This window comes from Streptomyces sp. SID8374, from assembly GCF_009865135.1.
In the GTDB taxonomy this organism is placed as follows: Bacteria; Actinomycetota; Actinomycetes; order Streptomycetales; family Streptomycetaceae; genus Streptomyces.
Window position 1 is genome coordinate 515,452 of the sequence record NZ_WWGH01000002.1, and the last position, 111,397, is coordinate 626,848.

Sequence of the window (111,397 nt, forward strand, 5' to 3'; positions counted from 1 at the left end):
CACCGCGTGGGCGCTGTTCATCGTCCTGTGGGTCACCATCGTCTACTTCCCGGTCGCCCACTGGGTCTGGGGTTCGGGCGGCTGGCTCTTCGACCTGGGCGTCATCGACTTCGCCGGCGGTACGGCGGTCCACATCAACGCGGGTGCCGCGGCCCTCGGCGTGATCTTCGTCATCGGCAAGCGCATCGGCTTCAAGAAGGACCCGATGCGGCCGCACAGCCTGCCGCTGGTCATGCTCGGCGCGGCCCTCCTGTGGTTCGGCTGGTTCGGCTTCAACGCCGGATCCTGGCTGGGCAACGACGACGGCGTCGGCGCGGTCATGTTCCTCAACACCCAGGTCGCCACCGCCGCCGCCGTCCTCGGCTGGCTCGTCTACGAGAAGCTGCGCCACGGCTCCTTCACCACCCTCGGCGCCGCCTCCGGCGCGGTCTCCGGCCTCGTCGCCATCACCCCCGCGGGTGGTTCCGTCTCCCCGCTCGGTGCCATCGCGGTCGGTGCCATCGCCGGTGTCCTGTGCGCCATGGCCGTCGGCCTGAAGTACAAGTTCGGCTACGACGACTCCCTGGACGTCGTCGGCGTCCACCTCGTCGGCGGCATCATCGGCTCCCTCCTGGTCGGCTTCTTCGCCACCGGCGGGGTCCAGTCCGACGCCAAGGGCCTCTTCTACGGCGGCGGCCTCGACCAGCTCGGCAAGCAGACCGTCGGCGTCGTCGCGGTCCTCGCGTACTCTCTGGTCGTCTCCGGCCTCATCGCCTTGGTGCTCCACAAGACCATCGGGATGCGGGTCTCCGAGGACGACGAGATCTCCGGTATCGACCAGGTCGAGCACGCCGAGACCGCATACGACTTCAGCGGCGCCGGCGGCGGCACGGTCTCCCGCACCACCGCCCCCGCGACGGACACGACGGCAGCACCGAAGGCAAAGAAGGTGGACGCATGAAGCTCATCACCGCGGTCGTGAAGCCCCACCGGCTGGACGAGATCAAGGAGGCCCTCCAGGCCTTCGGCGTCCAGGGGCTGACCGTCACCGAAGCCAGCGGTTACGGGCGTCAGCGCGGCCACACCGAGGTCTACCGGGGCGCCGAGTACACCGTCGACCTGGTCCCCAAGATCCGCATCGAGGTCCTCGTCGAGGACGAGGACGCCGAACAGCTCATCGAGGTCGTCGTCAAGGCCGCCCGTACCGGCAAGATCGGTGACGGAAAGGTCTGGAGCGTCCCGGTCGACACCGCCGTCCGCGTGCGGACCGGCGAACGCGGCCCGGACGCCCTCTGACCGACGGCCCCGAAAGACGGCCGGACGGCACCTGGCCGACGGCCCGCCAAACGGAAGGCACCTGGGTGACGAGCACCGAAGCGATCACCGACAGCGAAGACTCGGGACCCAGCGGCTATGCGGCGGCCCGGCTGCGCCTCCTCCAGCAGGAGGCGCGGTCCGGGCCGCCGCGCCGTGCGGCCCTCGCCCGCCTCACCGACGACTGGCTCACCGGCCTGTTCACCTCGGCGGCCGAACACGCCGGGGTCCGCGGCGCCGCCCTCGTCGCCGTCGGCGGCTACGGCCGCGGCGAACTCTCCCCGCGCAGCGACCTCGACCTGCTGCTCCTGCACGACGGCAGCGCCGACCCGGCGGCCCTCTCCGCCCTCGCGGACGGCATCTGGTACCCGGTCTGGGACCTGGGCCTCGCCCTCGACCACTCCGTACGCACCCCCGGCGAGGCCCGGAAGACGGCGGGCGAGGACCTCAAGGTCCAGCTCGGCCTGCTGGACGCCCGCCCGGTCGCCGGGGACCTCGGGCTCGTCGCCTCCCTGCGCACCGCGATCCTCGCCGACTGGCGCAACCAGGCGCCCAAACGCCTCCCCGCCCTCCACGAGCTCTGCCAGGAGCGCGCGGAGCGGATGGGCGAGCTCCAGTTCCTCCTGGAACCCGACCTCAAGGAGGCCCGCGGCGGCCTCCGCGACGCCACCGCCCTGCGCGCCGTCGCCGCCTCCTGGGTCGCCGACGCCCCCCGCGAAGGGCTCACCGAGGCCCGCCGCACCCTCCTGGACGCCCGCGACGCCCTCCACCTCACCACCGGCCGCGCCACCGACCGCCTCGCCCTCCAGGAACAGGACCAGGTCGCCGAGGCGCTCGGCCTCATGGACGCGGACGCGCTGCTGCGCCAGGTGTACGAGGCCGCGCGCACGGTCTCGTACGCCACCGACGTCACCTGGCGCGAGGTCAACCGGGTCCTGCGCGCCCGCTCGGTGCGCCCCAAGCTCCGCGCCATGCTCAGCGGCGGCCTCGGCTCCAAGGCCGCCCCCGAGCGCGCCCCGCTCGCCGACGGCGTGGTGGAGGCCGACGGCGAAGTGGTCCTCGCCCGCGCCGCCCGCCCCGACCGCGACCCCGTCCTCACGCTGCGCGCCGCCGCGGCCGCCGCCGAGGCCGGACTGCCGCTCTCCCGCCACCTCGTACGCCACCTCGCCACCACCGTCCGGCCGCTGCCTGTCCCGTGGCCGCCCGAGGCCCGCGAGGAGCTGGTCACCCTGCTCGGCGCGGGGGAGCCCACCGTCGGCGTCTGGGAGGCGCTCGAAGCGGAAGGGATCATCACCCGGCTGCTGCCCGACTGGGAACGCGTCCACTGCCGCCCCCAGCGCAACCCCGTGCACACCTGGACCGTCGACCGGCACCTGGTGGAGACCGCCGTCCGCGCCGCCTCCCTCACCCGCCGCGTCCACCGCCCCGACCTCCTGCTGGTCGCCGCCCTCCTCCACGACATCGGCAAGGGCTGGCCCGGCGACCACTCGGTGGCCGGCGAGGTCATCGCCCGGGACATGGCCACCCGGATCGGCTTCGACAAGCACGACGTGGGCGTCATCGCCACCCTCGTACGCCACCATCTGCTGCTGGTGGAGACCGCCACGCGGCGCGACCTGGACGACCCCGCCACCGTGCGGTCGGTCGCCGAAGCCGTCTCCAGCGCCTCCACCCTGGAGCTGCTGCACGCCCTCACCGAGGCCGACGCGCTCGCCACCGGGCCCGCCGCCTGGTCCACCTGGCGGGCCTCCCTCGTCACCGACCTGGTCAAGCGCGTCGCCGCCGTCCTCGCGGGGGAGGCCCCCGAGGAGCCGGAGGAGGCCGCGCCCAGCGCCGAGCACGAACGCCTCGCGATCGAGGCCCTGCGCACCGGCGAACCCGCCCTCACCCTGCACACCCAGCCCGAGGAGCCCGCCGGGGAGGGCGAGGTGGAGCCGGTCGGCGTCGAACTGCTCATCGCCCTGCCCGACCGCCCCGGCGTCCTGCCCGCCGCCGCCGGGGTCCTCGCCCTGCACCGCCTCACCGTGCGCGCCGCCGACCTGCGCGCGGTGGAGCTGCCCAACGAGGTGGGGGACACGGCGGACCTGCTGCTGCTCAGCTGGCGGGTGGCGGCCGAGTACGGGTCCCTCCCGCAGGCCGCCCGGCTCCGCGCCGACCTCGTACGGGCCCTGGACGGCTCCCTGGACATCCGGGCCCGGCTCGCCGAGCGGGAGGCCGCCTACCCGCGCCGCAGGGGCGTGAAGGCCCCGCCGCCCCGGGTCACCGTCGCGGCGGCCGGCTCCCGCCGCGCCACCGTCATCGAGGTCCGCGCCCAGGACGCCCCCGGACTGCTGCACCGGATCGGCAACGCCCTGGAGGGATGCGCGGTACGGGTGCGCAGCGCCCATGTCTCCACCCTCGGCGCCAACGCCGTGGACGCCTTCTACGTCACCGGGACCGACGGCGAACCGCTGCCGGAGGTCCGGGCCGCCGAGGTCGCCCGGGAGGTCGAGAAGGCCCTCGGCTGACCTGTACACCACTTATGTGGAGCCCTCGCCCGCCTCCGTATCCGGGCGAGGGCTTGGTGTTCTCCGGGGGACGGATACCCTGGAGGGCGATTGACCTGCCCCGCCCCCGACCCTGAGGACCGACGAGCGCCGTGTTCGATACTCTCTCCGACCGCCTTAGCGCGACTTTCAAGAACCTCAGGGGCAAGGGCCGCTTGTCCGAGGCGGACATCGACGCCACGGCACGCGAGATCCGTATCGCCCTGCTGGAAGCCGACGTCGCCCTGCCCGTGGTCCGGGCCTTCATCGCCAATGTGAAGGAGCGGGCGCGCGGCGCCGAGGTCTCCCAGGCGCTGAACCCCGCCCAGCAGGTCGTCAAGATCGTCAACGAGGAGCTCGTCGCCATCCTCGGCGGCGAGACCCGGCGGCTGCGGTTCGCCAAGACCGCGCCCACCGTGATCATGCTCGCCGGTCTCCAGGGTGCCGGTAAGACGACGCTGGCCGGAAAGCTCGGCCTCTGGCTCAAGGGCCAGGGCCACTCCCCGCTGCTCGTCGCCTGCGACCTCCAGCGCCCCAACGCCGTCAACCAGCTGAGCGTCGTCGCCGAGCGCGCCGGTGTCGCGGTCTACGCCCCCGAGCCGGGCAACGGCGTCGGCGACCCGGTCCAGGTCGCCAAGGACTCCATCGAGTTCGCCAAGGCCAAGGTCCACGACATCGTCATCGTCGACACCGCGGGCCGCCTCGGTATCGACCAGGAGCTGATGCAGCAGGCCGCGGACATCCGCGACGCCGTCAGCCCCGACGAGATCCTCTTCGTCGTCGACGCGATGATCGGTCAGGACGCGGTCAACACCGCCGAGGCCTTCCGCGACGGCGTCGGCTTCGACGGCGTGGTGCTCTCCAAGCTGGACGGTGACGCCCGCGGTGGTGCGGCCCTGTCGATCGCCCATGTCACGGGCAAGCAGGTCATGTTCGCGTCGAACGGCGAGAAGCTGGAGGACTTCGACGCGTTCCACCCGGACCGGATGGCCTCCCGCATCCTCGACATGGGTGACCTCCTCACCCTGATCGAGCAGGCGGAGAAGACGTTCAGCCAGGAAGAGGCCGCCAAAATGGCCTCGAAGCTCCAGTCGAGCAAGGGTGGGAAGGACTTCACCCTCGACGACTTCCTGGCCCAGATGGAGCAGGTCCGCAAGATGGGCTCCATCTCCAAGCTGCTCGGGATGCTCCCCGGCATGGGGCAGATCAAGGACCAGATCAACAACATCGACGAGCGCGACATCGACCGCACCGCCGCGATCATCAAGTCGATGACGCCCAAGGAGCGCGCCGAGCCGACGATCATCAACGGCTCGCGCCGGGCCCGTATCGCCAAGGGTTCGGGCGTCGAGGTCTCCGCCGTCAAGAGCCTGGTGGAGCGCTTCTTCGAGGCCCGCAAGATGATGTCGAAGATGGCCCAGGGCGGCGGCATGCCCGGGATGCCGGGGATGCCCGGCATGGGCGGCGGTCCCGGCCGTCAGAAGAAGCAGGTCAAGCAGGCCAAGGGCAAACGCAAGAGCGGCAACCCGATGAAGCGCAAGGCCGAGGAGGCCGCCGCCGCGGAGCGCCGCGAGCAGGCCGCCGCCCAGGGTGGCGCGTTCGGGCTCCCGGCCCAGGAGGACAAGAACTTCGAGCTGCCGGACGAGTTCAAGAAGTTCATGGGCTGACCGGCCCGTCGGTAGGCATGCGTAAGGGGCGCCCTTGAGAGAGGGCGCCCCTTACGCGCGTTCGCGACGGCCTCTTTCAGTTCACGTCGTGCACACCAGGTAGCGGAAGACGTTCGGCATCCACACCGTGCCGTCCGGGCGCCGGTAGGGATGCAGCGCCTCCGCGACCTCCTTCTCCACCTGGGAGCGGTCGGTGGCCCGTACGGCGGCGTCGAAGAGGCCGGTCGACAGCAGACCGCGTACCGCACTGTCCGGGTCCGCGTACCCGAAGGGGCAGGAGACCCGCCCCGAACCGTCCGGCTTCAGCCCCGCCCGCGCGGCCACGTCCTCCAGATCGTCCCGGAGGGTCGGCCGCCACCCGCCCGGGCGCGGCGGACGCGCGGACTCCGTCAGCCGGGCCGCCACCCGCAGCACCGGCGCCGTGGCACACCGCTCCGGCGGCCCCCACCCGGTCAGCACCACCGTCGCGCCCCGGGCCGCCAGCGGCAGCGCCGACTCCAGCGCGGGCACCAGCCCCTCGGAGTCACCGGCCGCGCAGCCGATCGGCTCGAACACGGTGATCAGGTTGTACGGTGCCCCGTCGGCGGCGGCGCCCGCCGGGAGCCCGCTCTCGTGCAGCCGGGCCCGGTGCGCGGGCGCACCTTCCGCGCCCTCGTCGGGCAGCAGCCGTACACGCGCCAGCGCCAGCCGCTCATGGTCGGAGTCCACACCCGTCACCTGCGCCCCCCGGGCCGCCCCGACGAGCAGGGCGAGCCCGGAGCCACAGCCGAGCGACAGCATCCGGGTGGCGGGTCCGACTTCGAGCCGGTCGTACACCGCCTCGTAGAGCGGTGCCAGCATGCGTTCCTGGATCTCGGCCCAGTCGCGGGCACGGGTACCGGCGTCCGCCGGCGCGGAGGGATCCGCGTCCCGGAGGTTCCGGACGAGCGTTGGTGTCATGGAAAGCGCCCCAATCCGCCAAGAGGTCGATCTTGCCCGAGTGGACGGCCCCCCGTATGCGTATGTCCGCACCCCCCCGTATGCCAGAGAACTGCGCATCCGCCGTTCCGTCCAGGGGTTGTGGGGCACTGTTTGCGTGCCCCGGTCGTGCGCCTCTCCGAATCAGTCTTACCCGACACCGGGCACCGGGCACGTCGAACGGCCCGCCGGGTAACCTCTGCGGCGGACCCGTAAGTGGCGCCGGGCGCCGGCGCACCGCACATCCCGCGCGCCGGGCGTACCGCGCGCTGTGCACCACCTTGGTGCGAGCTGTGCGTCTTCTCCGCAGTTCGGCGCACCCGCCCGCCTCCGGACGCATCCAGGGCACATCACGAGCAACTGACTGGTACGTGCAAATTATTTGGGATGCCCCGGAATAGGAACACCACGGCACTCGGACTCGTTGTCACGACGTGAGCACGACACCACCTGTACTTGCCGCAGAGCTGGCACAGGCGTGGGCCGACATTCAGCGGTACCACCCCGAGCTGCCCGATCTAGCCGCGCCCGAGTCCCTGATCGGAGAGTCCTCGTCCGCCTGTGGCGCCGAGCTCTCCTTCGAGCGACTGCTCCACGAGGCAGTCCACGGCATCGCCGCCGCGAGAGGAGTCCGAGACACCTCCCGCGCCGGCCGCTACCACAACCGACGCTTCCTCGCGATCGCCGAGGAGCTGGGCCTCGACCATGCCGAGGAGCCCCACCCCAGCAGCGGATTCTCGCTGGTCACGCTGAATCCTGAGGCCAAGCGCCGGTACCGCCCGACCACCGAACGGCTCCAGCGCGCCCTCAAGGCGCACACGGTCGCCACCGCCGCCGACACCAAGCGCTCCTTCAGAGGCCCTGCCGCCCGGCACGGCTCCTCCGGGGGCGGGGTCCGCGTGAAGGCCGTCTGCGACTGCGGACGCAACGTCCGCGTCGTCCCGTCGGTCCTGGCCCAGGCCCCGATCGTCTGCGGTGGCTGCGGCAAGCCGTTCCAGATTCCGGAAGCGGCGGTCGCGGTGGGGTGAGCCGAAGTGGTGTGGCACAATGGCTAGCTGTACTCGACAGTCGCACAGGACCCCTCTCTCCTCCGGCTGACGCGTCCATCGGGCACTCCGAGTACCGCAACCCCACGTGGCATCTAGTTGTGCCCAACCACGTCAGAGACCAGGAGACACCACTTCCGTGGCAGTCAAGATCAAGCTGAAGCGTCTGGGCAAGATCCGTTCGCCTCACTACCGCATCGTCGTCGCCGACTCCCGTACCCGCCGTGACGGCCGGGCCATCGAGGAGATCGGCCTGTACCACCCGGTGCAGAACCCCTCGCGCATCGAGGTCAACTCGGAGCGCGCGCAGTACTGGCTGTCCGTCGGCGCCCAGCCGACCGAGCCGGTCCTCGCGATCCTGAAGCTCACCGGTGACTGGCAGGCCCACAAGGGCCTCCCGGCCCCCGCGCCGCTGCTGCAGCCGGAGCCCAAGGCTGACAAGCGTGCCCTGTTCGAGGCGCTGTCCGCGGACGGCGACGAGGCCAAGGGTGAGGCCATCACCCCCAAGGCCAAGAAGTCCGACAAGAAGGCGGACGAGGCGGCTGACGCTGCCGCGTCCACCGAGTCGACCGAGGCCTGAGCATGCTCGAGGAGGCTCTCGAGCACCTCGTGAAGGGCATCGTCGACAACCCCGACGACGTGCAGGTGGCCTCGCGCACCCTGCGCCGCGGGCGCGTGCTGGAGGTCCGGGTCCACCCCGACGACCTCGGCAAGGTGATCGGCCGTAACGGCCGCACCGCTCGCGCTCTGCGGACCGTCGTGGGCGCCATCGGCGGCCGTGGGATCCGGGTCGACCTCGTCGACGTGGACCAGGTCCGCTGACCGCAGTTGAACACCGGCCAGGGCCGGGGAGGGCTTTCGAGCCGTCCCCGGCCTTTGTCGTCGGCCACCCCGGGCGCTCCCGCGACAGGCCGGGTCCCCACCCCATCAATCGGAGAACAGCGTGCAGTTGGTAGTTGCGCGGATCGGCCGCGCCCACGGCATCAAGGGCGAGGTCACCGTCGAGGTACGAACGGACGAGCCGGAGCTGCGGCTCGGGCCCGGTGCCGTCCTGGCCACCGACCCGGCGGCCACCGGCCCGCTGACCATCGAGTCGGGCCGGGTGCACAGCGGAAGGCTGCTGCTCCGCTTCGAGGGCGTGCGTGACCGCACCGGCGCCGAGGCCCTGCGCAACACCCTGCTGATCGCCGACGTGGACCCGGAGGAGCTGCCCGAGGACGAGGACGAGTTCTACGACCACCAGCTCATCGACCTGGACGTCGTCCTCGCCGACGGTACGGAGATCGGCCGGATCACCGAGATCTCCCACCTGCCCTCGCAGGACCTCTTCATCGTGGAGCGCCCCGACGGCAGCGAGGTGATGATCCCCTTCGTGGAGGAGATCGTCAGCGAGATCGACCTGGAGGAGCAGCGCGCGGTCATCACCCCGCCGCCCGGCCTGATCGACGAGAGCGAGGCCGTGGTGGTCTCCTCCCGCGACGAGGAGGCGGAGCCCGAGGAGGGCGCGGCCGAGGAGTCCGGCGAGGCGCCGAAGGACGACGCCTGATGCGACTCGACGTCGTCACGATCTTCCCCGAGTACCTGGACCCGCTCAACGTCTCCCTGGTCGGCAAGGCCCGCGCCCGCGGGGTCCTGGACGTCCACGTCCACGACCTGCGGGAGTGGACGTACGACCGGCACAACACGGTCGACGACACCCCCTACGGCGGCGGCCCCGGCATGGTCATGAAGACCGAGCCCTGGGGCGAGGCGCTGGACGAGGCGCTGGCCGACGGGTACGAGTCCGGCGCGCACGCCCCGGTCCTCGTCGTGCCCACCCCCAGCGGCCGCCCTTTCACCCAGGAACTGGCCGTGGAGCTCTCCGCCAAGCCCTGGCTGCTCTTCACCCCCGCCCGGTACGAGGGCATCGACCGCCGGGTGATCGACGAGTACGCCACCCGGATCCCGGTCGTCGAGGTCTCCATCGGCGACTACGTGCTGGCCGGCGGGGAGGCCGCCGTCCTGGTGATCACGGAGGCTGTGGCCCGGCTGCTGCCCGGCGTCCTCGGCAACGCCGAGTCCCACCGCGACGACTCCTTCGCCCCGGGCGCGATGGCCAACCTCCTGGAGGGCCCCGTCTACACCAAGCCGCCCGAGTGGCGCGGCCGGGGGATCCCGGACGTCCTGCTCAGCGGCCACCACGGGAAGATCGCCCGCTGGCGGCGGGACCAGGCCTTCGCCCGGACCGCCCTCAACCGGCCCGATCTGATCGAGAGGTGCGAGGCGGGCGCCTTCGACAAGAAGGACCGCGAGATCCTCTCCATCCTCGGCTTCGCCCCGGAGCCCGGCGGCCGATTTTGGCGCAGGCCCCCCGCCGTGGAAGAATAGGCCGCTGCTGTACGTCCGGCGTGCGCCCCTGCCACAGGGGGAAAGACGCCCGCCCGACGCGATCAGCACTCCGAACTCCTCTCGATATCCCGTCGATGACCTGTGGCATCGGCGAAGAAAGCAGAACTCATGTCTTCCCTGCTCGATGGCGTCAACGCCGCCACCCTCCGGTCGGACCTCCCGGCGTTCCGCCCCGGTGACACCGTCAACGTCCACGTGCGAGTGATCGAGGGCAACCGCTCCCGTATCCAGCAGTTCAAGGGCATCGTCATCCGCCGCCAGGGCTCGGGCGTCAGCGAGACCTTCACGGTCCGCAAGGTCTCCTTCAGCGTCGGCGTCGAGCGCACCTTCCCCGTGCACAGCCCGATCTTCGAGAAGATCGAGCTCGTCAGCCGCGGTGACGTCCGTCGCGCCAAGCTGTACTTCCTCCGTGAGCTCCGCGGCAAGGCCGCGAAGATCAAGGAGAAGCGCGACAACTGAACTGCTCCCAGGGGCACCTCGCCGGTGTGACCGGTCAGGCACCCTCTGGTGTCCACAGCGCGGCCGGATAGGATTCGGCCGCGATGGACACGCAAGCAGAGCACTCGGAGCGCGATCGCTCCTCGGAACCCCGTGCCGGGTCCGAGGAGGGGTCGCGCTTCTCGCGTGTCCGGGGCGCTGTCGCGGCCGTACGGCCCTGGCGGCGGCGCATCCTCGTCGCGGGGGTGGCGGGCGCGACCGTACTGCTGCTCGTCAGCGCTTTCGTGGTCCAGCCCTTCCTGATCCCCAGCGGCTCCATGGAGCCCACCCTGCGGGTCGGGGACCGGGTGCTCGTCAACAAGCTGGCGTACCGCTTCGACGCCGAGCCCCGGCGCGGGGACGTCGTGGTCTTCGACGGGACGGGCTCCTTCGTACGGGAGGACCTCGACGCGAACCCGGTGGCCGCGCTGGCACGCGGGGCGGCCGCCTCCCTGGGCCTCGCCGAGCCCCCCGACACCGACTTCGTGAAACGCGTCGTGGGCGTGGGCGGCGACCGGGTCGTCTGCTGCGACGCGCGGGGGAGGCTCCAGGTGAACGGGGCGGTGGTGGACGAGACGTACCTCCACCCCGGCGACACCGCCTCCGAGGCCCCGTTCGACATCGTGGTGCCGCAGGGCACGCTCTGGGTGCTGGGCGACCACCGCAGCCGCTCCAGCGACTCCCGGGACCACCTCGGATCGCCCGGCGGCGGGATGGTCCCCGTCGAGAAGGTGATCGGCCGGGTGGACTGGCTGGGGTGGCCGCCCGCCCGGACCGGCGGCCTGGAGGGGACCGGCGCCTTCGACGGCGTACGGGCACCCGGCAGGGCGCATGGGTAACCGCGGGCGCCCGCGCGGCGCCCCCGCCCACGACGTCCCGCTGCCGACCGGGAGCCGGCCGACCACGCCCCGCTCGCTCCCGACCCGGGCCGAGCGCCGCAGGCTCGCCAAGAAGGTCCGGCGCAAGCGCCGCAGGTCCGCCGTGAAGGAGATACCGGTCCTCATCGTGCTGGCGCTGCTGATCGCGCTCGTCCTGAAGACCTTCCTCGTCCAGGCGTTCGTGATCCCGTCCGGGTCCATGGAGCAGACCATCAAGATCGGCGACCGCGTCCTGGTGGACAAGCTGACCCCGAACTTCGGGTCGAAGCCGCAGCGCGGGGACGTCGTCGTCTTCAAGGACCCCGGCGGCTGGCTCCAGCAGGAGAACGCCACCGACAAGGAGGATCCGCCCATCGGCGTCAAACAGGCCACCGAGGCGCTGAAGTTCATCGGCCTGCTGCCCTCCGACGACGAGCAGGACCTGATCAAGCGGGTGGTGGCCGTCGGCGGCGACACCGTGAAGTGCTGCGGCACCGACGGCCGCGTCACCGTCAACGGCGTACCGCTGACCGAGCCCTATCTGCATCCCGGCGACCGGCCCTCCACCTTGCAGTTCGAGGTGAAGGTCCCGGCGGGACGCCTCTTCATGATGGGCGACCACCGGTCCAACTCCGCCGACTCCCGCTTCCACCTCGACGAGCCCGACAAGGGCACGGTCTCCGAGGACGAGGTGGTGGGGCGGGCCGTCGTGATCGCCTGGCCGTTCTCCAACTGGACCACCCTGGAGGAGCGCGAGGCCTTCGCCGCGGTGGCCCGCGCGAGCGGATCGGAGGCGGCGGTTCCGGGGCCGTCGCATAGGGTTGCCGCACCGGATCGCGACGGAATGGTCCGGCTCCCGACCCCTGCGGAACTCCCGCTCGTTATGGGAGTGGTGGGCCTGCGCCGGATGGGGCGCGGGCAGTGGCACGTATTGAGGAGTGGATGTGGGGGATTTGGCGGTCGGCGCACGATCCGGACACGACGAACCCGAGGACCGGCCGGAGCGCGACGAGTCTCCCGCGGGCGGGGCGGCGGTCCCGCCGGAGGGTGACGGCGGTGGTCCGGGCGACGGTGACGGCGACGGCACCCCGGGCGGTGGCAGGCCTCCCCGGAGGCAGCGCTCCTTCTGGATGGAGCTGCCGCTGCTCGTCGGTATCGCGCTGATTCTGGCGTTGTTGATCAAGACGTTCCTGATCCAGGCGTTCTCGATCCCCTCGGACTCGATGCAGAACACCCTGCAACGGGGCGACCGGGTGCTGGTCGACAAGCTGACCCCCTGGTTCGGCTCCGAGCCGGAGCGCGGCGAGGTGGTGGTCTTCCACGACCCGGGCGGCTGGCTGGAGGACACCGCGACCCCGGAACCCAACGTGGCGCAGAAGTTCCTCAGCTTCATCGGTCTGATGCCCTCGTCCGAGGAGAAGGACCTGATCAAGCGGGTCATCGCGGTCGGCGGCGACACCGTCGAGTGCAAGGAGAACGGGCCGGTCACGGTCAACGGCAAGGCACTCGACGAGAAGTCGTTCATCTTCCCGGGGAACACCCCGTGCAACGACAAGCCCTTCGGCCCGATCAAGGTCGAGGAGGGCCGGATCTTCGTCATGGGCGACCACCGGCAGAACTCCCTGGACTCCCGCTACCACCAGGAGCTCCCCGGCCAGGGCACCGTCTCCAACGACGAGGTCGTCGGCCGGGCGATCGTCGTCGCGTGGCCCGTGGGCCGCTGGGCGACCCTGCCCATCCCCAGCACGTTCGACCAGCCCGGTCTGAACGCGGCCGCCGCGATGGCCCCGGCGGCACTGGGAGTGGCCGGAGCGCTGCCCCTCGTGTTCTGGCGGCGCAGGAGGCTGACCACCGGGCGTACCGCCGGGTAGGGTGCCGACTCGGATCAGCGATTGTCGATCTCCGATGGGGGAGCGCTGGGATGAGCCGTACGAAACGCGAGGACGACGGCCGCGGCCGGACCGGCACCATGGTGTCGGGCCTGGCCGTGGCCGTCGGCTGTGTGCTCTTCCTCGGAGGGTTCCTCTGGGCGGCGGTGGTCTACAAGCCGTACGCCGTCCCCACCGACTCCATGTCGCCCACGGTGAACGCCGGCGACCGGGTGCTCGCGGAGCGGATAGCGGGCGCCGATGTCCGGCGCGGTGACGTGGTGGTCTTCACCGACAGCGTCTGGGGCGACACCCCGATGGTGAAGCGCGTGGTCGGCGTCGGCGGGGACACGGTCGCCTGCTGCGACAAGGACGGCCGGCTCACCGTCGGCGGCACCCCTGTCGAGGAGCCGTACATCCACCGCGGCCCGGCCGCCGCGGGGACGCGGGCGCCCGCCTCGCCGCAGGACTTCTCCGCCAAGGTGCCGAAGGGCCAGATATTCCTCCTCGGCGACGAGCGGTCCACCTCCCTGGACTCCCGGGTCCATCTGGAGGACGCCGGAGGGGGCTCCGTACCCCTGAGCGCCGTCCAGGCCCGGGTCGACGCGGTGGCCTGGCCGATGAACGGCATGATCGGCCGCCCCGACTCGTTCGCCGCGCTGCCCGGCGGGGTCTCCGCCGACGGCCCGCTCCCGCTCCAGGTGGGGGCTGTGCTGGTGGGCGTGGTCCTCATCCTGGGCGGAGCCGCGTACGGGCCCATCGCCGCCCGCTCCGCACGCCGCGGGCGGGCCGCCGGATGACCGGCCCCCTACGCCCGGTCGCCCGCGTGGTGCTCCTGGACCCCGACGACCGCATCCTGCTGGTCCACGGCCACGAGCCGGGCCACCCGGACGACGACTGGTGGTTCACGCCCGGCGGCGGCCTGGAGGGCGACGAGACCCGCGAGGAGGCGGCCCGCCGCGAGCTGGCCGAGGAGACCGGCATCACCGACATCCAGCTCGGCCCGGTGCTGTGGAAGCGGATCTGCTCCTTCCCGTTCGACGGGCGGCGCTGGGACCAGGACGAGTGGTACTTCCTCGCCCGTACGGCCCAGACCGCCACCGACCCCCAGGGGCTCACCGAACTCGAATTGCGCAGCGTCGCCGGTCTGAGGTGGTGGACTTCCGCCGAACTTCTCGCGGCGCGTGAGACGGTGTACCCGACCAGACTCGCCGAGCTGCTGCGCACGCTCCTCGACGAGGGTCCCCCGCGTGTTCCGCTGGTCCTCGCCCCCGAGATCGCCTGATCGTCCGGGGGCGCCGAAGGCTGACGCACAATGGGGGGACGCACGGCTGAAGGGGAAACATGCCATGAGCGCCGAGGACCTCGAGAAGTACGAGACCGAGATGGAGCTGAAGCTCTACCGGGAGTACCGCGATGTCGTCGGTCTGTTCAAATATGTGATCGAGACCGAACGGCGCTTCTACCTCACCAACGACTACGAGATGCAGGTGCACTCCGTCCAGGGTGAGGTTTTCTTCGAGGTGTCCATGGCGGACGCCTGGGTCTGGGACATGTACCGGCCCGCGAGGTTCGTCAAGCAGGTCCGCGTGCTGACCTTCAAGGACGTCAATATCGAAGAGCTCAACAAGAGCGATCTGGAACTTCCGGGAGGCTGACCCCGCGCGGCCCGTACGTCACGGGGCCGCCGACTCGTGCGAGATGTGGTGGTGGACCCGGTCACCCGTGTGGGTGGCCGGGTTTTCCACATCCGGGAAGTTATCCACCAAGATCCACAACTTCCGTCCGGCCGGGCCAGAGTCGGTGCCGGAGGTGGTGGAGAGATGAACGCACGGGGGGCACTCGGGCGGTACGGCGAGGACCTGGCGGCACGGCTGCTGACCGATGCCGGAATGGCCGTGATCGCGCGCAACTGGCGCTGTCGTGCCGGAGAGGTCGACATCGTCGCCAGGGACGGCGACGCTCTGGTCTTCTGCGAGGTGAAGACCCGCAGGTCGGACACTTTCGAACATCCCATGGCCGCGGTCACCCCGGTCAAGGCGGACCGGCTGCGACGGCTCGCCGAGATCTGGCTGGAGAAGCACGGCGGACCACCGGCCGGCGGGGTCCGGATCGACCTGGTCGGGGTGATCGTGCCCCGGCGCGGCGCCCCCGTCACCGAGCACGCGCGGGGTGTGTCCTGATGGGGTACGCACGAGCGTGTTCCGTGGCGCTGGTCGGCGTCGAGGGCGTGGTGGTGGAGGTCCAGGCGGACCTGGAGCCCGGGGTGGCGGCCTTCACGCTGGTCGGGCTGCCGGACAAGAGCCTGATCGAGAGCCGGGACCGGGTGCGGGCCGCGGTGGTCAACTCCGGGGCCGAGTGGCCGCAGAAGAAGCTCACGGTCGGGCTCTCCCCGGCCTCGGTCCCCAAGAGCGGTTCGGGTTTCGACCTAGCGAAACCCTGCGAAGAGCCTTTCTAACGTGCCAGGGTAGGGCCATGAGCCCCAACCTCCGCGGCGCCATCGACGTTGCGGCCAGCATCGACCGGCGCGTTGTCATCTACTGCCGCATCAGCAGCGACCGAGAAGGCGCCGGCCTCGGAGTCGCCCGCCAACGCGAGGACTGTGAACAGCTCGCAGAGCAGCTCGGCCTCGACGTTGTTGAGGTGTACGAGGACAACGACCTGAGCGCCTATAGCGGCAAGCCCCGCCCCGGCTACCGGAGGATGCTTCAGGACCTGCGAGACGGGCACGCAGGCACCGTCCTGGCTTGGCACACCGACCGGCTGCACCGCTCCCCGGCCGAGCTGGAGGAGTACATCGACGTGTGCGAGCCTCTCCGCATTGAGACGCGCACCGTCAAGGCCGGACACCTGGACCTCACTACCGCAACCGGACGGATGATCGCCCGCCAGCTCGGCGTGCAGGCCCGGTACGAGGTAGAGCGCATGGTCGAGAGGCAGCGCCGGAAGCGCGACGAGATGGCCACGAAGGGTCAGCACTTCGGCGGGCGCCGCCCGTTCGGCTGGGAGGTCGATGGCATGACGCCCATCGACTTCGAGTTCGACTGCATCCGGGAGGCCGCCCGATCGGTTCTCGCGGGGGCGTCACTGCGTTCCCTCGCGGCAGGATGGGTGGCCCGCGAGATCCTCACCAGCACCGGGAGCCAGTGGGAGGGGCCCGAGGTTCGAGGAATGCTCCTGCGGTCCCGCAACGCGGGCATCGTCACCCACCGGGGGGAAGAGGTAGGCCCCGGGCGGTGGCCAGCGCCCTTGGATGAGCCGACCTGGCGCAGCGTCTGCGCGATCCTCACAGACCCGGCGCGGCGGCTCTCGCCGGGCAACGAACGTAAGTATCTCGGCAGTGGCCTCTACTTGTGCGGGCGGTGCGCCGACGGGACCACGATGCGGGCGTGCACCTCGAACTCACGCAACCCCGGATCAGAGACCCGCTACTGGGGCGCGTACACCTGCCGGGCTCGCAAGCACATGTCCCGGCAGCGCGAGCAGGTCGACGACATCGTCCAGATTGCTCTGCTCAATCGGCTTGCCCAGCCTGACGCGGCAGAGTGGCTCGCCGCCCGCGAGGAGGACCCGGTTGATGTCCTTGGCGCGCAGCGGGACATGCGGGAGGCGCGCGCCACTCTTGATGAGCTGGCCAGCGCGCTCGGGTCCGGCGACCTGGACCTCCGGTCGTACAAGGTGGCCACCGTCTCGGCGCGGAGCCGCCTTGAGGCCGCTGAAAAGACCCTGTCCCGCGCCGTGACGGTGAACCCGGCTGCCGCTCTGGTAGGGGCTGCCGATATTGATGCGGTCTGGGCAGGGATGGATCTGTCCCGGCGGCGCGCGGTGCTTGCCTACGTGATGACGGTGACGATCCTGCCAGCGAAGAAGGGGCGACAGCCGGGCGGTGGGTACTGGGACCCGGACTCGCTGCGCATCGACTGGAAGTGACGGCGCCCCCGCGTCGAGGCGGGGGCGCCGCTGGCCGTTCTCCGCAGCCTGGCGGGCAATGCGGAGGCGGCCGCTCTGTGGGGATCTCAGGTTCTTACCCCTGAGTAAGCACAGCATGCCTTAGAAGTGTGGCTTCTGCCCTACATACATTCGATCATGAGGGGCAGAGCGTGGTGGAGTGCCACGCTCCGTACCGCCGCCCACCTGGGTAATCGCCCGCCGCCGCGCCATCGGAGACCGCATTCGCGCCGCACGCCAGGAGGCGAAGCTCACCCAGGAGCAGACCGCATTACGCATCGGCATGGACCGGGCGACGTACAACCGAATCGAACAAGGCCACAGCGCCGCTCTCATCGACAGCCTGATCCTCATCGCCGACGCGATCGGTGTCCCGCTGGCTGATCTCGTACGTGAGGAGCGGCCCCCGCCTCGCGACGGGCGGGAGCCGCCCGGCCCGCCCGGACCGTGACCGCCGCCGGCCGCCGGTACGGGCGGGAGATCAGCGGCCCTCGGTCGGATACGACCTCGGGCTCGTACGGGGTCGAGGGCAGCCGCCCCGGTGCAGGACGACGGTCGACCCGGCGGCGGACCCGTTGTGGACGAGCACCCGCTCAGCCTCGCCCTCGGGGATGATCCTGCCGCAGCGATCGCACCTCACGGTGTCGCCGCCTTACGGGCATCCCGCCACGTCTGCCGGAGCTGCGCCGCAGTCTCGCAGTCCGCGCCCGTCGTACGGCACGGAGCACACAATTGAGCGTGCCGGATGAAGGCCGAGTAGGCCGCCTGCGCGGCGGCCTCCCCGGTCGCCTGCTGCGCCTGCACCTGCCCGCTCATCGCGCACCTCCGCTGGGGACCGGAACGAGGGTGCCCGCAAGGAGCACGTCCAGCCGGTCGCGGAGCGCCTCCGCCTCCGAACGGGAAAGCACCAGCTGCACCTCACCCTGGAGACGATCGAGGTCGTACAGCGCGACCGGGACGCGCACCTCTCCAGTGGTCGGGTCGCCGGTCGGTAACGCCGCGCGCTGCGGCGAAGCGTGCCAGGTCATGACGGACATCAGGCCCCCTATGTGGAAGACGAGCCGTCACCGTAAGGGGCCTGGCGAGGGAGAACAGGTACAACTTGTACCTGTGTCCCAACCTGTACCTGTTACCCGGCGGTAGCGATGCCCACGTCCACGGCGAGCTTCGACGCCTCCGGGCGCAGTGCGCGCGGCGCTGACCGCCACAGGTCCGCGGCCACCGACCGGGCCGAAGGGGTGTACGCGACGGTCTCGGCGCCGATGCGGTGCGCCATCTGCATCACGTGCAGCGCGGCCGTACGGTCCCCGCGCTGAAGGTGCCCACGAGCAACCTCCACCCATAGGCGGGCCCGACGCTCGCGTGAGGGCATGACGTCGGGGTCGATGTCGTCGGCCAGGCCGAGGGCCTTCTGAGACTTCCGCAGGTCGGTCGCCACGCTGACGGCGTGGAAGTCGACGTTGGCACGGCCGAAGACGGTCGATGGGTGGAGGTAGTTCTGCGGCAGAGACTTCGCGATCTGGTCGCCCGCCTCCCAGTACCGCCAGGCGTCGCCCTCACGGCCCTCCCGTGCCACGGTCACCGCCGCGTGGAGCTGGAGCGCGCCGTACACGCCCCGCCAGTCGTCCGGCGCCCCATCCAGGTGCGGGCGGATCAAGGTGGCCGCCTCCTCCACCACCCGTAGCGCCTCCTCGGGGTACGACGTCTCCCGCAAGATGTTGCCCAGGTTCCAGGCCGCTGCCGCTATGGCCGCCGGGGCGTCCGCCGACTGCGCCGCCGCGAGCGCCCGGTCAGCCACCACCCACGCCAGCTCGGCCGGCGCAACGTACGCGGTCGCCTGCCCCGTCAACCGGTACACGTCCGACAGGGCGACCTGCGCCCGGCGGCGGTCGCCCCCGTCCAGCGACCGCACGGCGTACTCCCCGTCCCGGATCAGCCCGGGGAGCAGCGCCCCAACCTCGGTACGGTTCCGGCCCGAGGTATGCCACAGGCGCCACGTCTGGTCCACCCGCCCCTGAAGCGCGGCCGGATCAACCGGTTCCGGCGAGGACGGGGTGAGGCTGCGCGTCATCACGGCGGCCCAGATGTCCGGCATCCCCGGGTGGGAGAGCCGGCCGAGCGGGGCCGCCTGCGCGGCGGCAGCTGGGGTGTCCGTGCCGGTGATGACCGAGAGGTCCGCGACCTGGAGCGCGGCGGCAAGCCGCAGTAGCAGCGGGTGCGAGGTGAGTTCGCGCTCGCCGCTCTCGATCTTCTTCAGCCACTCGACGCCGCGCCCGCAGAGTTCGGCGAGGACCGGGCGGGACATCCCGCGGCTCTCGCGCAGCGCGCGGATCCGCTCTCCGGTGGTGAGGTCTGCGTCCATCGTGGTGCCCCTCCGTCTGGCCGGTGCCGTGGGTGCCAGGGTACGGCGGGCCGGTGGCAGCTGGGAGTGCGCACGGTCGTACGATCCGGCCATGGCTGACATCGACCTCCCCCAGCACCTGATCGACCTGGAGTCCGCCGCGTGGGCGGAGCAGCAGGAGGGCCGGCTGACCGTGGAGTCGGCGGACGCCGTGCAGCAGGCCGTACGCGAGCACGCCGCGGCGGCCGGGGTGTCCCGGTACCAGGTGGAGGCGGCCCTGAAGAGGGCGGTGCGGCACCCGGAGAGCTAGGCTCGAACATGTGCACGAAGAACCGTCCCGGCTGGCCATGCTCCAGTTCGCCCGCCGCATCGCCGTCCAGCAAGTCGACCAGATCGACCGCTGGATCGCTGACGAGGAGCAGCGCCAAGCCGAGCAACAGGCGGCCGCAGCACGGCGCGCAGCCGCCGAACCGCAGTGGACCATCGGCCTCACCCAGAACGGGCGCCCCGAGGAGGTCCACGCCCCCGGCTGCACGATGGCCGGGCAGAGGCGGCAGCGTACGGCCACCGTCGACCAGGCGCGCGAGGCACTCGCCCAAGGCGTCACCGCGTGCGCCTTCTGCCGGCCGGACACCGAGCTCGGCCTCTGACCCAAGGCATGACGGAGGGCCCCCTGCCGCCGTGGTAACGGGGCCAGGTCTCGGTCAAGGCAGGTCAAGCGGGAGCCGGGAGCCCCCCACGGCCCGCCCCGATTCGGTGACCGACAGCCGCCGCCCGGTACGGCCCTGCTTCCAGCGGAGCCCTCGCTGGGAGCCCTCGTACTCGGGTACGGGCTCCAGCTTCCCGAGTTCGACCAGGCCTGCGCCTACCAGCTCGGCCACCGTGTTCGCGCGGACGACATGCTGTATCTGCCACGGACGCCACGGATCGGCAGGTACTTCACTGACGAGCCCGACCAGATGGCCGCTGCGACTGGGTACGACCCACGCGGGAAACCGACAGCCAGGGGCGCAGGATTGAGAAATCGCGATGAGAGCATCACTGGGCGAAGACTGAGTCATGAGGCGAGCATGGCGTGGGCGGGCTGGCCGCACGGCTCCCCAGGCACGCACGGCCCGTGACGTGGGTCACGCCACTCGGGCCAGCCGCAGCCACGACCCCGCGCGCAACACCGTCGCCGTGCCCGTCGCCACGTTCTGTGCCCACTGCACGGTGATCGCCCCGTTGGCCCCGGCGGTGATCGAACCGAGTGGGGCGACGATGAGGCCGACGGCGGTGATGCCGACGCCGATGGACTGCCCCGGGGCGTACCGGGTGAGGCGGATGGAGCCGGTGCCGTCGGACACGCCGAGGGTGATGGCGCCGGGGGTCCAGTAGCCGGACGATCCGGGCGGGGCGGCGATGGTGAGGAGGAGGTCGGCGGCGGGGTCACCGTCCACGGCGAGCATGGCGTCGATGGCGTATCGGCCCCCGGCGGTGACGGGGATGGTGAGGTGGTCGTCGTCCTGGAGGACGAGGCTGCTGACGACCTGCTCGTCCACCGGCTTGTCGACGGTGCGGGTGACGCCAACGGTGTCGCCGGTGGGCGGGGTGCCGGGTGGGCCTTGCACCCCTGGATCACCCTTGTCGCCCTTCGCGCCCTTGAGGGAGGCGATCCACTGCGCCTCGCTGCCCGCGTACCCGCCAGCCACGGCGATGTCGTACGCGCTCGCCCCCGGCGCCCCGTCCTCGCCATCCATCCCGTCGTCGCCTGGCGGCCCCGGAACGAGGACGTACGTTCCACCGTCCTCCCCAGCAGGCAGCAGATCCGCGATGTCCACCGTGCCCAGCTCGGCGGGCAGCATGATGTGCTGGGCGTCGCCGCCCGTCTCCAGTCGGTACGTCCACCCCGTCGGCGTGCACCCCTCCGCGTCCGTCGCCAGCAGCTCAACCTGCCACTCACCTGCGTCGTCGGCGGTGACGACGACCCACCCGTCATCGACGACGACGCCGTGCACCGAAGAGACGACGCGCCGTGGCGTCGGCCGTACGCGCACGGGCAGCGGGCTCCCGTCACCATCGGCCAGATGCTGGTGCCCGGTCAGGACGACCGTCTCGATCCCCTCGGGGAAGGCCATGGTCACACTCCAGTTCGGTTGTACTCATCCACCAGCGGGTGCGGAGCCTCCGGCTCAATCCCAGCGCGGTGCATCTGACCCGCCCACCGGTCAGCCGTCCACGCGAACGCCCGGACAACCGACTCCAAGCGCGACTGCCGGCCCCGAAGCGAGCCGTTCTCCTCGTCGACGCGGGCCACGGTCGCTTGCAACACCTTGAACTTCTCGGCTTCCAGCCCCGGGGCCGCCGCCGCTCGCGCCGCCGCCTCATTGGCGCGAGCGGTAGCCTGCGCCGCTCTCACGGTGGCGCGGGCCACGAAGAACCCGCCGCCCCCGAGCAACGTGCCACCGGCCCCCAGCAACGCAACGATCTCCGTGATGGTCACGGGGCCTTGCCTTTCCGGGCCCGCCACGGTGGTGAGGGGACGGAGTGCTCCGGCACCGTGGCAGCCCACATGATGACCCCGACGTGCGAGGTGAGATACCACGCGGCGACGAACCCGCCCCGCGCGTAGTCGCCGGTGAGAACGGCGAAGAGGTAGGCCACCGCCCATACGGACGGCGGGGCCAGGGCGGCAAGGAACCCGAGCCAGTCCCGGCCGATCCGGACGAACGCCGAGGCGATGCACACCACCCCGGCGCCGATCCATAGCCAGGCCCAGGAGGCGAGGCTGCACCGGTCGGTCAGGAGCCGGAGCCCGGCCGGGTCCTGCTGGGGGCTCACGATGAATCCGGTTCCCCAGCACACCTTGCCGATGCCCAGGATCAAGAGGATCTGCCCGCGGCGGCCCAGCTGCATCCTGAGCCACCGGGCCGCCGCGCGCATCAGACGCCCTTGGCCAGCGACGCAGAGTTCCTCGCGCCGAACGCCCGCGCGGCCATGCCCTTCAGCAGCGTCCCGGCCGCGGCTATCCCGGCGGCCGCCATCGTCTCCCAGAACGACGCGGAGAACATGTCCGCCGGGCCAGCCGCGACGGCGACACCACCGGCGGCGACGATGGCCGTCGCCAGGGTCCGCTCGGCCAGGTCGCGGGCGTACGTCTTCGCGGTCTTGACCACCGTCTCAGCGGTGGGCAGCAGAGGATCGGTCATGGTCACTTCTCCTTGGTGAGTGCGGTGAGCTTCTTGTCGATGGCCCGGACCTTGTTGATCAGGTCGCCGAACAGGGTCCGGCCGGACCAGTAGTGCGCTGACGACTTCGGGTCAGGCGAGTAGTTCGCGCTGTCCTTCGGTGCGTCAAACGTGTCCTTCGACAGGAGCCGGTCGACGACCGCGTCCGCGATCCGTTTCACGTCGGCGTCGCTGAGAGCCACGTCGTCCTCCTTCGGGGGGTTCGTCTTGGTGTCGCCCTTCGCCAGGGCGATGACCCGGGCAAAGTCCATGGAGCCGGGATCGCCGTGGTCGTTCTCGGGGACGTGCTGGTGGCCGCACCACCCGGTGAAGGTCCGCCACGTCGACATCGACATGCGTGCCGGGCTCGCCCCGTAGGAAGCGGGGGTCACCCCGGGGCGGCGGGAGTCCTTGCCGTAGGCCAGCCAGTCCTTCACGCAGGTCAGCGGCACACGGTGGTAGTCGTGCAGCCATCGCACCAGCCACGCCACCTCGGCCAGCGCCCACTCCGGGGCGTCCGGCCAGTAGATGTAGTCGACGCCCGACGTCTTCCCGCCCCACGTCTTCGCGTTCTTCGCGTCACAGGTGCCGACCAGTTCGATCTGGAAGACGTTCGCCGTGTTCGTCTCGACGCCGCCGAGCTTGTTCATCAGGGCGCGCGCCGACTCGTCAACGTCGTAGTGCTGGTACCAACGGATCTTCTTAGCCTTGAAGTCCGGCAGCCCGGTGACGGTCGGGGCCTGCGCTCCGCCGCCATAGGTGGGCACAGTGCGGCCCTCGGTGGTGTGGGCAACGCCGCAGTTGACCTCCATGTCCGAGCCGGAGTAACGGCCCGTCCCGTAGAAGTACGCCTGCGACGCGCCCGGGATCTTCTGCGGCCCAGTTCTGGCCATCGTCATGCCTCCACAGGGGTGTTGGGAGTCCTGCACCAGGGGCGGACGACCAGCTGCCCGTACCCCGCATCGACGGCCAGGGTGTCCTTGCCGCCGTTCGCCTTCCACGCCGTGCTGTGCGCGTCCGCACGCAGCACGATCACCATCCGGTGACCCGGCGGCCAGTCGTCCGGCACCCGGTACCAGCGGCCGATGTGCAGCGGCATGTGATGCCGGGTCGGGTCCACGTTGTCGCCCATCAGGTGGGATACCCGCCACCACGGGCCAGCCGACCGGGCCGGGTCGGTGTAGCTGTACGCCCACAGATGCCAGCCCACACCGATCGTGTAGCGGGTGCCACCGGGGTACCCGCAGTCGTTCGTCACCCGGGCATCCCCGCTGATATCCAGCGCATCCCCCGGCGACAGGGGACCCGTCACCACCCGGTACAACATCCGGTACGTATCCGACGGCAGGTCCACGGGAATCGCCGTGGACTCCAGCGTCTCCGACATCAGCGGCTCAGCAGGGCTCAACGTCGTCGTCATAGTGCTCCGTTCACAGCATGCGGGCGAATCGCGGGGACAGGCCGATCGAGCCGCCGTTCCCGTTCCGACCGCCCGTCGTGGCACCCGCCGTACGGCGGGTCTGGATCTGCAAGAGCACCTCCTGGGTGCCCCGGTACGGCAAAAGATCAAGGGTGGTCGCGGCGTACTGGACGGTGTAGTTCGCGACCACCGACCCGGACCACACCACCGCCCCGCCCAGCAGCAACTGCCAGGCCCCGCCCGTGTTCACGCTGGCCACCTGGTCGCCGACCAGCGCCAGCCCGATCGACAACCCCGCAGTCCGCGGGGCAAACGTCGTCTCCCACAGGGTCGTGAACGCGGTCGCATCGGAGAACGCCAGCGCGGTGAACGCCGTCGGATACAGCGGGAGTTCGTCCCGCTCCGCACCCGACCGGCGCAGCTGCGCCACCTCCTCCTCCAGCCGGGCCAGCCGGGCCGGGAAGCTCACGTCCCTCACGCGCTGCGGCATGTCACACCGCCCCGCACGTCAGCCGGACCCGCTCCGGCCCGGACCGGGCGGTCACCTCGATGCTCATGATGCGGAGCACCCCCTCCCGGCCGACCGGTGTGCGCGGCTCGGGGTCGATGACGAACAGGGCTTCGTCGCCCACGCTGTAGCTGCCGAACTGGGGGTCGCTGTCCGCGCTCACCTCGAACACCGGCTGCACCTGCGCACTGCCCCGGGCCGTGAGCTCGGCCGCCGTCAGCCCGTCCAACTGAGCCTGGTCGATGACCCCGTCGTACGAGGTGACCGATTCCAGCAGCGGCCACCCGGAGGCGAGGAGGTCCGTGTCCTGCGCGACCGCCTGCACCTTCGCTTCGCCGGTGCCGTCCCCGAGGCCGGTGACCTCGGTGGCCATGTCGACACCGTTCTCCGGCCACGTGTAGTCGAGGATCGACGAGCCGGGCCCGCCCTTGGAGAACACCAGCCCGGAGTCGGCAGCGGCCCGGCCGCGGCGTGGGAACCACGTCATGGCTCGCCGGTACCGGGTGGGCGGCATGTTGCCCGCGACGGGGTTCCAGCCCACGTCGATGCCGAAGTCGAACCCGTTGTCCGCGGCCGCGAGTTCCGCGATGGACTTGTAGATCTGGGGCCGCTCGTACCCGAAGTACGTGACCGACCGGGCCACACCGTGCGCCGGCGCCGTGAGCTGGGCGGTGGACACCCCGATGTTTCCGCCGGGCTGCGAGTGCGCGTACTGGAGCAACGACCACACGATGTACTTCTGATCGCTGTACAGGCGCTGCCCTGTCGGCACGTAGGCCGGGTTCAGGATGACGCTGGTGTCCGTGGACAGGGTCTGCTTGACGTGCCGCTTCTCGTAGTACGACAGGAACTCGGCGGCCTGGATCTGCTTGCCGCCCTGCGCCAGTTCCCGTGTCCACACGATGCCGCCCCACACGATGACCCCGTCCCGGTCCACGTACAGGGATGTGCGCGACGGGACCGACGCAGCATCCGGGCCGAGCGACAGCGTCTCGTCCGAGTACGGGATCGTCCCCGACAGGGTGCCGATGCCGTTCAGTTCGGTGGAGTACCGCACGTCGGACATCGGCAGCTCTGCGAGGAGTTCGTCCGTGAGGAGGTCGCAGAACAGGTACGTGTAGGTGTGGCCGCCATCGGGCATCAGTTGGCCCTCCCCAGCACGCCGTCGAGCTGGACCCACCCAGCGGCAGTGATGGCCACGGAGCCGTTCGTCAGGACGATCGCCCCGGTGCTGGGGTTCACGGCCAGGCGGGCGTAGTTCTGGGCGACGCTGGTGCTGGCCACGCCGCGCACCCAGTACGTCATCGACGGGATCAGAGCAGCCGGGATGGTGCCCACCGACGCGTTGGCCCCGGGGTTCACCGCCACACCGGTCATCAGCCCGGACAGCTGGAGGACCCCGTCGTGGGTGATGCGCGCGGAGGGTGTCCCATCGCCCGTCAGGCCCGTGGCCGCCCACGACCCGGAGAGCACGATCGGCGCCCACGCGGTGGCCTTCGGCACCAGCGCCGCCGTCGTCCCGTCCTGCTTGCCGTAGACGAACGCGTCCAGGTTCGTCTGGTAGAACACCTGCCCCGGGTGCGGGCGGGCCGGAGTCACCGACGACGCCACTGGCAGAATCCCGCCCGACGCCACCGTGTACACCCGGACGTCCGTGATGTTCCCGGCCGCCACGCTGGTCTGCGACGGGCCGATTGCCAGGTCCGCCAGCGGCACACAGTTCGGTGGCAGAGTGCCCCGCACTGTCGCCCCGGCCGATGCCGCGTACGGCCCCTGGATTACCTCCAGCCGCCACTCCGACACCGAGCCCGCATACTCCGCGTCGTACACCGACGCGACAACTGTGTCCTTCCGGTACTGGCCGGCCCCGCCCGCAGGCGCCACCGACAAGGTGACGTCGCCGTCATTCGCGCAGACGTACACGCCCTGCCCGCCGGTGTCCCGCTGGTCCACGATGACGAATCCGCCGGAGACGATCACGGTCATGTTCGGGGTGCCCGCAGCCCGCACCTTCAGCTGGTACTGCTGGTAGCTGGGCTTCACCCCGGAACGTACCCGCATCGGGGACGCCTCGTCGGACGGGTTCCCCGGATATCCGAGCAGCCCGCTGAGCGCCAATCGGTCGTTGCGTGCCGGGTACGACGGGGCCTGCTGCCACGCCGGGGGGTTGATGACGGCCATCGCTGGCCTCCTTCCTCTACAGGCTGGTGTCGCGCCAGGTGGCAGTGAGCAGGGACTGCTGCCCCGGAGAACCCGGCAACGCCGACCCCCGGTATGCCAGTTCGTTCGACCCGGGCAGGAGCAGCGGCCACCGCGACCCGGCCCGCACCCACGACCGGCGCGGACTCGTCCCCATGTAGAGGACCGCCCGGGTCCTCGTATCGATCAGGAGGTACTCGCCCTCCTGAAGCACCGCGTCCACCGTGATGACGGACCCGGTGTTCACCTGCTCAATCGTCGGGTTCGCGACCGGCCCGTCCAGCCGCAGCACCGGATAGGCAGGACTGTCGCCGCGGTTGTACGCCGTGATCCGCCCCGACTGGCCCGGCGCCCCGTACGACCGGGGGTGCACCAGCGGGTACGTGCGGCCGGCCGCCGGGGAGTACGCCGTCGTGGACGTGGACCGCTCGTCCAGCCCGTACAGGTACGGGTCGGCGCAGTACAGCTCCAGCGCGGCGGTCCCGGTGCGCCACAAGTTCTCGGCGTCGTATGGGATCGACCGGCGCCGGATCTTGCCGTAGACGAGGGCGTCCTGGTCCAGGAACTGCATCGGCGCCGGTGTGCTCTGCGGTTGCGTCGCCGCGCGCAGAGCCAGCGTGAGGTCGCGGAGTTCGTCCGGTGTGTCCGCCCGGAGTCCGAGGCCGATCTGGATGCCCCGGGGCCCGGTGGTGTCGGGGCCGGTGTAGTCGCCGTGCTGCCCGGGGCGGTCCATGTCGTCGGCTCGGATGTCGGGCATGTCGTCGAGGCCCTCGATCGCGGTGACGTGGTACCGGGACCCGGGGCCGAAGGTGAGGGTGCCCCACTGGATGCGGCCGATTCGCTGCTGTGCCATCAGCCTCTCCGTCCGACGAGGGCGTCCCACGACAGGGCGTGGAGGATGCCGTCCGGGGTGGCGTCGCCGCCCTGGAGGTAGAAGTTGTTCGTCGTGTCCCCGCCAGCGCCCGCGTATGCGGCCGAGAGCTGGCCAGGGGCGGGGATGGTCGACATGGCTCGGGACGCCACGTCAGCGGCCCCCACGGCAGCGCGCGCCATCGACGCGGACGCGGAGGCCACCGCCTGCCGGGACCGCAGCATCCCCTCCCGGAGACCGGCCCCGGACATCTCGCCGATCCCCATGAACACACGCGACGGCGACTTGATCTTCAAGGCCTTCTTGATGGCCTTCACCATCGCGTTGGCGATGGCGGTCATCTGCTTCTCGATCGCCTTCTGCTGCTTCTTCAGCCCGTCGACCAGACCCTGGGCCGCCTTCACCCCTGAGTCGTAGAGAGCACCCGCCACAGTCGTGCCGGTCTTCGACGCCGTTTTTGCGAGCTGCGCCTGCAACTCGTTGATGCGCTTCAGCTCCGCCGGGGTGGCCTTCGAGAGCGCGGCCGCCGTGGCCGCACCCCCATCGACACCGGCATCCGCGGTGTCACCCAAAAGGTCGGACCGCAGCCCGGCCTTCTTCAGCTTGGCCAGGTTCGCCCCGAACTCCTGGGCCTTCTTCACCGCAACCTGGAGCCCCACCGTGATCGCGGTGACGGAGTTGACCAGGCTGAAGCCGGTGGTGATGTTGGCCTCACCCAGGATGCCGGCCTGGATGTCCGCGCCCTTCTTCGCGCGCGCGGACACGATGTCGTCCAGCTTCTTCTGCGCCGTCTTCAGCGAGGCGGCGACCTTGTCCCGGGCCTTCGCCAGAGACAGCAGCCGCTTGTTGTCCTTCTCCACCCGGCTCAGCAGGGCGGCCAGGCCGGGGACCTTCTTCTTGTTGGTCTTGTTGATCTCGATGGCCCGCTCAATGCGGTTCGTGATCGAGGTGAGCGTCGACTTCAGGCGCGGCGTCGTGGCCGTGATCCCGTCGATCAGGCCCATGATGATGGACCGGCCCGCTGGGGTGAGGAGCGTGGCGTCCTTCCGCTTCGGCCCCTTCCAGTCCGGGATCATGCTGGTCAGCTCACCGAGCTTGGACCGCACCGCACCGATCTTCGACTGGATACCCGAGATCAGACCAGTGATCAGCGAGGCGCCAGCACCGACAAGAACGCCGCCAAGGTTCCCCAGCGCCCCGGGAATCCGGGACCGCAGCGACGCCACCTCGGCAACCGCCCGCGTACCCATCTGCACGAGGCCGAGTAGGAACCCGGCCGCCGCCGACCGCGCCCGGGCCGGCAACGCGGCGACCAGCTCGCCCACCGCGGACAGCACCCCAGCCACCGTGGTCGTGATGGCCGTGGTGACGTCCGCCTTCAGGGTCGCGAAGACCTGCCCGGCGAGCTGCCCCGCCTTGCTGAAATCGCCCTTCAGCAAGGCGCCCAGGACCCGCAGCGCGGGCAGCACGTACCCGGTGATGACGTGCGCGAACGCCTCCAGCGCACCGGCCAGGATCATGATGATCCCGACGATGGACGGGCCGAGGATCGGCAGTAGTTTCCCGCTGACCGTTGTCGCCAGTTCCAGGATCTTGAACGTCACCGGGGCGACGGCAATGGCGAGCTCGGCGAGCTGCACCGCCATCTGCGTCAGGTACGGGGCCGCGTCGGCGAGGATCTGGGTGAGCTGTGGCAGGACCGTCTCCGCCAACTGCACGAAGCTGGGCAGGGCCTGCTGAAGGATCGGCCCCAGCGACGCCAGAACCGGCACCAGCTGCGCGGAGAGGTTCGACGCCAGCTGCTGCACGAACGGGGCCGCCGCAACGAAGATCGCCGAAAGGGCCGACAGGAGCGGCAGCAGCGCGGGCAGGGTGGCCACGATCAGATCGGCCGCCACGTCGACCATCGGCAGCAGCGCGATGACCAGATCCCCGACGGCTCCGGCCGCCGCCGACAGCACAGGTCCGAGCGCGGTCAGGACCCGGCCCAGCCCGGCGCCGAGCGCGGTCACGAGCAGCTGCACCGGCGGGGCGAGAGCCTCAACAACGGGACCAAGTACGGCGAGCGCCTGCCCGAGGAGCGGGCCGACCGTCGTCGCGACCACCCGCATTGTGTCCGACAAAGCCCGCAGCGCCCGCTGGAACCCGTCCGTCCCGGTCGCTTCACGAAGCGAACCGGTGATGGTCTCCAGGGTGCTGAACAGCCCCTCGCCGCTCGCGGTGACGCCCTTGAACAGGTTCCCGAAGATCCCGACGACGTTGCCGATCACACGGCCGAGCTGGCCTAGCAGGCCGATCGCCCTCTCGATCGCCCGTTCCATCGCCCCGGATTCGAACGCGCGGGTCATCCGCGCGGACAGGCGGTCCAGTGCGCTGCCGCCCCGCTTCGTCAGCCGCTCGAACGCCGGACCGGCCGCCGCACCCACCTGGATGAGGCCCTGCACGATCGTGGCCGGAAGCGGGATCAGGTTGTACAGGCCGGTGGTGGCCGAGTCCAAGGCCTTACCGAGCGTCCCGTTCTTCGCCAGCCCTGTGGCCGTGTTGAGGACTTGGCGGCCCATCCGGTTGAGGGCACCAGCTGACGTGGTCAGCGCGAGCGACAGGTCCGGGCCAGCCGCTTTCGCGGTCTGCTTCAGGGACTTACCGAGGCCCTCGAACAAGTTGCTCTGGACGCGCAGCTTGAGCTTGTCGAACTGCGGGCCGAGGCCGCGGATCGTCTCGACGAACGACCTCGCAGCCGGGGCCAGGCGCTTCAGGGATTCGGCGTACGCCTCCGCCGACTCGGGGTCGAAGGCGTTTTTCAGGGCGTCGCCGACACCCATCATGCCGATCTTCAGGGCCCCGGCCGCGAGCCCGACGGCCAGCACACCGGTCGCGGCGAGCCCGGCAGCCGGGGCGATCTGCGCCAGCGCGGACAGCACCCCGGCGAGGAGCGGCACGATGCTGCCCACGGCGGCCCCCGCTGCGGCAAACGGTGCGGCGAGCCGCCCAGCGGCGCCGACCGCCCGGCCGATACCCGAGACCATCGGCCCCAGGTTGATGCCGCTGGCCATGGTGGAGAGCCGGTTGCGGATGCCGCTGGTGTCCAGGTCGTTGAGCGACCGGTTGGCGTCGCGGACCATGTTGCGGATCTGGCGGCGGGTGACCGCCTGCGCGAAGCGCAGCCCGTTGATCAGTGGGGTCAGGTTGAGCCGGATGTTGCCTGTGAGGTCCGGGTCATCGGACATGTGCGGTCACCTCCCGTCAGGTGCGGCGCATGGAGGCGAATCCGAGGAGGGATTCACCGCCAGCGGGTGTGGTGGGCCTGGACTCGCCCGCTGCTCCGGTCGCGTGCCGGTGCTGGTCGGCCAGTGCGAGGAGCTGGGCGAGGGTCAGGTGCCAGAAGGCGTCATCTGTGCGGCCGAGGGGGACGGTGCCGAGGTAGTAGAGCTCGTCCCACGGAAGGTGTCGGGAAGGGCTACGTCGGTATACGGCCCCGTCGGGGCCTCCGCTTCCCCCTGGGGGAAGGCCTCCGCAAATGCGGCCGTCATGGCGTTGGTGAGCTGCTCGAAGGTGCTGAAGTCCAGGAGGTCGCCCAGCTCACGGCGGTCGCTCGCACGGACGTAGCGGACGGCGGTGACCTCACGGACGTCCCTGCTGGTCTTGCGCCCGTCGGGGGTTTCCTCCCGCACGGTGGACACCCGCTCGGTCATGTGCGGCACGAACCCGCCGCTGCCGGTGAGCCCGGCGCCGATCAGCTCCAGCATCGGGCCGATGATCACCCCGGACATTCCGCCCTTGCCGTCGATCTGCTCGAAGACGGAGAGGACTCCGTCGATGCCGCCGTGCCGCTGCTCCAGCAGGGCCAGCGCGCCGAGGCTGTAGCGGAGTTGGGCGGTGGTGCCGTCGGTGAACGTCACGGTGCGGCCGAGGCTGGTGAGGGGTGCGGGGCTGCTCATGCGGGGCTCCTGGGTGAGTGCCGGGTTTCGGCCTACGGGAGGGTGGGCCGGGCGGGCGGCGGCGTAGACGGAGGTCCGCGCACCCGCCCGGGGATCAGGGGGTCGCAGCGGTCGGGATCGCGGCAGCGGTTTCGTGGATCTCGACATCGACCCACTCGCCGGTCGAGATGAGCGGCACGGCGCGCGCCTCGTTCTCGATCGTGCGGTAGTCCTCCTCCGCCAGGCCGAGGCCGGGAAAGCTGGACATGATGCACTTGAAGAGGGTGAAGTACACGTCGCCGCCGACGAGATCGCCGCCCGAGGTGGGGGTCTTTCCGACGATCTTGTATGGGAGGGGCTTCGCGCCCTGCTTCAGCGACCACTTCGACTTCTGCGCCGGAGTCGTCCCGGAGTCGGTGACCGTGCTGGACACGAGCGCCTTCAGCACGTCCAGCGACAGCTTCGCGTGCGGGTACGACACGGTCACGTTGGAGATCGACGAGTCCGAGTCCAGGAGCCCGTTGTCACCGCGGAGCTCCTTCACCTCCACGTCGCCGGAGATCTCCATCGACTTGATGCCGGGGACGTCGATGCCCTCCCCGTACGCCGGGGTGCCCCCGGCAGGGTCGGAGAGCAGCGGAAAGATCTTGCAGTCCTCGACTGCGTACAGCTTGGTCACTCGGCTGAGCGGCATGATCAGTTCCTTCCTGGTGCCGGGGTTCGGCCCGGACGGTGGGCTACTCGGTGCTGGTGCTGCTGGACCATCCGCCGGTCCACGGCGGTGACTCCGGCTCAGGGACAGGGATGAGCTCGGCGACCGCGCCCGGGATCAGCGCGGCCAGCGCTTCGCCGCCGTGCCCGGCGCCTTGCGGCGGGATGACCCCGTCGACCAGCCACCACGAGACCCCGGGGCGCCCGGGCGTTTCGTAGACGCTGACGAGTCCGTCGGTGACCCCGCCGGCCGGATCGATGCGGACGACGGTGGCGCCGGGCCGGGGCGGCCAGTCGGTGCCGAGGTAGGACAGGACGTCCTCGCGGGGCATGGCGTAGAGGGTGACGTCGGTCATGCGGGGGTCACCTCCGAGCGGAGCAGCACGCGGTGGATGGCGAGGGTGATGGAGGCCCGGACCCGGTTGTCGCTGATCGGGAAGCGGTCGATGTCGGTGACGCGCACTGCGGTGACCTTCGCGGGGTGCGCGGGTAGGCCGTTGCCGTGGAGGGCGTGGGCGATGGCCTCGGCCAGCCCGTACCGCTCCACCGCGCGGGCGGTCCCCGCGGTGGCCTTCGTGCGGGCGGCCTCGATCAAGTCGACGGCCACCTTCTCGACGATGGTCAGCTCGGCGTCCGGGTCGCCGAAGTCCCCGTTTGCGGTGTCCATCGAGATGCCGAGCGCCTCGGTGACGACGATGAACGGCGGGGCCTGTCCCTCGCGGGGACCATCGCGGAAGACGGGCACCCCGAAGGCGAGGGACTCCAGCCGGGCCTTGATCGCACCGGACGTGGTGGCGGCCATCAGCGGACCCTCCGTCCGGCACGGGCCAGCTCCTCGCGCAGCCACACCTCAGCCATCGCGATCGCGGGGGCCAGGAACGGGTGCGGGGCGGTGCCCGGGTGGTCGACATACGCCACCGGGTGCGGGGCCCCCGGCCAGTACAGGGCGGCCTTGGTGCGCGGGTAGATCCGGTGGGGGGCGGTGCCGTACTCGACATGCTCCGCGTAGTCCACGTTGGTGCCGACGGTGACGTCGTACGTACGCCCGCGATCCTCGGAGCGGGACACGATCGACGAGCGCAGCCGCCCGGTGTCGACCGGCGCCCGGCGGCGCGCTTCGTTTTGCACCCGGGTCCCGGTACGGTCGGCGGCGCGCTTCGACTCGGTCGAAAGGCGGCCGACGAACCGGCGCAGCCCGCGCTCGAACTGGCGGGCGTCCATGCTGAAGCTCCCGGAGACGGCCATCAGATACCGCCGATCATGCTGTGCCCGCGGTTGAGATAGCCGACCAACAGGGCGTCTACCTGCGTCGATCCGGTGGACGCCGACGGGGCGACGGGCGTCGCCTCCTCGTCGCTGGTGTTCTCGATGCGGACGTTGTTGCCCTCGTCGTCCACGTCGAGGCCGGGCCCGGCCGTGCTGTCCGCGTCGGACGGGGCAGCGGCGGCCTGGATGTGCGCGGCGAGGAGGGCGCACGCCTGGGCCACCAGCGGCGGCACCTCGGCGAAACCGAACGTCCCGGTGATGCGGGCCTGTTCGGCTCCCCACCGGTCGAACAGGCCACGCCACCCGCCGTTGTACGACTCGGCCCCGGCCACGAGGTCGTCCCAGCCGCCCCACCGCAGGTGCACCGCGTCCACCCCACCGAGCACCTCGGACGACGTGACCCGGTACGCCGACGACGGGAGCCACGGCCCGTCGTCCGTGCCGACGACGGGCTGAACCGACGTGACCGTGCGGACGCGGCGCGGGAGCAGGGCTGTCCCGTCCGGCGCCACGTCCGCCACCACCACCGCCACAGTGGGCTCGAAGAACTGCTGGGTGTAGGCGGTGATGCGCTCCGTGGCAGCGCTGATACACGCGGCGACCTCACCGTCAGTGCCGGTGCAGCCCGCGTCTTTCGCCTGGTCCACGGAGCAGTACGCCACAGGTCAGCCCTCGCCGTCCTGCTCGGCCGCGTCCAGCTCGCGCCGGGCGCCGGCCGTGACGACCTGGCCCTTCACTGCGATTTGCCGGGCGTAGCCGCCGGGGTGGGTGTGCACGACCGGGCCGGTGACGCCGCCGGTGCCCGCGCCGTCGAGCGCCCGGAAGGCGTCCTCGGGGGCGCGCTGGCCGATCTCCCAACCGGTGCCCGCGTCGTACTCCTGGGTGCGGACGGTGGCCGCCGGGACGGCGTCCTTGTCCTGCTCGGGCTTGCTTCCGCGTGCTGCCATGTCAGCTACCTCCGATGACGCCGCGCGTCCGCAGGGCGGCCAGCAGCGCGTTGTACGCGGTCGTGACGGCCGCGAGGTTGGCGAAGTCCGGGGACTGGTTGTTGATGACGGGCTTGGTGCTGCCGTCCATGAGGGCGGGCGACGTGCCGATGACGCGGAGCGTCTCGGTCTCCTGGTTCGGTACGCGGGTTCCGCCCTTGGTGAGCGTGACCTGCTTCGTCACCCCGCCCATCAGGTCGCCGCCGCGAACGTGATCTTCACGAAGGCTGCCGGGGTGTGAACCGCAAGGTTCGCCCGGTGCTCCGCCAGGACGACGAGGGTGTTGTCGATGAACAGCGACGCGTGGCTGTCGGTCATCAGGATCGTGATGCCCTGACGCCGCCACAGAGTCGCCCCGGCACGGAACCCGCCCAGGAGCGCCGTCCCCTGCGCCATCGCGACGGTGGTCACGACCCGCAGACCCCACAGGCGCATCGCCGCGCCCGGCTCGGTCACCGAGGTGATGACCCGGAACTGCCCGTTCGCGTCCGTGTCGAGTTCGATGTCCTGCCAGTCCAGCGGGTTCAGGATCACCGAGTCCGGCGGGTACAGCGCCAGTTCGGCCTGCGTCCGCGCCTTCCTGACGGTGATGAGCTTCGCGTCGGTGTTGCCGACACCCGGCTGGTACACGCCGATACCGGACGTGGTGAGCACGCCCTGCATCTCCGTGGTGCCGTTGCCGGTGAGGAGCTGCCGGTCCTCCTTGAACCGCAGCCCGTACGTCAGCCGGCCGTTGATGTAGCCCATCAGCTGGCCGTTGTCGTCCGCTGCCTGGCGGGTGATCGGCGTCCAGTGGGCCACGGTCTTGAGCGTGGTGGTGACCAGCTCGAACTCGAACGGCCCGGACATGGGCTTCGTCTTGCCCTCGGCGACGACCGCGGCGTTGTTCCAGGTGCCGACACCGGTCACCGGGCCGGACACGTCCCGCAGGTACTCCAGGGTCGTCCCGTCCGAGGTCTGCTGGTCGAACAGGTCGGCCACCAGGAGCGGGTAGTCCGGGTTCTCCGGGATGACCCCGGGGACGCGGGTGTTCTGGAGCGGGTAGGTGCCGGTGTTCGTGGTGCCGACCGGGGCGTCGCGGGTGTCACCGGGGGCGAAGTGCTCGCCGAACTTGCCCTGGTAGCCGCCGGCCCGGAAGGTCTCCAGGGCGCGGCTGCGGACGAAGGCTTCGGCGACGGAGACGGGGTGCTGGTTGCCGGTGTCGTCGGGCTGCATGCCGGGCTGGTCGCGGCGCTGCTGCGGGGCGTTGGGCTGGGGCTGCGGGTCACCGGCGGGGAGCGTTGCGGCGCGGAGGGCGCGCAGGCGGGCGTCGCGCTGGTTGGCCTGTTCGATCGCGGCGGCGACGGTGTCGGCGCGCTGGAGCAGTTCGTTGATGTCGCCGTCGTATGTCTCGTCGGCGAGGAGTGCGGCGATCTCGTCGCGCTGCTCGGTGAGGGTGGGTGCCGGGGGCATCAGGGCCTCCTCGGTCGTGGGGCGGGCTCGCAGCCCACCCAGCGGTCTGGGTGTCCTGCGCCCGTCTTTCACGGCCGGTGGGTCGCGCCCGGCATGCCTGTGGCTTTTACGTCCGGTTCAGGCGGCCCGGATCAGATGGGGGGAGAGTAGATCGATTCCGCAAGTGCGTGCGGGGGAGGTGTGTTGGTCGCCCCGGTGGCGGTCGTCTACCTGCGTCGTCGGCGTCGGGCGGGCAGCGACTTGTACGAGCGGGACCGGTTGGCCCAGCGGCGAGCCCATGCCTTCCGGGTGGCAAACGCCCATCGCCACTGGGCCTTGCTGCGGAACCCGCGCTTCCCGGGCATCAGGCACCCAGGCGCAGCAGCGCGGCCCGGCGGAGGCGTAGGTTCATCTGCTGCCGGTGCAGGATCTCCGTGTCGCGGCCGTGCTCCCGGTCGTAGTCCGCGAGGCGCTCGGCCAGCGTCGGCTCCCCGGTCTCGGAGTACAGGGCGCCCAGGGCGGACCGCACCGTCTTCAGCTTCGACCCGGGGACGGCGGCCATGCGCGCGGTGATCTGGGAGACCTCGACGAGGCGGGCGGAGCGGATGTTGTCGAGGACGTCGGCGCGGTCGTCGTCGCCCATCTCAGCGACCTTCTCCCACGGGGGGAGATCGGTCCGGATGAAGCCCACCGACAGCTCGCGCGCGCTTCCGCTGCGGGCCATGGCGCGCTTGTCGCGGCCGTCCACCGTGTCGTCGTACAGGCCAGCGATGTGCAGCAGGTTGGACTGCTCGTCGGCCCGGAACGTGCCGATCGGGGTGTACGGACTGTGCATCCACAGGTAGGCGTACGACCCCTTGTCGATGCCGCGCTTGAAGACGCCGGGGTGGAAGGTGGTGCCGTAGCTGTCCTTCTTGCCGTACTGGCAGGCGATCCCGTCGAAGGTGCCGTCCTGGTCTTCGCCTACGCGGAACTCGTGCGTCTCGAAGACGCGGAACTCCAGCTCGGTCATCGCTGCTCTCCCTTGGGTGCGTTGTCGGCGTAGACCTTGGCGACGCCGTCCATGACGGCGCGGTGGGACGGGGACAGGAGCGGCGCGTACCGGTACACCGCCCGGCCCTTTGCGTCCTTGCCGTCGTACTCGTAGACGACGGAGCCGTTCCCGAACGTCATGTGCCGGGGCAGTTCACCGTCGGCGTCGGGGCGGGCCATGATGTCCTGCTTGCCGTCGAACGGGCCGCGCCGCACCTCGGCGAACGGCACCCCCGGCGGGCAGTACGCCCCCTGGTACTGGACGGTCCCGGCAGGCTGGAGGATCACGGGGACCTCGCCCCGCAGCAAAGTGGCCATGGTCAGTTCTCCTCGAACTCGAAGGTCAGCGCACACCGGCACTGAATGGACTGGTTGGCGGGCGCGGCCGCGTCGGCGGGCCACCGGGACTGGGTCAGCGGAAACCGCTTGTTCATCGCGACGCTGGAGCCCTGCGCCGCCCGATGCGTGCGCCTCGTGCGCTTGTCGTCGGTCGACACCCACGTCTTCCGCACCGCACCCTGATCCAGCGCCGCCAGGAACGACGCCTGCGAGTAGCCGCCCACCGTCTCCGTACGGGCGATCATCGTCGCCCGGTAGTCGGAGAGGTTCGTGAACACCTGCTGGATCCTGGCCCGGAGCTGGGGCACGGACTCGCCGTCGGCGACACCGTGCGCGAGGAGCTGCGACCGCAGCACCTGTTCCGTCGTAGCCGTCACCTGCCCCGCCAGCTCGTCGATGCGGTCCGTCAGCGCGGTCGCCACGTCCGGCTCGTCGAGGTCGAACGACGGGCTGATGCTGACCGCACCGCGCCTCCACGCCCGCTCTACGAAGGGGCGCAGCGCGGCCGCCGTTGCCCGCCGCCAGTACCCCCCGTCGAAGATGTCGCGGACCTTGATCCGCTCCTCCCACCCGGCGGGGCCCGTCGCGACGTCCATGTCCGTCGCCCGCGCGGCCGGCACCACGTCCAGGTCCGGCGGGGCCAGCACCAGCTGCTGCTCGCGGGCGAGGGCGCACGCCTCGGCCCGGACCTCGGTCAGCCAGGCGGCCGAGCGTTCGGGCTTCTTCATCAGCCGATCGAAGTCGCGGAGCACCCGCGCCTGCTGCTCCCGGGCGAGCGCCCGCACCGCCCGGACCCCGGCCGCCTCCAGCTCGTCGTACGCCTCGTTGATGTCCGCCAGCGACGGGGGCGACGGGGCGTCGTCGTCCGCGCGCGTCAGCTCCCGACGACGCGGCACCGACGGGCCGTCCACCTGCGGCGGGACAGCACCGAGCAGCCGGGCCAACGCCGCCTCCACCGCCCGTTCGACGACGGGCCCGACGTCCGGCGCCGACGGCAGCAGGCGGGAGAAGTCGACGTCCCACGACCGCGCCTCATCGCCACCGGGTGCACCCTGGACCGGCGCCCACTGCGCCCGGTACGGGGTGAGGGTGTGGGCGCCGAGCCCGTTCGGCAGGGGCTCCTTGCCCAGCTCGGCGCGCGCCTCGTCGATCGTCAGTGTGTCGGAGTACACCGACGCCCTGGTGCGGTTGGCCACCGAGTCCTGCGCCTCCTGCAACGCCTCCACGCTGCTCAGGTCGAACTCGGCTTCTTCGGAGTCGCTGGGCAGGAGGATGCGGTCAATCTCGCTGCCGATCAGCTCCAGCTTCGGCTTGATCGTGTCCGACCACAGGGTCGCCTTTGCCGCCGCCCGGTTCTCGTACGTCGTCCCGGCGGCCAGGTAGTCGTGGGGGACACCGAACGCCATCATCACCTCGGCCGCGTTCGCCATCCGCGACTCCAGGTAGTCCATCTCCTCGGCCGTCAGCCCAACCCGGGCGTACGAGACCGGAGTACCGCCGCCGGGCGGGGACGCGACGAGGAGGTTCTTGCCCGCGTTCGCCGGGCCCTGCATGCTGCTGCGCCACGACGCCTTGGCCGCAGCGAAGGCCGACTCCTCCATCTGCCCGAGGTAGACGACGCCCGTCGGCGACGCCCCGTTCTTGTAGCTGGAGCGCTGCCACTCGCGGGCGAACGCATCCATGTCCACCGCGTGCCGCGCGGCCTTCCACGGGGCGAGACAGCCGAGCGGGTCGAACGGATGCGGGTACCGCAACCACAGCATCTCTTCCGGAAGCACGGGCACCTGCACGCCGTCCGCCCGCCGGATCACGAACCCCACCAAGTTCGCCATGGTGGGCCGCAGGTGCACAGGCTTATCGACGACAACGTCAACCTGGTCGAAGACGATGTGCGCCTCAGTCGGGTCACCGAGCCCGGTCTCACCTCGGTCCAACCAGATGAAGCTCTGCCCGGCCAACTCGCCCTGCTGGAGCATGAGGCTCTTGAAGACGCGGGCAGACATGAACGGGTTCGGCTTCTTGTTGAGCAGGTGGGCAACGCGGTGCCCATCGATGACGGTTCCGTCGGGTTGCCGTACGGCGAGCGGCACGCTGCTGCCGTTGTCGGCGATCGCCGCGACGCACCGGTATGCGACAGCCGAGTTGGAGTACCCGCGTGCCTCCGCATCCAGGTCGATGGTCAGCGACTGCTGGCCGCCGACGCTGGCCACGGTGATCGGGCGGCGCTCGCGCAGCGTGTCCAGGCCGCCGACGGCGCGGCGGCCGAACAGCGCGTCGGCCACGTCCTTGAAGCGTCCCACATGGTCCTCCTAGGCGACCGCGGCGTAGTTGCCCGCGGGGGCGAGCATGAGCTTGGTGAGGGCCCAGACCATGGCGTCGAGCCGGTCGGGGCTGTCGTCCCCGGGCACCCACGTGGTGAGCTGCTCCTCCAACTGCGGGAACGACGTGACGACGTGGGCGGCCAGCTGGTCGAAGATCGCGGCGACCGGCTCGGCGCGGGTGGCCTTGCCGCGGGTGGCGGTGACGGTGTCGTAGTTCACCGTCGGGTCGGTCTGCCTCATGGCGAGCCCGATCCAGTCGCCCCCGTTGTTGACCTCAGCGATCACTCGGTCGGCCTTCCACGCGTGGTACGCCTGCGCTGCCCGCCGCATGCACTCCTCAGGGGACATCCGCCCGGACAGGTCATCGAGGACGTACCCGTGCCGGCGGGCGAACCCGTTGCGGTCGGGGATGTACGCCTCGCCGAGCCCGGCCACGATGATGCCCATCTCGTCGGACTCGCCGCCGCCCTTCGCCGCGGGGTCGATCGCGACGACGATGCGCGTCATGGGCGGGGCCGCGCCAACACGGGTGGCGTCCAGGCCGCGCCACGACCAGAGGGCGCCCTCGATGTCGTCGATGAGCTCCCCGTCCAGCTCCTGCCGCTCCAGGCGGGTGCCGGCGTACTGCTGCACCAGCTTGGTGCGCATCATCTCGGGGAGGTGGATCGCGTCGCGGGTGCGGCCCTTGGTGGTAATCACGTCGGCGCGCTGAAGGAGGTCGCGGATCTCCTTGCGGGGCTTCGGGGTCGTGCTGGCGATGTAGTGCGGGTTCGGCCCGACGCGCAGGCCCATGGCCGAGTGGGTGAGCGCGGCACCGAGGCGGCGCATCGCCGCGGCCTCCTCCAACCAGACGAGGCACCGGTTACCTCCGGAGCGGAGGCGCTCAACGTCGTCCGGCGAGTGGGCGCCGAACAGCTTGGCCTCCGCGCCACTGGGCCACTTCACGTGGGTGCCGCCCGCGGTGGTGCGCAGCACGACGCGCGGGTCGTGGGCCTTCAGTCCGGACGGGCCGTTGACGGCGGACTCGACGGCGTCGCCCTGGGTGGGGGCGATGATCGCCATGCGGTGTCCGCCGGGGACCCGGTCGTCACACGGGGGCCCGTTGACGTGCTGCACCATGTACCTCGCGCACCCGTCCGTCTTCCCGGTGCCGCGCCCGCCGAGCTGGAGCCACATGCCGTGGGTCTCGATGGCGTCCGGGGGGACCTGCCAGGGGTAGGGGGTCCATGCGTTCCATCGCTTCGCCCAGAGCTTGGCTCGGAGCTTGCTCTCCAGCAGGTCGGCTTCCTGCTCGGTGAGTGCGGCGAGGCGCTCGCGCAGGTCGGTGACGGTCACTCGCCCAGCTCCTCAACGAGCTGGGCCAGGGCGGCCGCCCGCTCGGGGCTGATGGTGATGGCCTGCTTCGTCGGGGCGTCCAGGCCGAGCAACCGGGCGCGGCGCTCCTGGATCTTCAGGAGGCGGTCAATCGCAGCGAGGACCGGCCCGTCGTCGGGGAGCGGCGCCTCGTTCAGGGAGACGACGCGGCCGTTGGACACGGTAACGTGCTCCCGCTCCAGCACCTCATTCGCGGCTGCCTCCAGCCGGTCCAGGCGCTCCAGCTCCAGGGCCCGGACGTCCTCACCAGCTTCGCGGACGGTGGCGTCGAGGACGCGCTTCACGGCGTTGTAGGCGTCGGCGCGCTGCTTGAAGTCGAGGTGGTCGGCGATGCGCTGGTAGGTCCAGCCCTGGGTGCGGAGGCGTGCGGCTTCGGCGTCGCGTTGTGCGGTGGTGAGGGAGCGCACGAACTGGCCGTCGCCGCCGTGCGGGCGTGCCTGTGGGTCGTCCATGCCCGTCACCTCCTCCTGCCCGGGAGGGTACGGATTTCGGGCGTACCGGGATCATGAGGTGTGTTGGTCGCGGGCGTGGGTGAGGCCCCACCGACGGGGGATGGCGGTGGGGCCTCGTGTGCCGAGGGTACGGCCCGGGTCGGACAGCGGGCGGTCAAAAGCCCCAGTGCGCGAGGGCGTTGTCGACACCGCGCGCGATGTCCTGCATGAGGGTCAGGATGATCCTGCCGAGGGCGTCCATGCCGCCATCATCCCTTCTTGGGTGCGTTGTTGCTGGCCTTCTCGGCGGCCCGCTTCTGCTGCGACTCCTCGTTGCGGCGACGGAGGTCGCCGAGGCTGATGCTCTTCTCCAGGGCCATCAGGACCCCTCCTTCTGCCAGTTGATGGTGCAGTGGCCGGGGCGGTCCTCCACGACGCTGAACAGGCTCTTTGCGTTTCCAGCCCCTTCTAGGGGCGGTGGGGGAGCGGGGTTAGCTGTACTAGGCACGGACCGTGCGGCGCGCCACAGGGCGGCGGTCCCGATGGCCAACGTGGCGAGGACCCCGGCGTCCACGGAGGCGGCGTACACCCCGGCGAGCGGGACGCCGATGCCGAGGGCAATGACGCATCCACCGGCCGCAGGGCTGCCCTCGTCGGACTTCTCCTGCTCCTCTTCGGTCTCGTCGTCCGGGGTCACGCGATGACCCCGTAGGCGGCCTGCCCGGCCCAGTTGACGGCCTGGGCGAGCGGCACGGCAGCGAAGCCCGCAACGCCCGCACTGGTGCCGAGGCAGATCCCGCACCAGGAGCCGCGCTTGAGGTCGCTGCCGTACTTCGACTTCTTCGCCCCGACGATCATTCCGACGGTGAGGATGAGGACGAGGGCGGTCCCGGTCTGGGTGAGCGGAAGGTAGGTAGCGGCGTTGGCGGACCGCCCGGCCTGGCCGCCGACGCCCCAGACAAGCGCGACGTCCCCGAGCCAGTTGCTGATCCAGAGGGCGGTGTCGGCGATCCAGCCGACGACGCCGCCGACGGTGAGGATGGCGAGGACGCCGTACGCCCAGGCGAGCACGAAGGGCAACAGCTGCCCGAGGAAGGGCACCGGCTTCTTCTTCAGGGTGCGGTACCCGGGGTACCACTGGACGAGGGTGGCGATGAGGATGCAGAGGCCGACGGTGACGCCGCCGATGGTGACGATGTTCATGGGGTCCTCAGCGGAGGATGGCCGCGCCGAACGCGGCGAGGGTGAGTACGAGAGCGACGGACCCGGCGATGCGCGGCAGGTCGTCGAGGCAGACGTAGGCGAGGCCTACGAGACCGAGCACGGTGGAGCCGACGAAGAACGCGGCGGCCACGGGCCTATGCGGTGCGGCCGACGGCGGAGGGGAGCAGGGCGAGGTGCGGCTCGTGCTCCTCGATCTCCGCGCGGATGGTGCCGCGGATTGTGGAGTCGCCAACACGGCCGTGGCCGGCGGCGATGAGGGCGTCGCGCATGGCGGCGGTGCCGGGCCGGGCGCCGCCCTCGTACAGGGGGCGGACGGTGGCGCACCGGGGGTCGCGGTACCGGATCGGCGCGGGCGGGGCGGGGGCCTCGATGGCCGGGGGCGGCGGGGCTTGCTCGGGCATCGGCGGGACGGCGGCGGGGGCCGGGTCGACGGGAGCGGCGACGCGTTCGACGACGGGCGTATCGACGCTGGTCGACGGGGTGACGACGGGCGTCCGGCCGAACCAGCGGTGGACCTGCTGCATCAGCGCACCGAACGCGAGGAGCGCGGCGACCGGGGGGACGGCGGCCACAATGTACTCAAGCGGCTGCGCCCCGGCCCCGACCCCGGCGACGTTGAGGCCGATGGACCCGGCGGCTCCGAGTGCGGTGAGGGCGATGGCCCAGGGGTCGACGGTGCGGAGCCAGGAGGCGCGGAGGATCAGCAGCTCTCCGGCGAGGTAGAAGAGGTCGAGTACGGCGGGCCAGGCCCAGGCGCGTGCGGGGTCTCCTCCGAGGCCGTGTGCCGCGGCGACGTCGTGGAGGTGGTGGTACGAGAGCCAGAACGCGATGCCGGTGATGCCGATGATGATCACGGCGGCGGCGACGGCGAGGCCGATCGAGGTGGTGCGGTGGGTGCCGGGCCCGGGGGGCGGCACGCTAAAGTGCTGGTCAGCCATCGGGAGGTCCAATCTCCTGGTGGTGAGGGTCCAGACCGCGGCTGCTATCCGCGTCGTCTGGGCCCGCTTTTTTTGGTTGTTGGTCCGACCCGCTGCTATCGGTGTCGGTGCGAGCAGCAGCCTAGCTGACGGGCGTCGTCGTCGTCCAGACGGCCCGTCAGGGGCACGTCGTCGTCACCTGGTTGTCACGGGTTGGCCACTTCCGGAGACGCCGGGTCCGCCTGGGTCGTACGGTGCGCGAACGTAGACGGAGCTCTCAGGGGGACGACATGTCGCAGCAGTATCCGCAGGGTCAGCAGGGGTGGGGGCAGCAGCCGCAGCAGCCGAAGAAGAGCAGCGCCGGGAAGATTGGGCTGGGGTGCCTCGGCGTCGTGGGCCTGCTCGTCGTGGCCGGCGTCGTAGGCGTGGTGGCGTCGGGCGGTGACGACGGGGACAAGGCGTCGTCGAAGCCCGTGACGGCGGGGTCCGAGCCGTCCGCTGCGGCGCCGAAGGAGGAGGCCCCGGAGGCTGCTGCGCCGAAGGGTGCCGAGGGGGACGTGAAGATCACCGGGTGTGAGGTGAGCGACGCGACGGGGTGGCCGAAGGCGGACGTGCTGATCACGAACCGGTCGTCGAAGATGTCGAACTACATCGTGTCCGTCGAGTTCGTGGACGCCTCCGGCAAGCGGTTGGCAGACGCGATGGCCGCGTCGAACAACGTGGCGGCGGGGCAGGAGGTTGAGGAGGACGCGCAGTCCCTCGACAAGGTCACGGGGAAGGTGTCGTGCAAGGTGACGAAGGTGACCCGGTACGCGTCCTGACGGCCGTCTGAACACGACGACGCCCGTCGCCCCTGGCGGGGTGACGGGCGTCTGTGCTGCGTCAGGTCAGTGCGCCTGTGCCGGGCGGTGCAGCCAGGCGTAGGCCTCGGCCAGGTTCTTCAGGCCCTCCGCTGCGCGCGGGCTGTCGGCGTAGTCCTGGAGCTCCGCCGCCTGTGTGACGATCGCGGAGAGGATGGCTTCAAGTGCCTCGTCCTTGCCGCTGCGGTTCTGCTCGACGTGCTCGTTAAGGCTGCTCATGGTGCTCCTTGTGGCGGTTGGTGTGATGGTGTGGACGATGCCGGGGTTCGGATAGTTCCCGTACTGGTGTGGCTACTTGGGCGTTCCGTCGAGGGCGTGCCGAACCATCTCGGAAGCGTCACTCCAGCCGCGCTCGTAATCGCTGTCCGTGCACAGGGCGGGGCGGTCGTCCAGCGCGCTGCGCACCCGGTTGATGGTGGCGGTCATGGCGAGCTGGTCGTCGACGGTCTCTTGGATGTACGTCTCGTCGTCAGGGTCGAGGGCGCGCCGGATCCGGTCCAGCTCGGCGCGCAGCTGGCTTGCCTCCCGGTCCTCAGCAGTCAGCGCTGCTGCCACGGCGCGCCAGATCATTGCGTTCCGTTCGACGGTCGTGCTGGGCAGGTACTCGCCGCCGCTGCGTATGTAGGCGCGCACGGCTTCGAAGGCGGGGCGCTCGGGGTCGACGCCCGTCGTCTGCGGCCCGTCGTCGGTGGTGGCGACGGGCGGCGCGAGAGCGGATGCGTCCTGCGCGGTCCCGTCGGCGAGGGTGTCGGCGATGCGTCTGACCTGCGTCGTCAGCCGGTCGACGGCACGCAGCAGGTCACGGTGGTTCGGATCGGTGGGCATGTGGTGCTCCTTCGGCGTGGTGGTCATGACGCCATCGCCAGCTCGGGGTGCTGGGCCATGCGGCGGGCGGCGCGTTGGACGGCGGAGTGCCGGGCAACGGCGCCCCGGCAGTGCACGCAGGGGGGCTCTCCGAGGCGCCGGTGGATCGCGGCCCCGTTGACGGTGCCGCCGGCCTTGTGGGCGGCGGCGAGGCGGGTCCGGCGGGCGCGCTCCGTACGAACAGCCTGTGCGGCTCTACACGGGCCGCACGCCTCCCCGTAGCGGACGTGGGCCATCAGGGCGCTGTACGTGCCGCAGGCGGCCCGCAGGCGCCCCTCGTCGTCCACCCACGCGGTGTCCGCCGGGTTGCGGATGCGGCGCCGCTGGTGCGCGGTCAGCCCGCCCCACGTGCCGCGCTCCTCCGGGATGGTGAGCGCGTGGGTGGCGCAGGCGGTGCGGAGGGGGCAGGCGGCGCAGATCGCGGCGGCCTCGGTCTCGTAGGCCGGGTCGGTGCTGTCGAAGAGGTGGGCGGTAGCAGGGGTGCAGTTCGGGGTGGTTCCGTCGAGGAACTCGGGCAAGGTGATCATGAACGCTCCTCGGCGGGCGGGCAGTTGGCGGGGTCAGGCGGTGGCTGCGCGCCCGGTGGCCCGTGCGGCGGCGCATCGCGGGTACGGGCAGCCGGCCGCCGGGGTGGTGTGGTGCTGCTCGCACATGGCGAGGGCGTGGGTGCACTGCCCGGCGGTGAGCCGGTGCACCTCGGCCTCCAGTTCGCGGATACGGGCCTCGGCGCGGTCGCGTTGGGCTCCGGCGTCGTTCATGAGCCGGACGGCGCTCACGGCGACGCAGGCGGCCCCGTCCTGGTCGTTGACGCGAGCCTGGAGCATCCGGACGGCCCCGGCGAGTTGCTCGGCTTCCTCGGGGAGGAGTACCCCGCGGAGCAGCCGGTCGAGGAGGTGGTGGAGGCGCTCGTCGTGCTGGGGCTGGGTGGTCACCGGGCCCCCTCGGGCTGGCCGCACGTGTTCTCGTGGCGGCGGAGGTCGGCTTCGCGAGTGGCTGGGGGCTTGCGGTCACCACACCTGCCGCATTCCCAGGTGGGGCAGCCGTTGACGTAGATGGACCGGTAGCGGGCGGCGCGTTGTGGCCTCCTGGTGGTCACCGGGCCTCCTCGGGCGCGGCAGGGACAGCGGGGGTCGGCTGGCGCTCGTGTTGGCACTCACCGTCGTGGTCGTCGATGTACCGGACGCACTGCCCGTACACCACGTCGGTGTGCGCGCAGCGGATGCGCGGCTTGGGGTGGTGTGCCCCGGCGGCAGCCTCACCGGCCAGACTGCGGATGCGGTGCACGAGGCCCGTGGCGATGTCGATGGATCGGGCGCGGGCGTTCGGGTGGAAGTCGATGCCCGCGATCTCGTCGGCCACCTCGTTGAGCGCGGCGGCCCGGTCGGCAGGCGCGGGCGGGGCGGCGTGCGTGTGCTCGGCGATCACGGCAGCCCGGTACGCGTCGATGATGTGCTGCCGCACCTGCGCGTGGGCCGCGCCCTGCGTGAGCGCGTCGTACAGGACATGCTCCGCCTCGACCCGCTTCGCCGCCGGGGCCTGGTCGGTGGGGCAGCCGCAGCCCCAGTTGTGCGTCTCCGGGGACGGGCACGCGACGCCCGTGTCCTCGCTCGTGCTGGTGCCGAGGAGCTGCCGGGCCACCGCCAGGGCAGGCGCAGGCAGCACGGCCATGACGGCGTCTGCGCCCTGGGCGTACTGCGGCAGCTCCGGGTCGCGGTGCCACTTGCTGATCGCGGTCGTGAGCAAGTCGCGCAGCTGGTCGGCGGGGCGGTCAGGGGTGGTGGGCATCAAGGGCTCCAGGTGGTCGGTACGGTGTGCGGTGGGCGCCCGCCCCGGATACGCGCCGGGGCGGGCGTCTGGCTGGTCACGCGGCGGTGGGGATGCCAGCCCGTGCGGCGAGGAGCCGGAGGGCGGCGGTCGCCTGCTGGGGCACGACCCCGTTGCCGAGGGCGTGCAACTGCTGGTTGCGGGTCAGCCCGGGGACCTGGGTGACGTGGCCGGCGGGCAGGCCCATGAGCCACTCGACGAACGCGGGGCTCAGTCGATTGCGATCGTCAGTTGCCCATGGGGCTCGTCGTCCGGTGGTGTTCTCCCAGCGGGCGATGGCGGGGGCGAAGCGGCCCCAATCCGGTGCGCTACCGCCGGCAAGGCCAGGTCGCCCTTCGAGCCGCGCTGGTTCGGGCCGCCCTTCGCCCCGTCCGAGGCGCGCGGCGTCGGGAGCAGGAGCCGGCTGGCGTCCGTCAGCGTCGGCCCGTACCCCTCGCCGTAGGGCGTCCCGTCCGGCCGGAAGTTCGCCGTGTCCCTGCCGTCCGCCGCGGCCGGTGTCGGCAGCAGGTGCTCCACCTCGTCGGCCAGCGTCGGTCCGTGCCCCCCGGCCTTCCGCTTCGCCGGGTGTTGCGAGCCGCCGTTGATCGCGAGGTTCGCGGTGGGCGTCTTGAGCAGCGTCACGGTGCTCGGCAGGTCGTCCGGGTACCCAGGCCCCTTCCAGTCCCGGGCCCTGGGCGTCGGCATTCCGGGCGAGGAGGAAGAGGCGGTTGCGCTGGTGGGGAGCGCCGACCTCCGACGCGCGAACAGTGCACCATTCCGCATCGAACCCGAGGTCGGCAAGGTCGGCGAGGACGTCGGCAAGTCCGAGTCGAAGGTGATTTGCGACGTTCTCAAAGATCGCGATTCGGGGTCGTAGAACGCGAAGGGCGGTTGCGATGTGGGGCCAGATCCAGCGGGCATCAGCAGTTCCGTTCAGTTGGCCGGCGAGGCTCAGCGGTTGGCAGGGGTAGCCGCCGCAGAGGATGTCGACGGGCTCGACGGCGGCCCAGTCGGTATGGGTGAGGTCGCCGTGGTTCGGGGTGTCGGGCCAGTGGTGTGCGAGGATCTGGCTCGCCCCGGGGTCGATGTCCGACACCCATGCGGTGGTCCCGCCGAACACCTCCTCGACGGCCATGTCGAGTCCGCGGTAGCCGGAGCACACGGACCCGGTGCGGAGGCCGGGGGCGGGGGTGGCGAGTTGCCCGGGGAGGACGGTGGGCGGGGGTTGGTCGAGGAGGGCGCGGGCCCGGGCCAGGGCGGCCGTCACGCGGCGCTCCGTCGGCGGGCGAGCTGGGCGCGTTCACGCGGGGTGCAGCCGCCGCGGATGCCGTAGCGGTGGGACTTGTCTGCTCCGGCTTCCAGGGCGAGCGCCTCGGCGAGGCAGGCCTGACGGGTAGGGCAGCCGAGGCAGATCGTCTTGGCCGCACGGGACGACGCGTGGTCGCCGCGGCCCGGGAAGAACAGCTCCGGGTCGACTTGGGCGCAGATCGCGTCGAGGGCGATGGTGGGGTTCATGAGGCCACCTGCATTCCCCACTGGAACGCGGCGTGCTGCTCGGTGCTCAACTCCTGAATGTGGAGGACGAGCTGGCCGCCTTTGGCCACGGGTCCGATGCGCATGTCGGGGCCGACGACGCGGGTGTGGTCGTCGTCCTCCAGCACCCCGGCTTCGACGATCCCGTCGACCGCGGCTTTGAAACTCGGGTACCAGTTCGCGGGGTCTGCGCGGCGCTTGGACGGAGGGTGGAGCACTCCGAGGATGTACGCGTGCTGCATGACCGGGGCGGCGCCGGCCTCGATGAGGGCCCGGCGCATGACCGTGTCCTCGGAGCACTGCGCCATCGCGGCGCCGCGGATTGCAGCGGTCGTTTCGGCGCGGACCCGGTAGTGGATGCGCTGGTTCGCGTTCAGCAGCTTCAGCCCGGGGGGCAGGGCGATCGTGAAGCGGCGGAGGAGTTGGTTCACAGCAGCCTCTCCTGGACGGGTTGGGGTGGGCACTCGTGGTCAGCGATGACCGGGTGCAGTGGCGGGCCCGGCCCTGCGTGGATCGGGTGGCGCCAGACGATGCGCTGCTGCCCGAGGCGGCTGGTGACGAGGTACCAGGTGAGCCGCCCGGCAAGGCGGGCCAGGATCTCCGCCGTCACGTCGATGGGTTCCGGGTCGGCCACCACGTCGAGCGCTGCCACTCGGCCGGCACGAGCGCGCAGTACGTCAGCGCCACACCCGGGGCAAGTGCCCGGGCGCGCGTGGTCCGCGGACAGGGCGAGCTTCGCGGCAATACCGGGGTTGACCGGCTGGCGGCGGCCGGTCATCGGTGGCCGCCCATCGGGTGCGAAGGGGTTGCGAAGGACTGTGCGAAGGACTTCGCGAAGGGCCTGACCTGCGATGCGTAGGGGTTGAAGGGGTTTCCGCAGGTTCGGTTGCCGTAAGGCGATACAGAAAAGAGGTAGTGCTTGTATGTGTGACCCCTGTAAAACCCCTTCGACTCCTTCGAACCGCAGGTCAAGTCCTTCGCCAAGTCCTTCGCAAACCCCTTCGCAAGTCCTTCGCACTTGGCCATGTCAGGCCACCGGGGTGAAGTCGAAGGCGATGAGCTTGCGGCCGAACGTCACGGCCCGGCGGGTCCGGGAGTCCTTGCCCGACTCGATGTCCCGCTCGCCCAACGCCAGGGAGAACGCGGTCATCGACATCGGGCGCAGGTTCGCCGTCTCGGACCACACCTTGTAGTTGGCGTACAGCGACCGCGTCTCGACCACGTGCCCCGGGGCTTCTTCGGTCTCCTCGTCCAGCCACATGGCCAGCGGATCGGAGTTCGCGATGTGCTCGCGGGTCTTCTCCTGCACCGAGGCCGGCACGTCCAGGCCCCGCTTCTGCCACTCCAGGCACCCGGCGATGGCCCAGTTCAGGACCCCGGCCGCCTCGGTGGCCATGATCTTCTCGTCCAGCTTGGCGACCCGCTTCGACGGAGCGACGGTGACGTCCCACCCGATGTCCTGGAGGCGCCGCGCCATGCCGTGCCCGCTGCCGACGGACGGCAGGTAGTTCGTCGCCAGGTGGATCTTCCCGACGGGGCGGAAGTCGAAGAACTCGGCGCGCATGAACCGCGCCGACATGGTGTCCTCGCCGGTGAGCTGCTTCACCAGCTCGTCGTCCAGCTTCTTCCCAGCGGACGTCTCCGTCGTCGCGAGGAGCCGCTTGCCCATCATCCGGGCCACGTCGTTGGGGATGCCGTCGCCCTGCTTCGCAAGGAGCGTCGACCTGGGCACCGACTGGGCGTACTCCCCGAGGAGCGACATCAGGATGCGCATGAACACGCCCTTGCCGTTCTGGCCACCGCCGTGGTGGATGAACATGGCCTGCTCCTGCGTCGACCCGGTCAGGGTGTAGCCGACGACGCGGGCGAGGTAGGCGCGCCGCTCGTCGTCCGGCATGACCGAGTGGAGGAAGTCCTCCCACATTGGGGCGCCCGCCCCCGGGCGGTACGCCACCGAGGACTGCTGCATGAGATACAGCCCCCGGTTGTGAGCGAGAAGGTCACCGGTGGTCAGGTCGACAACGCCGTTGCCGACGTTGAGGAGCATCTCCGGCCGGTCGAAGTGGTCCATGTGGACGTGCAGCCCCGGGTGGGCCTGGAGCACCTCGCGGGCCGCGGCGAGCTTCGGCCGCATCCGCTGCTGCCGGGCGAACTTCTCGAACCGTTCCCGCTCGGAGAGCCGCTCGTCCTTCGTCGGCTTCTCACCTGGCTCGAACACCGGCTGCTCATCGCTGTAGTTGTCCGCCTCCTCGGGCAGCGCGTTGATTGTGGCGACGACTCGGGTCCACACCGCGGTGTTCGCGCCCTTGAACGTCCACCGCCCGTTTTCGTAGGTGGCCCACTGCTCGGTGTCCTTGATCCACCGCACCTCGGTGCCGAACCGGTCGACGACACGCTGCGCGTTCCCGATGTCGTCCCACTCCCGCGCGGGCATCGGGGCCGGCAGCTCAACCGCAGGCTCCCGCGGTGCCACCCAATTCGGGGCGGGTGCCGCCGCCGTGGTGGTGGTGTCGTCCGGGGCGATGAGGTCGGCCAGGTTCACCACGGTCGGCCAGCTGCTCGCCCGGGCCACCGGGGGCCACGGGCTGCGCGGGTGGGCGATACCTGCGGTGAGCCCGGAGGAGATCGCGGCCACCGCCCGCCCTTCCGGGTGGTTGCCGGCGCGCGCCGCGGACAGCAGGGTCTGCCGGGCCTCGCCCTCGGTCAGCGCCCCAGCACCGACGAGGGTGCCGACGCTGAACGCGGCCCGGTTGATGGTGTTGTTCTGGTCCCCGTTTGGGGCGCCGGTGATCGCGTCGCACTCGGCCTGAACGGCCCGCCGGGTGTACGCGTCGTGCCGGTCCGCAGGGACGATGATGGCCGGGGCGCCAGCCGGGGCCTGCGCCGGTACCGGGCGGGCGAGCAGCGCGGTGAGCAGCCACTCGGGCAAGGCCACCGGGGGCTGCTCCTCGTCCTCCAGTTCGTACGTCACTCCGGTGGCGTGGACTGATCCGGGGCCGATGACGAAGGCGTTGCCGGAGCGGACGTCCCCGTCGAACAGACCCTGCAGGGAGCCGAGCCGGTTGCCGAGCTTCACGTCCCCCGGGGCCCAGTAGTAATCGTGGTAGCCCTTCGCGGTACGGACCCGCATGGTCGGGGTGTGCTGCTGCCCGAGCTGGGCGGCGACGTCTTCGATCGCCCGGGGCCGGTCGCTGTCGACGACGAGGAGCTGCTCACCCTGCGGCCCGGCGCACGCCCCGACGTAGATGCCGACGTTGCGGAGCTGGGTGCCGAAGTCGCGGTGGACCTGCTGCTCGTCACGGGTGTGCCCCTTGGTGAACGGCACCGTGGGGTGCTTGCCCCGGTCGACGCAGGTCTCCGGGTCGTGGCCGCGGCCGATGCCAGCGCACTGGGCCAGCCCCGGATGGTCCGCAGTGAACACGGCGAATCCGTGCCGGACGAGCCAGAGTGCTCCGTCGAGCGGTGTGGCGCGGGCCATGGTGCTGGTCTCGCTCAAGGTGCCTACTCCTTGCGTGGTGCCGTGTAGCTGGTGTGAGTGCCTCGGGCGGGAGTCGATCCCGCGCCCTCGCGGCGTGGATGCCGAGGCTGTGTGCTGGTGGTCCGCCCGCCACGGCGATGCGGGGAGGTCAGCCGTGGCGGGCGGCGCCTGGGGTGGTGCCGCCTAGAACGGCGGCGGGGTGGTGGCCGCGGCGGCCTGCTGCTGGGCGATGAGTGCCGCGGTGGCCGGGTTGGCCATGGCCGCCTGGAGCTGCTCCGGGGTGAGCCCGGGGATGGCCGCGGGCGGTGCGGCCGCCGGGGCGGGTGCCGGCGGGGTGTACTGCTGGGCGGCGGGCGGTGCCGTGTACTGCTGCTGGGGCGCGGCGGTGCCCGGGTCCGGGGTGTGCAGGGCGTTCGCCGCGGCGGCGACGTACTGCGCGGTGTACTGCTTCGGCGGGCTGAAGCCGCGCTGCGTCGCGGTCCCGTCGTGCGTGTAGGTGACGGTGAGGGTGCCGCCAACTTCCAGGCCGCGGGCTCCGGCGGTACGGACCGCGTCGGCGATGGCGTTCTTGAGCTGGCCCTTGACGAAGAGCCGGCGGCGCCCGTCGTCCTCCTCGTTCTGCGGGTCCCGCTCGTCGGTCTGGACGGTGACGACGAGCTGCATCATCGGGTTGCCGTCGCCCCAGAACTTCTTCGACCCGTCCTTGATGTCGCGCTGCTGCTCAACGGTGGGCCGCTCGGTGATCCGGCCGGAGAGGACGGTCCCCGGGGTGGGGAACTTGGCGCTCGGGGCGCCGCCTCCGCCCATGAGGAAGTCGTCGGCGGAGGGGACCTGGTGCTGCTGCTGCGGGGTGGTCATTTGCTTCTGCTCCTGCTGGTTGTGGTGGACGCCGACTGCGGTTGAGCGGCGGGTTTGTGGGGCCTGCGGGTCAGGCGATGAGCGCTTCGAGGGAGGCGCCCGCGTTGGCGTTCTGCACCCCGGGGCAGCCGATGGTGAGGTCGGTGGATCCGGGCTTGAGCCAGGGGCAGAACCGGCAGTTGGGCTTGTCGGGGATGGGGATGGCGGCCCAGTTCTCCGGGTGGAGGTCGGGCTCCAGCTCCATGGCGCGGGCCCGGATGCGGTCCAGCCGGGCGAGTGCCTGCTCGGCGACGCCACGGTCGTACGGCTCGGACCAGACGTGGACCTTCAGCTCGTGGTAGCGGGCGATGAAGGTGACGGCGACCCGGGTCGGGGGGTGCCCGGCGTTTTCCTGGCCGAGCCCGTAGAGGTGGGCTTGGATGCGGTACTTCTCGCCGGGTCCCTGCCGCCGGTACTTGTCGTGGGACGACTTGCCGACGAGCTTCCAGTCGTTGTTCAGCTGGGCGAGCCGGTCGTACAGATCCGAGCTGCCGGCCAGGCGGGCGCCCTCAATCGGGCTGTCCCTCACGGTGACGCGTTCTTCGATGCGGTACCGGGGCGTCCCGTCGGCCATGACGGTTTGCCGTGCTTCGAACTTCTCGGCCATCCACATGTGGAACCCGGTGCCGATGATCGCCGCAATCGGGTCGCGGTTCTCGTTGGTCTCCGGCCAGTCGAGCATCTTGTACGAGAGCTGCCGCTCGCACGGCTCGCCGACCTCGGACGGGCCGATGGCCTTCTGCTGCGACCGGCCGGCGTTGGCGTCCGCGTCGATGATGAACTGCCTGATGCGCTCGGCCAGGATCTGGCTGTACTCGTCGTTCCCGGTGGCGATCACAGGACCCTCCCGAGGGTGACGAGTGCGGCGATGGCGAGCAGCGCGTAGAAGACGAGCGCGAGGCCAGCGACGCAGCTGATCGCGACGCCTCCGGTGCAGGTGCAGTCCTCGAACGTGCGGCGGCAGGTCGGGCAGGAGCGGGCGCTCACGCGGCACCTGCCGCACGCTGCGGCGGAACGGCCTTCGGTGCGGCGGCGGCCCGCAGCTTGCGCGTCAGCTCCAGCGCGGCCGGGCCGTACAGCGGGACCCGGGACGAGGCGCGCTCACCAAGGTCGGCGATGAGGTTCTCGGTGAGGAGGCGGCCCTCCATCGGGACATGCGGCATGTCGGCCATGCCCAGGTCCGCCAGCTCGTGGAGCCTGTCCCACAGTCCGGTGTCGGCCGGGTCGAGGAGCGCGTCGATCACGTCGCCGATGACCAGGTCGCGCAGCGCGGCCAGGTCGAGGACGACACCGGTCGGGATGGTGCGGACGTAGATCGGGATGGGCCCGGTGACGGGCTTCTGGTCGTCGGTCATCGGTGGCCTCCGAGGTGGCGGTGCAGGAGCTCGGCGAGGTGGGTGAGGGGGTGGTGTCCGTCGAGGACGAGGACGAGGGCGATGGCGCACAGGGCGTATGCGGCGGTTGACCCGGCGACGATCTGCCAGCCGGTCACAGGGCACCGTCCGGGGCGCACGGCGTGAGGTTCGAGTGGGCGTCCTTGCCGCAACCGCAGCGGTAGCCGGACGGCCCGTACGCCAGCGGGTCGGGCGTCGCCTCGGGGAGGTCGCGGCCCAGAGCTTCGGCCACCTGCCGCTTGTACGTGCAGACCGAGCACGCCTCGCCGTACGTGTAGCCCGCCCCGCAGGACTGGCACGTCTGGATCGGCGCGGGCGTCAGCGCCTCCAGCTCGGCGACCCTGGCCCGCAGGGTAAGGCCGTACGCCTTCCGACCGTCAGCCTCCTTGCGCCACGACACCGCAGCCTTCGCGATGTGGTCGCACCTGGCCTCCAGCCGGGCGTACGCCTGCTTGAGACCGGCCAGTTCCTCGCGCAGGGCCACCAGCTCGGCCGCCGACTCCGGGGACTGGAGCAGCCCCGCCGCCTCCAGAGCGGCTGCGATACCCGCCGGGGTCTGCCGCTGCTTCTGCGCCGCCAGCACCACCCCGGCCGCCGCGCTCACACGCTTCGCGTTCACAGGGTCACCGCCGTGGCGTCCGCCGCCGCGTACAGCACCGCAACCGCGCACTCCGTCGTACGCCCGTCCACCTCGGCCCAGTCGTCGACGTGGTCCTCCAGGTCGAACAGGTCCCCGAACTCCGGGCCCTCCCCGTCGACCTCCAGCCGCAGCGCGAGAACCGCCACCGCCTCGTCGGCCAGCAGCGAGTACGAGCGCGGGTCACCCACCACCGCGCACCGCAACGCCGCCGGGATCGACAGCGGACGGGACGCGTACGGGGTGGTCTTGTCGGACAGGGCGTTCGGGAAGTAATCCCCGCCCTGGTACAAGCCGTTCGCCGCGAGCAGCCGGGCCGCAGCCCGGAACGTCGCAGCCACCGTCGTCGGCCGGGGAAAAGCCACGTCCACGTGGACCGTGCGCCGGTGACCGGCGGGCAAGTCCGTGGGAGGGATACTCTGTACGGACACGATGTCCTCGTCTCTCTGGTGGGTGAGGGTGTCGTCGGGGTCGACCGGGTTGCGTCCGGGCCGGCCCCGCTTTCATGTGCGGGTCAGGCGGCCTGAGCCGGCCGAGGCTGCGCAGCCGCAGCAGCCCGGGCGGAAGCGAATGCCGCCCGCAGGTGCTCCAACTGCTCAGTGCTCAGCGGCGGCGCCTCATCGACAAGGCGGCTGATGGATGCCAGGACCGTCGGGCCAAGGCGGCGCTCAGCGGCAGACCGGTCGAACGCTGGCGTGCTCATGCCGTGTCCGCGTGGACGACGGCCAGTGGTGCCGGGTTGGCGCGGCAGACGGGGATGAAGAGCACCAGCAGGTCGACCCCGATACGCGCCGCGATGTCAACTGCGGTGGACTCGGGTACCACCTGGACTGCGCCAGTCAGCAGACCGCCGACGGTGCCGTGGGCGATGCCGATGTCTGCCGCCAGCTGGCGGGTGGTGATCCGCTCACCGGTGCCGGTGCGCCTCATCAGATCCCGCAGGCGAGCCCGGCTGAACAGGGTGTACTTCGTGGCGTCGTCGCTCACATCAACCTCTTACAACAGGGTGTTGTTCTGGTTGGACACGAGAAGCGTCGCACACGATGAACGCTGTGTCCATCTCCTGCAACAGTGAGATTCGGAACCGGCCATTGCGCCTATGCGCTCTGGCGCCGGTGTTGCATATCGTGGACACTCTGTTCGGCGCGTGAGATGACCTAGCGGCGCCACCAGGGGGGATGTCGGGCATTCCCCCTCAGTCACATGAACACCCGCGGGCTCATGACATGACACGGAGTGGCAGGATGAACCTCATGGCCGAACACGACGCACCCGCGCGGACGGACCTGTCCGACCTCGTGCGCGCCCGCAGGCAGGAGCTACGGCTCAGCCTCCGGGCCGTTCAGGACCGGACGGTTGACCCTGACACCGGCGAGCCCCAGGTGAAGTACAGCTGGATCGACCGCCTGGAAAAGGGGCAGCCGGTTATCCCGCCGCAGTACCCCCAGCTGCGCGCCCTCGCCTCCGCGCTGGAGCTGCCGCTCGGCCGGGTCCAGGACGCGGCCGGCAGCCAATTCTTCGGCATCGACGTGGTGTGGTCCGAGTCCAGCGACGCGCGCGCCTTGGTGCGCCGGGCGGACCGCATGACCCCGGAGCAGCTGGAGCAGCTGCGTCGCCTCATTGATGCCATCGCGCCACCGGAGTGACGCTCTGGCATATGCAGTGGCCTCAGCTTGTACGCGCGGTAATCCTTGCGCGCTCACGGTAGTCAGAAGCTGTTCAATGCGGCACCATTGCGGTCTGCCTGGCGGGCATGAGATTCCGGTAACCTGCACGAAGCTGGGGCGATCGAACTAGTGAGCGAATCCAGCGGAGGGCACACACGTGGGGGTCAGATGTCTGGCGGCGAAGTACAAACCGGGAGTGCCCGTATCGTGCTCAGCGATCTCGTACCCGATGGAAGGACCATGGTGGAGGTCGTGCGCGGTGGTGACACCGTGATCTGCGTCCGCCGCGGCGAAATGAGCGAAGCCCTGGTCGAGGAGTGGAACCAGCACCTGGCCCACGCCACCCGGTCCGGCTGTTGGCTACGCGCGGAGACAGGCGAGGAGCCTGCCGGTCGCCCACCCCTCTGAACTTCAAACAGCACGAGAAAGCAGCGCCCTTTAAGGGCGCCTTTTTCGTTGCTTCGATCTCGCCGTGGCGTGTGCGGTCCTCGGTGCGGCCGAGCGGATCGACCCCGCCTCCATCGCCGACGTGGTGATGATCGGCGAGCTGGGCCTGGACGGCCGGGTCCGTCCCGTACGGGGAGTGCTCCCGGCCGTCCTCGCGGCGGCCGAGGCCGGATACCAGCAGGTGGTCGTCCCCGAGCAGACGGCCGGGGAGGCCGCGCTGGTGCCGGGCGTCTCGGTCCTCGGCGTCCGGAGCCTGCGGCAGCTCATCGCCGTCCTCTGCGACGAACCGGTGCCCGAGGAGCCCGTCGACGACCGGGGGCGCCCCGACGCGATGCTCGCCGGACTGATGGTCCCGGGCACCGGCCTCGGCGCCGGCCTGGCCCCGGCCTCCGCACGCGGCGAGGGCCACACCCCGGACCTGGCGGACGTGGCGGGACAGCCGCGTCCCCGCAAAGCTCTGGAGGTGGCGGCGGCCGGGGGACACCATCTGCTGTTCTCGGGTCCGCCGGGCGCGGGCAAGACCATGCTGGCCGAGCGGCTCTCGGCGGTCCTGCCGCCACTGACCCGGCAGGAATCCCTCGAAGTGACGGCGGTCCACTCCGTGGCGGGCATCCTCCCCCCGGGTGAACCGCTCGTCTCCCGGGCGCCGTACTGCGCCCCGCACCACTCGGCGACGATGCAGTCACTGGTGGGCGGCGGCAACGGGATGCCGAGGCCGGGAGCGGTCTCGCTGGCCCACCGCGGAGTGCTCTTCCTGGACGAGGCCCCGGAGTTCTCGGGCAAGGCCCTGGACGCGCTGCGGCAGCCGCTGGAGTCGGGCCATGTGGTGGTGGCGCGGGCGGCGGGGGTGGTGCGGCTGCCGGCCCGGTTCCTGATGGTGTTGGCCGCCAACCCGTGCCCCTGCGGGCGCCACACCCTCACCGGCGCGGGCTGCGAGTGCCCGCCCTCGGTGGTCCGCCGCTACCAGGCGCGCCTGTCCGGCCCCCTCCTGGACCGGGTGGACCTGCGGGTCGAGGTGGAGCCGGTCGACCGCGCGGACCTGCTGGAACAGGGCGGCCGGGGCGAGCCCACGGCGGTGGTGGCCGCACGGGTTCGGGAGGCCAGGGCGCGGGCGGCGGAGCGGCTGGCCGGGACGCCGTGGACGACCAACAGCGAGGTCCCCGGCCATGAGCTGCGGACCCGCCTGCTGGCGGCCCCCGGGGCGCTGGCGGCGGCGGAACGGGACCTGGAGCGCGGACTCCTCACGGCCCGGGGCTTGGACCGGGTGCTGCGGGTGGCCTGGACGGTGGCCGACCTGAGGGGCGCGCCCCGCCCGGAGGACCGTGACATCGCGGTCGCCCTGGAGCTGCGGACGGGCATCCAGCGCGGGGCGCCGATGGAGATGGGGGCGCTGTGAGGAGGCTGGGGGAGGAGGGGCCTTCGCGGGAACCGGTCGCTGAGGGGCTGTGGCAGGAGCCGGTGCTCGGGGCGGCCTCGGAGCCGACGGGGCGGCGGGACGAGCCGGGACCGGGCGTGGGGCGGCCCGAGCGGGACCCGGAGCCGCGGGGGCGCGGGGATCGGTCGGGGCCGGGCGTGGGGCGGCCGGAGCGGGACCCGGAGCCGCGGGGGCGCGGGGGCCTGTCGGGACCTGGCTCGGGGCAGTCGGCGCGTGGGCCGGAGCCCGAGCGGGTGGCGCGGGCCGCGTTGACTCGGGTGCTGGAGCCGGGGGACGAGCGGGCCGGGGCGTGGCTGCGGCGGGCCGGGCCCGTCGCGTTGTTACGGGCGCTCCGCGTCGCGGACGGCTCCGCGGAGCGGCTGCCGGGGATGACCGCCGCACGGCTGGAGGGCTACCGGCTCCGGGCGGCGGCGGCCGAACCCGAGCGGGACCTGGCGGCGGTGGAAGCCCTGGGCGGGCGCCTCGTCTGCCCAGGGGACCAGGAGTGGCCGAGCCAACTCGACGACTTGGGGAATGCCCGGCCCGTGGCGCTCTGGGTGCGCGGCAGCCCGGACCTACGGCTGTGGGCCCTGCGCTCGGTCGCGGTGGTCGGCGCGCGGGCCTGCACGCCGTACGGGGCTCACATGGCGGCGACCCTCGGCGCCGGGCTCGCGGAGCGCGGCTGGGTGGTGGTGTCGGGCGCGGCGTTCGGCGTGGACGGGGCGGCGCACCGCGGGGTCCTGGCGGTGGGCGGCGCGACGGCGGCGGTGCTGGCCTGCGGGGTCGACGTCCCCTATCCGCGGGGCCATGCGGAGTTGATCGGACGAGTGGCCCAACAGGGCCTGGTGGTCGCGGAGTTGCCGCCGGGCGCCCATCCCACCCGCAGTAGGTTCGTCCTGCGTAACCGGGTGATCGCCGCCCTGACCAGGGGAACGGTCGTCGTGGAGGCCGAGTACCGCAGCGGTTCCCTCGTCACCGCCCGGCAGGCACAGCGGCTCGGCCGGTCCGTGATGGGCGTGCCGGGCCCCGCCACCAGCGGGCTGTCGGCCGGTGTCCACGAACTGCTCCGCGGTGAGGGCGTGCTGGTCACCGACGCGTCCGAAGTCGCCGAGCTGATCGGGGAGATCGGCGACCTCGCACCGGACCGGCGCGGCCCGGTGCTGCCTCGGGACCGGCTGGGCCCGGCGGCGGCGAGGGTCCTCGACGCCCTCCCGTACCACGGTCCGGTCAGCCCCCGTGACCTCGCTCGCGGCGCAGGTCTGTCCGCCGACGAAACGCTCGGGCGACTGTACGAACTGCACTCACTGGGGTTCGTCGAACGCGAGGGCGACGCCTGGCGGTTGACGCCTCCGTCACCCTGCGACGGCGACGCACGGCGAGGCGGTTCTTGACCTGGAGCATTCGGGTGAAAAGGTAAGGCCGATGACCTCGCACGATCGATCGGTGACCTGCCGGGGGCCCTCGCCCGCGACGACGGCACCGGCTCCCGGCAGGCGCGGGCGGCGTGAACGGCAGAACGCAATCACGCAGCCCGGATCTCCGCTCCTGTGCGGACTGCGACACCGCAGTCACGCTACGCTCACAAGGATTCCGCCCCAGACAAAAGTCCCCCAGCACTTCACGGCAGAACGGCTCAAGGCACCACATGCCCCAGCACACCTCCGGGTCTGACCGCGCGGCAGTACCACCGGTTGCGCGTGGCACTGTGCGCCCTCCCGCCCCCTCCTCCCTCGACGAACTGTGGCGCTCCTACAAGACCACCGGCGACGAGCGGCTGCGGGAGCAGCTGATCCTGCACTACTCGCCGCTCGTCAAGTACGTCGCGGGCCGGGTGAGTGTGGGGCTGCCGTCCAACGTGGAGCAGGCGGACTTCGTCTCCTCCGGAGTCTTCGGACTGATCGACGCCATCGAGAAGTTCGACATCGAACGGGCCATCAAGTTCGAGACGTACGCGATCACCAGGATCCGCGGCGCGATGATCGACGAACTGCGGGCACTCGACTGGATCCCCCGCTCCGTACGGCAGAAGGCGCGGAACGTGGAGCGCGCCTACGCCACGCTGGAGGCGCAGCTGCGGCGCACCCCGTCCGAGTCCGAGGTCGCCTCGGAGATGGGCATCGCCCTGGAGGAACTGCACGCGGTTTTCAGCCAGTTGTCGCTGGCCAATGTGGTCGCCCTGGAGGAGCTGCTGCACGTCGGCGGGGAGGGCGGCGACCGGCTGAGCCTGATGGACACCCTGGAGGACACCGCCGCCGACAACCCGGTGGAGGTCGCCGAGGACCGCGAGCTCAGACGGCTGCTCGCGCGCGCCATCAACACGCTCCCCGACCGCGAGAAGACCGTGGTGACCCTCTACTACTACGAGGGCCTGACCCTCGCGGAGATCGGTAACGTCCTCGGTGTCACGGAGAGCCGGGTCAGCCAGATCCACACCAAATCCGTCCTCCAGCTCCGGGCCAAACTGGCCGACGCCGGTCGCTGAAAGTCCGCCTTCCGGCCACTCCGACCGAGGCCGATCCTTTCCCTCCGGCCACCCGGACCGACGCTCTGCCCTTCCCTCCGGCAGCCGCCGCCGTAGAGTGGATACGTGCCCAGGATTCGAGCGGCCTCCGTGGCCGAGCACCGGACCATGCAGCGCGGCGCCCTCCTGGACGCCGCGCGCTCCCTGCTGTCCGAGGGCGGTACGGAGGCGCTGACCTTCCCCGCACTCGCCGAGCGCACGGGCCTTGCCCGGTCCTCCGTGTACGAGTACTTCCGCTCCCGCGCCGCCGTCGTCGAGGAGCTCTGCGCCGTCGACTTCCCCGTCTGGGCGGCCGAGGTCGAGAACGCGATGGAGCGCGCCGAGACCCCCGAGGCGAAGATCGAGGCGTATGTGCGCCGCCAACTCGACCTTGTCGGGGACCGCCGCCACCGGGCGGTCGTCGCGATCTCCGCGAGCGAGCTGGACGCCGGCGCCCGGGAGAAGATCCGGGCCGCGCACGGCGGGCTGATCGCCATGATCGTCGAAGCGCTGGGCGACCTCGGCCACACCCAGCCGAGGCTCGCCGCGATGCTCCTCCAAGGCTCGGTGGACGCCGCCGTGCGCCGTATCGAGTTGAGCGTGGCGGAGGAGCCGGGTGTCATCGCGGACACCGCCGTCGCGATGATCCTGCGCGGCGTACGCGGCTGAGCACGGCGGCCCGCGGCGCCGCCGCCCCTTCTGGCCCGGGCACCCCTTCCGGTTCAGCCACGCCTTCCGGTGCCAGTGTCCCGCCCGGTCCCGGTACCCCGCCCGGTTCCGGCACCCCGCCCGGTCCCGCGCCCGGTTCCGGCACACCGAACACCGGCAGCAGCCGTGACGGGCCGCGCCGCAGAAGGCCGGGCGGCAGCAGCGTGAGCGGGTTGAGGTACGCCTCGCCCCGCCGCAGCCCCCAGTGCAGACAGCCCGAGGCGCAGTGGAACGGCCCCGCCTCCAGCACCCCGACCGGCTGCCCCGCGACGACCTGGTCGCCCCTGTCCACCAGCGCCCGCACCGGCTCGTACGTCGTGCGCAGCGGCGGCGCCCCGCTCCCGGCCAACTCGACGACGAGCACCCCGCGCCCGGCCACCCGCCCCGCGAACGAGACCCGGCCGGTGGCGGCGGCCAGGACCGCGTCGCCCGGCCGGGCCGCCAGGTCGGCGCCGCGGTGGCCGGGCCCGTACGGGGTGGCGGGCGGATCCCACCCCCGTAACACCGCAGGTCTCCCGGCCAGCGGCCAGACAGGCCCCCCGTCCAGCTCCGCGAACGTCCCGCCGGTGTCCTCGGTGTCCTCGCTGTCTTCGGTGTCCTCAGAGCCTTCAGAGCGCTCAGCGCCCTCGGCGTCCGCGCCAGCCACAGCGCCCTGACCGTCCCCGTCCGGCCCGCCCGCCACCGGAGGCTCCTCCTCGTCAGCACCCGCCCCCGCAGTCGTCCGCACCTCCTCGGCCCCAGCAGCAGGCAGCAGCCGCACTCCGGCCGACAGCCCGCCTGGCGCCTTCGGTAGCGCCGCCACCAGGGCCACGACCAGCAGGAACATCGGCACGCGCCACCGGAGCGGGCCGGGCGTACGAGGTGACAGGCTCAGGAATCGCATGGACCAACGCTCCCCCGGACGGCCGGATTCCGGGGATCATGGACCGCCCCTGTGGACTACTCCCCGGTTGTGGATATCGCCGTCACCCGGCACTCAGCGGGTCCCGTACACTTCTTGTGGCGATCCGGGTCACCGGGTCGACTTCGCACGCCCCGCCACCTCCCTCTTCCGAGATGGTGGCCGCGCCCCTCGGTCCCTCGTGGCACGGCGCGTCGGGGCGTCAGGCGCGAGCGCAAACCTGCGGTCGCGATAACCGAGCACCTCAAGGAGTACGGCCATGGCCGTCGTCACGATGCGGGAGCTGCTGGAAAGCGGCGTCCACTTCGGTCACCAGACCCGTCGCTGGAACCCGAAGATGAAGCGCTTCATCTTCACCGAGCGCAACGGCATCTACATCATCGACCTGCTCCAGTCGCTGTCGTACATCGACCGCGCCTACGAGTTCGTCAAGGAGACCGTCGCCCACGGCGGCTCCATCATGTTCGTGGGTACGAAGAAGCAGGCCCAGGAGGCCATCGCCGAGCAGGCGACGCGCGTCGGCATGCCGTACGTCAACCAGCGTTGGCTCGGTGGCATGCTCACCAACTTCTCCACCGTCTACAAGCGCCTTCAGCGTCTGAAGGAGCTGGAGCTCATCGACTTCGAGGACGTGGCCGCCTCCGGCCTCACCAAGAAGGAGCTCCTGGTCCTCTCGCGTGAGAAGGCCAAGCTGGAGAAGACCCTCGGTGGTATCCGCGAGATGCAGAAGGTGCCCAGCGCCGTCTGGATCGTCGACACCAAGAAGGAGCACATCGCCGTCGGTGAGGCGCGCAAGCTCCACATCCCGGTCGTCGCGATCCTCGACACCAACTGCGACCCCGACGAGGTCGACTACAAGATTCCGGGCAACGACGACGCGATCCGCTCCGTCACCCTGCTCACCCGCGTGATCGCCGACGCCGTCGCCGAGGGCCTCATCGCCCGTTCCGGTGCCGCCACCGGTGACTCGAAGCCGGGCGAGAAGGCCGCCGGCGAGCCGCTGGCCGAGTGGGAGCGCGACCTGCTCGAGGGCGACAAGAAGGACGAGACCGCGGCTGCCGCCGAGGTCCAGTCCTCCGCCGAGACCGAGAAGGTCGCCGACGCCGAGAAGCCGGCCGAGGCCGTCGCCGAGGCCGAGGCCGCTGCCGAGGCTCCCGCCGCCGACGCGGACGCCGAGCAGGCCTGACACCCGTCACGGCTGCTGACGGCGGGGGCCGGCGCCACAAGCGCCGCCCCCGCCGTTCACCCGTAGATCTTTCAGACTTCGAAAGAGACATACAGACTCATGGCGAACTACACCGCCGCTGACGTCAAGAAGCTCCGTGAGCTCACCGGCGCCGGCATGATGGACTGCAAGAAGGCACTCGACGAGGCCGACGGCAACGTCGACAAGGCCGTCGAGGCGCTCCGTATCAAGGGCCAGAAGGGCGTCGCCAAGCGCGAGGGCCGCTCCGCCGAGAACGGTGCCGTCGTCTCCCTCGTCTCCGACGACAAGACGTCCGGCGTCCTGCTCGAGCTGAAGTGCGAGACGGACTTCGTCGCCAAGGGTGACAAGTTCCAGGCCGTCGCCAACGCGCTGGCCGCGCACGTCGCCGCCACCTCCCCGGCCGACATCCAGGCGCTGCTCGCCTCGGAGATCGAGCCCGGCAAGACCGTGCAGGCGTACGTCGACGAGGCCAACGCCAACCTCGGCGAGAAGATCGTCCTGGACCGCTTCGCGCAGTTCACCGGCGCCTTCGTCTCCGTGTACATGCACCGCACCATGCCCGACCTGCCCCCGCAGATCGGTGTCCTGGTCGAGCTGGACAAGGCCGACGCCGAGCTGGCCAAGGGCATTGCCCAGCACATCGCCGCCTTCGCCCCGAAGTACCTCTCCCGTGAGGACGTCCCGGCCGAGGTCGTCGAGGCCGAGCGCCGCGTCGCCGAGGAGACCACCCGCGCCGAGGGCAAGCCCGAGGCCGCCCTCCCGAAGATCGTCGAGGGTCGCGTCAACGGCTTCTTCAAGGAGGCCACCCTCCTCGGCCAGCCGTACGCGCTGGACGCCAAGAAGTCCGTCCAGAAGGTCCTGGACGAGGCCGGTGTCACCCTGAAGCGCTTCTCGCGCATCAAGGTCGGCATCTGAGTCCGTCCGGGCGAACAGCACCGGACCCGATAGGGTCTGGTGCAGTCGACGGCCGCACCCACGCCGGACGACCGCAGATCTGACGAGGAGGCCATTGCCGCTGTAGGGACACCAGACCCACCGGCAATGGCCTTCTTCGTATGTGCACGAGGAGAATTTCCATGGACAAGGGCGCGGACGCCAATCAGGCCGACGACAAGCGCGACGACAAGTTTTCCGGGCGCTTCATGCTGAAGCTCTCCGGCGAGGCCTTCGCCGGCGGCGGCGGCCTCGGCGTCGACCCCGACGTCGTGCACACCATCGCCCGCGAGATCGCCGCCGTCGTACGCGACGGCGCGGAGATCGCGGTGGTCATCGGGGGAGGCAACTTCTTCCGCGGTGCCGAGCTCCAGCAGCGCGGCATGGACCGGGCCCGGTCCGACTACATGGGCATGCTCGGCACCGTCATGAACTGCCTGGCGCTCCAGGACTTCCTGGAGAAGGAGGGCATCGACTCGCGCGTCCAGACCGCCATCACCATGGGCCAGGTCGCCGAGCCGTACATCCCGCTCCGCGCCGTGCGGCACCTGGAGAAGGGGCGCGTCGTCATCTTCGGCGCCGGCATGGGCATGCCGTACTTCTCCACCGACACCACCGCCGCCCAGCGCGCCCTGGAGATCGACGCCGAGGCGCTGCTCATGGGGAAGAACGGCGTGGACGGGGTCTACGACTCCGACCCGAAGGCCAACCCCGACGCGGTGAAGTTCGACGCGCTGGAGTACGGCGAGGTCATCACGCGCGACCTGAAGGTCGCCGATGCCACCGCCATCACGCTCTGCCGTGACAACAAGCTTCCGATCCTCGTCTTCGAGCTGACCGCCGAGGGCAATATCGCCCGCGCGGTCAAGGGTGAGAAGATCGGCACGCTCGTCAGCGACGAGAGCACCCGGGCCTGACGGCCCCCCAGGATGGACAACGGCCTGCCGGTCGGACACCGTGCAGGTGAGGACGCGACGCAGGACCCGCAGGGCCCGTCGGTGACGGGTCCGCTCAAGACACGCAGGAGCACGTGGTGATCGAAGAAATCCTCCTCGAGGCCGAGGAGAAGATGGAGAAGGCCGTTGTCGTCGCGAAAGAGGACTTCGCGGCGATCCGTACCGGCCGCGCGCACCCGGCGATGTTCAACAAGATCGTCGCCGACTACTACGGCGCGCTGACCCCGATCAACCAGCTGGCCTCGTTCTCGGTTCCCGAGCCGCGGATGGCCGTCGTGACGCCGTTCGACAAGACCGCACTGCGCAACATCGAGCAGGCGATCCGCGACTCCGACCTCGGCGTCAACCCGAGCAACGACGGCAACATCATCCGGGTGACGTTCCCCGAGCTCACCCAGGACCGCCGCAAGGAGTACATCAAGGTCGCCAAGACCAAGGCCGAGGACTCCAAGATCTCGATCCGCTCCATCCGCCGCAAGGCCAAGGAAGCCCTCGACAAGCTCGTCAAGGACAAGGAGTCCGGCGAGGACGAGGTGCGCCGCGCCGAGAAGGAGCTCGACGACACCACCGCGAAGTACGTCGCGCAGGTGGACGAGCTGCTCAAGCACAAGGAAGCCGAGCTGCTCGAAGTCTGATGAACGACTCTTCCTGGGGCGCACCGCAGGGAGCCGGTTACCGGGGTGCCCCCGAGATGGGGGTCGCCTCGGCGGGTCCCGCCTACGATGTGCGGGAAGCCCAGCAGACTCGGCCCATGCCCAACGTGCCGGACGTTCCCGACGCAGGTAGAGACGCAGCCAGCCGCGACGGCCGGGACGGGGACGCCGCGCACGTCAGCGGCCCCCTGTTCCGTGACGAGATGCCGCAGGAGCCCATGTCCACCCCGCTGCCGTCCCCGCCGCAGAAGAAGCGTGCGGGGCGTGATCTGCGCGCCGCCATAGGGGTCGGTGTGGGGCTCGGTGCCGTCATCGTCACCTCGCTGTTCATCGTGAAGGCCGTCTTCGTCGGCGTGATCGCCCTCGCCGTCGTCGTCGGCCTCTGGGAGCTGACCTCCCGCCTCCAGGAGCAGAAGGGCATCAAGGCGCCCCTGATCCCGCTGGCCGTCGGCGGCGCCGCGATGGTCGTCGCCGGCTACGCGCGCGGCGCGGAGGGGGCCTGGGTCGCCATGGCCCTGACCGCCCTGGCGGTGCTGGTCTGGCGGATGACCGAGCCGCCCGAGGGATACCTCAAGGACGTCACGGCGGGCGTCTTCGCCGCGTTCTACGTCCCGTTCCTGGCCACCTTCGTCGCCATGATGCTCACGGCGGACGACGGGCACTGGCGGGTCCTCGTCTTCCTCGTCCTCACCGTCGTCAGCGACACCGGGGCGTACGCGGTCGGCTGGCGCTTCGGCACCCACAAGCTCGCCCCCCGCATCAGTCCCGGCAAGACCCGCGAGGGCCTGCTCGGTGCCGTCTCCTTCGCCATGGTCGCCGGTGCCCTGTGCATGGAGTTCCTGATCGACGGCGGGGCCTGGTGGCAGGGCCTGCTCCTCGGTCTGGCGGTCGCCGTCAGCGCCACCCTCGGTGACCTGGGCGAGTCCATGATCAAGCGGGACCTCGGGATCAAGGACATGGGAACCCTGCTCCCCGGACACGGCGGCATCATGGACCGGCTGGACTCGCTGCTGCCGACCGCGCCGGTGGTCTGGCTGCTGCTGGTGCTGTTCGTCGGCTCCGGCTGAGCGTCCTTTTCAGGCCGCGCACCACGTCCCACCTGCACGTTCCACGAGTGAGGGTCCGTCGTCCACAGGGCGGCGGGCCCTCACCCGTCTGTCTGCGACACTGGATGAACCATGCCTAAGCCCGGAGAACTCACTTTCGTCGCGCCCCGCGGAGCCAAGAAGCCCCCGCGGCACCTCGCCGACCTCACGCCCGCCGAGCGCAAGGAAGCGGTCGCCGCGACCGGCGAGAAGCCGTTCCGCGCCCAGCAGCTTTCGCAGCACTACTTCGCGCGGTACGCGCACGACCCGGAGCAGTGGACCAACATCCCCGCCGGGTCCCGGGAGAAGCTCGCCGAGGCGCTGTTCCCCGACCTGATGTCCGTGGTCCGCCACATCAGCTGTGACGACGACACCACCCGTAAGACGCTGTGGAAGCTGCACGACGGGACGCTCGTCGAGTCCGTCCTGATGCGCTACCCGGAGCGCGTCACGATGTGCATCTCCTCCCAGGCAGGGTGCGGGATGAACTGCCCGTTCTGCGCCACCGGGCAGGCCGGCCTCGACCGCAACCTGTCGACCGCCGAGATCGTGCACCAGATCGTCGACGGCATGCGCGCCCTGCGCGACGGCGAGGTCCCCGGCGGCCCGGCCCGGCTCTCCAACATCGTCTTCATGGGCATGGGCGAGCCGCTCGCCAACTACAACCGTGTCGTCGGCGCGATCCGCCGGCTCACCGACCCCGAGCCCGATGGCCTCGGCCTCTCGCAGCGCGGGATCACCGTCTCCACCGTCGGCCTCGTCCCGGCGATGCTGCGCTTCTCCGACGAGGGCTTCAAGTGCCGCCTCGCCGTCTCGCTGCACGCCCCGGACGACGAGCTGCGCGACACCCTCGTCCCCGTCAACACCCGGTGGAACGTACGCGAGGTGCTGGACGCCGCCTGGGAGTACGCGGAGAAGTCCGGCCGCCGCATCTCCATCGAGTACGCCCTCATCCGGGACATCAACGACCAGGCCTGGCGCGGCGACCTCCTCGGCCGGCTGCTCAAGGGCAAGCGGGTCCACGTCAACCTGATCCCGCTGAACCCGACGCCCGGCTCCAAGTGGACCGCCTCGCGCCCCGAGGACGAGAAGGCGTTCGTCGAGGCCATCGCGGCCCACGGGGTGCCGGTCACCGTCCGGGACACCCGCGGTCAGGAGATCGACGGGGCCTGCGGGCAGCTGGCGGCCTCCGAGCGCTGAGGGGCCGGTGACCTTGGCCGACCGGCCGAAATCCGCCGGTGTAGCCTGGGCGCGAAATCAACTTCATATTCCGACAGGGGAGCGCCACAGCGCTGAGAGTGCGGCACCAAGGACAGGTTGGCCGCAGACCCTCTGAACCTCGCCCGGGTCATTCCGGGTAGGAAGTTCGGACCTTACTCAAGCTGTTGCGCCCTGCCCGCTTCCGGTACGTCCCGGTGGCGGGCGGGGCCGCGTCTCTTCCTGGTCACCTCCAGGAGGAATCACATGAGCACCACCAAGAAGTACGCCTCGACCGCGCTCGCCGCGGCGCTCGGCGTCACCGTTCTCGCGGGCTGCGGCGGCTCCGACGACACCTCGGCCAGATCCGGTGCGTCCAAGGGCAGCGGCTCCAAGACCGTCACCCTGGTCACCCACGACTCCTTCAACGCCTCGGAAGACGTGCTGAAGCAGTTCACCAAGGAGAGCGGCTACACCGTCCAGCTGCTCAAGAGCGGCGACGCCGGTGCCGCGCTCAACCAGGAGATCCTCACCAAGGGCTCCCCGCGCGGCGACGTCTTCTTCGGCGTCGACAACACCCTGCTCTCCCGCGCCCTCGACAACGGCCTCTTCACCGCGTACGAGGCCAAGGGCCTGGACCGGGTCCTGGAAGGCACCGAGCAGGACGACAAGCACCGCGTGACGCCCGTCGACACCGGTGACATCTGCGTCAACTACGACAAGAAGTTCTTCGCCGACAAGAAGCTCGCGCCGCCGCGGACCTTCGAGGACCTGCTGAAGCCCGCGTACAAGAACCTCCTCGTCACCGAGAACGCGGCCACCTCCTCGCCCGGCCTCGGCTTCCTCCTCGGCACCATCGCCTCCCGGGGCGAGGACGGCTACCAGGACTACTGGAAGAGGCTGAAGGCCAACGGCGTCAAGGTCGTCGACGGCTGGGAGCAGGCCTACAACGAGGAGTTCTCGGGCTCCGCGGGCGGCAGGAAGGCCAAGGCGGACCGGCCGCTCGTCGTCAGCTACGCCTCCAGCCCGCCCGTCGAGGTCCTCTACGCCGACCCGCAGCCCAAGGAGGCCCCCACCGGCGTCTCCACCGGCACCTGCTTCCGGCAGACCGAGTACGCCGGGCTGCTGAAGGGCGCGAAGAACGAGGCGGGCGGCAAGGCGCTGCTGGACTTCCTGATCAGCAAGACGTTCCAGGAGGACGTGCCGCTGAACATGTTCGTGAACCCGGTCGTGAAGGACGCGAAGCTGCCGGAGATCTTCACGGAGTTCGGCGAGAAGGTCGACAAGCCGGCCACGGTGGCCCCGGAGAAGATCGCCGCCAACCGTGAGCAGTGGGTCCAGTCGTGGCACTCGCTCGTCGTGAAGTAGCCGGTACCGCCGACGGAGGTGGGCGGCGCGGAGCGGCGGTGCGGCTCGGCCTGATGGCCGTGCCCGTCGCGTTCTTCGCCGTCTTCTTCGCCTACCCCGTCTCCGCGATCGTCGGACGCGGGCTGAAGACGGACGGCGTCTGGCAGTTCGGGCGGATCGGCGACGTACTGTCCCGCCCGGACATCCTCGACGTCCTCTGGTTCACCACCTGGCAGGCCCTCGCCTCCACCGCGCTCACCCTGCTGATCGCCCTGCCCGGCGCGTACGTCTTCGCGCGCTTCGACTTCCCCGGGAAGCAGGTGCTGCGGGCGGTCGTCACTGTGCCGTTCGTGCTGCCCACCGTCGTCGTCGGCACCGCGTTCCTGGCGCTGCTCGGGCGCGGCGGCTTCCTCGACGAGCTGTGGGGCGTACGGCTGGACACCACGGTGTGGGCGATCCTGCTCGCCCACGTCTTCTTCAACTACGCGGTGGTCGTCCGGACCGTCGGCGGCCTCTGGTCCCAGCTGGACCCGCGCCAGGAGGAGGCCGCCCGGGTGCTGGGCGCCGGACGGTTCGCCGCCTGGCGGCGGGTGACGCTGCCCGCGCTCGGCCCGGCGGTGGCCGCCGCCGCGCTGATGGTCTTCCTCTTCACGTTCACCTCCTTCGGCGTCGTGCAGATCCTCGGCGGCCCCGCCTACTCGACCCTGGAGGTGGAGGTCTACCGCCAGACCGCCCAGCTCCTCGACCTGCCGACGGCCGCCGTGCTGACCATGGTCCAGTTCGTGGCAGTCGGCGCGATCCTCGCCCTGCACGCCGTGACCGTACGCCGCCGGGAGCGGGCGCTGAAGCTGGTCGACCCGGCCCAGACCTCCCGCCGGCCGCGCGGCGCCGGACAGTGGGCGCTGCTCGGCGGGGTGCTGCTCACCGCGCTGCTGCTGATCCTGCTGCCCCTCGGCGTGCTGGTGGAGCGCTCGTTCGACGGACCGGAGGGTTACGGCTTCGGCTACTACGAGGCCCTCCAGTCGGCAGGCGGCACCGGCTCCACCTTCCTCGTACCGCCGCTGGAGGCGGTCGGCAACTCCCTGCGCTACGCGTTCGTCGCCACCCTCATCGCCCTGGTCGTCGGCGGACTCGCGGCGGCCGCCCTGACGCGGCGGGCGGGACGGGTCGTACGCGGCTTCGACGCCCTGCTGATGCTGCCGCTCGGGGTCTCCGCCGTCACCGTCGGCTTCGGCTTCCTCATCACCCTCGACAAGCCGCCGCTGGACCTGCGGACCTCCTGGATCCTGGTCCCGCTGGCCCAGGCGCTGGTGGGCGTCCCCTTCGTCGTACGCACCATGCTCCCCGTGCTCCGCGCGGTGGACGACCGGCTGCGCGAGGCCGCCGCCGTACTGGGGGCCTCCCCGCTGCGGGCCTGGCGCGAGGTCGATCTGCCGCTGGTGCGGCGTGCGGTGCTGGTCGCGGCGGGGTTCGCGTTCGCCGTGTCGCTCGGGGAGTTCGGTGCCACCGTCTTCATCGCCCGGCCCGACAACCCGACCCTGCCGGTCGCGGTCGCCCGGCTGCTGGGCCGGTCCGGGGAGCTCAACTACGGGCAGGCGATGGCCCTCAGCACCATCCTGATGCTGGTGTGCGCGGCCTCGCTGCTGCTCCTCGAACGCATCCGCACCGATCGATCCGGGGAGTTCTGAACGATGACAGGGGAGTTGCGCGCATGCTGAGCCTGCAAGCGGCCACCGTACGGTTCGGGAAGCGGACGGCCCTGGACGCGGTCGACCTGGAGGTCGCCGACCACCGGATCGTCTGCGTGCTCGGCCCCAGCGGCAGCGGGAAGTCCACCCTGCTGAGGGCCGTCGCCGGGCTCCAGCCCATGGACGGCGGCCGGGTGCTGCTGGCCGGCCAGGACCAGAGCGGCGTCCCGGTCCACCGGCGCGGCCTCGGCCTGATGTTCCAGGACCACCAGCTCTTCCCGCACCGTGATGTCGGCGCCAACGTCGCCTTCGGCCTGCGGATGCACGGCACCGGACGGGCGGAGTCCGAGCGCCGGGTCCGCGAACTCCTCGACCTGGTCGGCCTCCCCGGCGCCGAACGCCGCGCCGTCGCCGCCCTCTCCGGAGGCGAACAGCAGCGCGTCGCCCTCGCCCGTGCCCTCGCCCCGCGCCCCAAGCTCCTGATGCTGGACGAACCCCTCGGCCAGCTGGACCGCAGCCTGCGCGAACGGCTCGTCATCGAACTGCGCACCCTCTTCCAGGAGTTGGGTACGACGGTGCTCGCCGTCACCCACGACCAGGGCGAGGCGTTCGCGCTCGCCGACCGGGTGGTGGTGATGCGGGACGGCCGGATCGCCCAGGAGGGCAGCCCCCTGGACGTCTGGCAGCGCCCCGCCTCCGCGTTCGTCGCCCGCTTCCTCGGCTTCGACAACGTGACCCCCGCAACGGTGACCGGCCAGGCCGCCGCCACCGCCTGGGGCAAGGTCCCGGTCCCCGAGGGCTCCCCCCAGGGCGAGGCCGACCTGCTGGTCCGCCCGGCCGGGGTGCTGATCGGCGCCGAGAAGGACGGGCTGCGCTGCACGGTCGGCGTACGCACGTTCCGCGGCAACCACGTCACCGTACGGCTGACCCCGGAGAACGCCCCGGTGCTGGAGGCCGAGTGCGCCCTGCGGGACACCCCGGACGAGGGCGCGGTGGTGGGCGTCCGCTTCGACGCCGCGGAGACGGTGGTGCTGGCGGGGGGCTAGGTGGCGCCTGCTGTCGGCTGGCAGGCGCCGTGCTCCGAGCGGAAAGCCGCCTGAAAGTCCCGCCACCGGCGGGGGGGGCTCGGGGCCTACGGGCAGTCTTCCTCGAACTTCACCGCTGTGAATTCGACCGGCTGCCCGTTCAAGGCAACCCCCGGCGAGGGCGACTGGGTGCACACCCGCCAGTTGCTCTCCATGAGGACCATCCTGTCCTGCGCCGCGTCGGTGACGGTGATCGACGTACTGGAGTCGAGTGCCTTACGGGCGACCTTCACCGACTTCCCGACCAGGCTCGGCATCTTCCCGTCCGCCGTCTCAGGAGCCTCCGCGTCGTCGGCCGGGCAGTCCTCCTCCAGTTTCACGGCGCCGAAATCCAGTGTGGTGTCGGTCGGGACGGACTTGCCGGCCGCGACGTTCTGAGAGCAGACCTTCCAGTTCCGATCGAAGGCCTGGGCGCGCCCTCGCCCGGCACTGTCGTGCGAGGTGAGCGCGGAGAAGCCCTCCTTCTGCGCCGCGTCCTGGGCGGACTGGAGACCCATGCCGACGAACTTCGGCACCGCCTTCGTCTCGACCGGTTCCTCTGCCTCCTTGGTCGGTGTCGCCGCAGGGGCCTCGGTGGTGGGCCGGGTGGCGGCGGGTGCATCCGGCGTCGGTTCCGTATCGGCCGGGTCGCAGCCGACGAGGGCCGCTGTGGCGATACATGCGAGCACGATGGTGAGTGTGCGGGTGTTCAACTCGCCCCCCTGGGATGGTTCGTAAGGGTTCGACCGTAGTCAGCGCTACCTGCCTCTGAGAGCCAGATGTTCCGGTGGTGACGGATCTGTGACCACATGGCCGCGAAGTCCGGCCGGTACGGCAGCGGCGCGATCAGGGGGCGCCTCAACGGCGTGGGGGCACCACTCACAGCTCAACCGAGGCGGGGGAGCGGGTGGTTCGTGCGGGAAGCGGTGCCATTCGAGGAGGGCGCCGTCGCGGGGGCGTAGCTGATGGAGTACGTGCGCGCCGGACTTCGGCAAGGCTCAGCCGGGGAGCAGGGTGTGCTTCTCGAAGCGCGTGCCATCGGCCAGGGGGTAGCGTGCGCAGCCCGTGGGCGGTCGTCTCCTGGAACCTGGCATCCCAGTGCGCCGGACCGGTGGCCGCCCCGGCCCCCGGGCATCGATGATGCCGCGCGCATGATCCACCACCGCTTCGTTCACCACTTCCATGAACTGACGGAAGCCCTCGGCCGTGGCACTCGTGGGCCGCCTGATCCGGATGTCCCGTAAGCGCTGCTCACCACGCACGTAGCGACAGACCCGGTAGTACGTCACCGTCTTCCCGTCCACACCGGGATCCTTCTGCCGCCCCCACGCCTCGATGGCCATCACGTCGCACAGCGGTACGCGTCCGGTGCGTCCCCAGGGCAGTGGCCAGAGCCGGCATGTCATGGTCAGGGTGTGTCCGTCGAAGGTCAGCCGGACCGACAGGGCCGACGCGGTCAGCGGCTGGCGGACGGGCGGGACGTGGGCGCCGTCGACGATCCGGCCCGTCGGGCTGTTGCGGGACCGTAAGGCCGCCGCCGCGATGGGGGCGGAAAGGGCGGGCCCGGGTCCGCGAGGCGTGGGGGTGGGACAGCGCGTACGCCACCCTGGAAAGGCTGCTGAGCCCCTGACTGGCGCGACAGGACCGGGCCGTCCGGGCAAGCTGAAGACGTACCCCAAGTCCCGACCGCCGAGCGCCGGCCCAAGCCCCGACCCCCACAGCTCCGACCCCCACCCCGAGACGAGGACCGAGACCATGAACGGTGGTACCCGCGAAGGCATCGACCTCACCCGTGTGCTCGACGCCCCGCAGCGGCGGGTCTTCGCGGCCTGGACGTCACCGGAGGACTTCGCGGCCTGGTACGGCGGCGAGGCCGATGTCCCGCTGGACCGGGTGTCGATGGACGTACGGCCCGGCGGGGCGTGGAGCCTGGTCATCGTGATGCCGGGCGTCGAGATGCCCTTCCACGGGGTCTACCGCGAGGTGAGCGAGCCCGACGGCCTGGTCCTCACGCTCAAGGACGGGTCCGCCCCCGAGGACGCGGAGGGCGAGACCGTCACCGTCACCTTCACCGACCTCGGCCACGGAACCACCGAGCTGGCCTTCCAGCAGCGTGGCGGCAACCTCACGCCCGAGCAGTACGCGGCGGCGGAGGACGGCTGGGAGGCATTCTTCGACACCCTCGCCGCCCGCCTCGCCACCCACCCGTGAGCGAGCCCCACCCACCCCCCGCGGCCTACTTCGCCAGCGGTAGCGCCGCCAGTTCCGCGATCACCCAGGTCAGCGGGGCGAACAGAGCCAGCAGAGCGGCGGCCCGCAGTGCGGTCGCGGTGCGCAGGACGGACGCCGGGGCGCCCATCCGTAGCAGCGCCTCGGCCGTGTGGGCGCGGGCCTGCTTCGCCTCCAGGGCCGAGGTCAGCAGCGTCGCCGCCGTACAGCCGAGGACCAGCAGCGCGCCCAGTGCGGTGAGCGGTCCCCAGGGGCGTTCGTCGCCGCCGTACAGCACCGAGGCGGCGATCACCGCGGCGAACACCGCGCAGACGATGCCGAGCGGGCGGCCGATCCGGCGCGCCTCGTCCATCAGGACCCGGCCCGCCAGCAGGCGCGCGGCACCGGGGCGTACCGCCTGGAGCGCCCGCCCGCACAGGTAGGTGAGGCCGGGACCGGCCACGGCCAGGCCGATCGCGGTCAGCGTCCAGCCCGCCAGCACGGCCACCGGGGTCGCCTCGAACCGGCCGGGCAGCGGGAACGCGCTCCCGGCCCCGTCCCGCGACGCGTACGCCTCCACCGCCAGCCCCACGGCCACCAGCGCCACACCCCAGGGGAGGCCGCTCGGCGCGGGGGCGGGCTCCGGCAGCTCCTCGGAGCCGAAGGTGTCCCGGGCGGGGTCGGGCCGGGACCGCAGCGCGAGCGCGCTCGCCGTCGCCGACGCCACCGGTACGAGGGCCAGCAGCATCAACGCGGCGGCCAGCGGCAACGGGGTGCCCGCGCCGAGGAACTCCGCCGCGCCGCCGTCGAACGGCATCCCGGTCAGATCGCCCCGCAGATGCAGGAAGAAGAGCAGCGCCACCATGGAGCCGAGCGTGGTGGAGACGGCGGTCGAGACCGCGGCCAGTGCCGAGAGCCGCACCGGGCCGAGCCCCACCGAGGAGAGGCCGGGCCGGGGCCGGGTGCTCGGATCCGTACGGGCGACGGCGACGGCGAACTGCACGGTGGCGGCCAGCGGGATGAAGCACCACAGCAGCCGCAGCACCGAACCGGCGGACGCGGGGTGCGCGGCGGCGTACCCGAGGGAGCAGAGGAGGAGGAAGCCGACACCGGCGGAGGCGGCGGCCACGAGGAGCCGCCGGACCAGGACGAGGGGGTGGGTACCGCGGGCTAGACGGAGAGCGAGCACGCCGCGCTGCCCTCCGTGTCGGCGGGAACGCCGGGCAGGGCGACGGTGGCGACGCGGCGGCCGTCCAGCAGGGGCACGGTCCGGTCGGCGAGGGCGGCGACCTCGGCGTCATGCGTGGCCAGGACCACCGTGATGCCGTGCGAGCGGGCCGCGGCGGTCAGCGTGCGCAGGAGCTGGGAGCGCTCGGCCCGGTGCAGAGTCGCGGTGGGCTCGTCGGCGAAGATCACCGTCGGCTGCCCGCACAGGGCCCGGGCGACGGAGACCCGCTGGCGCTCGGCCTGGAGCAGGGCGTGCGGGCGCTTCCTGGCCAGCGGGGCGATGTCCATGCGCTCCAGCCACTCGGTGGCGGCCTTCTTCGCGGCCCGGTGGGATGCGCCGCGCAGCAGGAGCGGCAGCGCCGCGTTCTCCCAGGTGGTCAGCTCGGGAACGAGCTCCGGGTCGGCGCCGATCCAGCCGAACCGTTCCCTCCGCAGCTGCTCGCGCACCCGGGGGGCCATCGTGTGCACGGGGACGCTGTTGAACCAGACCTCGCCCTGCTCGGGCACCAGCCGGCCCGACAGACAGTGCAGCAGGGTCGTCTTCCCGCTGCCGCGCGGGCCGGTCACGGCCAGGATCTCGGCGTCGCGGACGGAGACGGAGACACCGCCGAGACCGGGCGATCCGTTGTGGGAGTGGTGCAGGGAACGCGCCCAGATCACGTCGTTGTCCGGCGGGGCCACCATGGCGTACACCTCGGTTCGGATGAGTTTTCCCGTTCCCCCGTACGGGGGAACGAGGACGCGGCCGATCGGTCACTGGGCACCGTAGATAGTCGGACCGGTGAGTACGCACAGCACGCGGCCCGGACGCTCCCCTTCTCACTCGAAAAGGCGCATCCGGGCCGGATGGACCGTATGAAATGACCGCTGAATGATGATCACCCAGGGGAGACCGGGGCGGTCAGGTCAGGACGGTCAGAGCTTCGTCCACGCCTCCGTCAGCACGGCCCGCAGGATGCCCTCGATCTCGTCGAACGTCGACTGGTCCGAGATCAGCGGCGGCGCGAGCTGGACGACCGGGTCGCCGCGGTCGTCGGCCCGGCAGTAGAGGCCGTTGTCGTACAGCGCCTTGGAGAGGAAGCCGTACAGGACGCGCTCGGTCTCCTCGTCGGTGAACGTCTCCTTGGTGGCCTTGTCCTTCACCAGCTCGATGCCGTAGAAGAAGCCGTTGCCGCGGACGTCGCCGACGATCGGCAGGTCGTGCAGCTTCTGCAACGTGGTGAGGAAGGCGTTCTCGTTGTCCAGGACGTGCTGCGTGAGGTTCTCGCGCTCGAAGATGTCCAGGTTGGCGAGGCCGACCGCCGCGGAGACCGGGTGGCCGCCGAAGGTGTAGCCGTGCAGGAAGGTGTTGCCGCCCTGGTAGAACGGCTCGGCGATCTTGTCCGAGACGATGCAGGCACCGATCGGGGAGTAGCCGGAGGTCATGCCCTTCGCGCAGGTGATCATGTCCGGCACATAGCCGAACTTGTCGCAGGCGAAGATCGTGCCGAGGCGGCCGAAGGCGCAGATGACCTCGTCGGAGACGAGCAGCACGTCGTACTTGTCGCAGATCTCGCGGACCCGCTGGAAGTAGCCGGGCGGCGGCGGGAAGCAGCCGCCCGCGTTCTGCACGGGCTCCAGGAAGACCGCGGCGACGGTCTCCGGGCCCTCGAAGAGGATCTCCTGCTCGATCTGGTCGGCGGCCCAGCGGCCGAAGGCCACCGGGTCGTCGCCGAAGAGCGGGGCGCGGTAGATGTTGGTGTTCGGCACCTTGTGCGCGCCGGGGACCAGCGGCTCGAAGGGGGCCTTGAGCGCGGGGAGTCCGGTGATGGACAGGGCGCCCTGCGGGGTGCCGTGGTAGGCGACCGCACGCGAGATGACCTTGTACTTGGTCGGCTGGCCCTTGAGCTTGAAGTACTGCTTGGCCAGCTTCCAGGCGGTCTCGACGGCCTCGCCGCCACCGGTGGTGAAGAAGACCTTGTTGAGGTCGCCCGGGGCGTAGTCGGCGAGGCGCTCGGCCAGCTCCACGGCCTTCGGGTGGGCGTAGGACCACACCGGGAAGAAGGCGAGCTCCTGGCCCTGCTTGTACGCCGTCTCGGCGAGCTCGTGACGACCGTGGCCGGCGTTGACGACGAACAGGCCGGAGAGGCCGTCGAGGTAGCGCTTGCCCTTGTCGTCGAAGATGTAGGTTCCCTCGCCACGCACGATGGTGGGAACGGGTGCGTTCTCGTAGTCCGACATGCGGGTGAAGTGCATCCACAGGTGGTCGTACGCGGTTCGGCTGAGGTCCTTGCTCACGGCTATCGGGTTCCCCACATGTAGGTCTGCTTCTTGAGCTTGAGGTAAACAAAGCTCTCGGTGGAGCGCACGCCGGGAATGGCCCGGATGCGTTTGTTGATCGTCTCCAGCAGGTGGTCGTCGTCCTCGCAGACGATCTCCACCATCAGGTCGAAGGAGCCCGCGGTCATCACCACGTACTCGCACTCGGCCATGGCCGACAGGGCTTCGGCCACCGGGTCGAGGTCGCCCTCGACATTGATGCCGACCATCGCCTGGCGCCGGAACCCCACGGTGAGCGGGTCCGTCACGGCGACGATCTGCATCACGCCCTGGTCGAGAAGCTTCTGGACGCGCTGGCGCACAGCCGCTTCGGAGAGGCCGACGGCCTTGCCGATCGCGGCGTACGGACGGCGTCCGTCCTCCTGGAGCTGCTCGATGATTGCGAGGGAGACGGCATCGACCGCTGGTGACGATCCGTTCCCGGTCCTGGAGTCTGCGCTGCGACTGGCCACACATCCACTCTGCACCGCACTCGTCTGTCTCGCAACCCCAGATCGATGAAATTCGTTGAGTGAGTGCTCCCAGCCGACTGAATCCGAAGCTGGGGGTGGTTGCCTATGTCGAAAGCGTCACCGGAACGATTAGGGTGGACATCTCACCCATCGGACAGCCGACAGGAGGGGTGGTCATGACCACCGAGGTGCGCCGTCTGCGCAACTACATCAACGGGGAGTTCCGGGACGCCGCGGACGGGCGGACCATCGATGTGGTCAGCCCGGTGACGGAAGAGGTCTACGCGACCTCGCCGCTCTCCGGCCAGGCCGATGTCGATGCCGCCATGGAGGCCGCCGCGGCCGCCTTCCCGGCCTGGCGCGACACGACGCCCGCCGAGCGCCAGAAGGCCCTGCTGAAGATCGCGGACGCCTTCGAGGAGCGCGCGGAGGACCTGATCGCCGCCGAGTCGGAGAACACCGGCAAGCCGATCGGGCTCACCCGCAGCGAAGAGATCCCGCCGATGGTGGACCAGATCCGCTTCTTCGCGGGGGCCGCCCGGCTGCTCGAGGGCCGCTCGGCCGGCGAGTACATGGAGGGCCTGACCTCCATCGTGCGCCGCGAGCCCGTCGGCGTATGCGCGCAGGTCGCGCCGTGGAACTACCCGATGATGATGGCCGTATGGAAGTTCGCCCCGGCGCTCGCCGCGGGCAACACCGTCGTGATCAAGCCGTCCGACACCACCCCCGCCTCCACCGTGCTGATGGCCGAGATCATGGGCCAGATCCTGCCCAAGGGGGTCTTCAACGTCCTGTGCGGCGACCGGGACACCGGCCGCGCGATGGTGGAGCACCCGACCCCGGCGATGGCCTCCATCACCGGTTCGGTCCGGGCCGGCATCCAGGTCGCCGAGTCCGCCGCCAAGGACGTCAAGCGCGTCCACCTGGAGCTGGGCGGCAAGGCGCCCGTCGTCGTCTTCGAGGACGCCGACATCGCCAAGACCGTGTCGGGCGTCTCGGAGGCGGGCTTCTTCAACGCGGGCCAGGACTGTACGGCCGCGACCCGCGTCCTGGTCCACGAGTCCATCCACGACGAGTTCGTCACCGCGCTCGCCAAGGCCGCCGCCGACACGAAGACCGGGCAGCCGGACGACGAGGACGTGGCGTACGGGCCGCTCAACAACGCCAACCAGCTCAAGCAGGTCAGCGGCTTCATCGACCGCCTCCCCGCCCACGCCAAGGTCGAGGCGGGCGGCCACCGGGTCGGCGACAAGGGCTACTTCTACGCCCCGACCGTCGTCTCCGGCCTCAAGCAGGACGACGAGATCATCCAGAACGAGGTCTTCGGGCCCGTCATCACGGTCCAGTCGTTCAGCGACGAGCAGCAGGCCGTCGAGTACGCCAACGGCGTCGAGTACGCGCTCGCCTCCTCGGTGTGGACCACGAACCACTCCCGCGCCATGCGCATGTCCAAGAACCTCGACTTCGGCTGCGTGTGGATCAACACCCACATCCCGCTGGTCGCGGAGATGCCGCACGGCGGGTTCAAGAAGTCCGGCTACGGCAAGGACCTCTCGGCGTACGGCTTCGAGGACTACACCCGGATCAAGCACGTCATGACGTCCATCGAGGACTGACCGCCGCGCACGTCGTACGGATACGGCCCCGGGCTCCGCGCCCGGGGCCGTTCCCGTGTGCCCGCCCCCGTACGCGCGCTCCCGTACGCCCGGCCCTGTACAGGGTGTGCGGAACGGGCCCGTCCCGCTGGACGCTTGGTCCATTGCCCGCCGCCGTGGCCGAGGGGCATCCTGCGCGGGTGCGAGTGATCCCGAAGAACCCCATGTCCCGCCGTTCCCTGCTGCGCGCCCTCGGGGCGGGGGCGGCCGGGGCCGGCCTGGCCGGCTGCGGGGTGCCCGCCGCCTTCGTGGAGCCGGGGGAGCGGGCGGGGCGCGACAGCTCCGCGACCGACCACCGCCTCACCTTCGCCAACTGGCCGCTCTACATCGACACCGACGACGAGAACACCTCGAAGCGGCCCACCCTGGACGCCTTCACCGAGCGGACCGGGATCTCCGTCACGTACACCGAGGAGATCAACGACAACGACGAGTTCTTCGGGAAGATCAGCCCGGCCCTGATGAACCGCCAGCAGACCGGGCGGGACCTGATCGTCATCAGCGACTGGATGGCCGCCCGCTTCGTCCGGCTCGGCTGGGTCCAGGAGATGGACCGGGCCAAGCAGCCCAATGTGGCCAAGTACCTGGATCCGCAGCTGCGTTCACCCGCGTTCGACGAGGGGCGCCGCCACAGTGTCCCCTGGCAGTCCGGGATCACCGGCATCGCGTACAACCGGAAGAAGCTCGGCCGCGAGATCCGCTCCACCCACGACCTGTGGGCGAGCGACCTGCGCGGCAAGGTGACGCTGCTGTCCGGACTCGACGAGTCGTTCGCGCTGCTGATGCAGGGCGACGGCGTCGACATCACCCGGTGGACGGCCGACGACTTCCACACGATGTGCGAGCACGTCGAGAAGCGGGTCCGCTCGCAGCACATCCGCCGCTTCACCGGCAACGACTACATCAAGGACCTCTCCACCGGCGATGTGCTGGCCTGTCAGGCGTACTCCGGCGATGTCATCCAGCTCCAGGCGGACAACCCGGACATCGAGTTCGTCGTCCCGGAGGAGGGCGCCGAGCTGTGGGCGGAGTCGCTGATGATCCCCAACCTCGCCCGCCACAAGCGCAACGCGGAACGGCTGGTGGACCACTACTACGACCCCGGGATCGCCGCCGAACTCGCCACCTGGGTCAACTACGTCTGCCCGGTGCCCGCCGCCCGTGACGTCCTCGCCTCCTCGAAGGACGAGGAGACCGCCGCGCTCGCCGAGGACCCGCTGATCTTCCCCGACGACGCGATGCGCAAACGGCTCGCGATCGCGCGCGACATCACCTCCGAGGAGCGGATGGACTTCGCCAAGAAGTGGAACACCATCGTCGGGTTGTGAACCCCTACCAGGGGCAGCGTGAAGAGCGCGTAAATGCGGGCGTACGCTGCGGATATGAGCGAGAGACACGCCCTCACACGGGGGATACGCAGGTGGCTGGTCCTCTTCATCGTCTGTCTGGTCCTGAGCGGGCTCACCGCCTTCCCGCTCGTCACCGAACTCCGCTGGGCCGAGGAGCTGCTGAAGGCCTCCGCCTCCCCGGTCCCCGAACACCTCCCCGGCCTGATGGAGTGGATCACCCGGGTCCGTGAAGGACTCGACACCATCGCGCGGGACCAGCCGTTCATGCTGTACGGCACCGACTGGCTGGCCTTCGCCCACCTGGTCATCGCGGTCGCCTTCTACGGGCCCTACCGCGACCCGGTCCGCAACATCTGGGTCATCGAGTTCGGCATGATCGCCTGCGCCGGGATCATCCCGCTCGCCCTGATCTGCGGGCCCATCCGGGACATCCCGTTCTGGTGGACCGTGATCGACATGTCCTTCGGGGTCTTCGGCGTCATCCCGCTGCTGATCGTCCGCCGCATGATCAAGCGGCTGGAGGTGCTGGAGCGGGCACCCGCTGCCACGCCCGCCCCCGCGGCCGCCTGAATCACGGCTTCCGGGCCACCACGCCGAACTGCGCCACCTCCGGCTCCCGCGGGTTCGTACGCCAGCGGGAGCAGGAGACGATCCCCGGCTCCAGCAGGTCCAGCCCGTCCAGGAACGAGGCGACCTCCTCGCGGCTGCGGGCGGTGATCGGCGGGGTGGCGTTCTCGTTCCAGAACCGCATCGCCGCCTCGTTGCCCTCACCGCCCAGCTCCAGCGTCGGGTGGGTGAGGACGAGGTGGCTGCCGGAGGGCACGGCCGCCATCAGCGTACGGACGATGGACCGGGCCTCGTCCGTGTCCAGCACGAAGTTGAGGATGCCCAGCATCATCACCGCGACCGGCCGCCGCAGATCCAGCGTGGGTTCGGCCGCCTTCAGGATCCGCTCCGGGTGGTGGGCGTCCGCGTCGACGTACTCGGTGGCACCCTCCAGCGAACTGCTGAGCAGGCCCCGCGCATGGGCCAGCACAATCGGATCGTTGTCGACATAGACGACCCGGGCGTGCGGGGCGGTGTGCTAGGCGATCTCGTGCGTGTTGTCGGCCGTCGGCAGGCCGGTGCCGATGTCCAGGAACTGGTCGACGCCCACGTCCCCGGCCAGATGCCGCACCGCCCGGCCCAGGAACGCCCGGTCGGCGCGGGCCACTTCACCGATGCTCGGGTACATCCCGGTCACCTGGTCGCCCACCGCCCGGTCCACCGGGTAGTGGTCCTTGCCGCCGAGCCAGTAGTTCCAGACCCGGGCGTTGTGCGCGACATCGGAACGTATCCGGGCGGGGGCCGCGGCCTGCGGTCGGTTCTCACTCACGTCAGCTGCTCCTCGGTACCCGTCCGGCGATACGGCACCGGCCATCATGCCGGACCGATCAAGAAGCCCTAAGGGCAGGGGAGTTGGTACGCAGCTTGTGCAGGGTGTCGATGCGGTTGGTGGTGATCGAGTCGACGCCCCGCTCCATCAGCCGGCGCATCGTGCGCTTGGTGTCGGCCGTCCAGGCGGAGACCAGCAGCCCGTCCCGGTGCGCCCGGTCGGCCAGTTCACGGCTGATCAGCCCGAAGCGGTAGTTCAGCCAGCGCGGCTTCACCGCCTCCAGCAGCACCGGACGCGGCGGGGCGAGCGTCGTCCAGGTCAGCGCGATCTCGGCGGCCGGGTCCGCCGCCCGCACCCGCAGCATCGCGTCCGCGCTCGCGCAGTAGTACGCCCGCTCGCCCGCCCCGCACTCCAGGACCGTGGCGACGATCTTCTTCACCGAGGCGTCCGTGGAGCCGGGCAGGTCCACCATCACCCGGTGCTCCCCGGCGGCGTCCAGCGCCTCGGCCAGGGTCGGCACCCCGCCGCCGGTCAGCTCCAGCACCTCCTGGTGGGTCAGCCGGTCGACGCGCCGGTCATGGCCCCAGAGCCGCTCCAGCGTCGCGTCGTGGAGGAGGACGGGCACCCCGTCGCGGGTGACGCGTACGTCGATCTCGACCGCGTCCGCCCCCCGGTCGAGGGCGGAGCGGATCGAGGGCAGCGTGTTCTCGCGGGCCCGGTACGGGTCGCCGCGGTGTCCCACGGCGGTGAAGCGGGTGGTGGTGTCGGCCATGGGGCCATTGTGACGACCGGGGTCAGCGGGCGGGGCGCCGGAGGCGGTTTTCCGGGTACGTGTCCGGGTCAGCGGGCGGGGCCCCGGAGCCAGTTCGCCGTGTACGCGTCGATCTCCTCGGCCAGCCGCCGCTTGCCGGCCGGGTCCAGGAACGAGGCCTCCACCGCGTTCTTCGCGAGGCCGGCGATGCCCTGCTCGTCGAGGCCCAGCAGCCGGGCGGCGACGCCGTACTCGTTGTTCAGGTCGGTGCCGAACATGGGCGGGTCGTCGCTGTTGACGGTGACCAGGACGCCCGCTTGGACCATCTCCCGGATCGGGTGGAGTTCGATGTCGGTCACCGCGCGGGTGGCGATGTTCGACGTCGGGCAGACCTCCAGGGCGATCCGGTGCTCGGCGAGGTGCTCCAGCAGCTTCGGGTCCTGGACGGAGCTGGTGCCATGGCCGATGCGCTCGGCGCGCAGCGAGGTGAGCGCGTCCCAGATCGTCTGCGGTCCGGTGGTCTCCCCGGCGTGCGGCACCGAGCGGAGGCCCTCGGCGATGGCCCGGTCGAAGTAGGGCTTGAACTGCGGGCGCTCCACCCCGATCTCCGGCCCGCCGAGCCCGAAGGAGACGAGCCCCTCGGGCCGCCGCTCCACCGCGAGCCGGGCCGTCTCCTCGGCGGCCTGGAGCCCCGCCTCGCCGGGGATGTCGAAGCACCAGCGCAGGATGACGCCCAGCTCGGACTCGGCGGACTTGCGGGCGTCCTCGATGGCCTCCATGAAGGCCACCTCCGGGATCCCGCGCCGGGTGGAGCTGAACGGGGTCACGGTCAGCTCCGCGTACCGGATGTTCTGCCGCGCCATGTCCCGGGCCACCTCGAAGGTGAGCAGCCGGACATCCTCAGGCGTGCGGATCAGGTCCACCACCGAGAGGTAGACCTCGATGAAGTGCGCGAAGTCGGTGAAGGTGAAGTAGTCGGCCAGCGCCTCCGGGTCGGTCGGCACCTTGGAATCCGGGTGCCGGGCGGCCAGCTCGGCGACGATCCGGGGCGAGGCGGACCCGACGTGGTGGACATGGAGCTCGGCCTTGGGCAGCCCGGCGATGAAGGGGTGCGGATCGGTCATGTGTCTCTCTCCCGGTTCGGCGTGTACGGCGGCGGAGCCCCAGGGGGTGTCCGGCCGGCCGCACCGATCATCGTAGGCGGGGTGAGGTGGAGCGGAGCCGGGCCGTAGCATGACGGGATCACGATGGGGGAGGCCCATGTCAGACAACACAGAGCAGCCCGGGGGCGGGGCCGCGCCGCGCGATCCGTGGGCACCGCCGGAGAGCAGGGTGGAGCTGGGCAAGCAGGACGCCCCCACTCCGCCCCCGCCCACCGTCCACGACCAGCAGACCGTGACGTCGATGCCGAGTGCGGGCCCGGCCCCGGAATCCACCGGACCGATACCCGCGGGCGGCGGTTTCGGCCCGCCGGCCTCGGCCGTACCGCCACCGCCGGTCGGCCCGGCCGGCCCCGGCCACCAGGCGCCGCCCGGCACCGCGCACTACGGCTACCCGGCACCCCCGGCGCAGCCGTACGCCGGCTATCCGGGGTACGACCCCTACGGCGGCCAGCAGCCCTGGGGGCCGCAGCCCTCCAACGGCCTCGGCACCGCCGCGCTGGTGCTCGGCATCATCTCGGTGGTCGGCTTCTGCATGTACGGGGTGAACATCGTCCTCGGCATCCTCGCGCTGATCTTCGGCATCATCGGCCTCGGCCGGGCCAAGCGCGGCGAGGCGACCAACCGGGGCATGGCGATCGCCGGGATCATCACGGGCTCGATCGGCATCGTGATCGGCTCCGTGCTCCTCGGCTTCATCATCTGGGCCATCGCCAACGGTGACTCCAGCTTCGACGACACCTACGACGACGACCCGTTCGCCACGTCGCTGGTCATCGAGGGCCGCAGCTAGCCACCGGGACGTACCGCATCCGCCGCCCGCCCCGGCAGGGACCACTCCCCGCCGGACCGGGCGGCGCTGTCGTACCAGTTGCGCGAAAAACCCGCAGCCCGTTACACCGCCCGCAGCCGCTCCCGCGCCTCCATCAGCGCGAACCCCAGCAGATTCAGCCCCTGCCACTCCCGCGGCCGCTCCACCCGCTCGTCGTCCGCCGCCAGCCCGATCCCCCAGATCCGGTCCAGCGGGGACGCCTCCACCAGCACCCGGTCGCCCGTGGACAGCAGATAGCCGGCCAGCTCCGGGTCCTGCCCGAACTTGTGCGCGCTGCCCTCCACGACCAGGGCGAACCGCTCCCGTATCCACAGGTCCTCGTCGAAGCCGCGCACCAGCCGCCCGGCCTTCTTCGCCGCCGCCGGGCTGCTCGCCGCCACGGCCGCCCGCTCCGCCTCCGTATCGCCGAAGAGGCGGGCCTTGCCGGCCATCATCCAGTGCTCGGCGCTCGCGTACGTCACGCCGTCCACCGTGAACGGCGAGGGCCACCACTGGCTCAGGCAGTGGGGGCCTCCCTTGCGGACCGTGCCGGGCTTGCGGGCCCCGGCACGCACATCTGCGGCGTTGTCGTCGGTCACCAACGCTCCGCGTTGACTCCCTCCTCCGCCTTGCAGCTGCACGCACCGGACCCCGCTCCTTGATCCGGCCCGGTCCACAAGGGAGGCCCTCACCCCCAGCCGGCCGTCCGGGCGCGGGCGGTGACCCCAGAACGGCAGATACTTCACCCGCTTGCCCTGCGCCACGTCCGTCAGAAGCTCATCGATCGGTCCCATGGCATGTGAGTGTGGCATCCGCCACTGACACTCCGTACGGGGATTTCCGCACCGACACGACACATGGTCGACAGATTCCGTCGCGTAACCAAAAGGCAACAACGGAATCACTTGTTGGGCCTGAACCCCTCTGTCAGGATCGGCACTCAATTCACGAAGAGGCTACGCCGACCCCGCTCAGCGGGTACAGCGGCGGAGGAGAGCGTCATGAGCAACGGCTTCCAGGTTCAGGACCGCTTCGCGGAAGGTGCGCAGTACATCGGCGGCAAGCTGCTCCCCGGCACGTCCGGCCGCCACCACGACGTGGTGGACCCGGCGACCGGCGAGAGCGTCCTGCGGTACGAGCTGGCGGGCACCGAGGACGTGGACGCGGCCGTCGCCGCCGCCCGGGCCGCCTTCCCCGGCTGGTCGGGCGCCACCCCCGGCGAGCGCTCCGAGGCCCTGCACCGGTTCGCCGCCGTCCTCGCCGAGCAGGCCGACGACTTCGCGTACGCCGAGTCCCTCCAGTGCGGCAAGCCGATCAAGCTCTCCACCGAGTTCGACGTCCCCGGCACCGTCGACAACGCCGCCTTCTTCGCGGGCGCCGCCCGCCACCTGGAGGGCAAGGCCGCCGCCGAGTACGACGGCGACCACACCTCGTACGTACGCCGCGAGGCGATCGGTGTCGTCGGCTCCATCGCCCCCTGGAACTACCCGCTCCAGATGGCCGCCTGGAAGGTCCTCCCGGCCGTCGCCGCGGGCAACACCATCGTCCTCAAGCCCGCCGAGCTCACCCCGCTGACCTCGCTGATGTTCGCCCAGGCCGCCACCCAGGCGGGCATTCCCGACGGCGTGATCAACATCGTCACCGGCGCGGGCAAGGAGGCGGGCGAGCACCTCGTCGGCCACCCCGACGTCGTGATGACCTCCTTCACCGGCTCCACCGCCGTCGGCAAGCGGGTCGCGGAGATCGCCACCGCCACCGTCAAACGCCTCCACCTGGAGCTCGGCGGCAAGGCCCCCTTCGTGGTCTTCGACGACGCCGACCTGGAGGCCGCCGTCCACGGCGCGGTCGCCGGCTCCCTCATCAACACCGGCCAGGACTGCACCGCCGCCACCCGCGCCTACGTCCAGCGCCCCCTCTACGACGCCTTCGTCCGGGACGTCGCCGCGCTCATGGAGACCGTCCGGCTCGGCGACCCCTTCGACGCGTCCACCGACCTCGGCCCCCTCATCAGCCACGCCCAGCGCGACCGCGTCGCCGCCTTCGTCGACCGGGCCCGCGGCTACGCCCGCGTCGTCACCGGCGGCGAGGCCCCCGGCGGCGACCTCGCCGACGGCGCGTACTACCGGCCGACCCTCGTCGCGGACGCCGCCCAGGACAGCGAGATCGTCCAGTCGGAGATCTTCGGCCCGGTCCTGGTCGTCCTGCCCTTCGACACCGACGACGAGGGCATCGCGCTCGCCAACGACACCCCGTACGGACTGGCCGCCTCCGCCTGGACCCGCGACCTGTACCGAGCGAACCGCGCCACCCGCGAGATCCAGGCGGGCTGTGTGTGGGTGAACGACCACATCCCGATCCTCTCCGAGATGCCGCACGGCGGATACAAGGCCAGCGGCTTCGGCAAGGACATGTCGGCGTACTCCTTCGAGGAGTACACGCAGGTCAAGCACGTCATGTACGACAACACCGCGGTGGCCCGGAAGGACTGGCACCGCACGATCTTCGGGGACCGATAGCAGCTGCCGCGCGACCGGGGGCCTGTCCGCGACGACAGGCCCCAGCGGCCTCCCACCCGAAAGGGCAACAGCGTATGGAGAGTTACGAGCCCGAGCGCCTCTCGTCCGCCCAGCTGGCGGCCATGAAGCGTTCCCTGACCAGCGGCAGGGGAGCCCTCACCCGCCGCTCCCTGCTGCGCGCCTCCGGCATGGGCGCCCTCGCCCTGGGCGGGATAGCCACCCTCGGCGCCTGCGGCATCCCGCCCGCCGGACGCGCCGAGGGAGCGGCCGCCGCCGACGACCACTCGGAGAGGGAGAAGGAAGTCACCTTCTCCAACTGGACCGAGTACATGGACGTCAGCGACGACGAGAAGAGCCGGCCCACCCTGGAGGCGTTCACCAAGCGCACCGGGATCAGGGTCAAGTACACCGAGGACATCAACGACAACGTCGAGTTCTTCGGGAAGATCAAACCGCAGCTCGCCGCCGGCCAGAACACCGGCCGCGACCTCATCTGCGTCACCGACTGGCTGGCCGCCCGCATCATCCGGCTCGGCTGGGCGCAGAAGCTGGACCCGTCGAACCTCCCGCACGCCTTCGCCAACGTCTCCGCCCAGTTCCGCACCCCCGACTGGGACCCCGGCCGCGCCTACTCCTACCCCTGGACCGGCATCCCCACGGTCATCGCGTACAACGCGAAGGCGACCGGCGGCCGCAAGGTCGACTCGGTCACCCAGCTCCTGGACGACCCGAAGCTCAAGGGGCGCGTCTCCTTCCTCTCCGAGATGCGCGACACCATCGGCATGACCCTCCTCGACCAGGGCAAGGACCCGGGGAAGTTCAGCGACGCCGACTTCGACGGGGCGATCGGCCGGCTCCGGAAGGCCGTCGACAAGAAGCAGATCCGCCGCTTCACCGGCAACGACTACACCGCCGACCTCAGCAAGGGCGACATCGCCGCCTGCGTCGGCTGGGCCGGGGACATCATCCAGCTCCAGGCCGACAACCCGGACATCAAGTACGCGATCCCGGCCGCCGGTTACATCACCTCCAGCGACAACCTCCTGGTCCCGGCCCAGGCCCGGCACAAGACCAACGCCGAGAAGCTCATCGACTACTACTACGAGCCGCCGGTCGCCGCCCAGCTCGCCGCGTACATCAACTACGTCTGTCCGGTCGACGGCGTACGCGATGAACTCGCCAAGATCGACGAGTCGATGGCCTCCAACACCCTGATCCTCCCCGACCGGGAGATGGCGGCGAAGTCCCGTTCCTTCCGCTCCCTGAGCACGGAGGAAGAGACGGCGTACGAGGAGAAGTTCGCCAAACTCATCGGCGCCTGACCGGGCCGGGCTCCGGCGCGCGGCCACCGAGGCGCCGGGCCACCCCTTCCCCGAACTCCCCCCGAACACACTGGGACCGCGACCCATGACACAGCAGCAGCAGACCGCGGGCGGCGATGTCCGCCTCGTCGGGATCAGCAAGACCTACGGCTCCTTCACCGCCGTACAGCCCCTGGACCTGACCGTCCCGCAGGGCTCCTTCTTCGCCCTGCTCGGCGCCTCCGGCTGCGGCAAGACCACCACCCTGCGGATGATCGCCGGGCTGGAGGAGGCCACCACCGGCACGGTGTTCCTCGGCGGCAAGGACATCACCGACCTGCCCCCGTACAAGCGGCCGGTCAACACCGTCTTCCAGAGCTACGCGCTCTTCCCGCACCTGGACATCACCGAGAACGTCGCCTTCGGGCTGCGCAGGCGCGGCATCAAGTCGGTGAAGAAGCAGGTCGACGACATGCTGGAGCTGGTCCAGCTCGGCGACTTCGCCCGCCGCAAACCGCACCAGCTCTCCGGTGGCCAGCAGCAGCGCGTCGCCGTCGCCCGCGCGCTCATCAACCACCCGCAGGTCCTGCTGCTGGACGAGCCGCTCGGCGCCCTCGACCTCAAGCTCCGCCGCCAGATGCAGCTGGAGCTCAAGCGGATCCAGACCGAGGTCGGCATCACCTTCGTGCACGTCACCCACGACCAGGAGGAGGCCATGACCATGGCCGACACCGTCGCGGTGATGAACGGGGGCCGCGTCGAACAGCTCGGCGCCCCCGCCGACCTCTACGAGAACCCGCGCACCACCTTCGTCGCCAACTTCCTCGGCACCTCCAACCTCATCGAGGGAGAGATCGTCTCCTCCGGCACCGACCTCGTCGTGGCCGCGGGCGGCGGGAAGCTCACCCTGCGCCGCGAGCGATGTTCGGCCCCCACCACCAGCGGCGGCCGCCTCCTCCTCGGCATCCGGCCCGAGAAGATATCGCTGGCCCACGCGGACGACGCGGGGGACATCGCCGCAGGCCGCAACCGGGTCACCGGCCGCATCACCGACTCCAGCTTCATCGGCGTCTCCACCCAGTACGTGGTCGAGAGCCCGGCCGGAACGGCCCTCCAGGTCTACGAGCAGAACATCGAGAGGGACACCCGGCTCACCCCCGGCGCCGAGGTCGTCCTGCACTGGAACCCGGCCCACACCTTCGGCCTCGACGCCGCCCAGGACATCGGCGCGGGCGCCCTGAGCGTGGAGGACGCGGAGTGAGCCTCACCGAAGCGCCGCCCGCGCCCCCCGCAGAGCCCGAGGAGCCCCGGAAGCTCACGCTCCGCAAGCCCTCCGCCCGTAAACGGCTCGTCCCGTACTGGCTGCTGCTCCCCGGCATCCTCTGGCTGCTCGTCTTCTTCGCCCTGCCGCTGGTCTACCAGGCCTCCACCTCCGTACAGACCGGCTCCCTGGAGCAGGGCTTCGAGGTCACCTGGCACTTCCAGACGTACGTGGACGCGCTGCGCGACTACTACCCGCAGTTCATCCGGTCCCTGCTGTACGCGGGCACCGCCACGATCCTCTGCCTGCTGCTCGGCTACCCGCTCGCCTACCTCATCGCCTTCAAGGCGGGCCGCTGGCGCAACCTGGTGCTGGTGCTGGTCATCGCCCCGTTCTTCACCAGCTTCCTCATCCGTACGCTGGCGTGGAAGACGATCCTCGCCGACGGCGGCGCGGTCGTGGACGTGCTGAACACCCTGCACGTCCTGGACGTCACCAGCTGGCTCGGCTGGACCGAGTCCAACCGGGTCCTCGCCACCCCGATGGCCGTCGTCTGCGGTCTGACGTACAACTTCCTGCCGTTCATGATCCTGCCGCTCTACACCTCGCTGGAGCGGATCGACGGCCGGCTGCACGAGGCGGCGGGCGACCTCTACGCCACCCCCGCCACCACCTTCCGCAAGGTGACGTTCCCGCTCTCCATGCCCGGCGTCGTCTCCGGCACCCTGCTGACCTTCATCCCGGCCAGCGGCGACTACGTCAACGCCGAGCTGCTGGGCTCCACCGACACCAAGATGGTCGGCAGCGTCATCCAGAGCCAGTTCCTGCGGGTCCTGGACTATCCGACGGCCGCCGCGCTCTCGTTCATCCTCATGGCGATCGTCCTGCTGATGGTCACCTTCTACATCCGCCGCTCCGGGACGGAGGACCTGGTCTGATGCCCGTACTGCGCTGGATACGCCGGAACCTGATCGTCATCGCGGGTCTGCTGACCCTCGCGTACATGATCCTGCCGAACATCGTCGTGATGGTGTTCTCGTTCAACAAGCCCAACGGGCGGTTCAACTACGAGTGGCAGCGGTTCTCGCTGGACGCCTGGAAGGACCCCTGCGGGGTCGCCGACATGTGCGGCTCGCTCTCGCTCTCGCTCCAGATCGCCTTCTGGGCGACGCTCGGGGCGACCGCGCTCGGCACGATGGTCGCCTTCGCGCTGGTCCGCTACCGCTTCCGGGCGCGCGGCGCGATCAGCTCGCTGATCTTCCTGCCGATGGCGATGCCCGAGGTCGTCATGGCCGCATCCCTGCTCACGCTCTTCCTGAACATGGGCGCCCAGCTCGGCTTCTGGACCGTGCTGATCGCGCACATCATGTTCTGCCTCAGCTTCGTGGTGACGGCCGTCAAGGCGCGTGTGATGTCGATGGACCCGAGACTGGAGGAAGCCGCCCGCGATCTCTACGCGGGACCCGTGCAGACCTTCCTCCGGGTGACCCTTCCCATCGCCGCCCCCGGAATCGCGGCGGGTGCGCTGCTCGCTTTCGCGCTCTCGTTCGACGATTTCATCATCACGAATTTCAACGCGGGCTCCACCGTCACGTTCCCCATGTTCGTCTGGGGATCGGCACAGCGCGGCACGCCCGTGCAGATCAACGTCATCGGCACCGCCATGTTCATCATTGCGGTAACGATGGTCCTCGTCGGCCAGCTCATCGCGAGCCGGCGGAAGAGCAACGCTCGAAACTGAAAGTCCCGAAGGAGTTGGAAACCATGGCCCCAGCTGCCATGAGTATCGCTGCACAATCACTCTCCGGCGCCAAGCCGGTCTCCTACTGGCTGGACGACCCGGCCAAACCGGACGCGCTCCCCGCCCTCACCGGCGACGAGCACGCCGACCTCCTGGTCATCGGCGGCGGCTACAGCGGGCTGTGGACCGCGCTCATCGCCAAGGAGCGCGACCCCGGCCGGGACGTCGTCCTCATCGAGGGGCACGAGGTGGGCTGGGCCGCCTCGGGCCGCAACGGCGGCTTCTGCGCCGCCTCCCTCACCCACGGCCTGGCCAACGGCGTGGAGCGGTGGCCGGACGAGATCGCCAGGCTGGAGGAGCTGGGGGAGCGGAACCTCGACGCCATCGAGGCGGCCGTCGCCCGCTACGGCATCGACTGCGAGTTCGAGCGGACCGGCGAGATCGACGTCGCCACCGAGCCCCACCAGCTCGAAGAGCTGCGGGAATGGCACCAGGAGATCACCGCGCTCGGCATCACCGGCGTGGACTTCCTGGACCGCGACGCCCTGCGCGCCGAGGTCGACTCGCCCACCTTCCTCGGCGGCCTCTGGGACCGGAACGGCGTCGCGATGCTGCACCCGGCGAAGCTCGCCTGGGGCCTGAAGCGGGCCTGCCTGGAGCTGGGCGTACGGATCTACGAGCACACCCGGGGCCTCGACCTCGTGCGCTCCGGCCCGGGGATGGCGGTGCGTACGCCGTACGGTCGCGTCTTCGCCCGCCGGGTCGCGCTCGGCACCAACATCTTCCCCTCGCTCGTCAAGCGGGTCCGCCCGTACACCGTGCCGGTCTACGACTACGCGCTGATGACCGAACCGCTCACCCCCGAGCAGCTCGAATCCATCGGCTGGAAGGGGCGCCAGGGACTGGGCGACAGCGCGAACCAGTTCCATTACTTCCGGCTCTCCTCGGACAACCGGATCCTGTGGGGCGGATACGACGCGATCTATCCGTACGGCGGAAAGCTCAGCGCCGAACTGGACCAGCGGCCGGAGACGTTCCTGAAACTCGCGGAGCAGTTCTTCGACTGTTTCCCGCAGCTTTCCGGGGTGAATTTCACACACGCCTGGGGCGGTGCGATCGACACCTGTTCCCGCTTCACCGCGTTCTTCGGAACGGCCCATCAGGGACGGGTCGCGTACGCCGCCGGATATACGGGTCTCGGCGTCGGCTCCACCCGTTTCGGGGCCGATGTGATGCTGGATCTGCTCGCCGGTGAGGAGACCGAGCGGACCCGGCTGGAAATGGTCCGCTCGAAGCCGATGCCGTTCCCGCCGGAGCCTTTCGCCTGGGCCGGGATCGAGATCACCAAGCGGTCCCTCGCCCGCGCCGACAGCAATGGCGGACACCGCAATCTCTGGCTGAAGACCATGGACAAGCTGGGGCTGGGTTTCGACAGCTGACACTCTGTCCAACAGTGTGATCCACCTCACTACCAACAAGTAGCCGGAACCCGCGTCATAGTTCGCGGCCGTCGCTCTCTCGCCCGTGTACGCACCGGTAGGACCCTGCCGGTGTCCACACGTCAACGGGAGGCTGGTCATGACTGGCTCGGAGACCAGGGCCGCGGTCGAATGGCTCACATCGGTGGCACCGGATCCCGGCGCCTGCCGGTGGGAGTGGGAGCGGAACCCGCAGGGGATCGCGCTCCTCCCCGCCGGCAAGCGCTGGGATGTGCTGATTCTGCCGGGCGAGCTCGGTTACCCGACGCTGGACGTGCTCACCCGGCTCATCGACCGGCCCGGACCGGTCCTCGCCGACTTCGGCGAGTCCCGGATGGGCTTCTTCGTCCCGCCGGGCACCGCGTCCCGCTGGCTCGGCACCGGCATCCGGGGTGCGGGTCCCGGCACCTGGATCGTCGTTCCCCACCCGGGCCGGGCGGCCGGGGGAGTGCGGTGGCTGATCCCGCCGGACGGTTCGGGGACCCTCACGGACGCGGCGCTGCTGGAGCTGGCGATGCACGAGGCGGCCGGAGCCGCCGCCCAGGGCGACCGCGAAGGGGGGTGACTCGCGCCCCGGAGGCCGTGGAGGGGGTGACCCCGCTGCCAGAGGTCTTGACAACCTGATTGGTCTGGACCATGTTGTGCGCACGCCACACCCAATTCCCCCCTGCACGGAGGCTGTTGTGGAACGCACCGGACCAACCGTCAGATTTTCCGGACTTCTGGCCGCCTGTACGGCCGCAGTGCTCGCTGCCGGTGCCCTGGTCGCCACGGCACCGGCGGCGAGCGCGGCGGACGTGGACGTGGCGCGCAACGGCGGTTTCGAGTCGGGTCTCGACGGCTGGACCTGCACCGCCGGCAGCGGCTCGGCCGTCTCCACCCCGGTGCACGGCGGTACGAAGGCGCTGAAGGGGACCCCGGCGGGCAACGACAACGCCAAGTGCTCCCAGGCGGTCACGGTCAAGCCCAACTCCCGCTACACGCTGAGCGCCTGGGTGCAGGGCAGCCCCGTCTACCTCGGCGCCACCGGCACCGGCACCACCGACGTCTCCACCTGGACCCAGTCCGCCGGCGCCTGGAAGCAGCTCACCACCAGCTTCACCACCGGCCCCTCCACCACCTCCGTGAGCGTCTACACCCACGGCTGGTACGGCACCCCCGCCCACTACGTCGACGACCTCACCCTCGTCGGCCCCGGCGGCGACCCCGTGGTCGTCCCCGCCGTCCCCGCGGGCCTGCGCACCACCGCCGTGACCGCCTCCTCGGTCGCCCTCTCCTGGAACGCCGTCTCGGGCGCGAGCGGCTACAACGTCTACCGAGGCGGTACGAAGGTGGCCTCGGCCACCGGTCCGTCCGCCACCGTGACGGGGCTGGCCGCCTCGACGGCGTACAGCTTCCAGGTCACCGCCACCAACGCGGCCGGCGAGTCCGCGAAGTCGGCCGCCGTCACCGCGACCACCACGGCGGGCGGCGGAGGCGGCGGCGACACCAAGCTCCCCGCCCGGGCGCTCGTCGGCTACCTCCACTCCAGCTTCGCCAACGGCTCCGGCTACACCCGCATGGCGGACGTGCCCGCCTCCTGGGACGTCATCAACCTCGCCTTCGGTGAGCCCACCTCCGTCACCTCGGGCGACATCCGCTTCTCGCTCTGCCCGGTCGCCGAGTGCCCGAACGTCGAGTCCGAGGCGGAGTTCAAGGCCGCCATCAAGGCCAAGCAGGCGGCGGGGAAGAAGGTCCTGATCTCCATCGGCGGCCAGAACGGCCAGGTGCAGCTCGCCTCCACCGCCGCCCGGGACGCCTTCGTCACCTCGGTCTCGAAGATCATCGACACCTACGGCCTGAACGGCCTCGACATCGACTTCGAGGGCCACTCCCTCTCGCTGAACACCGGGGACACCGACTTCCGCTCCCCGACCTCGCCGGTGATCGTCAACCTGATCTCAGCGGTGAAGACCCTCAAGGCGAAGTACGGCTCCGACTTCGTCCTGACCATGGCGCCGGAGACCTTCTTCGTGCAGCTCGGCTACCAGTTCTACGGCTCCGGCCCCTGGGGCGGCCAGGACCCGCGCGCCGGCGCCTACCTGCCGGTCATCCACGCCCTGCGCGACGACCTGACCCTGCTGCACGTCCAGGACTACAACTCGGGCCCGATCATGGGGCTGGACAACCAGTACCACTCGATGGGCGGCGCGGACTTCCACATCGCGATGACCGACATGCTGCTCGCCGGCTTCCCGGTCGCGGGCGACACCAGCCGCGTCTTCCCGGGCCTGCGCCCCGACCAGGTCGCCATCGGCCTCCCGGCCTCCACTCAAGCGGGCAACGGCCACACCTCACCGGCCGAGGTGAACAAGGCGCTCAACTGCCTGATCAAGAAGATCGACTGCGGCTCCTACCAGACCCACGGGACCTGGTCCGACCTGCGCGGGCTGATGACCTGGTCCATCAACTGGGACCGGTTCAACAACTGGGAGTTCTCCCGCAACTTCAACGCCTACTTCGGCCGCTGAGGCACCCCTGAGGCCCATGAAGCACCGCTGAGGTGCCCACCAGACCGATGCCCGTCGCCGGGGTGAAGAGGATCGCGGCGACGGGCATCATCCATGCCGTCCCACTCCGGTGCCGTCCTAGGGTGATCACGACGCGAACGGGCGCTCCCGCCCGTCGCGTTCGAGGAAGGACAGCGTGTGAGCACAGGTGCAGCTTCGGCGGGCTCCCCCGTAGGGGACGCGTTCTACACCTCGCCGATACCGCTACCCGACGGCGCCCCCGGCGACCTGATCCGGGCCCGCCCCCTGGACAACCCCGCCGCCGCAGTACCCGGTGGCGAGAACTGGCTGGTCCTGCACCGGTCGGAGGGCGCGGACGGCACCCCGGTCGCCACCTCGGGCATCATCGCCCTGCCCGACCGCACCGCCCACCCCGTCCCCGCGGGCGGCTACCCGCTGATCAGCTGGGCCCACGGCACGGTGGGCGCGGCCGACCGCTGCGCGCCCTCACGGGACCGGGGCGACACCGGGGCCTCGCCCATGAACGCCTATCCGCTCACGCTGCTCGGCCACTTCCTGGACCAGGGGTGGGCCGTGGCGATGACCGACTACGAGGCGCTGGGCACGGGTGCGGAACAGCACCTGCACCCGTACCTCTGCGGCCGCTCCGAGGCGATGGGCGTCCTCGACATCGTGACGGCGGCCCGCAGGCTCTTCCCCGGGGAGATCGGGGAGCGGTTCGCGATCGTCGGGCACTCCCAGGGCGGCCAGGCGGCCCTGTTCGCGGCCCACCACGCGCCGGGCCGGGTCGAAGGACTCGTCGGCGTCGCCGCCATCGCGCCCGCCAACCACCTCCTGGGCCTCGTCCGGGCCGGCTCCCTCCTCGGCCAGGAGAACAGCGGCTTCGCCTTCACCCCGCTCTTCCTCGCCGGTGCCCTCGGCGGCGACCCCACGATCGACCCGGAACAGGTCCTCTCACCCCGGGCGTACGAGCAGCTCTGGCCCCACGTACGGCAGCGCTCCCGCGCCGGTCTGAGCCGCCCCGACTCCTGGGGCGGCATCAAGGGCACCGAGCAGTTCCGCCCCGGCTACCCGCACACGCCCAACCCCCACCAGGAGAAGTTCGACCGCCAGGTGGAGGCGATGAACCCGGACCTGGCCATCACCGTCCCGGTCCGCATCGTCCAGGCCGCCGACGACGAACGCGTCCGCGCCGACCCCGCACCGCTGCTCGGCACCGACGCACTGGTCGAGGAACTCACCGCGACGAACAGCGAACGGGGGAACATCCACTACCGCCGTTACGAGCCCGGCGCCGTCCCCGCCGACGAACCGCTCGGCATCCACTTCGCGACCATCGGCCACGACACCCCGGAGCTCACCGGGTGGCTCGCGGCTCTCCTCGCGGACGACGCCGCCGACGGCTGACCCACCACAGCGGCGCCAGCAGCACCGGCCCCAGACACCAGCTCGCCAGCACGTCCAGCGGCCAGTGGTAGCCGTGCAGCACCAGACCGACGCCCGTCGCCGCCGTCAGCAGGACAGCGGCGGCGGGCGGCACCCACGCACGCAGCCACGCGGGCCGGGGGACGGCGAGGAGGAGCAGCGCCGAAGCCCCGTACGCCACCGCCGCCGTCGCCGTATGGCCCGACGGGTAGTAGTTGACGGCCTCCGTCAGCGGTCCCTGCCGGGCGGTCGCCACCTTCAGCGGGATCACCAGCGCGGGCACGGCCGCCATGGTGAGGGCCGCGTACACCGGCAGCCGCCGGGCACCGCGCCACAGCGCGTACGCGATCGCGCAGACGAGGACGGGGAGCGCCACCGCCACCCCGCCGAGGTCGGAGAAGAGCTGGGTCAGGGCGGAGGGGCCGCGCAGGAAGAGGCTCTCGCCGACGCGCTCGTCCAGCCGGAGCAGCGGACCGCCGACCGCCACCTGCCAGGTGATCAGCGCGAAGAGCGCCATCAGGGAGCCGAGAAAGAGAGAGGCCGGCCACCCGGGAACAGGGGGGGTTGTTCCGGGATGGCCGGCGGGACCGGGTCGCCGCGCGCCCCGGGGGGTGTGGGGCGGGCGGCCGTCCGATCGGTGAGGAGTCCCGGAGCCCGAGGCTCCGGAGGCGTGCACGAAGGCACGCCCGGGACGGTGCTCGGGGAGCCCCGGCCCGGAATCGCCCGCAGTCTCCTGCGGGCGATGTGTTTCTCTCATCTGCAAGAACCGTACGGCAGCGGAGAGGCGGCCGACAGTCGCAACCGCCACCCGCCATCGCCCCCGCACACCTTCTTCACAGGCCCTCACCCGGATGCCGGACGGCGGCGTCGGAGGACGGCCGCACGCCCGTCACCGGGTTCGAAGGATCAGAGCGTGCCGAAAGCCTGCTCGATGACGTCCAGGCCCTCGTTGAGCAGGTCCTCGCCGATCACCAGCGGCGGCAGGAAGCGCAGCACGTTGCCGTAGGTGCCGCAGGTCAGGACCATGACGCCCTCGGCGTGGCAGGCCTTGGCGAGCGCACCGGCCGCCTCCGGGTCCGGGTCCTTCGTGCCGGACTTCACCAGCTCGATCGCGATCATGGCGCCACGGCCGCGGATGTCGCCGATGATGTCGCCGTTCGGGAGCTTCGCCTGCATCCGGGCGAGGCGGTCCTTCATGACCTCCTCGATCCGCTTGGCCTTCCCGTTCAGGTCCAGCTCGCGCATCGTCTCGATCGCGCCGAGCGCACCCGCGCAGGCGACCGGGTTGCCACCGTACGTACCGCCCAGACCGCCGGCGTGCGCGGCGTCCATGATCTCGGCGCGGCCGGTCACGGCGGAGAGCGGCAGACCGCCCGCGATGCCCTTGGCGGTGGTGATCAGGTCCGGGACGATGCCCTCGTCCTCACAGGCGAACCACTGGCCGGTACGGCAGAAGCCGGACTGGATCTCGTCCGCGACGAAGACGATGCCGTTGTCCTTGGCGAACCGGGCGATCGCCGGGAGGAAGCCCCTGGCCGGTTCGATGAAGCCGCCCTCGCCGAGCACGGGCTCGATGATGATCGCGGCGACGTTCTCCGCACCGATCTGCTTGGTGATCTCGTCGATGGCCTGGGCCGAAGCCTCGGCACCGGCGTTCTCCGCGCCGGTCGGCCAGCGGTAGCCGTAGGCGACCGGGACGCGGTAGACCTCGGGCGCGAACGGACCGAAGCCCTGCTTGTACGGCATGTTCTTCGCCGTCATGCCCATGGTGAGGTTCGTCCGGCCGTGGTAGCCGTGGTCGAAGACGACGACGGCGGTGCGCCTGGTGTAGGCGCGGGCGATCTTCACCGCGTTCTCGACGGCCTCGGCGCCCGAGTTGAACAGCGCCGACTTCTTGGCGTGGTCGCCCGGCGTCAGCTCGGCGAGCTGCTCGCAGACCTCGACGTACCCCTCGTACGGCGTGACCATGAAACAGGTGTGGGTGAAGTCCGCGAGCTGCGCGGAGGCCCGGCGTACGACGGCCTCGGCGGAGGCGCCGACCGAGGTCACGGCGATGCCGGAGCCGAAGTCGATCAGGCGGTTGCCGTCCACGTCCTCGATGATCCCGCCACCGGCGCGGGCCGTGAACACCGGCAGGGTGGAGCCCACACCTGCGGCGACGGCGGCGATACGGCGGGCCTGAAGCTCCACCGACTTCGGGCCGGGGATGGCAGTGACGACGCGGCGCTCCTGCGGGATTGCGGTCATGAGGGGCTCCTGGGGGGTGTTTCGGACGCTCTTCTCATCGCAGGCTAGGGGCGGGGGACGTACCCGGGCATGCTCCGATCGGGAGTGATGGCCGCGTGTCGTTGTCCGTCGCGGACAGATGGCGGGGCGCCGGCCGGATCCCGCCCGCCGATGCCCCTGCCGACCTGGTGCGATGAGGCCACGGGCCGGTCCGGGACGGTCACTGTTCGGGCGGGTTGCTGAACTCCCCGTGCGCGCGCACTAGATTGACCGGGGCAGCGGATGGACCCGGCAGGTCAAGGGGGCAGTGGTTCATGGAAGACGAGGGCACGCGCGGCGTACGGGGCACGGGCGCGGACAGGGTGCCCGGGCCGGCGGGGCCGCCGCGGGTGGAGTCGCCTGCGGACCCGGGGGCGTCGTGGGGTGGGCAGCCCTCCGCCTGGACCGCCCCGCCGCCCCCGCCCGGGCCGCCCCCCGCCCGCCCCGCCGCCCCGCCGCCCCCCGTCGAACAGCCGACGGCCGGGGCCCCCGCCCTCGACGCCTGGCTGCGCACGCCCCGCCCCCCGCAGGCCCCCGGCGTCTGGCGGTTCGGGTTCACGCCGCGCCCGCCCGAGCAGGGCGACGAGGTCTCCGACCGCTCCCTCCTCGTTGGCGCCGTCATCACCCTCCTCTCCGCCCTCCTCCTCTGGTCGCTCTGGCGCAACGGCTACCTCCCGTACCGGCTCGTCCCCCTGAAGCTCTTCACCCCGGGCGAGTGGTGGAGGCCGGGAATCTCCGGCGGCCCCCGCACCGTCGAGGGCTCCAAGGCCCTCGCCGTGTACGAAGCGCTCCTCTTCGGCCTGCTCGTGTACGGCTGCGGCCGGATCGGCAATTTCTCCGAGCTCTTCCGCCGCCACGTCGTGAGTCGGGGACAGCCCTTCCTCGCTCTCGCGGCGGCCGTCGCCGCGGGCTTCACCCAGCTCCTGGTCTGGAAGGAGACCCTGCCGGTCGTCCGTCCGGTCCTGTTCCTGGTCGCCGCCGTCGCGGGCGACGGGCTCTACCGGAGCCCGACCGCCGTCTACGTGATCTACGCCCTGATCGTCGCGGCCCTCCTGTACCCCTTCGCCCGCCTGGGCCGCTGGTGCGAGCTGATCGCCGCCCGCCGGGGCACCGCCGCACCGGCCCCGGCCGACGCCCCGCCCCCCGCCACCGCGACCTCCGCCGACCGGTGGCCCGAGCTGCGCGCGGCGGGCTGGACCGACGCGGCGGACACCCTCACCGCCGAGGTCCGCACCGGCCGGATGAACGACGTGGACGTGGCCCGGCTCCGCCACGCCTGGGCGCAGGCCACCCGCAGCCCCGACCGGCTCGCCCCCCTCGCCGAGGCCGTCCTGCGCACCGGGGGAGCGGCCGCCCTGCACCCCTCGGGCCACCGCGACCTGCCCCGCCGCACCGCCCGCCACGACGTGCTCACCGGCCAGGTCAGGATCGGCCGCTGCGCCGACGACCCGCACAACCCCTACCCCCGCCGGACCATCGGCCTCGCCCTCGACCCGACCCTGCTCGGCACCTCGCTGCTGGCCGTCGGCCCGCCCGGCTCCGGGAAGTCCGCCCGGCTGGTGCGCCCGGTCGTCGAGGCCCTCGGCCTGCGCGCCCTGGCCGGGCAGGCGGCCGTCCTCGCCGTCGGCGCCACAGGCAGCCCGCTCGGCCCGGACGAGGCCTTCGACGTCGTCGTACGCGTCGGCGACCCCGCCTCCGCCCACGACCTCGACCTCTACGGTGGCACGACCGACCCCGACGAGGCCGCCGCCGTCCTGGCGGAAGGGCTCGTCGGCGATGTCGGCAGCCTGGACAGCCGCCGCGCCGCCACCGTCCTCGCCCAGCTGCTCGGCCCGTACCGGACGGCCCACGGACACTTCCCCTCCGTACCGGAACTGCGCGAACTCCTCGACGGCTCCCCGCAGGCCATCGCCGCACTCCGGGCCACCCTCGAAGCCGCCGGACACCAGGCGATGCTCCGCGAGCTGGAGGCCCGCACCCGGCAGGCGGGCGGCCCGGGCGACCCCGCCCCGGCCCTCGCGGACCGGGTGGCGCTGCTGGACCGGCCCGCGTTCGCCGGGTTCTTCGCCACCGGCCCGGACGCCCGCCCCTTCGCGCTGCGCTCGCTCGGCCAGTACCCGCTGCGGGTCCGCGTCGACCTGCCGGAACGCGGCCACGCGGAGGCCTCCCGCCTCCTCACCCGGCTGCTGCTCGCCCAGTTCACCGCGATCACCGCCGCCCGCACCGACACCACGCTCTTCGTCGGCCTGGTCCTGGACGACGCGACCCACGCGGTGACCGCCGAGACCGTACGCGGCATCCGCAGGCTCCGCTCGGTCAACGCGGGAGCCGTCCTCACCCTCCGTACCGTCGACGACGTCCCCGAAGCCCTGCACACCCCGCTGCTCGGCGCGGTCGGCTGCACGGCCGCCTTCTCCGGCATCACCACCTGGGACGGCAAGCGGTTCGCCGAGTCCTGGGGCAAGGAGTGGGTGGAGACCCGCGAGGTCGCCCAGCACACCGTCTTCGCCGACCAGCCGTTCACCCGCGCCATGCACGCGCTGCGCAAGCTGGTCACGGGCAAGGCGGTGACCACGGACGCGGTGACCGTACGGCAGGTGGAGAAGGAGCGCTGGTCGGCCTCGGAGCTGGCGTACGCGGTCCCGGCCGGGCACGCGGTGATCCGGCTGACGACGGTCGAGGGCGAGCACGCGCCGCCGCTGCTGGTGGAGCTGGGCGGCTGAGAAACGCCCCTCGGGGAACGGGGACGGCTGAGAGCGGTTACAGGAACTCTGCCGCCCTGGCAGAATCGGTGGCAGCCGTTCATACGCGACGGCGCAATCACCGACCACCGACCACCGATCGGGCCGGCGAAACCCCTCGCCGGTCACGCGTCTCCGACACCGAGGGTTCCCGGTCCCATGCCCCCCACGCTCGCCTCGCTCGTCCAGCACTCGGCGCTCAAGCTCACGGTGCGGGCGGGGGCGGACCGCCTCGACACCCCCGTGCGCTGGGCCCACGCCAGCGAACTCGCCGACCCCGTCCCGTACATGGACGGCGGCGAACTGCTCCTGGTGACCGCCACCAACCTGGACGCCGAGAACACCGAGTCCATGCGGCGGTACGTACGGCGGCTGGCCGGAGCGGGGGTCGCGGGCGTCGGCTTCGCGGTCGGCGTGAACTACGACGACATCCCGGCCGCCCTCGTCGACGCCGCCGAGGAAGCGGGCCTGCCGCTCCTCGAAGTCCCCCGCCGCACCCCGTTCCTCGCCATCAGCAAGGCCGTCTCCGCCGCCATCGCCGCCGACCAGTACCGAGCGGTCACCGCCGGTTTCGAGGCCCAGCGCGAGCTGACGAAGGCCGCACTCGCCGGGGACGGCCCCGCCGACCTCCTGGCCCGCCTCGCCGCCCACATCGACGGCTGGGCGGCGCTGTACGACACCTCCGGCGCGGTGCTCGCAACCGCCCCCGACTGGGCCGCCCGCCGCGCCGCCCGCCTCATCCCCGACGTCGAACGCCTCCGGGACAGACCCGCGCCCGCCAGCGTCGTCGTCGGCGACAGCGAGGACCGGGTCGAACTCCAGTCGCTGGGCACCGGCCGCCGGGCACGCGGAGCGCTGGCCGTCGGTACGGGAGCGGCGCTGGGAACCGCCGAGCGGTACGCCGTCCACTCCGCCGTCGCCCTGCTCACCCTCACCACCGCCCGCTCCCGCTCGCTCCAGGGCGCCGAACAGCGCCTGGGCGCCGCCGTCCTGCGCATGCTCCTGGCCGGGCAGCCCGACCACGCCCGGGCGGTCGCCGGAGACCTCTACGGCGGCCTCCTCGACGCCCCCTTCCGGCTGCTGATCGCGGAGGCGGCCGCACCCGCCGGTTTCGAGCTGCTCACCGAGACGATGGAGGCCGCCGCCGCCCGCTCCGGCGAGGCGGTGCTCATGGTCCCGGAGGGCGAGCGCGTCGTGGTGCTGGCGGCCGACGGCGGTACGGCCGTCGCCGCCTGCGCGGCCTACGCCGAGGCCCAGGACGACCGCGCCCCGCGCGAAGGCGGCGCCGAGGACAGCGACGTGGTGGTCGGCCTCTCAGCCCCCTGCGGCCCGATCGCGGTCTCCGCCGCGTACAAGCAGGCCGAACAGGCTCTCTCGGTCGCCCGCCGCCGGGGCAGGGCCCTGGTCGAACACGAGGAGCTGGCGGCCGGTTCGGTGCTCCCGCTCCTGGCCGACGACGCCGTACGGGCCTTCGCCGACGGCATGCTCCGCGCCCTGTACGAGCACGACGCCAAGGGCCGGGGCGACCTCGTGGCCTCCCTGCGCGCCTGGCTCTCCCGCCACGGCCAGTGGGACGCGGCCGCCGCCGACCTGGGCGTGCACCGGCACACCCTGCGCTACCGGATGCGCCGGGTGGAGGAGATCCTGGGCCGCTCACTGGACGACCCGGACGCCCGGATGGAGCTGTGGCTCGCGCTGAAGGCGACGGAGGCGGCGGCACCGGCCGAGGAGTGAGCGCCCGCACCACCGTCTCCGACAATCCGGAGCACCGGACGCCCACCCCACTCCACCCCGGCTAAACGCGATCGCACCCTCCCAGCCCTACCGTGGAGCCACAAGGGGGAGCCTCCCGGGCACCCACGACTTCCGTCACGACCTCCTCACGCTCACGACCTCCGAAGGGCCGGAACCTCCATGACTTCGCCCCACGCCTTCTGGGTGGCCGGCCGCCAGGCCACCGGTGCCGACAGCTTCGACGTCACCAACCCGTACGACGGACGCCTCGTCGGCACCGTCAGCGTGCCGACCGACGCCCAGGTCGAGGAGGCCGTCGCCGCCGCCCACGCCGTACGCGACGAGTTCGCCGCGACCCCGGCGCACGTGCGGGCCGCGGCCCTCGACCACGTCGTACGGCGGCTGGGGGAGCGCACCGAGGAGATCGCGCAGCTGATCTCGGCGGAGAACGGCAAGCCGATCAAGTGGGCGCGCGGCGAGGTCGGCCGGGCGGTCTCGGTGTTCCGGTTCGCGGCCGAGGAAGCCCGCCGCTTCAACGGCGGCGAAGCGCAGCGCCTGGACACCGACCTGGGCGGCACCGGCCGCCTCGGCCTGACCCGCCGCTTCCCGCGCGGGGCGGTCCTGGGCATCGCCCCCTTCAACTTCCCCCTCAACCTCAGCGCCCACAAGGTGGCCCCGGCCATCGCGGTGGGCGCCCCGATCATCCTGAAGCCGGCCCCGGCGACCCCGATCTCCTCGCTCATCCTCGGCGAACTGCTGGCCGAGACCGACCTCCCGGCGGGCTCCTGGTCCGTCCTGACGGTCCCGAACGACAAGATGCCCGCCCTGGTCCAGGACGAGCGCCTCCCGGTCATCTCCTTCACCGGCTCGGGCCCGGTCGGTTACGCGATCATGGAGTCGGTGCCCCGCAAGCACTGCACCCTGGAGCTGGGAGGCAACGGCGCGGCGGTCGTCCTCGGCGACTACGCCTCGGACGAGGACCTGGACTGGGCGGCGACCCGGATCGCCACGTTCTCCAACTACCAGGGCGGCCAGTCCTGCATCTCGGTGCAGCGCGTCATCGCGGACGCCTCGGTCTACGACCGGCTCGTCCCGAAGATCGTCGCGGCCGTCGAGGCCCTGGTCACCGGCGACCCGTCCGACGCCACGACGGACGTGGGCCCCCTGGTCAGCGAGGACGCGGCCAAGCGCGTCGAGTCCTGGGTCGACGAGGCGGTCGAGGCGGGCGCCGAACTCCTCACCGGCGGCAAGCGCGACGGCGCCACGTACGCCCCGACGGTTCTGTCCGGCCTCCCCGACGACGTGAAGCTCTCCTGCGAAGAGGTCTTCGGCCCGGTCATGTCCCTCCAGAAGGTCGACGGCGAGGCGGAGGCGTTCGCCGCCGTCAACTCCTCCAAGTACGGCCTCCAGGCAGGCGTGTTCACCCACGACCTCCAGACCGCCTTCCGCGCCCACCGCGCCCTTGAGGTGGGCGGCGTGATCATCGGCGACGTGCCCTCGTACCGCGCCGACCAGATGCCGTACGGCGGCGCCAAGCAGTCCGGCGTCGGCCGCGAGGGCGTCCGCTACGCGATGGACGACTACACCTACGAGCGCGTCCTGGTCCTCACGGGCCTCGCCCTGTAACACCCCCGGACGACCCCGCCCGAGCCCCCGCCTGGACAGCGGGCGCGGGCGGGGCACGCAAGAGAACGGCCGGAGCCCACTGTGCGGGGGCTCCGGCCGTTCCTGTGCCGGCGCTCGGTGGCACCGGGACCGTGGCGCTCAGCACCAGGGCGGAGAGGCCGAGGACGGACATGAGCCCGCCCCGGATCCGCACGAGCCGTCGCTGTCGGGGCGTCGCGGGAGAAGTCCGTCTGCGGATGTTCGATCCCCTTCGCCCCACCAGCCCCCACCCCGTGCGCGAGGGCTGGTGCGGGTGCCGAACAGCGGGTACAGGGGTTACATACGGATCAGTAGGCAGCGACTAGCAGTCCGTGTGCCCAGGTGCCCGTCCGTCCTGGTGATGCGCGGCGAGGTGAGGCCCTCATGTCCGCACCACACAACACCCCCCAGGTCCCCAAAGCGCCCAAGGTCACCGAGCGTGAGGCGCGCCGGGTCGCCGAGGCCGCCCGTGAGCAGGACTGGCGCAAGCCCAGCTTCGCCAAGGAGCTGTTCCTGGGGCGGTTCCGGCTTGATCTGATCCATCCGCACCCCCTGCCACCGCCCGATGACATCCGGCGCGGTGAGGAGTTCCTCGCGCGGCTGCGGGCCTTCTGCGAGGCGCACATCGACAGCGCGCGGATCGAGCGCGAGGCGAAGATCCCTGACGAGGTGGTCCGCGGGCTCAAGGAGCTCGGGGCGCTGGGCATGAAGATCGAGACCAAGTACGGCGGGCTCGGGCTCACCCAGGTGTACTACAACAAGGCCCTCGCCCTCGTCGGCTCCGCGAGCCCCGCCATCGGGGCGCTGCTCTCGGCGCATCAGTCGATCGGCGTACCGCAGCCGCTGAAGATTTTCGGCACCCAGGAGCAGAAGGACGCCTTCCTGCCCCGGCTCGCCACCACCGACATCTCCGCGTTCCTGCTGACCGAGCCCGACGTCGGCTCCGACCCCGCCCGGCTCGCCACCACCGCCGTGCCCGACGGGAACGACTACCTGCTGGACGGGGTGAAGCTCTGGACCACCAATGGTGTTGTCGCCGATCTGTTGGTCGTCATGGCTCGGGTTCCTGCTTCCGAGGGGCACCCCGGCGGCATCACCGCCTTCGTCGTCGAGGCCGACGCCCCCGGCGTCACCGTGGAGCACCGCAACGCCTTCATGGGGCTGCGCGGCATCGAGAACGGCGTCACCCGCTTCCATCAGGTCCGGGTCCCCGCCGTGAACCGGATCGGGCCCGAGGGCGCCGGGCTGAAGATCGCGCTGACCACCCTCAACACCGGGCGCCTCTCGCTGCCCGCCATGTGTGTCGGGGCGGGGAAGTGGTGTCTGAAGATCGCCCGCGAATGGTCCGCCGTACGGGAGCAGTGGGGGCGGCCCGTCGCGAAGCATGAGGCGGTCGGGGCGAAGATCTCCTTCATCGCGGCCACCACCTTCGCCCTGGAGGCGATCGTCGACCTCTCCTCGCAGATGGCCGACGAGGACCGCAACGACATCCGTATCGAGGCCGCCCTCGCCAAGCTGTACGGCTCCGAGATGGGCTGGCTCATCGCCGACGAACTGGTCCAGATCCGCGGCGGGCGCGGCTTCGAGACCGCCGAGTCGCTGGCCGCCCGCGGGGAGCGGGCCGTTCCGGCCGAGCAGATGCTCCGGGACATGAGGATCAACCGGATCTTCGAGGGCTCCACCGAGATCATGCACCTGCTGATCGCCCGCGAGGCCGTCGACGCCCACCTCAAGGTCGCCGGGGACATCATCGACCCGGAGAAGGCGCTCGCCGACAAGGCCAAGGCGGGTGCCAACGCGGCCGGGTTCTACGCCCGCTGGCTGCCCCAGCTCGTCACCGGGGCCGGGCAACTTCCGCGTACGTACGGCGAGTTCAACCCTGCCGGCCACCGCGACCTCTCCGGCCACCTCCGGTATGTGGAGCGCTCCTCGCGCAAGCTCGCCCGGTCCACCTTCTACGCCATGTCCCGCTGGCAGGGCCGGATGGAGACCAAGCAGGGCTTCCTCGGCCGGATCGTCGACATCGGCGCCGAACTCTTCGCCATGTCCGCCGCCTGCGTCCGCGCCGAGCATCTGCGGGGCGCCGGGGAGCACGGCCGTGAGGCCTACCAGCTCGCCGACGCCTTCTGCCGCCAGTCCCGCGTCCGGGTGGAGGAGTTGTTCGGCCGGTTGTGGTCCAACACCGACGACCTGGACCGGCGTGTGGTGGACGGCGTGCTCTCCGGTACGTACACCTGGCTGGAGGAGGGCGTCATCGACCCCAGCGGCGAAGGGCCCTGGATCGCGGACGCCGCCCCCGGGCCCTCCGCCCGGGAGAACCAGCACCGGCCGGTGCGCTGACCGGAGCCTGCCGGTCCGCGACCCGGCCGGTGCGCTGACCAGGAGCCCGCCGGTGCGCTGACCGGAGCCCGCCGGTCCGCGACCCGGGGCCGTGACCCGGAAGCCCGGAGCACAGCTCCCACAGGGGGCGCGTCCGTACGCCGGGCGCGCCCCCTCCGTACCGAATCCCCGCCCCACCGGGACGCGCTGTCCCCACGCACAGCCGGAGCGGCAACAATGGGGGGTATGAGCGACAGCCCCGCCCCCCTCGCCGATCCGCATCTCCTCTTCGACACCGCGGACGGCCGCCGGGATCTGGTGATCCTCGGCTCCACCGGGTCCATCGGCACCCAGGCCATCGACCTGGTCCTGCGCAACCCCGACCGCTTCCGGGTCACCGCGCTCTCCGCCGCCGGCGGCCGGACCGCCCTCCTCGCCGAGCAGGCGCACCTCCTGCGGGTGAACGCGGTCGCCGTCGCCGACCCGGGCGCCGTCCCCGCCCTGCGTGAGGCGCTGCGTGAGCGGTACGGGGCCGGGGAGCCGCTCCCCGAACTCCTCGCCGGGCCCGACGCGGCGGCCACCCTCGCCGCGAGCGACTGCCACACCGTGCTCAACGGGATCACCGGCTCCATCGGGCTCGCCCCGACGCTGGCCGCGCTGAAGGCGGGCCGCACGCTCGCCCTGGCCAACAAGGAGTCGCTGATCGTCGGCGGCCCGCTGGTGAAGGCGCTCGCCGCCCCCGGCCAGATCATCCCGGTCGACTCCGAGCACGCCGCGCTCTTCCAGGCCCTGGCGGCCGGTAAACGCTCCGATGTCCGCAAGCTCGTCGTCACCGCCTCCGGCGGGCCCTTCCGGGGCCGTACGCGCGAGGAGCTGGCCGACGTCACCCGCGAGCAGGCCCTGACCCACCCCACCTGGGCGATGGGCCCGGTCATCACGATCAACTCCGCGACGCTCGTCAACAAGGGGCTTGAGGTCATCGAGGCGCACCTCCTCTACGACATCCCCTTCGACCGCATCGAGGTCGTGGTCCACCCGCAGTCCTACGTGCACTCCATGGTCGAGTTCACCGACGGCTCCACCCTCGCCCAGGCCACCCCGCCCGACATGGGCGGACCCATCGCCATCGGCCTCGGCTGGCCCGAGCGGGTCCCGGACGCGGCCCCCGCCTTCGACTGGTCGAAGGCGTCCACGTGGGAGTTCTTCCCGCTGGACACCGAGGCCTTCCCGTCGGTCGCCCTCGCCCGCCATGTCGGTACGCTCGGCTCCACGGCACCCGCCGTCTTCAACGCGGCCAACGAGGAGTGCGTGGACGCCTTCCTCGCCGGACAGCTGCCGTTCAACGGAATCATGGATACGGTCACCGCTGTGGTGACCGAACACGGCACCCCCGCCCCGGGAACCCCGCTCAGCCTCGCGGACGTCCTCGAAGCGGAAACCTGGGCCCGCGCACGGGCCCGGGAACTCTCGGCGAAAGCGACAGCGGAGGCGCGCGCATGAGTCTGACCTCGATCCTGCTGACGGTCCTGGGGATCGCCGTCTTCGTCGTGGGCCTGCTGTTCTCCATCGCCTGGCACGAGCTGGGCCACCTCTCCACGGCCAAGATGTTCGGCATCCGGGTGCCGCAGTACATGGTCGGATTCGGCCCGACGATCTGGTCGAAGCAGAAGGGCGACACCGAGTACGGCATCAAGGCCATCCCGGCCGGCGGCTACATCCGCATGATCGGGATGTTCCCGCCCGGCGCCGACGGCCGCCTCGAAGCCCGCTCCACCTCGCCGTGGCGCGGCATGATCGAGGACGCCCGCTCCGCCGCGTACGAGGAGCTGGAGCCCGGCGACGAGAAGCGGCTCTTCTACACGCGCAAGCCGTGGAAGCGCGTCATCGTGATGTTCGCCGGCCCGTTCATGAACCTGATCCTCGCCGTCGCGATCTTCATGGGCGTCGCGATGACCTTCGGCTTCCAGACGCAGACCACCGAGGTCGCCGGCGTACAGCAGTGTGTGATCTCGCAGAGCGAGAAGCGCGACACCTGCAAGAGCACCGACCCGGTCTCCCCGGCCAAGGCCGCGGGGCTCCAGGAGGGCGACAGGATCGTCGCCTTCGACGGGCAGAAGGTCGACGACTGGGCCACGCTCTCGGACCGCATCCGCAACACCATCGGCCCCGCCACCATCACCGTGGAGCGCGGCGGCCAGGAGGTCACCCTCAACGCCGTCCTGCGGGAGAACGCCGTCGCGAAGAAGGACGGCAGGGGCGATGTCATCCCGGACCAGTACATCAAGGCGGGCTACCTCGGCTTCGCCGCCCAGACCGAGATCGTGCCGCTCTCCTTCGGCGACTCCGTCGTGCGCATGGGCGACATGATCGAGAACGGTGTCGACGCGATCATCGCGCTGCCC

Annotated in this window: 119 protein-coding genes, 4 pseudogenes and 1 riboswitch (2 of these 124 running past the window's edge); of the genes and pseudogenes, 57 read left to right on the forward strand and 66 right to left on the reverse strand. The window is 71.2% G+C overall.

Translation table 11 applies throughout. From position 1 onward, the window contains the following. From GTY67_RS25930 to ffh, 4 genes are all read left to right on the forward strand, one after another. Window positions 1-940, forward strand: the 3' portion of a protein-coding gene (locus GTY67_RS25930; protein ID WP_161280448.1) for an ammonium transporter. 413 nt of this gene lie to the left of the window's left edge; the window shows 940 of its 1,353 coding nt (coding positions 414-1,353); the start codon falls outside the window, past its left edge; it ends in the stop codon at window positions 938-940. Then, window positions 937-1,275: a P-II family nitrogen regulator gene (locus GTY67_RS25935; protein ID WP_006127894.1), complete on the forward strand. Its 339-nt coding sequence runs from the start codon at window positions 937-939 to the stop codon at window positions 1,273-1,275. The genes GTY67_RS25930 and GTY67_RS25935 overlap by 4 nt, the downstream gene beginning before the upstream one ends. 65 nt (window positions 1,276-1,340) lie before the next feature. Continuing rightward, window positions 1,341-3,800: a [protein-PII] uridylyltransferase gene (locus tag GTY67_RS25940; RefSeq protein WP_093693399.1), complete on the forward strand. Its 2,460-nt coding sequence runs from the start codon at window positions 1,341-1,343 to the stop codon at window positions 3,798-3,800. Between the two features lie 131 nt (window positions 3,801-3,931). Then, a complete protein-coding gene (gene ffh, locus GTY67_RS25945; protein WP_093693400.1) occupies window positions 3,932-5,485 on the forward strand; it encodes a signal recognition particle protein in 1,554 nt (517 codons plus the stop codon). Window positions 5,486-5,566: 81 nt separating this feature from the next. Here ffh and GTY67_RS25950 read toward each other — a convergent pair whose 3' ends face one another. Beyond that, window positions 5,567-6,424, reverse strand: a complete 858-nt coding sequence (locus tag GTY67_RS25950) for an SAM-dependent methyltransferase (RefSeq protein WP_161280449.1) — start codon at window positions 6,422-6,424, stop codon at window positions 5,567-5,569. 452 nt (window positions 6,425-6,876) lie between these two features. Here GTY67_RS25950 and GTY67_RS25955 point away from each other — a divergent pair, with 452 nt between their 5' ends. The 16 genes and pseudogenes from GTY67_RS25955 (at window position 6,877) to GTY67_RS26030 (ending at window position 17,477) form a co-directional block, all read left to right on the forward strand. Further along, window positions 6,877-7,470 (forward strand): hypothetical protein, encoded by a 594-nt coding sequence (locus GTY67_RS25955; RefSeq protein ID WP_018509633.1) that lies wholly within the window; start codon window positions 6,877-6,879, stop codon window positions 7,468-7,470. A 157-nt stretch (window positions 7,471-7,627) separates the two neighbouring features. Continuing rightward, window positions 7,628-8,068, forward strand: coding sequence for a 30S ribosomal protein S16 (rpsP, locus tag GTY67_RS25960; protein WP_018488710.1), 441 nt, complete (start codon window positions 7,628-7,630; stop codon window positions 8,066-8,068). A gap of 2 nt (window positions 8,069-8,070) precedes the next feature. Continuing rightward, a complete protein-coding gene (locus tag GTY67_RS25965; RefSeq protein WP_003980229.1) occupies window positions 8,071-8,310 on the forward strand; it encodes an RNA-binding protein in 240 nt (79 codons plus the stop codon). A 121-nt stretch (window positions 8,311-8,431) separates the two neighbouring features. Then, a complete protein-coding gene (gene rimM / locus GTY67_RS25970) occupies window positions 8,432-9,034 on the forward strand; it encodes a ribosome maturation factor RimM (RefSeq protein ID WP_161280450.1) in 603 nt (200 codons plus the stop codon). After that, complete coding sequence (trmD, locus tag GTY67_RS25975) at window positions 9,034-9,855, forward strand: tRNA (guanosine(37)-N1)-methyltransferase TrmD (RefSeq protein WP_161280451.1); 822 nt, start codon at window positions 9,034-9,036, stop codon at window positions 9,853-9,855. Before rimM ends, trmD begins: the two co-directional genes overlap by 1 nt. Window positions 9,856-9,984: 129 nt before the next feature. Then, complete coding sequence (gene rplS, locus GTY67_RS25980) at window positions 9,985-10,335, forward strand: 50S ribosomal protein L19 (protein ID WP_093693404.1); 351 nt, start codon at window positions 9,985-9,987, stop codon at window positions 10,333-10,335. An 83-nt stretch (window positions 10,336-10,418) separates the two neighbouring features. After that, entirely contained in the window at window positions 10,419-11,192 is a 774-nt protein-coding gene (lepB, locus tag GTY67_RS25985; protein WP_161280452.1) for a signal peptidase I, read from the forward strand. Further along, window positions 11,185-12,261 carry a signal peptidase I gene (lepB, locus tag GTY67_RS25990; RefSeq protein ID WP_161280453.1) on the forward strand — a complete coding sequence of 359 codons (1,077 nt, stop codon included), beginning with the start codon at window positions 11,185-11,187 and terminating at the stop codon, window positions 12,259-12,261. Before lepB (GTY67_RS25985) ends, lepB (GTY67_RS25990) begins: the two co-directional genes overlap by 8 nt. Continuing rightward, window positions 12,164-13,081: a signal peptidase I gene (gene lepB / locus GTY67_RS25995; protein ID WP_093693407.1), complete on the forward strand. Its 918-nt coding sequence runs from the start codon at window positions 12,164-12,166 to the stop codon at window positions 13,079-13,081. Before lepB (GTY67_RS25990) ends, lepB (GTY67_RS25995) begins: the two co-directional genes overlap by 98 nt. A gap of 50 nt (window positions 13,082-13,131) precedes the next feature. Continuing rightward, window positions 13,132-13,878 (forward strand): signal peptidase I, encoded by a 747-nt coding sequence (gene lepB, locus GTY67_RS26000; protein WP_161280454.1) that lies wholly within the window; start codon window positions 13,132-13,134, stop codon window positions 13,876-13,878. Next, window positions 13,875-14,363, forward strand: a complete 489-nt coding sequence (locus GTY67_RS26005; RefSeq protein WP_161280455.1) for an NUDIX hydrolase — start codon at window positions 13,875-13,877, stop codon at window positions 14,361-14,363. The genes lepB (GTY67_RS26000) and GTY67_RS26005 overlap by 4 nt, the downstream gene beginning before the upstream one ends. A 64-nt stretch (window positions 14,364-14,427) precedes the next feature. Beyond that, on the forward strand, window positions 14,428-14,736 hold the full coding sequence (locus GTY67_RS26010) for a DUF2469 domain-containing protein (protein WP_003965949.1): 309 nt from the start codon (window positions 14,428-14,430) through the stop codon (window positions 14,734-14,736). A gap of 165 nt (window positions 14,737-14,901) precedes the next feature. Next, window positions 14,902-15,261 (forward strand): YraN family protein, encoded by a 360-nt coding sequence (locus GTY67_RS26015; protein ID WP_093693410.1) that lies wholly within the window; start codon window positions 14,902-14,904, stop codon window positions 15,259-15,261. After that, a pseudogene (locus GTY67_RS26020) lies at window positions 15,261-15,512 on the forward strand (magnesium chelatase domain-containing protein); the annotation flags it as partial. The gene GTY67_RS26015 and the pseudogene GTY67_RS26020, both read left to right, overlap by 1 nt. 41 nt (window positions 15,513-15,553) lie before the next feature. Then, window positions 15,554-17,008: a recombinase family protein gene (locus GTY67_RS26025; RefSeq protein ID WP_161280456.1), complete on the forward strand. Its 1,455-nt coding sequence runs from the start codon at window positions 15,554-15,556 to the stop codon at window positions 17,006-17,008. Window positions 17,009-17,186: 178 nt separating this feature from the next. Continuing rightward, window positions 17,187-17,477, forward strand: a complete 291-nt coding sequence (locus tag GTY67_RS26030; protein WP_161280457.1) for a helix-turn-helix transcriptional regulator — start codon at window positions 17,187-17,189, stop codon at window positions 17,475-17,477. 361 nt (window positions 17,478-17,838) lie between these two features. Here the strand turns inward: GTY67_RS26030 and GTY67_RS26035 are convergent, their stop codons facing one another. Both GTY67_RS26035 and GTY67_RS26040 read right to left on the reverse strand, forming a co-directional pair. Further along, window positions 17,839-18,054 carry a hypothetical protein gene (locus GTY67_RS26035; protein WP_237502920.1) on the reverse strand — a complete coding sequence of 72 codons (216 nt, stop codon included), beginning with the start codon at window positions 18,052-18,054 and terminating at the stop codon, window positions 17,839-17,841. A gap of 101 nt (window positions 18,055-18,155) precedes the next feature. Continuing rightward, the gene (locus GTY67_RS26040; protein ID WP_161280459.1) at window positions 18,156-19,388 is read right to left on the reverse strand and encodes a helix-turn-helix transcriptional regulator; all 1,233 of its coding nucleotides are present in this window, start codon (window positions 19,386-19,388) and stop codon (window positions 18,156-18,158) included. A 91-nt stretch (window positions 19,389-19,479) separates the two neighbouring features. Between GTY67_RS26040 and GTY67_RS26045 the strand changes: the two genes are divergently transcribed. Further along, complete coding sequence (locus GTY67_RS26045; RefSeq protein ID WP_161280460.1) at window positions 19,480-19,677, forward strand: hypothetical protein; 198 nt, start codon at window positions 19,480-19,482, stop codon at window positions 19,675-19,677. Between the two features lie 10 nt (window positions 19,678-19,687). Continuing rightward, the gene (locus tag GTY67_RS26050; RefSeq protein WP_161280461.1) at window positions 19,688-20,017 is read left to right on the forward strand and encodes a DUF6233 domain-containing protein; all 330 of its coding nucleotides are present in this window, start codon (window positions 19,688-19,690) and stop codon (window positions 20,015-20,017) included. 54 nt (window positions 20,018-20,071) lie between these two features. Here the strand turns inward: GTY67_RS26050 and GTY67_RS26055 are convergent, their stop codons facing one another. The 30 genes from GTY67_RS26055 to GTY67_RS26200 all read right to left on the reverse strand — a co-directional run bounded on the left by GTY67_RS26055 (window position 20,072) and on the right by GTY67_RS26200 (window position 43,541). After that, a complete protein-coding gene (locus GTY67_RS26055) occupies window positions 20,072-20,248 on the reverse strand; it encodes a hypothetical protein (RefSeq protein ID WP_161280462.1) in 177 nt (58 codons plus the stop codon). A gap of 246 nt (window positions 20,249-20,494) precedes the next feature. Then, window positions 20,495-21,484: a hypothetical protein gene (locus GTY67_RS26060; RefSeq protein WP_161280463.1), complete on the reverse strand. Its 990-nt coding sequence runs from the start codon at window positions 21,482-21,484 to the stop codon at window positions 20,495-20,497. Window positions 21,485-21,486: 2 nt separating this feature from the next. After that, a complete protein-coding gene (locus tag GTY67_RS26065; RefSeq protein ID WP_161280464.1) occupies window positions 21,487-21,849 on the reverse strand; it encodes a hypothetical protein in 363 nt (120 codons plus the stop codon). Then, window positions 21,846-22,289 (reverse strand): hypothetical protein, encoded by a 444-nt coding sequence (locus tag GTY67_RS26070; protein WP_161280465.1) that lies wholly within the window; start codon window positions 22,287-22,289, stop codon window positions 21,846-21,848. The genes GTY67_RS26065 and GTY67_RS26070 overlap by 4 nt, the downstream gene beginning before the upstream one ends. Further along, window positions 22,289-22,555, reverse strand: coding sequence for a hypothetical protein (locus GTY67_RS26075; RefSeq protein ID WP_161280466.1), 267 nt, complete (start codon window positions 22,553-22,555; stop codon window positions 22,289-22,291). The genes GTY67_RS26070 and GTY67_RS26075 overlap by 1 nt, the downstream gene beginning before the upstream one ends. Window positions 22,556-22,557: 2 nt before the next feature. Continuing rightward, window positions 22,558-23,466 carry a hypothetical protein gene (locus GTY67_RS26080; protein ID WP_161280467.1) on the reverse strand — a complete coding sequence of 303 codons (909 nt, stop codon included), beginning with the start codon at window positions 23,464-23,466 and terminating at the stop codon, window positions 22,558-22,560. A 2-nt stretch (window positions 23,467-23,468) separates the two neighbouring features. Continuing rightward, complete coding sequence (locus GTY67_RS26085; protein ID WP_161280468.1) at window positions 23,469-23,993, reverse strand: hypothetical protein; 525 nt, start codon at window positions 23,991-23,993, stop codon at window positions 23,469-23,471. A 10-nt stretch (window positions 23,994-24,003) separates the two neighbouring features. Further along, complete coding sequence (locus GTY67_RS26090) at window positions 24,004-24,471, reverse strand: hypothetical protein (protein ID WP_161280469.1); 468 nt, start codon at window positions 24,469-24,471, stop codon at window positions 24,004-24,006. Between the two features lie 13 nt (window positions 24,472-24,484). Further along, window positions 24,485-25,642: a hypothetical protein gene (locus GTY67_RS26095; RefSeq protein WP_161280470.1), complete on the reverse strand. Its 1,158-nt coding sequence runs from the start codon at window positions 25,640-25,642 to the stop codon at window positions 24,485-24,487. Beyond that, window positions 25,642-26,682, reverse strand: coding sequence for a hypothetical protein (locus GTY67_RS26100; protein WP_161280471.1), 1,041 nt, complete (start codon window positions 26,680-26,682; stop codon window positions 25,642-25,644). Before GTY67_RS26100 ends, GTY67_RS26095 begins: the two co-directional genes overlap by 1 nt. A gap of 16 nt (window positions 26,683-26,698) precedes the next feature. Beyond that, window positions 26,699-27,553 (reverse strand): phage tail domain-containing protein, encoded by an 855-nt coding sequence (locus GTY67_RS26105; RefSeq protein ID WP_161280472.1) that lies wholly within the window; start codon window positions 27,551-27,553, stop codon window positions 26,699-26,701. Next, window positions 27,553-30,798 (reverse strand): hypothetical protein, encoded by a 3,246-nt coding sequence (locus tag GTY67_RS26110; protein WP_161280473.1) that lies wholly within the window; start codon window positions 30,796-30,798, stop codon window positions 27,553-27,555. The genes GTY67_RS26105 and GTY67_RS26110 overlap by 1 nt, the downstream gene beginning before the upstream one ends. 144 nt (window positions 30,799-30,942) lie before the next feature. Next, window positions 30,943-31,509 carry a hypothetical protein gene (locus tag GTY67_RS26115; RefSeq protein ID WP_161280474.1) on the reverse strand — a complete coding sequence of 189 codons (567 nt, stop codon included), beginning with the start codon at window positions 31,507-31,509 and terminating at the stop codon, window positions 30,943-30,945. 94 nt (window positions 31,510-31,603) lie between these two features. Next, complete coding sequence (locus GTY67_RS26120; protein WP_161280475.1) at window positions 31,604-32,182, reverse strand: phage tail protein; 579 nt, start codon at window positions 32,180-32,182, stop codon at window positions 31,604-31,606. A gap of 43 nt (window positions 32,183-32,225) precedes the next feature. Further along, entirely contained in the window at window positions 32,226-32,555 is a 330-nt protein-coding gene (locus GTY67_RS26125; protein WP_161280476.1) for a hypothetical protein, read from the reverse strand. Continuing rightward, window positions 32,552-33,001, reverse strand: coding sequence for a hypothetical protein (locus GTY67_RS26130; protein ID WP_161280477.1), 450 nt, complete (start codon window positions 32,999-33,001; stop codon window positions 32,552-32,554). Before GTY67_RS26130 ends, GTY67_RS26125 begins: the two co-directional genes overlap by 4 nt. After that, on the reverse strand, window positions 33,001-33,420 hold the full coding sequence (locus GTY67_RS26135; RefSeq protein WP_237502922.1) for an HK97-gp10 family putative phage morphogenesis protein: 420 nt from the start codon (window positions 33,418-33,420) through the stop codon (window positions 33,001-33,003). The genes GTY67_RS26130 and GTY67_RS26135 overlap by 1 nt, the downstream gene beginning before the upstream one ends. Before the next feature lie 23 nt (window positions 33,421-33,443). Next, a complete protein-coding gene (locus GTY67_RS26140; RefSeq protein WP_202462352.1) occupies window positions 33,444-34,112 on the reverse strand; it encodes a hypothetical protein in 669 nt (222 codons plus the stop codon). An 18-nt stretch (window positions 34,113-34,130) separates the two neighbouring features. Continuing rightward, window positions 34,131-34,412, reverse strand: a complete 282-nt coding sequence (locus tag GTY67_RS26145; protein WP_161280480.1) for a hypothetical protein — start codon at window positions 34,410-34,412, stop codon at window positions 34,131-34,133. 1 nt (window position 34,413) lies between these two features. Further along, entirely contained in the window at window positions 34,414-34,635 is a 222-nt protein-coding gene (locus tag GTY67_RS26150) for a hypothetical protein (RefSeq protein WP_161280481.1), read from the reverse strand. A gap of 8 nt (window positions 34,636-34,643) precedes the next feature. Then, window positions 34,644-35,903 (reverse strand): phage major capsid protein, encoded by a 1,260-nt coding sequence (locus GTY67_RS26155; protein ID WP_161280482.1) that lies wholly within the window; start codon window positions 35,901-35,903, stop codon window positions 34,644-34,646. 343 nt (window positions 35,904-36,246) lie between these two features. Further along, complete coding sequence (locus tag GTY67_RS26160; RefSeq protein ID WP_161280483.1) at window positions 36,247-36,894, reverse strand: HK97 family phage prohead protease; 648 nt, start codon at window positions 36,892-36,894, stop codon at window positions 36,247-36,249. After that, entirely contained in the window at window positions 36,891-37,232 is a 342-nt protein-coding gene (locus GTY67_RS26165) for a hypothetical protein (protein ID WP_161280484.1), read from the reverse strand. The genes GTY67_RS26160 and GTY67_RS26165 overlap by 4 nt, the downstream gene beginning before the upstream one ends. Before the next feature lie 2 nt (window positions 37,233-37,234). Then, window positions 37,235-39,553 (reverse strand): phage portal protein, encoded by a 2,319-nt coding sequence (locus GTY67_RS26170; RefSeq protein WP_161280485.1) that lies wholly within the window; start codon window positions 39,551-39,553, stop codon window positions 37,235-37,237. Between the two features lie 9 nt (window positions 39,554-39,562). After that, the gene (locus GTY67_RS26175; protein WP_161280486.1) at window positions 39,563-40,909 is read right to left on the reverse strand and encodes a terminase family protein; all 1,347 of its coding nucleotides are present in this window, start codon (window positions 40,907-40,909) and stop codon (window positions 39,563-39,565) included. Continuing rightward, the gene (locus tag GTY67_RS26180) at window positions 40,906-41,400 is read right to left on the reverse strand and encodes a hypothetical protein (protein WP_161280487.1); all 495 of its coding nucleotides are present in this window, start codon (window positions 41,398-41,400) and stop codon (window positions 40,906-40,908) included. The genes GTY67_RS26175 and GTY67_RS26180 overlap by 4 nt, the downstream gene beginning before the upstream one ends. Before the next feature lie 358 nt (window positions 41,401-41,758). Continuing rightward, window positions 41,759-42,076 (reverse strand): hypothetical protein, encoded by a 318-nt coding sequence (locus tag GTY67_RS26185; protein ID WP_161280488.1) that lies wholly within the window; start codon window positions 42,074-42,076, stop codon window positions 41,759-41,761. Then, a complete protein-coding gene (locus GTY67_RS26190; RefSeq protein WP_161280489.1) occupies window positions 42,073-42,582 on the reverse strand; it encodes a hypothetical protein in 510 nt (169 codons plus the stop codon). Before GTY67_RS26190 ends, GTY67_RS26185 begins: the two co-directional genes overlap by 4 nt. A 7-nt stretch (window positions 42,583-42,589) precedes the next feature. Further along, the gene (locus GTY67_RS26195) at window positions 42,590-42,733 is read right to left on the reverse strand and encodes a hypothetical protein (protein ID WP_161280490.1); all 144 of its coding nucleotides are present in this window, start codon (window positions 42,731-42,733) and stop codon (window positions 42,590-42,592) included. 4 nt (window positions 42,734-42,737) lie between these two features. Then, window positions 42,738-43,541 (reverse strand): DUF2637 domain-containing protein, encoded by an 804-nt coding sequence (locus tag GTY67_RS26200; protein ID WP_161280491.1) that lies wholly within the window; start codon window positions 43,539-43,541, stop codon window positions 42,738-42,740. A gap of 269 nt (window positions 43,542-43,810) precedes the next feature. Between GTY67_RS26200 and GTY67_RS26205 the strand changes: the two genes are divergently transcribed. Further along, window positions 43,811-44,341, forward strand: a complete 531-nt coding sequence (locus GTY67_RS26205) for an FxLYD domain-containing protein (protein WP_161280492.1) — start codon at window positions 43,811-43,813, stop codon at window positions 44,339-44,341. Window positions 44,342-44,407: 66 nt separating this feature from the next. Here GTY67_RS26205 and GTY67_RS26210 read toward each other — a convergent pair whose 3' ends face one another. From GTY67_RS26210 to GTY67_RS26295, 20 genes and pseudogenes are all read right to left on the reverse strand, one after another. Beyond that, window positions 44,408-44,599: a hypothetical protein gene (locus GTY67_RS26210; protein WP_161280493.1), complete on the reverse strand. Its 192-nt coding sequence runs from the start codon at window positions 44,597-44,599 to the stop codon at window positions 44,408-44,410. Between the two features lie 72 nt (window positions 44,600-44,671). After that, window positions 44,672-45,205, reverse strand: a complete 534-nt coding sequence (locus GTY67_RS26215; protein ID WP_237502924.1) for a hypothetical protein — start codon at window positions 45,203-45,205, stop codon at window positions 44,672-44,674. Window positions 45,206-45,228: 23 nt separating this feature from the next. Then, a complete protein-coding gene (locus GTY67_RS26220) occupies window positions 45,229-45,771 on the reverse strand; it encodes a WhiB family transcriptional regulator (protein WP_161280495.1) in 543 nt (180 codons plus the stop codon). A 33-nt stretch (window positions 45,772-45,804) separates the two neighbouring features. After that, window positions 45,805-46,176, reverse strand: coding sequence for a hypothetical protein (locus tag GTY67_RS26225; RefSeq protein WP_161280496.1), 372 nt, complete (start codon window positions 46,174-46,176; stop codon window positions 45,805-45,807). A gap of 160 nt (window positions 46,177-46,336) precedes the next feature. After that, the gene (locus GTY67_RS26230) at window positions 46,337-47,029 is read right to left on the reverse strand and encodes a hypothetical protein (protein ID WP_161280497.1); all 693 of its coding nucleotides are present in this window, start codon (window positions 47,027-47,029) and stop codon (window positions 46,337-46,339) included. Window positions 47,030-47,105: 76 nt separating this feature from the next. Further along, the gene (locus GTY67_RS35175) at window positions 47,106-47,255 is read right to left on the reverse strand and encodes a hypothetical protein (protein WP_237503069.1); all 150 of its coding nucleotides are present in this window, start codon (window positions 47,253-47,255) and stop codon (window positions 47,106-47,108) included. A gap of 23 nt (window positions 47,256-47,278) precedes the next feature. After that, window positions 47,279-47,689 (reverse strand): hypothetical protein, encoded by a 411-nt coding sequence (locus GTY67_RS35180; protein WP_343238766.1) that lies wholly within the window; start codon window positions 47,687-47,689, stop codon window positions 47,279-47,281. Window positions 47,690-47,801: 112 nt separating this feature from the next. Beyond that, window positions 47,802-48,182: pseudogene (locus GTY67_RS35185) on the reverse strand (DNA cytosine methyltransferase); the annotation flags it as partial. 128 nt (window positions 48,183-48,310) lie between these two features. Next, window positions 48,311-48,562, reverse strand: coding sequence for a WhiB family transcriptional regulator (locus tag GTY67_RS26240; protein WP_161280499.1), 252 nt, complete (start codon window positions 48,560-48,562; stop codon window positions 48,311-48,313). Further along, window positions 48,559-49,011: a hypothetical protein gene (locus GTY67_RS26245; RefSeq protein WP_161280500.1), complete on the reverse strand. Its 453-nt coding sequence runs from the start codon at window positions 49,009-49,011 to the stop codon at window positions 48,559-48,561. The genes GTY67_RS26240 and GTY67_RS26245 overlap by 4 nt, the downstream gene beginning before the upstream one ends. Continuing rightward, a complete protein-coding gene (locus tag GTY67_RS26250; RefSeq protein WP_161280501.1) occupies window positions 49,008-49,232 on the reverse strand; it encodes a hypothetical protein in 225 nt (74 codons plus the stop codon). The genes GTY67_RS26245 and GTY67_RS26250 overlap by 4 nt, the downstream gene beginning before the upstream one ends. A 375-nt stretch (window positions 49,233-49,607) precedes the next feature. After that, window positions 49,608-52,076: a phage/plasmid primase, P4 family gene (locus tag GTY67_RS26255; RefSeq protein ID WP_161280502.1), complete on the reverse strand. Its 2,469-nt coding sequence runs from the start codon at window positions 52,074-52,076 to the stop codon at window positions 49,608-49,610. 165 nt (window positions 52,077-52,241) lie between these two features. Then, window positions 52,242-52,916 carry a hypothetical protein gene (locus GTY67_RS26260; RefSeq protein ID WP_161280503.1) on the reverse strand — a complete coding sequence of 225 codons (675 nt, stop codon included), beginning with the start codon at window positions 52,914-52,916 and terminating at the stop codon, window positions 52,242-52,244. 70 nt (window positions 52,917-52,986) lie between these two features. Continuing rightward, the gene (locus tag GTY67_RS26265; protein WP_161280504.1) at window positions 52,987-53,793 is read right to left on the reverse strand and encodes a hypothetical protein; all 807 of its coding nucleotides are present in this window, start codon (window positions 53,791-53,793) and stop codon (window positions 52,987-52,989) included. After that, complete coding sequence (locus GTY67_RS26270; RefSeq protein WP_161280505.1) at window positions 53,790-53,942, reverse strand: hypothetical protein; 153 nt, start codon at window positions 53,940-53,942, stop codon at window positions 53,790-53,792. Before GTY67_RS26270 ends, GTY67_RS26265 begins: the two co-directional genes overlap by 4 nt. After that, complete coding sequence (locus tag GTY67_RS26275; RefSeq protein WP_161280506.1) at window positions 53,939-54,310, reverse strand: hypothetical protein; 372 nt, start codon at window positions 54,308-54,310, stop codon at window positions 53,939-53,941. The genes GTY67_RS26270 and GTY67_RS26275 overlap by 4 nt, the downstream gene beginning before the upstream one ends. After that, window positions 54,307-54,447, reverse strand: a complete 141-nt coding sequence (locus GTY67_RS26280; RefSeq protein ID WP_161280507.1) for a hypothetical protein — start codon at window positions 54,445-54,447, stop codon at window positions 54,307-54,309. The genes GTY67_RS26275 and GTY67_RS26280 overlap by 4 nt, the downstream gene beginning before the upstream one ends. Further along, window positions 54,444-54,968, reverse strand: coding sequence for a hypothetical protein (locus GTY67_RS26285; protein ID WP_161280508.1), 525 nt, complete (start codon window positions 54,966-54,968; stop codon window positions 54,444-54,446). The genes GTY67_RS26280 and GTY67_RS26285 overlap by 4 nt, the downstream gene beginning before the upstream one ends. Then, window positions 54,965-55,351 carry a hypothetical protein gene (locus GTY67_RS26290; RefSeq protein WP_343238767.1) on the reverse strand — a complete coding sequence of 129 codons (387 nt, stop codon included), beginning with the start codon at window positions 55,349-55,351 and terminating at the stop codon, window positions 54,965-54,967. Before GTY67_RS26290 ends, GTY67_RS26285 begins: the two co-directional genes overlap by 4 nt. 334 nt (window positions 55,352-55,685) lie before the next feature. Beyond that, window positions 55,686-55,973: a hypothetical protein gene (locus GTY67_RS26295; RefSeq protein ID WP_161280510.1), complete on the reverse strand. Its 288-nt coding sequence runs from the start codon at window positions 55,971-55,973 to the stop codon at window positions 55,686-55,688. A 257-nt stretch (window positions 55,974-56,230) separates the two neighbouring features. On the opposite strand from GTY67_RS26295, the gene GTY67_RS26300 reads away from it, so the two are divergent. From GTY67_RS26300 to GTY67_RS26320, 5 genes and pseudogenes are all read left to right on the forward strand, one after another. Further along, complete coding sequence (locus tag GTY67_RS26300; protein WP_161280511.1) at window positions 56,231-56,632, forward strand: helix-turn-helix domain-containing protein; 402 nt, start codon at window positions 56,231-56,233, stop codon at window positions 56,630-56,632. A gap of 481 nt (window positions 56,633-57,113) precedes the next feature. Next, a pseudogene (locus tag GTY67_RS26305) lies at window positions 57,114-58,496 on the forward strand (ATP-binding protein); the annotation flags it as partial. A 221-nt stretch (window positions 58,497-58,717) separates the two neighbouring features. Further along, window positions 58,718-59,905, forward strand: a complete 1,188-nt coding sequence (dprA, locus tag GTY67_RS26310; protein ID WP_237502989.1) for a DNA-processing protein DprA — start codon at window positions 58,718-58,720, stop codon at window positions 59,903-59,905. Window positions 59,906-60,159: 254 nt separating this feature from the next. Beyond that, complete coding sequence (gene whiG / locus GTY67_RS26315; protein WP_026241016.1) at window positions 60,160-60,996, forward strand: RNA polymerase sigma factor WhiG; 837 nt, start codon at window positions 60,160-60,162, stop codon at window positions 60,994-60,996. Window positions 60,997-61,125: 129 nt separating this feature from the next. Then, the gene (locus GTY67_RS26320) at window positions 61,126-61,683 is read left to right on the forward strand and encodes a TetR/AcrR family transcriptional regulator (protein WP_018488723.1); all 558 of its coding nucleotides are present in this window, start codon (window positions 61,126-61,128) and stop codon (window positions 61,681-61,683) included. Here GTY67_RS26320 and GTY67_RS35190 read toward each other — a convergent pair. After that, entirely contained in the window at window positions 61,634-62,605 is a 972-nt protein-coding gene (locus GTY67_RS35190; RefSeq protein WP_237502926.1) for a M23 family metallopeptidase, read from the reverse strand. The two genes, GTY67_RS26320 and GTY67_RS35190, sit on opposite strands and share 50 nt — an antisense overlap. 277 nt (window positions 62,606-62,882) lie before the next feature. On the opposite strand from GTY67_RS35190, the gene rpsB reads away from it, so the two are divergent. The 9 genes from rpsB (at window position 62,883) to GTY67_RS26370 (ending at window position 72,735) form a co-directional block, all read left to right on the forward strand. Further along, a complete protein-coding gene (rpsB, locus tag GTY67_RS26330) occupies window positions 62,883-63,809 on the forward strand; it encodes a 30S ribosomal protein S2 (protein WP_030569543.1) in 927 nt (308 codons plus the stop codon). A gap of 99 nt (window positions 63,810-63,908) precedes the next feature. Then, complete coding sequence (gene tsf, locus GTY67_RS26335; protein WP_093686919.1) at window positions 63,909-64,745, forward strand: translation elongation factor Ts; 837 nt, start codon at window positions 63,909-63,911, stop codon at window positions 64,743-64,745. A 161-nt stretch (window positions 64,746-64,906) separates the two neighbouring features. Continuing rightward, on the forward strand, window positions 64,907-65,680 hold the full coding sequence (gene pyrH, locus GTY67_RS26340) for a UMP kinase (RefSeq protein WP_093686921.1): 774 nt from the start codon (window positions 64,907-64,909) through the stop codon (window positions 65,678-65,680). 116 nt (window positions 65,681-65,796) lie between these two features. Further along, window positions 65,797-66,354, forward strand: a complete 558-nt coding sequence (gene frr / locus GTY67_RS26345; RefSeq protein WP_018509617.1) for a ribosome recycling factor — start codon at window positions 65,797-65,799, stop codon at window positions 66,352-66,354. Continuing rightward, window positions 66,354-67,439, forward strand: a complete 1,086-nt coding sequence (locus GTY67_RS26350) for a phosphatidate cytidylyltransferase (protein ID WP_161280512.1) — start codon at window positions 66,354-66,356, stop codon at window positions 67,437-67,439. The genes frr and GTY67_RS26350 overlap by 1 nt, the downstream gene beginning before the upstream one ends. Before the next feature lie 111 nt (window positions 67,440-67,550). After that, window positions 67,551-68,657, forward strand: coding sequence for a 23S rRNA (adenine(2503)-C(2))-methyltransferase RlmN (gene rlmN, locus GTY67_RS26355; RefSeq protein ID WP_030569530.1), 1,107 nt, complete (start codon window positions 67,551-67,553; stop codon window positions 68,655-68,657). 65 nt (window positions 68,658-68,722) lie between these two features. Further along, a riboswitch (TPP riboswitch) is annotated at window positions 68,723-68,839 on the forward strand. A gap of 82 nt (window positions 68,840-68,921) precedes the next feature. Continuing rightward, window positions 68,922-70,022 (forward strand): thiamine ABC transporter substrate-binding protein, encoded by a 1,101-nt coding sequence (locus tag GTY67_RS26360; protein WP_161280513.1) that lies wholly within the window; start codon window positions 68,922-68,924, stop codon window positions 70,020-70,022. 53 nt (window positions 70,023-70,075) lie between these two features. Further along, window positions 70,076-71,689: an iron ABC transporter permease gene (locus tag GTY67_RS26365; RefSeq protein ID WP_161281602.1), complete on the forward strand. Its 1,614-nt coding sequence runs from the start codon at window positions 70,076-70,078 to the stop codon at window positions 71,687-71,689. Window positions 71,690-71,712: 23 nt separating this feature from the next. Next, complete coding sequence (locus GTY67_RS26370; protein ID WP_161280514.1) at window positions 71,713-72,735, forward strand: ABC transporter ATP-binding protein; 1,023 nt, start codon at window positions 71,713-71,715, stop codon at window positions 72,733-72,735. Between the two features lie 86 nt (window positions 72,736-72,821). On the opposite strand, the gene GTY67_RS26375 is transcribed toward GTY67_RS26370, so the two are convergent. Further along, entirely contained in the window at window positions 72,822-73,442 is a 621-nt protein-coding gene (locus GTY67_RS26375) for a hypothetical protein (RefSeq protein WP_343238768.1), read from the reverse strand. A gap of 309 nt (window positions 73,443-73,751) precedes the next feature. Beyond that, window positions 73,752-74,099: a hypothetical protein gene (locus GTY67_RS26380; RefSeq protein WP_161280516.1), complete on the reverse strand. Its 348-nt coding sequence runs from the start codon at window positions 74,097-74,099 to the stop codon at window positions 73,752-73,754. Between the two features lie 409 nt (window positions 74,100-74,508). Between GTY67_RS26380 and GTY67_RS26385 the strand changes: the two genes are divergently transcribed. Continuing rightward, a complete protein-coding gene (locus GTY67_RS26385; protein ID WP_093686933.1) occupies window positions 74,509-74,964 on the forward strand; it encodes an SRPBCC domain-containing protein in 456 nt (151 codons plus the stop codon). 25 nt (window positions 74,965-74,989) lie between these two features. On the opposite strand, the gene GTY67_RS26390 is transcribed toward GTY67_RS26385, so the two are convergent. The 4 genes from GTY67_RS26390 to GTY67_RS26405 form a co-directional block, all read right to left on the reverse strand. Beyond that, complete coding sequence (locus GTY67_RS26390) at window positions 74,990-76,150, reverse strand: hypothetical protein (protein WP_093686935.1); 1,161 nt, start codon at window positions 76,148-76,150, stop codon at window positions 74,990-74,992. Beyond that, window positions 76,132-76,872 carry an ATP-binding cassette domain-containing protein gene (locus GTY67_RS26395; protein WP_093686936.1) on the reverse strand — a complete coding sequence of 247 codons (741 nt, stop codon included), beginning with the start codon at window positions 76,870-76,872 and terminating at the stop codon, window positions 76,132-76,134. The genes GTY67_RS26390 and GTY67_RS26395 overlap by 19 nt, the downstream gene beginning before the upstream one ends. A gap of 231 nt (window positions 76,873-77,103) precedes the next feature. Further along, window positions 77,104-78,483: an aspartate aminotransferase family protein gene (locus GTY67_RS26400; protein ID WP_093686938.1), complete on the reverse strand. Its 1,380-nt coding sequence runs from the start codon at window positions 78,481-78,483 to the stop codon at window positions 77,104-77,106. After that, window positions 78,468-78,959, reverse strand: a complete 492-nt coding sequence (locus GTY67_RS26405; RefSeq protein WP_030928325.1) for an Lrp/AsnC family transcriptional regulator — start codon at window positions 78,957-78,959, stop codon at window positions 78,468-78,470. The genes GTY67_RS26400 and GTY67_RS26405 overlap by 16 nt, the downstream gene beginning before the upstream one ends. A 176-nt stretch (window positions 78,960-79,135) precedes the next feature. Here GTY67_RS26405 and GTY67_RS26410 point away from each other — a divergent pair, with 176 nt between their 5' ends. The 3 genes from GTY67_RS26410 (at window position 79,136) to GTY67_RS26420 (ending at window position 82,533) form a co-directional block, all read left to right on the forward strand. Further along, window positions 79,136-80,575 carry a gamma-aminobutyraldehyde dehydrogenase gene (locus tag GTY67_RS26410; RefSeq protein WP_093686940.1) on the forward strand — a complete coding sequence of 480 codons (1,440 nt, stop codon included), beginning with the start codon at window positions 79,136-79,138 and terminating at the stop codon, window positions 80,573-80,575. A 203-nt stretch (window positions 80,576-80,778) separates the two neighbouring features. Beyond that, window positions 80,779-81,942 carry a spermidine/putrescine ABC transporter substrate-binding protein gene (locus GTY67_RS26415; RefSeq protein WP_161280517.1) on the forward strand — a complete coding sequence of 388 codons (1,164 nt, stop codon included), beginning with the start codon at window positions 80,779-80,781 and terminating at the stop codon, window positions 81,940-81,942. A gap of 54 nt (window positions 81,943-81,996) precedes the next feature. After that, window positions 81,997-82,533 (forward strand): hypothetical protein, encoded by a 537-nt coding sequence (locus GTY67_RS26420; protein WP_161280518.1) that lies wholly within the window; start codon window positions 81,997-81,999, stop codon window positions 82,531-82,533. 1 nt (window position 82,534) lies between these two features. Here the strand turns inward: GTY67_RS26420 and GTY67_RS26425 are convergent. From GTY67_RS26425 to GTY67_RS26435, 3 genes and pseudogenes are all read right to left on the reverse strand, one after another. Continuing rightward, window positions 82,535-83,386, reverse strand: a pseudogene (locus tag GTY67_RS26425) (SAM-dependent methyltransferase). Window positions 83,387-83,396: 10 nt separating this feature from the next. Beyond that, on the reverse strand, window positions 83,397-84,110 hold the full coding sequence (locus GTY67_RS26430; RefSeq protein ID WP_093686948.1) for a glycerophosphodiester phosphodiesterase: 714 nt from the start codon (window positions 84,108-84,110) through the stop codon (window positions 83,397-83,399). A 68-nt stretch (window positions 84,111-84,178) separates the two neighbouring features. Then, a complete protein-coding gene (locus GTY67_RS26435; protein ID WP_093686950.1) occupies window positions 84,179-85,213 on the reverse strand; it encodes an adenosine deaminase in 1,035 nt (344 codons plus the stop codon). Window positions 85,214-85,349: 136 nt separating this feature from the next. Between GTY67_RS26435 and GTY67_RS26440 the strand changes: the two genes are divergently transcribed. Next, entirely contained in the window at window positions 85,350-86,042 is a 693-nt protein-coding gene (locus GTY67_RS26440) for a DUF4190 domain-containing protein (RefSeq protein WP_161280519.1), read from the forward strand. A 101-nt stretch (window positions 86,043-86,143) separates the two neighbouring features. On the opposite strand, the gene GTY67_RS26445 is transcribed toward GTY67_RS26440, so the two are convergent. Then, a complete protein-coding gene (locus tag GTY67_RS26445; RefSeq protein ID WP_343238812.1) occupies window positions 86,144-86,635 on the reverse strand; it encodes an NADAR family protein in 492 nt (163 codons plus the stop codon). A gap of 426 nt (window positions 86,636-87,061) precedes the next feature. Between GTY67_RS26445 and GTY67_RS26455 the strand changes: the two genes are divergently transcribed. The 9 genes from GTY67_RS26455 (at window position 87,062) to GTY67_RS26495 (ending at window position 98,274) form a co-directional block, all read left to right on the forward strand. Further along, on the forward strand, window positions 87,062-88,576 hold the full coding sequence (locus GTY67_RS26455; protein ID WP_161280520.1) for a gamma-aminobutyraldehyde dehydrogenase: 1,515 nt from the start codon (window positions 87,062-87,064) through the stop codon (window positions 88,574-88,576). Window positions 88,577-88,650: 74 nt separating this feature from the next. After that, window positions 88,651-89,898 (forward strand): spermidine/putrescine ABC transporter substrate-binding protein, encoded by a 1,248-nt coding sequence (locus tag GTY67_RS26460; RefSeq protein ID WP_093686958.1) that lies wholly within the window; start codon window positions 88,651-88,653, stop codon window positions 89,896-89,898. Between the two features lie 85 nt (window positions 89,899-89,983). After that, window positions 89,984-91,138 carry an ABC transporter ATP-binding protein gene (locus GTY67_RS26465; RefSeq protein WP_161280521.1) on the forward strand — a complete coding sequence of 385 codons (1,155 nt, stop codon included), beginning with the start codon at window positions 89,984-89,986 and terminating at the stop codon, window positions 91,136-91,138. Further along, entirely contained in the window at window positions 91,135-92,076 is a 942-nt protein-coding gene (locus tag GTY67_RS26470; protein WP_093686962.1) for an ABC transporter permease, read from the forward strand. The genes GTY67_RS26465 and GTY67_RS26470 overlap by 4 nt, the downstream gene beginning before the upstream one ends. Further along, window positions 92,076-92,879: an ABC transporter permease gene (locus GTY67_RS26475; protein WP_093686964.1), complete on the forward strand. Its 804-nt coding sequence runs from the start codon at window positions 92,076-92,078 to the stop codon at window positions 92,877-92,879. The genes GTY67_RS26470 and GTY67_RS26475 overlap by 1 nt, the downstream gene beginning before the upstream one ends. A 23-nt stretch (window positions 92,880-92,902) precedes the next feature. After that, window positions 92,903-94,318: an FAD-binding oxidoreductase gene (locus GTY67_RS26480; protein WP_161280522.1), complete on the forward strand. Its 1,416-nt coding sequence runs from the start codon at window positions 92,903-92,905 to the stop codon at window positions 94,316-94,318. Window positions 94,319-94,457: 139 nt separating this feature from the next. Then, window positions 94,458-94,922: a hypothetical protein gene (locus tag GTY67_RS26485; RefSeq protein WP_093686968.1), complete on the forward strand. Its 465-nt coding sequence runs from the start codon at window positions 94,458-94,460 to the stop codon at window positions 94,920-94,922. A gap of 118 nt (window positions 94,923-95,040) precedes the next feature. Then, on the forward strand, window positions 95,041-96,867 hold the full coding sequence (locus GTY67_RS26490; protein ID WP_161280523.1) for a glycoside hydrolase family 18 protein: 1,827 nt from the start codon (window positions 95,041-95,043) through the stop codon (window positions 96,865-96,867). A gap of 177 nt (window positions 96,868-97,044) precedes the next feature. Beyond that, window positions 97,045-98,274 carry a lipase family protein gene (locus GTY67_RS26495; RefSeq protein ID WP_161280524.1) on the forward strand — a complete coding sequence of 410 codons (1,230 nt, stop codon included), beginning with the start codon at window positions 97,045-97,047 and terminating at the stop codon, window positions 98,272-98,274. On the opposite strand, the gene GTY67_RS26500 is transcribed toward GTY67_RS26495, so the two are convergent. Next, window positions 98,225-99,049: a phosphatase PAP2 family protein gene (locus tag GTY67_RS26500; RefSeq protein WP_161280525.1), complete on the reverse strand. Its 825-nt coding sequence runs from the start codon at window positions 99,047-99,049 to the stop codon at window positions 98,225-98,227. The two genes, GTY67_RS26495 and GTY67_RS26500, sit on opposite strands and share 50 nt — an antisense overlap. Before the next feature lie 149 nt (window positions 99,050-99,198). Beyond that, a complete protein-coding gene (gene gabT / locus GTY67_RS26505; protein ID WP_161280526.1) occupies window positions 99,199-100,539 on the reverse strand; it encodes a 4-aminobutyrate--2-oxoglutarate transaminase in 1,341 nt (446 codons plus the stop codon). 293 nt (window positions 100,540-100,832) lie between these two features. Between gabT and GTY67_RS26510 the strand changes: the two genes are divergently transcribed. From GTY67_RS26510 to GTY67_RS26535, 6 genes are all read left to right on the forward strand, one after another. Further along, window positions 100,833-103,280: an ATP/GTP-binding protein gene (locus GTY67_RS26510; protein WP_161280527.1), complete on the forward strand. Its 2,448-nt coding sequence runs from the start codon at window positions 100,833-100,835 to the stop codon at window positions 103,278-103,280. Window positions 103,281-103,457: 177 nt separating this feature from the next. Continuing rightward, a complete protein-coding gene (locus tag GTY67_RS26515; RefSeq protein WP_161280528.1) occupies window positions 103,458-105,032 on the forward strand; it encodes a PucR family transcriptional regulator in 1,575 nt (524 codons plus the stop codon). A 180-nt stretch (window positions 105,033-105,212) separates the two neighbouring features. Beyond that, complete coding sequence (locus GTY67_RS26520; RefSeq protein WP_093686696.1) at window positions 105,213-106,658, forward strand: aldehyde dehydrogenase family protein; 1,446 nt, start codon at window positions 105,213-105,215, stop codon at window positions 106,656-106,658. Window positions 106,659-107,060: 402 nt separating this feature from the next. Beyond that, complete coding sequence (locus GTY67_RS26525; protein WP_161280529.1) at window positions 107,061-109,016, forward strand: acyl-CoA dehydrogenase family protein; 1,956 nt, start codon at window positions 107,061-107,063, stop codon at window positions 109,014-109,016. A gap of 225 nt (window positions 109,017-109,241) precedes the next feature. Continuing rightward, the gene (gene dxr, locus GTY67_RS26530; protein ID WP_161280530.1) at window positions 109,242-110,495 is read left to right on the forward strand and encodes a 1-deoxy-D-xylulose-5-phosphate reductoisomerase; all 1,254 of its coding nucleotides are present in this window, start codon (window positions 109,242-109,244) and stop codon (window positions 110,493-110,495) included. Beyond that, window positions 110,492-111,397 carry the 5' portion of a site-2 protease family protein gene (locus tag GTY67_RS26535; protein ID WP_093686699.1) on the forward strand. The gene runs 405 nt beyond the window's last position, so 906 of the gene's 1,311 nt are visible here — the first part of the coding sequence; the start codon lies at window positions 110,492-110,494; the stop codon falls past the right edge of the window. Before dxr ends, GTY67_RS26535 begins: the two co-directional genes overlap by 4 nt.

Excerpts from the sequence above, each read along its gene's own strand:
- GTY67_RS26455 (WP_161280520.1), top strand. The coding sequence starts at position 87,062 with ATGAGCAACGGCTTCCAGGTTCAGGACCGCTTCGCGGAAGGTGCGCAG.
- GTY67_RS26180 (WP_161280487.1), bottom strand. The coding sequence starts at position 41,400 with ATGGACGACCCACAGGCACGCCCGCACGGCGGCGACGGCCAGTTCGTG.
- GTY67_RS25950 (WP_161280449.1), bottom strand. The coding sequence starts at position 6,424 with ATGACACCAACGCTCGTCCGGAACCTCCGGGACGCGGATCCCTCCGCG.
- GTY67_RS26475 (WP_093686964.1), top strand. The coding sequence starts at position 92,076 with ATGCCCGTACTGCGCTGGATACGCCGGAACCTGATCGTCATCGCGGGT.
- GTY67_RS26200 (WP_161280491.1), bottom strand. The coding sequence starts at position 43,541 with ATGGCTGACCAGCACTTTAGCGTGCCGCCCCCCGGGCCCGGCACCCAC.
- lepB (WP_161280454.1), top strand. The coding sequence starts at position 13,132 with ATGAGCCGTACGAAACGCGAGGACGACGGCCGCGGCCGGACCGGCACC.
- GTY67_RS26230 (WP_161280497.1), bottom strand. The coding sequence starts at position 47,029 with ATGCCCACCACCCCTGACCGCCCCGCCGACCAGCTGCGCGACTTGCTC.
- GTY67_RS26190 (WP_161280489.1), bottom strand. The coding sequence starts at position 42,582 with ATGAACATCGTCACCATCGGCGGCGTCACCGTCGGCCTCTGCATCCTC.
- GTY67_RS26010 (WP_003965949.1), top strand. The coding sequence starts at position 14,428 with ATGAGCGCCGAGGACCTCGAGAAGTACGAGACCGAGATGGAGCTGAAG.
- GTY67_RS26130 (WP_161280477.1), bottom strand. The coding sequence starts at position 33,001 with ATGGCCGCCACCACGTCCGGTGCGATCAAGGCCCGGCTGGAGTCCCTC.
- tsf (WP_093686919.1), top strand. The coding sequence starts at position 63,909 with ATGGCGAACTACACCGCCGCTGACGTCAAGAAGCTCCGTGAGCTCACC.
- GTY67_RS26165 (WP_161280484.1), bottom strand. The coding sequence starts at position 37,232 with ATGGCCACTTTGCTGCGGGGCGAGGTCCCCGTGATCCTCCAGCCTGCC.
- GTY67_RS26415 (WP_161280517.1), top strand. The coding sequence starts at position 80,779 with ATGTCCCGCCGTTCCCTGCTGCGCGCCCTCGGGGCGGGGGCGGCCGGG.
- GTY67_RS26350 (WP_161280512.1), top strand. The coding sequence starts at position 66,354 with ATGAACGACTCTTCCTGGGGCGCACCGCAGGGAGCCGGTTACCGGGGT.
- GTY67_RS26115 (WP_161280474.1), bottom strand. The coding sequence starts at position 31,509 with ATGAGCAGCCCCGCACCCCTCACCAGCCTCGGCCGCACCGTGACGTTC.
- GTY67_RS26015 (WP_093693410.1), top strand. The coding sequence starts at position 14,902 with ATGAACGCACGGGGGGCACTCGGGCGGTACGGCGAGGACCTGGCGGCA.
- GTY67_RS26260 (WP_161280503.1), bottom strand. The coding sequence starts at position 52,916 with ATGACCACCCCGCAGCAGCAGCACCAGGTCCCCTCCGCCGACGACTTC.
- GTY67_RS26300 (WP_161280511.1), top strand. The coding sequence starts at position 56,231 with ATGAACCTCATGGCCGAACACGACGCACCCGCGCGGACGGACCTGTCC.
- GTY67_RS26105 (WP_161280472.1), bottom strand. The coding sequence starts at position 27,553 with ATGGCACAGCAGCGAATCGGCCGCATCCAGTGGGGCACCCTCACCTTC.
- GTY67_RS26500 (WP_161280525.1), bottom strand. The coding sequence starts at position 99,049 with ATGAGAGAAACACATCGCCCGCAGGAGACTGCGGGCGATTCCGGGCCG.
- GTY67_RS26205 (WP_161280492.1), top strand. The coding sequence starts at position 43,811 with ATGTCGCAGCAGTATCCGCAGGGTCAGCAGGGGTGGGGGCAGCAGCCG.
- pyrH (WP_093686921.1), top strand. The coding sequence starts at position 64,907 with ATGGACAAGGGCGCGGACGCCAATCAGGCCGACGACAAGCGCGACGAC.
- GTY67_RS26070 (WP_161280465.1), bottom strand. The coding sequence starts at position 22,289 with ATGCGCGCGGCGGCCCGGTGGCTCAGGATGCAGCTGGGCCGCCGCGGG.
- GTY67_RS26275 (WP_161280506.1), bottom strand. The coding sequence starts at position 54,310 with ATGACCGACGACCAGAAGCCCGTCACCGGGCCCATCCCGATCTACGTC.
- lepB (WP_161280452.1), top strand. The coding sequence starts at position 10,419 with ATGGACACGCAAGCAGAGCACTCGGAGCGCGATCGCTCCTCGGAACCC.
- GTY67_RS26395 (WP_093686936.1), bottom strand. The coding sequence starts at position 76,872 with ATGGTGGCCCCGCCGGACAACGACGTGATCTGGGCGCGTTCCCTGCAC.
- GTY67_RS26120 (WP_161280475.1), bottom strand. The coding sequence starts at position 32,182 with ATGCCGCTCAGCCGAGTGACCAAGCTGTACGCAGTCGAGGACTGCAAG.
- GTY67_RS26040 (WP_161280459.1), bottom strand. The coding sequence starts at position 19,388 with ATGGACGCAGACCTCACCACCGGAGAGCGGATCCGCGCGCTGCGCGAG.
- GTY67_RS35190 (WP_237502926.1), bottom strand. The coding sequence starts at position 62,605 with ATGCGATTCCTGAGCCTGTCACCTCGTACGCCCGGCCCGCTCCGGTGG.
- GTY67_RS26370 (WP_161280514.1), top strand. The coding sequence starts at position 71,713 with ATGCTGAGCCTGCAAGCGGCCACCGTACGGTTCGGGAAGCGGACGGCC.
- GTY67_RS26525 (WP_161280529.1), top strand. The coding sequence starts at position 107,061 with ATGTCCGCACCACACAACACCCCCCAGGTCCCCAAAGCGCCCAAGGTC.
- dxr (WP_161280530.1), top strand. The coding sequence starts at position 109,242 with ATGAGCGACAGCCCCGCCCCCCTCGCCGATCCGCATCTCCTCTTCGAC.
- GTY67_RS26025 (WP_161280456.1), top strand. The coding sequence starts at position 15,554 with ATGAGCCCCAACCTCCGCGGCGCCATCGACGTTGCGGCCAGCATCGAC.
- GTY67_RS26085 (WP_161280468.1), bottom strand. The coding sequence starts at position 23,993 with ATGACGACGACGTTGAGCCCTGCTGAGCCGCTGATGTCGGAGACGCTG.
- GTY67_RS25965 (WP_003980229.1), top strand. The coding sequence starts at position 8,071 with ATGCTCGAGGAGGCTCTCGAGCACCTCGTGAAGGGCATCGTCGACAAC.
- whiG (WP_026241016.1), top strand. The coding sequence starts at position 60,160 with ATGCCCCAGCACACCTCCGGGTCTGACCGCGCGGCAGTACCACCGGTT.
- GTY67_RS26220 (WP_161280495.1), bottom strand. The coding sequence starts at position 45,771 with ATGATCACCTTGCCCGAGTTCCTCGACGGAACCACCCCGAACTGCACC.
- GTY67_RS26075 (WP_161280466.1), bottom strand. The coding sequence starts at position 22,555 with ATGACCGATCCTCTGCTGCCCACCGCTGAGACGGTGGTCAAGACCGCG.
- trmD (WP_161280451.1), top strand. The coding sequence starts at position 9,034 with ATGCGACTCGACGTCGTCACGATCTTCCCCGAGTACCTGGACCCGCTC.
- GTY67_RS26095 (WP_161280470.1), bottom strand. The coding sequence starts at position 25,642 with ATGCCCGATGGCGGCCACACCTACACGTACCTGTTCTGCGACCTCCTC.
- GTY67_RS26420 (WP_161280518.1), top strand. The coding sequence starts at position 81,997 with ATGAGCGAGAGACACGCCCTCACACGGGGGATACGCAGGTGGCTGGTC.
- GTY67_RS26360 (WP_161280513.1), top strand. The coding sequence starts at position 68,922 with ATGAGCACCACCAAGAAGTACGCCTCGACCGCGCTCGCCGCGGCGCTC.
- rplS (WP_093693404.1), top strand. The coding sequence starts at position 9,985 with ATGTCTTCCCTGCTCGATGGCGTCAACGCCGCCACCCTCCGGTCGGAC.
- GTY67_RS26155 (WP_161280482.1), bottom strand. The coding sequence starts at position 35,903 with ATGCCCCCGGCACCCACCCTCACCGAGCAGCGCGACGAGATCGCCGCA.
- GTY67_RS26060 (WP_161280463.1), bottom strand. The coding sequence starts at position 21,484 with ATGGCCTTCCCCGAGGGGATCGAGACGGTCGTCCTGACCGGGCACCAG.
- GTY67_RS26465 (WP_161280521.1), top strand. The coding sequence starts at position 89,984 with ATGACACAGCAGCAGCAGACCGCGGGCGGCGATGTCCGCCTCGTCGGG.
- GTY67_RS26035 (WP_237502920.1), bottom strand. The coding sequence starts at position 18,054 with ATGACCTGGCACGCTTCGCCGCAGCGCGCGGCGTTACCGACCGGCGAC.
- GTY67_RS26045 (WP_161280460.1), top strand. The coding sequence starts at position 19,480 with ATGGCTGACATCGACCTCCCCCAGCACCTGATCGACCTGGAGTCCGCC.
- GTY67_RS26365 (WP_161281602.1), top strand. The coding sequence starts at position 70,076 with ATGGCCGTGCCCGTCGCGTTCTTCGCCGTCTTCTTCGCCTACCCCGTC.
- GTY67_RS26110 (WP_161280473.1), bottom strand. The coding sequence starts at position 30,798 with ATGTCCGATGACCCGGACCTCACAGGCAACATCCGGCTCAACCTGACC.
- GTY67_RS26215 (WP_237502924.1), bottom strand. The coding sequence starts at position 45,205 with ATGCCCACCGATCCGAACCACCGTGACCTGCTGCGTGCCGTCGACCGG.
- GTY67_RS26005 (WP_161280455.1), top strand. The coding sequence starts at position 13,875 with ATGACCGGCCCCCTACGCCCGGTCGCCCGCGTGGTGCTCCTGGACCCC.
- GTY67_RS26210 (WP_161280493.1), bottom strand. The coding sequence starts at position 44,599 with ATGAGCAGCCTTAACGAGCACGTCGAGCAGAACCGCAGCGGCAAGGAC.
- GTY67_RS26440 (WP_161280519.1), top strand. The coding sequence starts at position 85,350 with ATGTCAGACAACACAGAGCAGCCCGGGGGCGGGGCCGCGCCGCGCGAT.
- GTY67_RS26100 (WP_161280471.1), bottom strand. The coding sequence starts at position 26,682 with ATGGCCGTCATCAACCCCCCGGCGTGGCAGCAGGCCCCGTCGTACCCG.
- GTY67_RS26485 (WP_093686968.1), top strand. The coding sequence starts at position 94,458 with ATGACTGGCTCGGAGACCAGGGCCGCGGTCGAATGGCTCACATCGGTG.
- GTY67_RS26410 (WP_093686940.1), top strand. The coding sequence starts at position 79,136 with ATGACCACCGAGGTGCGCCGTCTGCGCAACTACATCAACGGGGAGTTC.
- rpsB (WP_030569543.1), top strand. The coding sequence starts at position 62,883 with ATGGCCGTCGTCACGATGCGGGAGCTGCTGGAAAGCGGCGTCCACTTC.
- GTY67_RS26515 (WP_161280528.1), top strand. The coding sequence starts at position 103,458 with ATGCCCCCCACGCTCGCCTCGCTCGTCCAGCACTCGGCGCTCAAGCTC.
- lepB (WP_161280453.1), top strand. The coding sequence starts at position 11,185 with ATGGGTAACCGCGGGCGCCCGCGCGGCGCCCCCGCCCACGACGTCCCG.
- GTY67_RS26460 (WP_093686958.1), top strand. The coding sequence starts at position 88,651 with ATGGAGAGTTACGAGCCCGAGCGCCTCTCGTCCGCCCAGCTGGCGGCC.
- GTY67_RS26430 (WP_093686948.1), bottom strand. The coding sequence starts at position 84,110 with ATGGCCGACACCACCACCCGCTTCACCGCCGTGGGACACCGCGGCGAC.
- GTY67_RS35175 (WP_237503069.1), bottom strand. The coding sequence starts at position 47,255 with ATGGGCCTGCCCGCCGGCCACGTCACCCAGGTCCCCGGGCTGACCCGC.
- GTY67_RS26520 (WP_093686696.1), top strand. The coding sequence starts at position 105,213 with ATGACTTCGCCCCACGCCTTCTGGGTGGCCGGCCGCCAGGCCACCGGT.
- GTY67_RS26145 (WP_161280480.1), bottom strand. The coding sequence starts at position 34,412 with ATGGCAGCACGCGGAAGCAAGCCCGAGCAGGACAAGGACGCCGTCCCG.
- rlmN (WP_030569530.1), top strand. The coding sequence starts at position 67,551 with ATGCCTAAGCCCGGAGAACTCACTTTCGTCGCGCCCCGCGGAGCCAAG.
- GTY67_RS26125 (WP_161280476.1), bottom strand. The coding sequence starts at position 32,555 with ATGACCGACGTCACCCTCTACGCCATGCCCCGCGAGGACGTCCTGTCC.
- GTY67_RS25935 (WP_006127894.1), top strand. The coding sequence starts at position 937 with ATGAAGCTCATCACCGCGGTCGTGAAGCCCCACCGGCTGGACGAGATC.
- GTY67_RS26480 (WP_161280522.1), top strand. The coding sequence starts at position 92,903 with ATGGCCCCAGCTGCCATGAGTATCGCTGCACAATCACTCTCCGGCGCC.
- gabT (WP_161280526.1), bottom strand. The coding sequence starts at position 100,539 with ATGACCGCAATCCCGCAGGAGCGCCGCGTCGTCACTGCCATCCCCGGC.
- GTY67_RS26080 (WP_161280467.1), bottom strand. The coding sequence starts at position 23,466 with ATGGCCAGAACTGGGCCGCAGAAGATCCCGGGCGCGTCGCAGGCGTAC.
- GTY67_RS26135 (WP_237502922.1), bottom strand. The coding sequence starts at position 33,420 with ATGGACGCCCGCCAGTTCGAGCGCGGGCTGCGCCGGTTCGTCGGCCGC.
- GTY67_RS26160 (WP_161280483.1), bottom strand. The coding sequence starts at position 36,894 with ATGACCGAGCTGGAGTTCCGCGTCTTCGAGACGCACGAGTTCCGCGTA.
- GTY67_RS26385 (WP_093686933.1), top strand. The coding sequence starts at position 74,509 with ATGAACGGTGGTACCCGCGAAGGCATCGACCTCACCCGTGTGCTCGAC.
- GTY67_RS26240 (WP_161280499.1), bottom strand. The coding sequence starts at position 48,562 with ATGAACCCCACCATCGCCCTCGACGCGATCTGCGCCCAAGTCGACCCG.
- GTY67_RS26435 (WP_093686950.1), bottom strand. The coding sequence starts at position 85,213 with ATGACCGATCCGCACCCCTTCATCGCCGGGCTGCCCAAGGCCGAGCTC.
- GTY67_RS26510 (WP_161280527.1), top strand. The coding sequence starts at position 100,833 with ATGGAAGACGAGGGCACGCGCGGCGTACGGGGCACGGGCGCGGACAGG.